This is a genomic window from Streptomyces sp. NPDC046308 (assembly GCF_055588065.1).
In genome coordinates this window covers 481,439-596,781 of sequence record NZ_JBVJFB010000005.1, presented here as the reverse complement: position 1 = coordinate 596,781, position 115,343 = coordinate 481,439, and the positions used below count along the sequence as shown (strand labels likewise).

Genomic DNA, 115,343 nt, shown 5'->3' with positions numbered 1-115,343 from the left:
GGCGAGGAGTTGTGACGAACGGCCGGAGCAGCGGCCAACCGCCCCGGGCGCCGCCGGTCAGGGCGTCCGGGCGCGGACCGCAGGGGCGGGTCCGGGGCGGCCCGCACCTCGGCGCTCAGATGGCCGGCCGCCTCCGCCGCGAGCGGCCACGCGGCACGCGGATCGTCCACCCGGGACAGCCGTTGCGCGAGCGCGACGAGCTGCCCGGCGACGTTCATCTTCCGGCCCGGCCCGGCCCGGCCCGTGGCCGTTGACGTGCATGACGTTCCTCGTCGCCGGCCCGCCGCGCCACGCGGTGAGGGCCTGTCGGCTATTCGTCGTCACCGATCAGGGCCTCCTGGACCCGGCGGGCGACGGTCAGGATGTCCGCGTCCCCCGGAATCGCGATGGTCACGCTGTCGCCGTTCGCCTTGATCTCGACCGTGACCCCGGCGCTGGAGCGCCCGAAGTGGGTGCGGACGAGCTCCGTCAGCCGCAGGTAGGTGTCGGGTCCCTGGAGCAGGCTGATGGTGGCCGTGAGGGCCGAGATGCCCACGACGGTGAACTCGGCCGCGCTGCCCCGGCCCCCCGGCCGGATGGCCAGCCCCTCGGCGACCAGCAGATCGGCGATGTCCGACGGCATGGAGACGGCAAGCATGAGGTGGTCCTCCCGGTGGTTTCAGTACGCCTGGAACGAGGCCCAGATGATGGGGTGGGGATCGCGGATCTCCTCGCCGTCGAGGTCTTCCCCGCGCACCGAGAACACCTTCCACTCGGTGAGCATCCGCAGCTGCAACCGCCGCAGCAGGTCCGCGTGGTCACCGGTCCGCTGCCCGTCGAGCATCCCCCGGACGAGGAGGTCCTCGAAGGCCTCGGTGAAGGAGGCGTCGCGGATGTCGAGCGAGGTGGCGATGACCTCGTCGGCGCCGGAGTGGATGACGCCCGCCGCGAGCCCCATGCCCTCGCCGCCGAGGGCCGACGCGTTGGAGCTGGAACAGCACGACAGGATCACCCGCGTGGGCATCGGCAGGAAGGGCGTGCCGTCGTCGAAGGCCCCGAAGAGCTCGCCCGACTGTACGTACGTCTCCTCGGCCAGGGGCAGGGCCGACCAGGCCGGGTCACTGTCGTGGACGCCGTGACCGCGGTAGAAGAAGACCCCGTGGGTCGAGGGGCCGATCTCGTGCAGGGCCGCGAGCAGCGCGTCCTTCGTCCCGGGGCCGTCGGGTCCGGAGACGGTCAGGAGCGCGGCGGCCCCGTGCACCACGGAGTCCGCCCTCCGCTCGCGCAGCGAACCGTCCGGGTTGTCGCAGGCCAGCAGGAACGGCACGGGCGCGCCGGGCGGCAGCCGCAGGTCGCGGGACGCGCGCCTGAGCTGGGTCGGCGTGGAGGTCCACATCCGCAGGACCGCCTTCTCGATCAGCCGCTCCTCCGTGCCGGGGACCATCGTGATCGCCCAGGGCACACAGGTGAGTTCGCGGGCCGCGGAGATCGTGAGCCGGAGCGGTTCGTCCGCGCCGGACCGCTGCAGCGCGTCGACGAGCGGCGGCGGCAGGAGCTGCCCGATCGTGCGGGTGATGATCTGCTCCTCGGCCGAGCGCCAGCTCCTGAGCTGGGTGAAGGGCTCGTAGAAGTCCCCGGGGCCGCGCTTGTACGGGAACAGGCTCCAGGTCTTGCGTTCGGAGGACTGGGAGTGCCCGGCCAGGCCCAGCAGGACCGGCTTGATCCGGTCGAACTCCCGCAGGTCCTGCATACCGAACCCGGCGGGCCGCCCGTCCCGGGCGAGGAACCAGAAGAGGAGACCGTCCTCGATGTGGGTCGCCCAGAAGACGCCCTCGGGCAGCGCGTCGTCCAGGGGCCGGGCCGTGAGGCGCCGCGCCTCCTTCAGCGGCAGCGCGGTGCGGTAGTGGGGCAGGAGGCGGGCCTCGCCCTGGTAGGAGACGGGCTCCGGGAAGTGCAGGAGCGTTGAGTTCAGGGCGTCCTGGTACGCGGTGAAGACGGCCCGGGACACGACCAGGTCCTTGCCGCCGGCCGTGCCGGGCTCGCCCTCCGCGGCGGGGGCGGGCGCCACCGTCGTTCCCATGCCGCCGACGCCCCCGCCGTCGGTGTCCTCCGTCCCGTCGTCCGCGAGGCCCGTACGGGTCTCGAGCCCGCTCTCGGCGAGCTTCTCGTCGTCGTCGATCTCGACCTCGGCGCCGAGCAGCGACTGGAGCCGGCACGACTCGATCAGCTCGGCGACCGTCCGTTCGTCTCCCAGGGCCACCGCCGAGACGAGGGCGGCGCGCCGGGTGGGCCCGAAGTTCTTCCAAAGGGAAAGCCGTTGGGTGTGCGAACACGTCCGGTACCGCTGCGCGTCCAGCTTCGCCCAGGCGGACAGGGCCAGGGCGAGACCCTCCTCGTACCGCTCCAGCGAGGTCCAGATGCCCGCGGCGGCCTGTTCCAGCTCCCCGACCAGCCAGTCGTCGGCCCGGTCCGCGGCGAGCCGGGCGAGGGCGGTGGTGAGGAGGCCGAGGGCGCGTTCCGGCTGCGCGTCGGCGGCGAGGCGCTCCGCGAGGCAGGAGACGAGGAAGGTGTAGGGGATGATCCCCAGCTCGCGCACCCGCTCGATGCCCTCGGCCGCGTGCGCGTCGAGCAGGGGCGCCGGGTCCAGGATCCGCGCCGCGATCCGGTGGAAGGCGGCGGACGGGCGGTGCGTCGCGCCCTGGAGGACCTCCAGGCCGTCCAGGGCGGCGGCGTGGTCTCCCCTTTTCATCATGAGGACGACCATCTGGGCGTACGTGCGCCGCTTGTGGCGGGGCGCGCCCCAGTGGAGGGCGGCGCCGATGAAGCACTCGGACGCGGTCGACCAGTCCGCGCAGCGCACGTACTCGCGCCCCAGCAGTTCGTAGAGCCGGGCGAGATGGCGGTCCCTGGGCGGCAGTTCGCCCCGTTCCCAGGGTCGGTCGGTCGTCCTGATCAGCATCGCGCGCACCCAGGAGTGCCCGGCGTTCCCCGGCTCCTCGGCGTCCGCGATGCTCAGCCCGCCGAGGAAGCCGTCGAGTTCGAGCAGCTCGCGGTGGCGACGGGCCGGCAGGCCCTCGGGCCGCGCCAGACAGGCGTCGATGCGCGACGCCGTCCACCGGGTGCCGCGGGTGGAGAGCGCGCCCCGCAGCGGGAGTCTCCGGTCCCGGGCCATGCGCCCCGCCAGGACGAGAGCGCGGTCGTACGCCGTGAACCTCATGTGCTCCCCCGCGTGCCCGCCCATTGAGAGCAGCCATGGTGCCGCGCCCGAACAACCGATACCAGGAAAACGGAATAGTCATACGAATGAGACTGCGGAGGCTCGACGCCGAGGGTCGCGGGCCCTGCCTCCAAGGGGTCGGAACGTCGTGATCCGGCAGCCCGTAGGCGACTATCGGCCTGGTCCGGACCGATGGCAGGGGGGATGCCGCCGTACGCCGTATGGCGCGGGCGACTCGCGCTAGTGTGCGTACGTGAGCTCTCATGTCGTCATCGGTTTTGGACCTGCCGGCGCGGCCACCGCACGGCTTCTGGCCGAACAGGGCCATTCCGTAAGGGTGGTCACGAAGTCGGGCAGACAACCGGAACCCGGAATCCAGCACTTCGCGTTCGACGCGACCGACAGCGCGCGGCTGACCGAGACCGCGCGGGGCGCCGCCGCGATCCACCACTGCGCCGCGCCTCCCTACCACCACTGGGCCCGCGCCTGGCCGCCCCTGGCCTCGTCGGTCCTGACCGCTGCCGAGGCGACCGGGGCCGTCCTGGTGCTGCTGGGCAACCTCTACGGCTACGGCCCGGTGGACGGTCCCCTCACCGAGGAACTGCCGCTCGCGGCCACCGGCACCAAGGGGCGGGTGCGCGCCGCCGTGTGGGAGCAGGCACGGGCGCTGCACGAGCAGGGCCGCATCAGGGCGGTCGAGGTTCGGGCCTCGGACTTCTTCGGGCCCGGCGTGACCGACGGCGGTCATCTGGCCGGGCGGGTCCTGCCCCCGCTGCTGCGGGGCAGGCCGGTCTCCACCCTCGGGGACCCGGACGCGCCGCACAGCTGGACCTACCTCCCCGACGTGGCCAGGACCCTGGTCGAGGTCGCGGGGGAGGAGCGGGCCTGGGGGCGGCCGTGGCACGTTCCGACCGAGCCCGCGCTGTCGGTCCGGGAGATGGTCGACAGGCTGGCCGCCCAGGCGGGTACGGGGCCGGTCGCGGTGCGCCGGATCCCGCCGGCCGCCCTGGGCCTGGCCTCGCTCTTCTCCCCGCTGATCCGCGAACTGAAGGAGGTCCGCTACCAGTTCGACCGCCCGTTCACCGTCGACACGCACGCGTACGAGGCGGCGTTCGGGGGACGGGCCACGCCCCTCGACGAACAGGTCAAGGAGACCGTGGACTGGTGGCGCGAGCGCCTGGCGGCCACCGGGTGACCACTGCGACAGGGACGGATCCCACCGTCGACCCGAGGCGCGGGGCGCGGGGCGACATAGCCGTCGTGGGAATGGCGTGCAGGTTCCCCGGAGCGCGCGACGTGAACCAGTACTGGCGGCTCCTGACGGCCCCCCGGCCCCAGTTCTCCGCCGTCCCGGACTCGCGCTGGCGCACCGCCGCCTTCCTGGGCGACAACGCCCGTGACCCCTCGTCGGCCTACACGGACACCATGGCGCTGCTCCCCGACGTGGGCCACTTCGACGCCGCGCACTACGGCATCCCGCCGCGGCGGGCCCGGGCGATGGACCCCCAGCACCGGCTGCTCATCGACCTCGCCCGCGAGGCGATCCAGGACGCGGGGTGGGAGGCCGACGGCTTCGACCGCGAGGAGACGTCGGTGATCACCGCGCTCACCGAGAGCGGTTACCGCGAGCTCAGCACCCTGCAGATCCGGATGCGCCAGCTGGCCGGCGGTGAGTTCGGGGCGCGGGCGGCCGACCTGCGGTGGCCGGAGACCGTCCGCGCGGTCGACGCGCTGCACGGCACGTCCGTGGCCGGTCTGCTGCTCAACATGGGGCCCAACACGATCAGTTCGGTCTTCGACCTGCACGGCGAGAGCTATGCGCTGGACTCGGCGTGCTCCGGTGGCCTCATGGCCGTGGCCAACGCCGTGCACGCCCTGCGCGCGGGCCGGTCCCGCATCGCACTCGCCGGCGGCGCCCAGCTGATCCTCGCCCCCGACCTGCTGATCGGGCTGTGCCGGATCGGCGCCCTCTCCCGCAGCGGCAGGTGCCTGCCCTTCGGCGCGGGGGCCGACGGCTTCGTCCTGGGAGAGGGAGCCGGTGTCCTGGTGCTGCGGCCCCTGGCCGACGCGCGGGCGGCCGGCGACCGGGTCTACGCGGTGCTCCGCGGTGTGGGAACGGCCAACGACGGGACCGTGCAGGGCGGCATGTACCCCCGTGCGGCCGGCCAGCTCCGGGCCCTGCGGCGGGCGTACCGGGACGCGGACCTGCCCCCCGACGCGGTGGGCTACCTGGAGGCCCACGGCACCGGGACCACGGTCGGCGACCCCGTCGAGCTCGGCGTCCTGCGTGAACTGCGCGGCGAGGGGGCCGCGCCCGCCTACCTCGGGGCGGTGAAGGCGGTGGTCGGCCACTCGCTCAACTCCGCGGGAATGGCCGGGCTCATCAAGTCCGTTCTGGCCGTGCAGCGGGGGGTGATACCGCCCCAGCCGGAGTTCGACCCGGCCGACCGCGCCGCGCTGGACGCGGCACGGCTGACCGTGCCCACGGCGCCGACCCCGTGGCCGGACGACGGCCGGCCGCGCCGGGCGGGGGTGAGCGCCTTCGGCTTCGGCGGCACGGGCGTGCACATGGTGGTCGAGGAGTGCGCCCCGCCGGCCCGTCCCTCGAGCGCCGAGGGGCCGCACCGGCTGGTCCTCAGCGCCCGCGACCAGGCCGGGCTGGCCCGCTACGCCCGGGATCTGGCGCGGACGATCACCGAGGACCGGCCGCCGCTCGACGCGGTGGCGGACACCCTGGCCCGCCGCGCCCCCCTCACGGAACACCTCGTCCTCGTGGCGCGGGACGCCGCCGACGCCGTGGCCCGGCTGACCGCCGCGGCCGTGTCCGTCGAGGCGGGCGGCGCCGCGGGCTCCGACGCGGGAGAGGCCGTACCGGAGCCCCGTACGGGGACGGAGCGCAGGCCTGTGTGCACCCTGCCGCCGAGTCCGCTCGCCCCGCGCCGGCACTGGGTCGTGGACGACTCGGCGCGCGACCTGCCCGACCCCGCCGCACCGGTGGAGCGGCCCGGGGAGGAGCCCGCGCGCTCGCCGTGGCCCGAGGGCGGAGTCGGCCTCGCCCCGCCCGCGCCGGCCGGGTCCGCCGCCGCCGTCGTGCTCGAAGAGGTGTCGCGCACCGGTGTCTTCCCGCTCTCCGACGTGAGCGAGCGGATGACGCTGGTGACCGATCTCGGCTTCGACTCCCTGATGCTCCAGGAGCTGGAGGTCAACATCGCCAAGCGCGTACCGGGCTTCCGCACCGAGGAGCTCTTCGCTCCCGGACTCACCGTCGGCCGGCTGATCACGCTGGTCGATCCGGACCGCGCCGAGCCGGCGCCCCCCGCGCGGCCCTCGCCCCGCCAGACACCGCCGCAGTGGGCTGCCGCAACGGCGAGCGTCGACGACTTCCCCGAGGTGGGCCGCTTCGAGCAGCGCCTGGGCGCGGTCGCCGACAGCGGTGCGCAGTACCCGTACTTCCGCGTCCACGAGGGCAACGTCCGCGACACCACGGTGATCGGAGGGCGTGCGTACCTGTCCTTCGGAAGCTACAACTACCTGGGGCTCTCCGGACATCCCGCGGTCGACGAGGCCGCGCACCGTGCGGTCGACCGGTACGGCACCTCGGTCTCCGCGAGCCGGGTGCTGTCGGGCGAACGGGAGTTGACGGTCCGGTTGGAGCGGGCGCTGGCGGAGTTCCTCGGTGTCGGGGACTGCCTGACGCTGGTGAGCGGCCACGCCACCAACGTCACCGCGATCGGGCACCTCGTCGGCGCTCAGGACCTGGTGGTGCACGACGCGCTCGCCCACGACAGCATCCTCCAGGGCTGCGCCCTGTCCGGGGCGGCGCGCCGCCCGTTCGCCCACAACGACATCGGGCAGCTGGAACACATGCTGCGGCTCAACCGGTCCCGCTTCCGGCGGGTGCTGATCGCCGTCGAGGGCGCCTACAGCATGGACGGCGACCTCGTCGACCTGCCCGCCGTGATCGCGCTGAAGAAGCGTTACGGCGCCCTGCTGATGGTGGACGAGGCGCACAGCATCGGCACGGTCGGCGAACACGGCCGGGGGGTGGGGGAGTTCTTCGACGTCGAGCGGTCCGATGTGGACCTGTGGATGGGCACCCTCTCCAAGGCCTTCGCGAGCTGCGGCGGCTACCTCGGCGGCTCCGCCCGGATGGTGCGCTGGCTGCGCCACACGCTCCCGGGCTTCGTCTACAGCGTCGGCCTCACCCCGGCCAACGCGGCCGCGGCGCTGGCCGCCACCGAGCTGATCGCGGCGGAGCCGCACCGGGTCCGGGCGCTGCGCGAGAACGCCCGGCTCTTCCTCGGCCTGGCCGCCTCGGCCGGTCTGGCCACGGGCTCCAGCGCCGACACCCCGATCGTGCCGTGCGTCCTCGGTGACTCGGCGCGGACCCTGCGGGTCGCGGGCGCTCTGTTCGACCGGGGGATCATCGCGGATCCGATCGTGCACCCCGCCGTGGAGGACGGGCTGTCGAGGCTGCGGTTCTTCCTCACCAGCGAACACCGCGAGGAGGACATCCGGCGGGCCGTCTCGCTCCTCGCCGAGGAGGTGGCCGTCACCGGGCACTGAGCGCCTCCCTCAGAACAGGGTGCGCTCGATCCGGCTGAGCACGGCGCTCCTGCCGGGGTCGCCGTCCTCGTCCGGGTCCGCCGCCGGGGGAGCGCCGTGCCGTTGTTCGGCGCCGCCCATCCGCTGGGAGAGCAGATAGGCGATGATCTCCGCCTCCTGCTCCTGGACGTCGTCGTACGTCGCGCGCAGGAGCATGTCCCGTACGAGTTGGGGGTCGAGGTTGGGGAAGAGGAGGCGCGCGGCCGCCTCGTCCAGCCCGCCCGCCCCCCGGTGGCAGCAGATGATGTGGCCCAGCTCGTGCAAGATGATGTGCTCCTGATGCGCGCTGGTCGTGTTGGCGTCGTAGAAGATGAGGTCCTCGTCGCGTGCGGCGACCCACATGCCGCACGGATGCGTGGAGGGCATCTGCATCGGGACGAGCGTGATCGGACGGTCGCGCACCTCGCCGAGGTGGCGGCACAGTTCGGCCACGTCGGCCACCTCGGGGAGGCCGAGTTCGGCGATCCGCCGGGCGCCGGCCTTGCGGAGCCTCTTGAGCCCGCTGCGCCGGTCCTGGTCCGCCGATCGCTCCTTGCGCGAGGCCCTCATTCGGGCTGGGAGGAGTCGGTGACGGGCGGCAGGCCCTGCATCTGCCGGTACTGGTCCATGATGGCCGTGATGGCCTGGAGGTTCTCCTTCTTCATCCCGGCCGCGCGCATCGCCACCGCGCGGACCCCGGACTGGCGCAGCGCCTCGATGGCGGCGATCTGGCTGAGCACCGACTCGGCGACCTTGTCGTCGAAGAAGTAGGCCACCGAAACGCCGAAGAAGCGGGCCAGGGCCGCCAGGAGGTCGGGTGAGGGGTTGGAGCGCTTGCCCGTCCGCAGCTGCGACAAGTACACGCCCCCGACCTTGAGTTCGGGATTGGCGCGCTTCAGCTCCTCCGCGACCTCGGCATTGGTCCAGTGCTTGCCCTTGGGGCGAACCGTCTTGAACAGGTCGTCGAGGCGCACTGCGAGCAGGGGCCGGTCATCGGACCCGCTTTCCGTCCCGGTCATGGTGAATCTTCCTCCCGTCACCTCCTCGGCATAGCCCTTGGCTATCTGTCAGTTTCACAGAATAGCAGTCAGTTGACAATTGGCCGGGAATCCGCCACCGTTGGGGTCTCGCCGATAGCTGTCAGCTAAGTCGACTCACGGGGGCTTCACGGAGTCGGCTGCCGGCGACATCGGACTGGCCCGGCCCTCGGGGGATGGGCCGGGCCAGTCCGGGCGGAGTTCACCCGTCCGGCCCGATGCGAATCGGGCGGAACGGGCATGCCCGCCCGGTTTGACGGGGGATGCAAACCGGGCGGGAGCTCTCAACTCGCGGTGCCGAGTTTACTGTAGGCGGCTGCGACTTGGGTGAGCCATGCCACTTCCGCACTGAAGTTGTCCGTGTCCCGGTCGTCGAAGTCGCCCGCGTCCTTGTTGTCGTGCGGGACGGTACCGGTCCGCTTGGCGAGCAGAGCCTGTTTGATCTGCGCCGCCTCCGTGAACGCCTGCCGCAGCTCCTCGCTCGCCTCCCCGCCGGGCCCGTCGCCCCGGTCCGCGCCGCCGGCCGTGCGGTCGATGTACGGGCGCAAGTCCCGCCAGCCGTCGCGTATTTCGACCACGCGGCGGTGGAGACGGTAGTCGAGGTCCGAGACCGAAGCGCCCGGCGGCTCCAGGGCGATGTCCGGGGAGGCCTCGTACAGGTCCCGCCACAGGGGGTACAGGGCCCGGTAGGTCCGGTAGGTCCGGGACCACTCCAGCAGCCGGGTGGCCGAGGGCCCCCAGGAGGAGTTGGTCAGGCTGAGCGAGAGCAGCACGATGCCCGCGGCGCTGAAGACCGAAGCGGCGACCTTCCAGGCACCGATGTCGACACCGCCCGCCGCCGTGAGGATGTTGACCGTCCTGGCCAGGCAGTAGAGGAAGAGGACCACCGCGGCCACCGAGAGCAGCCGCAGCGCCTGGCGCAGCGTGGCGTTGTCGGTCATCCGGGCGTAGGGACCGCACTGCCGGTAGATGGTGACGCACGGAACCGCCTGGGAGACGATGAAGACCAGGAGGTACGTGAGCATCAGCGGCTCGCTGGTGCCGTCGAAGTCCGAGGTGGGCCGGCCCGGGCCGTCGGCGACGAAGAACAGGGCCGTCAGCAGCACGTCGAGGACGATGCCGGAGACCAGCCAGTAGCGCGTCCTGCGCACCGTCGCCTCGTCCGCGGCCGCCCACCGGAGCAGGATGATCTGCGCGCTGACGCAGAAGGCGACCGCGGCCAGGTGCATGACGAGGACGGCGAGGTTGCCGACGCCCAGGAGGCTCTTGCCGCCCATGGCGAAGGCCCCCATGGTGAAGGTGAGGCACTGGAGCAGCAGTGTGGCGATCAGCGTGCGGTAGGCGCTGTCCCGCCAACTGCGGCGCGCCTGGCACAGCCGGTAGACCAGCGCCGCGTACGAGGACAGCGCCGCTATGACGAAGCAGAGGGTTCTGGTGGTGTTCACGTCCCGCTTTTCTGCACGTGCCGCGCTCGCGGCGGACGGGGTTTCAGTCGGTGGTCTCGCCCGAGGGGACCACGAGCCCGATGCTCTCGGCCGCCACGGCGATGGAGTAGTCGAAGAAGGCGGCCTCGTCCCGGACGCTGTCGTGGGTACGGCTGAAGACCTGGAACACCAGGAGCCCGATGAGGTTGCTCCACAGGACGATGCCCCGCTCGATGATGTCCGAGAACGGAGCCTCGGGCACGCCACCGAACGCCTCCACGGCGGCCGGCAGGAGCAGCGGCGGGCCGGGCACCGCCCGCCGGGGCGGGGTCAGTTCACCGCCCAGCAGCGCCGACCGCACGATGCCGGCGAGCACCCCGGGGGTCCGTGAGGCGGGCGGGACCGTGTCCTTCGGGGCGTGGTAGCCCGGCACGGGGGAGCCGTAGATCAGGGTGAACTCGGCGGGGTTGGCGAAGGACCACCGGCGCAGCGCGCGCGTCACCGCCAGGAGCCGGGCGCCCGCCCCCGCGCCGGCCTTGACGGCGGCCTCGTCGGCCTCCTCCATCGCGGCGCCCGACGCGTCGTAGGCGTCGATGACCAGCGCGGTCAACAGGTCGTCCCGGTGCGGGAACACGGCCTCGACCTCGCTTACGGCGAGACCAGTGGCGCGGGCCACCACCTCCGGGGACAGCCCCGCGGCCCCCACCTCCGCCAACTGCCGGCGCGCGGAGTCCTTGATCACCTTCACGACCTTCGACGGCACCCCGTCGGCGCCGTTCGAACTTGCTGCGGAATTCATGCCGGAACCGTACCCGCCGGTGGCAACACCCGTCAGCGCTGCCACCGCAGCACCCCGGCCCATGGCCGAAATCCGGCCACGGCACGGCATCCGAGGCCTTCGGAGGCCTGACATGCGGGCCGAATCCGGCCGTGCCACGCTGTTCACACGGCCTCGGGGACCAGGCAGCCGCGACGATCGGAGCGCGCTGTGAGCAGTCCGATCCACTCCGTCCGCCCCGCACGGCTGCGGCGGATCCTGGCCGCCGCCTGCGCCGCCCTGCTCTTCGTGGCACTGGCCCCGGCCACGCTGGCCACGGCGGATCCCTCCCCCTCCTCCCCGACGCCGTCGGGCGACGCGGAGCAGGGCCGGCTCGACCCGCGCATCACCGAGATCATGCGGAAACCCCAGTACAGCCACGCCCAGTGGGGCCTGCTGCAGACCGGACCGGACGACGGGCGCGTGGTGCACGGCATGTTCCCCGGCCAGTTCTTCATCCCCGGCTCCACCGCCAAGCTCATCAGCGTCTCCGGCCCGTGGCAGACCCTCGGCACGAACCACCGCTTCGTGACCCCCCTCTACGCGGTCGGCGCGCGCAGCGGCGCCACGCTCACCGGCGACCTCGACCTCGTCGCCCAGGGCGACCTCACCATGGGCGGCCGGACCAGGCCCGACGGCACGGTCGCGTACACCGACCTCGACCACACCTACGCCAACGACTTCCCCGGCGCGACCCTCACCCCGGAGAACCCCCTCGCCGGGATCGACCAGCTCGCCCGGCAGGTCCGGGACTCCGGCATCACCCGCGTCGACGGCGACGTGATCGTCGACAGCCGGCTCTTCCTCCCCGACCCCGTCCTCGACCCCACCCCGACGCCGCTGATCATCAACGACAACCTGATCGACCTGATGACCACTCCCGGGGCCCGGGCCGGAGCGGACGCCCGGCTGGACTGGCGGCCGAAGGTCGCCCCGTACCAGGTCACCTCCACCGTGAAGACCGTCGCGGCGGGCAAGCCGACCGCCGTCACGGTGACCGCCACCGACGGCGGCACCCGGATCCGGCTGTCCGGAACCATCGCGGCGGACGCCGAGCCCCTGCTGCGCACCTCGCCGATCACCGATCCGGCGGCCTTCGGCCGCACCGCGCTGATCGAGGCGCTCGGCCGGGCCGGCGTGCGGGTCACCGCCGACCCGGCCGGCCCCAACCCGGTCGCCCGGCTGCCGCGCGACTACGCGGGGCGGCCGCGGGTGGCCGCGTACACCTCCCCGCCCTACGCCCAGTACGCCAAGCTGATCCTCAAGGTCAGCCACAACCTCGGCGCCAACCTCGGCATCTGCCTGATGGCCGTCACGACCGGAAGCCGTCAGTGCGAGGACGGCTTCCCGGTGCTCGCCGACTTCCTGGACCGGGCGGGCGTCGACCGCGAGCAGGCCCAGCTCATGGACGGCCGGGGCGGCAACCCCGCCGACCGCGCGACCCCGCAGGTGCTGGTGCAGATGCTGGCGTACTGGCAGCGCACCCCTGACGCGCGGCTCTTCCGGGAGGCCCTGCCGATCCTGGGCGTCGACGGGCTGCTGGCCGACAACTGCCGCAGCTGCCCGGCGCGCGGGAAGGTGTTCGCCAAGACCGGCGCGGCCGTCGGCGGCGACGCGCTCAACGACCGGCTGGCCGTCGGCGCCATCACCATCGCCGGCTACCTGGACAAGGGCGGCGGCCGCTACGACCCCTTCTACGCCGGGGTCAACGGCGCCTCCACGCCGACCACCGACCCCGCGGGGGTGCTGACCATCGCCAACGACCTCGCCATGATCGCCGCCTACCTCCAGGAGTCTCCCGCGCCCTCGCCCTCACCCTGACGGCGCGTCAGCCCGCCGTTCCGTCCGGGATCGAGAATCGCGGTGGATGCGGAGGTTCCGTCGATTCGGCTGCCGGCGTGAGCCCTGCGCGGCCTCCGTGGGCAGGCATGCCGAGGTCGATCCCCGCGACCTCATCCCTGCGACCTCACCGAGCCACCCCTCCGCTTCGGCTCGGCTGCACGTCCGCGCCCGCGCCCGGGAGACCTCGTCCGGTAGCGGCCAGTCCCTCGGCCGGCGCCGGCTCCGCGTAGCCGCCGCCCGCGCACGCACGGCACTCACCCCTCAAGCAGGCGCCTCCGGTCCCTGCCGCGCGGACTTTTACCCGGCCCTTAGGGGGGTGTCAAGTCCCGAGATTCCGGAACATGACCGGTATGTGCCCCCCGGGGTTTATTTGTGGTGCGGGCCTCACCGGAAACAAAACGAAACGAGGCGAGTACCGCACAGTCCCGGAAAACCGGGACAACTCAATATCCCTCTGGATCGGTAGGAGAAAGTCATGAACCGCAAGATGCACACCAACAGCACCGCCCGCCCCACCCGTAAGGGCTTCCGCCTGGCGACGCTGATCGCCTCGGCCGCCGTGGTGACCGGAGGGATCCTGCTGCCGGCGTCCGCCGCGACGGCGGCCCCGATGCCCGACCACGTGCACTCCATCCTCCTCCCGACCGACGGAGGCGCCGGAGGAAAGGGCGGCAAGGGCGGAAGCGGCGGCCTCGTCGGAGGCGGTGGCGGTTCCGGCGGTGCCGGTGGCGGCAGCGTCAAGGGCACCGGTGGTAAGGGCGGCGCCGGCGGCGACGGCGGGAGCGGGCTGCTCGTCGGCGGTGGCGGCGGTGGCGGCGGCGGTGGCGGTGAAGGCCGCATCGGTGGCGCCGGCGGCGACGGCGGCAAGGGCGGCTTCGGCATCCTCGAAGGCGGCGGCGGTGGCGCCGGCGGTGGCGGCGGTGACGGCTGGCTCGTCGGCGGCAAGGGCGGCAACGGCGGGAAGGGCGGCTTCAGCTTCCTCCAGGGCGGTGCCGGTGGTGACGCCGGAGACGGTGGCTTCGGCGGCCTGATCGGTGGCCTCGGCGGCAACGCCGGAGACGGTGGTGGGTCCCTCTTCTGACAGACGCACCGATCCGACCGGGTGGAGGCCTCCGGGCCTCCACCCCCCCACCCCCCATCCACACCTTCTTGTCCTTTGGAAACGGAGAACCCCATGTTCACGTGCACCTGGCAGCGTCCGCTCATCCTGGCGGCGGCCTCCCTGGCCCTCGTCACCGGCACGGCCTGCGCCGCGCAAGCGTCGGAGTTCAAGGCCCCGGCGGGCTCCAGCTCCTCGGTCGTGACCGAGCAGCCCTCGCACTGTGCGCTGGGTGGCCGTGGCGGCGAGGGCGGCAAGGGCGGAGCGGGTGGCAGGGGCGGCGAGCCCGGTCAGCCGGGCGAGCCCGGCAAGCCCGGCGGAGTGGGCTGCTTCCGGTTCGACGACCTGCCCGACAAGTCGAAGTCCGACCTCTCGATGGTCGACAAGGTCCACATCGTGATGATCCTGCTGGTCGACGACTCGGACGAAATGAAGGAGAAGATCGCCAAGAAGTACGACCTCTCCGAGGAGCAGCTCGACAACCTGAAGGACGACTACCTGGAGGGCAACTGGATCGCCCTGATGGGAGACGGATTCTCCTCCTCGACCTGATACACGCATCCCCCTCGGGGCGCTCCGGCCCGACGCGGCCGGAGCGCCCCGATCGTCTTACGCCGGCGGAATCGTCCACGGCGAGGAATTCGACCAACCGAACCGCTCAACGGACATCAGCTTTCAGGCAAAGGAGAATCTCATGCGCGTGCGATCTTGGAAGTTCCGTCTCGGTCTTCTCGTCTCGACGACCCTGCTCGGTGCCGGTGCGATGACGACGGCCGCCACGGCGGCGCCCGCGCTGCCGAGCCACTCCGTAGAGGCGGCCGTCACCGGGCAGCACGGGCCCGCACCCGGCGGCGGCGACACCCGGACGGGCGGCAACCGCTGGGGCCGCGACGGAGCGATCGGCACGTTCGGTGACCAGCTCACCGGCAAGGTCAAGCTCGACAAGGGCAGCGTCCGCGTCGGCGACAAGGTCTGCGCGGGCAAGTGCAACGGCTCGGTCAACGGCACCGAGGGCGGCAGCGGCGGCATCTGCGCCGGAGTCTGCAACGGCAGCGCCAACGGCGGCACCGGCGTGACGGGCCGGCCGGGCGGCGGCACCGGCGGCACGGGCGGCAAGGGCGGCGTCTGCGCCGGCGTCTGCCACGGCAGTGTCAACGGCGGCGACGGCGGCACCGGCGGGGCGGCGTCCCCCGGCGGCGACGGCGGCGAGGGCGGTGCCGGCGGCGACGGCGGCATCTGCGTCGGCATCGGCTGCGAGACCAGCGGATTCGGCGGCCGCGGCGGCACCGGCGGCATGGGCTGACCCCCGGCCACCGCCACACCACGGGTCCCCGGCACACCACGTGCCGGGGACCCCTTCCGTTTCGAAGGGGCACTCGTATGGATCACTGGATAGACTTGAGGTCTGGAAGAGCGGCCTGGCGCGTCACGTGCGCGCCCGAGCCGACACCGTCGCGTCGAGCGCGACCCGTTCAGCCATGTCGTCCCCTCGGGCGACGCTCCATCGAGGACGGGGTCGGCATGATCGGCACCTTCGCCCACGGGCACCGCGTCGGCGCCGCGCCGCCGGCCGGCCGGCCGGGTGAGGCGGGCCCCTGATGGCCTCGGCATCCGACCTCAGCGTGTACACGGGCCGGCCCTCCGGCCTGATCGGCAAGCAGATCGCGGGATACCGGGTGGAGCGGCTGATCGGCCGCGGCGGCATGGCCGTCGTCTATTCCGCCAAGGACCTGCGCCTGGACCGTACGGTCGCGCTCAAGCTGATCGCCCCCGAGCGCGCCCGCGACGACACCTTCCGGCGCCGCTTCACCCACGAGTCGCGGGTCGCCGCGAAGATCGACCACCCGCACATCGTGCCGATCTTCGAAGCGGGCGAGACCGACGGTGTCCTGTACATCGCCATGCGCTACGTCTCCGGGCTCGACCTGCGGGCCCTGCTGGACCGGGAGGGCCCCCTGCCCGTCGCGAAGGCCCTGCGCATCGCCTCCCAGGTGGCATCCGCCCTCGACGCGGCCCACGAGCACGACCTGGTGCACCGGGACGTCAAGCCCGGCAACATCCTGGTCGCCGCGGGCACCGACAGCGACCACCCGGAACACATCTACCTCACGGACTTCGGACTGACGAAGAAGTCCCTGTCGCTCAGCGGCTTCACCACGGCGGGGGAGTTCGTGGGCACCCTCGACTACATGGCGCCGGAACAGATCACCGGCCGGCCGGTCGACGGCAGGTGCGACCTCTACAGCCTTGCCTGCGTCGTCTACGAAACCCTCGCCGGCGGGCCCCCCTTCGTACGCGACGAGGACGTGGCGCTGCTGTGGGCGCACCAGTACGACCAGCCGACCCCCCTGACGGAGCGGCGGCCCGAGATCGCGCCCGCCGCCGACGAAGTCCTGGCCAAGGCCCTGGCGAAGGTTCCGGAGGACCGCTACGCCTCCTGCCTGGAGTTCGTCGGGGCCCTGCGCGCCGCCGCCGGAGGCGGCACCAGGCGGGAGGACGGCCCGTCGCACCGGGTCGAACCCCCGGAGCCGCCGCCGGACCCTCCGATCTGGGCCCGGCCGGTCTTCCACGCCCCGTCCGGCGGACCGTAGGACCGCGCTCCTCGGACCCGCCGGTCCTCAGAACCCGACGAGCGACTGCTCGGCCCAGATGGTCTTGCCGAGGGCGGAGTGCCGGGTGCCCCAGCGCTGGGCGAGCTGGGCGACCAGCAGCAGGCCCCGCCCTCCCTCGTCGAACGTCCGGGCCCGCCGCATGTGCGGGGCGGTACTGCTCGCGTCGGAGACCTCGCAGAGCAGGGTGGTGTCGTCGTGGATCAGCCGCAGCTCGATCGGGGGCGCCCCGTAGCGGATGGCGTTGGTCACCAGTTCGCTCACCACGAGCTCGGTGACGAAGGCGGCCTCGTCGAGCCCCCACGCCGTCAGCTGCTCGGTGGTGTACCGGCGGGCCCGGGCGACGATGGACGGATCGGACGGCAGCTCCCAGACGACGACCTTGTCGGCGTGCAGGGCCCGGGTCCGGGCGACGAGCAGGGCGACGTCGTCGTCGGGCCGGCGGGTCAGCAGCGCCGCCAGGACGCGGTCGCACACCGTGTCCAGGCTGGAGGTCGGCCGTACGAGGGCCGCGAACATGCTGTCCAGGGACTCGTCGATGTCCCGCTCGCGGGGTTGCAGCAGGCCGTCGGTGTACAGGACCAGCAGGCTGCCCTCGGGGATCTGGGCCTCGATGGTCTCGAAGGGCAGGCCGCCCAGGCCCAGCGGCGGTCCGGCCGGCACGTCGAGGAGGTACGCGGAGCCCTCCGGGGAGACCACGGCGGGCGGCGGGTGGCCGGCCCGGGCGACCGTGCAGCGACGGGTGACCGGGTCGTAGACCACGTACAGGCAGGTGGTGCCGATGCCGCCGGCGGCCTCCGCGGCGGCCCCCTGCTCGCCCTCGTCGGCCGACAGGTGGATGATCAGGTCGTCGAGGTGGGTGAGCAGCTCGTCCGGCGGCAGGTCGACGTCGGCCAGCGTCCGCACCGCGGTGCGCAGCCGGCCCATGGTGGCGGAGGCGCGGATGCCGTGGCCGACGACGTCGCCCACGACGAGGGCCACCCGTGCGCCGGACAGCGGGATCACGTCGAACCAGTCGCCGCCCACGCCGGCATCGGTACCGGCGGGCAGGTAGCGGGAGGCGATCTCCAGGGCCGGGTGGTCGGGCAGCGAGTGCGGGAGCAGGCTGCGCTGCAGCGTCATGGTCGTGGTGTGCTCGCGGGTCTGCCGGCGCGCGTTGTGGATGCCGACGGCCGCCCTGGACGTGAGTTCCTCGGCCAGCCACAGGTCCTCCGGGTGGAAGGGCTCCTGCCGCTGGTGCCGGCTGAAGACGGCCAAGCCCAGCGTGGTGCCTCCGGCGCGCAGCGGCACCATCATCATCGAGTGGGTGCCGGAGTGGGCGATCCAGGCCGCCCCGGGATCCTGGGCCACCCACCGGGCGACCGCCGGGTCGGAGGTCGCGTACACGGCGCCGCGGCCCGCGGCCAGGCAGTCGACGGGAGGTGACAGCGCCGGATAGACGGCCGTCCCGCCGACCGGGACCTGGGACTCCAGGCTTCCCTCCAGGAGCGAGCGCACGGCGATGTGGGACACGGTGACCGGCCCCGCCGCCGGTCTGGAGGAGCCCTCGTCCGGCCGCGGAGGCGGCTCCAGCAGGTCGACGACCGCGAAGTCGGCGATCCGGGGCACGGCCGCCTCGGCGAGCTCCTCCGCGGTGCGGGCGCTGTCCATGGTGGTGCCGATGCCGGCGGTGTCGACGTCCGACAGGAGCAGCTGCGGCCGCTCACCCGGGGGTCCGGACTTCTCGTGCGCGGCCAGACAGACGGCGCGTACCCGCCCGTCGGCGTCCCGCAACGGGGCCATCGAGGCGGCGAGGCCCTGCTCGGCCGGCGCGCCCGTGGGACGGACGAACGCGTCGACGTGCTGCGGCTCCTCCGTCTCCACCACCAGGCGCATCCTGCGCTCGGTCTCGTCGCTGACGGGATCCGGGGCGATCTCGGGCAGCCGCAGCCCGCGCATCTCGCCCTCCGTGAGGGACAGCGCGCGCTCCATGCCGGCGTTGGCCCGCACCAGCCGCAGGTCCGCGTCGAAGACCGCCAGGAAACAGGGGGACTGGGTGAACGTCCACTCGTCCAGCGCTTCGCCCCAGGGCGTCGTACCGGGCTCACCCGGCACGGCGGACACCACGAACCACTTGGTGTTCCCGCCGGTGGACGTCCACCGGTGCGCGAGCAGTCTCACCTCCAGCCGCGTGCCGTCCCGGTGCCGGAGCGCCACGGTGCCGCTCCACCGGTCCTGCCCGGAGGGGATCCGCCCCGCGCTCTGGTCGACGTCCTCGGCGGGCCCGGCGCCGTCGGCGAGCAGGAGGGCGGCGGGCTGTCCCACGATCTCGGCGGGGGCGTAGCCGAGCAGCCGACGGGCGTCCTCGCTCCACTCGGTCACGATGCCCTGCTCACTGAGGGTGGCCGTGGCCGTGTAGGTCGATCCGCCGGAGTCGTTCGGCTCCGCCGGCCGCTCACCAGGAGAGGTGGGAAGTTGCTCCATCGCCGCTCATCTCGCCCTCGCTAGTTCCCTCGCCGCGGTTCCACGGCAACCGCACGACCAGGGGCTCCACTGACAAGCATCATCCGGCGGGGCAAGGAGCACCAACGCAGTGCTGCCAAGGGGGGTGCGCCCGGCCCGCCGGAGCCGGGGAGTGCGCGAGCACGAGGGCGAGGACCGCGTCTCCCGCTCGCCACACCGCAGCGCGGCGCCGTCCGCTGAGCACCGGCGGCCGAAGGCCCAGGATTTCGACGAGGCGCGGGGCGGCGCCGAAGACGCCGGTCCGGTCGGCCTTGACCGCGGCCTCCTTGAGCGCCCAGGCGCCGGCCAGGGCCTCGGGCCGGCCCGTCCCGATGCGGGCGAGCTCCCCTGGGGAGAAGACGCGGTCCGCGACACGGCGTACCGCGGCGGCCGACGCCGTCTCGCAGAGGTCCACGCCGACCGCTTCGGGTGCGAGGGCCGCGGCGACGTGGCGGGCGGTGTGGCTGATGGAGACGTGCACGGCCGGCAGCGGGCTGCCGCTGACGACCACGTACGGGCTGCCGTCGTCCCGGGGGAGTACCTCCACCTCGTCGGCCGGTGCGGCGAGGGCGTCCGCGACGAGGCGCTTGGCGAGCAGCCGGCCGGCCGTCCACTCGGCCCGCCGCCGGGCCGGCAGCGCCCGGACCACCCGCCGTTCGGCCGGAGAGAGGAAGGGCGCCCGGCGGGGGCCGGTGAGCGGGGCCACGAGGAGTCGGGCCCCGCCCCACCGGTGGATGTGACCCGGTGCGATCGGCCGGAAGGCGGCGTCCACGGCGCAGTCCACGGCGGTGGTGTTCATGGCCGCGGGGTCAGGCCGCGCGGGCCGTGGTCAGGTGCCGCAGCTCGTGCTCCAGCGCGGTCACCGTGTGCCGGATCTGGTCGGCCGTGTGCTCGCTGGTGATGAAGAAGCGCAGCCGGGCCTGTTCCTCCGGTACGGCCGGATAGAGGATCGGGTTGACGCTGACGCCCCGCTGGAACAGGGCCTCGGCGAGCCGCAGGGCCTTCAGGGAGTCCCCGACGATGCACGGGACGACCGGTGTGTCGTGGCTGTCCCCGACGTCGATCCCCGCATCGCGGGCGAGGCGGACGAACAGCGCGGAGTTCTCCGCGAGCCGTGCCACGCGCTGCGGCTCGGCGCGCAGCAGGCGCAGCGCGGCCAGGGACGCGGCGGTGTCGGCCGGGGTCATGCCGGCGCTGAAGACGAAGCCGGGAACGGTGTAGCGCAGGTACTCGACGACCGAGCGCTTCCCGGCGACGTAGCCGCCACAGCCGGCCAGCGCCTTGGACAGGGTGCCCGACCACAGTTCGACCTCCGAGCGGTCGACGTCGAAGTACTCGCCGATGCCGCGTCCCGTCGCACCGATCGTCCCCATGCTGTGGGCCTCGTCGATCATCAGCAGCGCGCCGTGCCGGCGCTTGACCTCGATGAGGGCGGGCAGGTCGGCGATGTCGCCGTCCATGCTGTAGACGCCCTCGACGACGACGAGGACCCGCCGGTACTGGTGGCGGACCTGCGTGAGGATCGCGTCCAGGGCGCCCGCGTCGTTGTGCGGGAAGGGCCGCCGGGTCGCGCCGGAGAGCTTGCATCCCTGCAGGATGCTGTCGTGGGCGAGCGCGTCGTGGATGACGAGGTCGCCGGGGCCGAGGAGGTGACCGATCACGGTGACGTTGGTGGCGTGCCCGTTGGCCAGGGTGACCGCGGCCTCGCAGGAGAGCCGGCCGGCGAGCTCCGCCTCGAGCTCCAGGTGGAGCGGACGGCTGCCCGACAGGAGCCGGCTGGCGGACACCGAGGTGCCGCAGCGCTCGATCGCGTCCCGGGCCGCCTCGTTCACCTCGGGGTGGGTCGCCAGGCCCAGGTAGTTGTAGCTGGAGAAGGAGAGGAGTTCCCGGCCGTCGACGACGGTCGTGTCCGTCATACCGCGTTCGTGGACGAGGAAGTACGGATTGGGCAGCCCCACCCCGTCGAGCGCGGAGATGCGCTCGCCGTGGGCGGTGACCTCCGGGAAGCACTCGATCCGCGTGTGCTCCTCGGGCAGCGGCGCGGTGGGCGGGTCGGGCACCGGCGCCGGCGGCGTCTCCTCGGCCTCACCGGCCCGCTGTACGGGGAAGCCCTCGGGCGCGGTGGCGGGTACGGCCTGCGGTGCCGGGTCCGCGCCGCAGGCGTTCGCGACCATCGCCGCGATCCTCCGGACGGTCGGCCGGTCGGCGGCGGCCTCGTCGAAGGTCCACTGGGGCCACTGCCGGGTGAGGGCGGTGAACAGGTCGGTCAGCATCAGCGAGTCGAAACCGAGCTCGTCGACCAGCGGCTGGTCGAGGTGCAGGTGGCTCACCGGGAAGGCACTGATCCGGGCCACGTGCGCGAGCACGCCTTCGGCGATCTCGTCGACGTCATCGGCCGGTGCGGGCTCCCGCGCGGCGGGCGGGCCGGAAGCGGGCGGGGCGGTGGCAGCGGGTACGACGGCTACGACGGGCACGGGCGCCGGTTCGATTCGCTCGGCCTGCTCGGCCTGCTCGGCCTGCTCGGCCGCCTCGGCGGCCGGGTCCCGTACGGGCAGTGTCTCGGCGAGCCGGGCGAGCAGCGACGCCTGCTGCCGGACCAGCTGGAGCAGCTCACCCACCGGGTCGTTCGCCGGGGCGTTCACGGCGCCGGCCACGGGGGCGTCGACCGGGGCGTTCACCGAGGTCTCCTCGTGGGCCGCGGGCCGGGGCGGCCGGGCGGTGGCGCAGGCGTCCCGCTGCGCGGCGGGGCGCCCGTTCCTGGCGGGGCGCCCGCGCGGCACCCAGTAGGACTGGGTGTCGAGCTTCGCCACCGGCAGGTCCAGCAGGCGGCGGTCCTCGTCGGGCACCAGCGCGCGCGGGTCGACCGGGACGCCCAGGACCCCGAGCCGGGCGAGGGCCCGGACGAAGCCGCGCCCGCCGTCCGGCTCCACCTCGTCGGCGGGTACGACGTGCACGTCGCCGCGCCCGGTGAGGTTGCGGCGGACCGAGGCGAGGAGCGAGCTGCCGCCGGTCACCTGGAGGAAGACACGCGCCCCCTGGTCGTACGCGGTCCGGACGGCGTCGCCGAACCGGACCGGGGCGGACGCGTGCCGGGCCCAGAGCCCGCGCAGCCCCTCGGGGTCGGTGCAGACCTCGGCGTTCACGGACGAGACGAACGGCAGGACGGGGCCGGTGATGCGGAGGGCGGCGAGGTCCGCGCGCACGCCCGCCTCGGCGGAGGCCACCCGCGGCGAGTGGAAGGCGTTGGACACGTCGAGCGCCGCCGTGACCACCCCGGCCCCGGCGCAGGCCTGCCGCACCGCGGCGAGCCCCTCGGGCGAGCCGCTGACCACGACCTGCCGCGGCTGGTTGAAGCAGGCGAGCCACACGTCGTCGATGCCGGACATGAGCCGGTGGCAGGTGGCCTCGTCGGTCTGTACGGCGAGCATCCCGCCCCCGACGCCGGTCTCGGCCCGGCGGAGGGCGGCGCCCCGGTGGACCAGCAGCCGTACGGTGTCCTCGTCGGTGAGCGCTCCCGCCGCCGCGGCGGCGGCGAACTCCCCGACGCTGTGGCCGAGGGCGAGTCCGGGCGTGACGCCGCAGTGGGCGAGCAGCCGGGTCGCGGCGATCTGCACGGTGCCGAGCAGCGGCTGGCACACGTCGGTGCCGGCGAGTCGCCGACCGGGCTCCTCGGAGTCGCCGCGGGCGGCCGGGGCCTCTCCGTACAGCAGGTCCGCGAGGTCGAAGCCGGCGTCGCGGCGGGCGACAGCGCTGAGGACATTGACGTCCGTGCGGAAGCCCGTGAACCGTTCGTAGAGGTCCTGCATCATGCCCGGCCGCTGGCTGCCCTGCCCGGGGAAGAGGAACGCGATGCGGCGCTCGGACTCCGGCAGCGGGGCGTCGGCGGCGTAGGCGCCGTCGCCGAGGTCGCCCCGGGCACCTTCGGCCAGCTGCTCGCGGGCGTGGCGCAGCCGCCGGGTGAACTCCTCCGTGTCGTCGGCCACGATCGCGAGCCGCGTCTTCAGCGGCTCGCGCGCGCCCAGGGTGTGGGCCAGCGCCGCGAGCGGCACGGGGGCGGTCCGCTCCAGCATGTCGAGCACCTCGTCGATGTGCCGCTCCAGCAGCTGGGGGCTGCCGGCCGAGAGGAGGAGCAGCTGCGGCCGGGGTCCTTCAGAGGGCACCGGGGAGGTGCCGTGGGCGGGGGCCGGCTGCTCCTCGAGCACCACGTGCACGTTCGTGCCGCCGAAACCGAAGGAGCTGACGGCGGCCCGCCGGGGCGAGGCCGCGCCCGGCCAGGGCCGGACGGTGTCGGCGAAGCGCAGGCCCGCGGCGGAGACGCCCAGCTCGGGGTGGGGGGTGGTGACCGGCTGCGGCACGATCGTGCGGTGGTGGACGACCAGGGCCGTCTTGATCAGACCGGCGATGCCCGCCGCGGACAGCGAGTGCCCGATGAGGGCCTTGCCGGAGCCGAGGTAGCACAGCGAGGGGTCGTCGTCGGGGTACTCGGTGCGCAGCCTGCGCAGTGCCTCCACCTCGGAGCGGTCGCCGGTGGTGGTGCCGGTGCCGTGGGCCTCGATGAAGCCCACCGAGGACGGGGCGACCCCGGCGTCGTCGTAGGCCCGGAGCATGGCGCGCAGCTGGCCTTCGGCGGTGGGGACCAGCGGGCCGGGGGAGGCTCCGTCGTTGGCCGAGCCGATGCCCTTGATCACCGCGTAGACGCGGTCGCCGGCGGCGAGGGCGTCGGCGAGCGGCCTGACGACGACGGCGCCGGCGCCCTCGCCGAGGACGAACCCGTCGGCCGCCTCGTCGAACGGCCGGCACACGCCGCTCGCGGACAGCGCGCGGAGCCGGGAGAAGCCGACCAGGCTGTCCGGGGTCAGGTTGAGGTACGCGCCGCCGACGACGGCGATCCGGCAGGTGCCCTGTCGGAGCTGGGCGACCGCCTGGTCGAGGGCGACCAGCGAACCGGAGCAGGCGGCGTCGACGGCGAAGCTGGGGCCGCCGAGGCCGAAGTGCCGGCTGACGGTGCCGGCCGCCATGTTGAGCAGGCTCCCGGGCAGGGTGAAGGAGTGGATGCTGCCGAGCTCGGCGGCCTGCTCCCGGATGGCCTCGGTGTCGGGGCGGTCCGCCGCCTGCGACTGCTCGGCCAGGGAGATGGCCCGCAGGGGAGCCGCCATGAGGTCCTTGTAGTCGGACACCGACACGGCGAAGAAGACCCCGGTGTTCTCCCGGTCGAAGTCGCCGCGGCCCAGCCCCGCGTCGTCGAGGGCCTCGCGGGCGATGTCGAGCATCAGCCGGTGCTGGGGGTCCATGGACCGGGCGCGTGCGGGCGGCACCCCGTAGTGCAGGGCGTCGAAACGGTCCACGTCGTCCAGGAACGCGACCTGGTCGGTGTACGCGGCGTTGGGGGCCGATCGGTCGCCGGGCCGGTGGAAGGTCTCGTGGTTCCAGCGCTCGGCCGGGACGGCGGTGAACTGGCGTTCCCCGCTCAGCAGGAGCTTCCAGTAGGCGCGGATGTCGGGGGCGCCGGGGAAGCGGCAGCCGAGTCCGGTGATGGCGATGTCGGTCATGACGGTTCTTCCTTGTCGTGATCCCCTGTGCGGGGGTGGGGGCGGGGTGGTCGGGGGGAACGGGGTCTGCGGGAACGGGACGTATGACGGGGACGGGATGACGGGATGACCGGGACGGGGCCTGCGCCCCCGTCGGTCAGCGGCCCGCGGGTGCGCGGGCGTGCGGGCGGACGGGCGTACGGACCGCGGTGCGGCCGGGTGGGGGACACCGCCCCGGCGCGCACCGCCGGGGCGGCGCAGGAGCAGCCACGGGGCGCGGCGGCCTGGGCCGCAGCAGCCGCGGCGCCCACCAGTTCAGGCCGCCCGCCAGACGCATGAGCGCCGGTACGAGCATTCCGCGGACGAGCGTGGCGTCGAGCAGGACGCCGAGGCCCGCGCCGATCCCGAAGAACTGCAGGAGGGACACCTGGGAGGTGCCGAAGCTCAGGAGGGTGAAGGCGAGCAGGGCGCCGGCGGTCGTGACGATCCCGCCCGTACGGGCGATGCCGGAGACGATCGACGTCGCGTCGTCCTGCCCGGCGTCGTGCGCCTCCTTGATACGGGCGAGGACGAACACCTCGTAGTCCACCGACAGGCCGAAGACGATGCAGAACAGCAGCACCGGCATGGTCGTGCTGAGCGGTCCGGGCGTGAAGCCGAGCAGCTGGTGCAGATGGCCCGACTGGAAGATCCACACCATGGCCCCGAGGACGGCCGCCAGGCTCAGGGCGTTCAGCGCGATGGCCTTGACCGGCAGGAGCAGACTGCGCGTGAAGCCGAACAGCAGCGCGAAGGTGGTCAGGGTGATCAGGGCGAGCGCCAGCGGGATCCGGTCCCCGACGGTGGCCTTGGCGTCGACCAGGACCGCGCTCGGTCCGCCGACGAGGATCTCGGCGCCCGCCGGGACGGGGGCGGAGCGGATGTCGCGCACGAGCTGCTGCGCGGCGCGCGACTGGGGGTCGGCGAGCGGCACCACGGAGAGCCGCGCCGGTCCGCCGCCGGCGGTACGCGCGGACCCGACGGACCCGGCCGCGGACCCGGCCGCGGACCCGGCCGCGGAGCCGGCCGCGGAGCCGGACACCGCCGCCTTCTCGCCGGACCGGAAGCTGCCCTCGGCACCCACGACCCGGGCGACCTGCGGGAGCGCCGACAGCCGGCGGGCGTAGTCCTCGCGCGCCGCCGGGGACGCCGTACCCGTGACGACGACCGTGAGCGCGCTGGAGCCCTTCATGTCGAACGAGCCGCGCACCAGGTCCCCGGTCTGCCGGCTGGACGCGCTCACCGGCAGCGCCCGGTCGTCCGGAGTGGCGAAACCGGCGTGCGCGAACGGCGCCGCGAGCACCAGCAGCAGGCCGATCACCGGCAGCGCCGCGACCAGCGGGCGGCGTACGACGATCCGCGCCAGGCCCTCCCAGAGGCGCGACCGCGAGCCGCCGTGGACCCGGCGGCGCCACGGCACGGCCCAGGCGTTGACCCGCTTGCCGAGCAGCGCGAGCAGGGCCGGCAGTACGGTCAGGGCGCTCACCGCCGCGATCACCACCACGGCGATGCCCGCGTAGGCGAAGGAGCGCAGGAAGTACGGCGGGAACACCAGCAGCGTCGCGAGCGCGGCGGAGACCGTGGCGGCACTGAAGACGATCGTGTGGCCCGCGGTCCGCACGGTCCGGATGGCGGCGTTGCGCGGCCGGTACCCGTGGGCGAGCTCCTCCCGGAACCGCGAGACGATCAGCAGCCCGTAGTCGATGCCCAGCCCCAGGCCGAGCGCCGTGGTGAGGTTCAGCGCGAACACGGACACGTCGGTGACGGAGCCGAGGACGCTCAGGACCAGCAGCGTCCCGGCGATCGCCAGGACACCGATCAGCAGCGGCAGCGCGGCGGCCACGACGCTGCCGAAGACCAGGACCAGGAGGATCAGGGTTCCCGGCAGGACGACGGACTCGGCCCGCTTGAGGTCGGACTCGGAGAGGTCCTGGAGCTCGGCGTCGGCGAGCGCCGTCCCTCCCACGTGCAGGGTCAGGGCCTTCTCGGGGGCGCCCGGGGCGGTCAGCTCCCGCTTCAGCTCCTTGACCCGGGCGCCGAGCCGCTCTCCTTCGCCGTCGACGTGTGCGACCAGCATGGCGGCGTCGCCGTCACGGCCGCGCAGCTCGGCCGCGCCGCCCGTCCAGTACGAGGTCACGGCGCTGACGTGCGGCAGGGCGGCGAGGCGGCCGGTCAGGGCCTCGCCCTCGCTCCGGGCCGCGGCGTCGTCGACGGACCCGCCGTGGGTCCGCGCGACGACGACCAGGTTCGGGGAGGACCCCGGGCCATTGGCCGCCGACAGGGCGGCGCGGCTGGATTCGGAGCGCGGGTCGTCGTACCCCTGCGTCTTCAGCCGGCCGCTCGCCTCGGCGCCGAACACGGCGGACAGGACGAGGAAGACGAGCGCGGCGAAGAGCACGAGTCGGGGGCGACGGGTCACGAAGACCCCTGCGCGACGGGACACGGAAGGCTCCGATCCGGGTGGTGTGTCGGTCCTGCACTGGCGCAGGACGGTCGATTTCCACCGTGCCCGGAGGAGGGGTTGGGCCGTAGCCCCGGCTGTTCGTACCTTGACAGGGGCCGCCGGGCCCGCTCTCGCACCCGGCGCAGGCGGTCACCGCGGGCCGTCAGCCCAGGCCGGACACCCTGAAGACGGTGTGGGCGGTCTCCCGGTCGATGTGCTCCGCCAGCTCGCGCAGCGCGATGGAGCCCCGCAGCAGGGTGCCGCGTTCGACCGAGGTACGGGTGTCGGCGTCCAGCCGGCGCCACATCGCGGGGTTGCGGGCCAGCACGGTCGGGTCGATCTCGACGCTGCTTCCGTCGGTGTCCCGGAGCAGGAGGCGCTGGGCCACGCCGTCGCACCACTGCAGGGAGGCCAGGGAGTCGGTACGGACGCTGTGCCCCACCAGTACGCCGCGGGTGCTCAGCCGGCCGGCGCGTACGGAGATCCGGGGTGGCAGCAGGACCACGAACAGCAGGGCGGCCAGGCCCGCCCAGAGGACGCAGCGGAGGGCGCAGAGTTCGCCGGCTCCCGCGTCCAGCACGAGCAGGGCCGCCAGGAACAGTGCGGCCGTGCAGAGCGCGAAGCGTCGTGCACCGGCCCAGTGGATGTCCTCGGCGAGTCCGTCCATGGGAGCGACGGTAGGGCGGCCGGCGGCGCGGTCCGCGCGCCTTGACGCACTGCTGAGGCGACGACTACGACATCTTGACCATGTCCCATCAAAAAGGGAGGCGGGTGGGCGGGCGGACCGTCGCAGACGCCGGTGGGCAGGCCGGGGCCCCACGGGGACGGTGAGCACGATGGGGAGACCACGGCCGGGACCGGCGGGGCGCGGGCCGCGCGCCACCGCCGGTCCTCACGCCGGGCGCCGTGGAGCATCAGCTCCCGGTCAGCGCCCTGAGCGCGACGTTGAGTGCGAGTACGTTGACGCGGGGTTCGCCCATGAAGCCGAGGGCCCGGCCGGTGGTGTGGTCGGCGACGAGCTTCTCGACCTGCTTGACGTCGAGGTTGTTCCGCTCGGCGACGCGGTGGATCTGGAGCTCGGCGTACGCGGGGGAGATGTCGGGGTCGAGGCCGGAGCCGGAGGAGGTGACGGCGTCGGCCGGTACGTCCTCGGGCCTGACCGGGTGGCCGGGGGTGGAGTTGTCCGCGACGACGGCCTCCTTCGCCGCGACGACCTGGGCGCAGAGGGTGCCTTCCTCGGCGTCCTTGGTGCACTTGCCGTTCACGGCGCCGTTGTCGGCGGAGCGGTTGGTGGCTCCGGAGAGGACGAGCGAGTACCGGGTGTTGACGCTGTTGGCGCCGAGGCCGTTGGAGGGGCGCGGCTGGAACCACTTGAGGTCCGGCTTGGCGGCCTGTTCGGCGTCGTCGCCCGCAGTCGGAGCAGAAGGGGCCTGCTGGGGCAGGGTGTAGGTCTGGCCGATGAGGGAGGAGCCGACGACCCGGCCGCTCGCGTCCTTGATCTCGGAGCCGTTGGCCTTGTCGCCGAAGGCGAGCTGGGCGATGCCGGTGACGGCCAGCGGGTACAGGACGCCGCAGACGATCGTGAGAACCAGCAGCGCGCGCAGACCGGCCCACAGCAGACGAGCGGTGTTTCCTACGGAGTTGTTCATGGCTCAGCCGATTCCGGGGATGAGGGAGATGAGCAGGTCGATGAGCTTGATGCCGATGAAGGGGGCGATCAGGCCGCCCACCCCGTAGAGGCCGAGGTTGCGGCGGAGCATCTTGTCGGCGCTGGTGGGCCGGTACCGAACGCCCTTGAGGGCGAGTGGGACCAGGGCGATGATGATCAGTGCGTTGAAGACGACCGCGGAGAGGATCGCCGACTCGGGCGAGGACAGGCCCATGATGTTGAGCTTGTCGAGGCCGGGGTGGACCACGGCGAACATGGCCGGGATGATCGCGAAGTACTTGGCGACGTCGTTGGCGATGGAGAACGTGGTCAGGGCGCCGCGCGTGATCAGCAGCTGCTTGCCGATCTCGACGATCTCGATGAGTTTGGTGGGGTCGGAGTCCAGGTCCACCATGTTCCCGGCCTCCTTGGCGGCCGAGGTGCCCGTGTTCATCGCCACGCCCACGTCGGCCTGCGCGAGGGCGGGGGCGTCGTTCGTACCGTCGCCGGTCATCGCGACGAGCTTGCCGCCCGCCTGCTCCCGCTTGATGAGGGCCATCTTGTCCTCGGGCGTCGCTTCCGCGAGGAAGTCGTCGACACCCGCCTCCTCGGCGATGGCCCTGGCGGTGAGGGGGTTGTCGCCGGTGATCATGACGGTCTTGATGCCCATGCGGCGCAGTTCGTCGAACCGCTCGCGCATGCCTTCCTTGACGACGTCCTTGAGGTGGATGACGCCCAGGACGCGGGCGCCCTTCTCGTCGCGGACGGCGACCAGGAGCGGGGTGCCGCCGGCTTCGGAGATCCTGTCGGCGAGGAGGTCGGCGTCGTCGCAGACCTCGCCGCCCTGCTCCCTGACCCAGGTGATGACGGATCCGGCCGCGCCCTTGCGGGTCTGCTTGCCGTCCACGTCCACACCCGACATACGGGTCTGGGCGGTGAAGGCGATCCAGTCGGCGTTCGACAGCTCGCCCCGGTGCCGTTCGCGCAGGCCGTACTCCTCCTTCGCGAGGACCACGATGGAGCGGCCCTCGGGCGTCTCGTCCGCGAGGGACGACAGCTGGGCGGCGTCCGCCAGTTCGGCCTCCGTCGTCCCCTTGACCGGGACGAACTCCGCGGCCTGACGGTTGCCGAGGGTGATCGTGCCCGTCTTGTCCAGGAGCAGGGTGGAGACGTCACCCGCGGCCTCGACCGCGCGCCCCGACATGGCGAGGACGTTGCGCTGGACGAGGCGGTCCATGCCGGCGATGCCGATGGCGGAGAGCAGCGCCCCGATCGTGGTGGGGATCAGGCAGACCAGCAGGGCCGTCAGCACGATCATCGACTGTTCGGCGCCCGCGTAGATCGCGAACGGCTGGAGGGTGACGACCGCGAGCAGGAAGACGATGGTGAGGGACGCCAGCAGGATGTCGAGGGCGATCTCGTTGGGCGTCTTCTGTCGGGCAGCGCCCTCGACGAGGGCGATCATGCGGTCGATGAAGGTCTCGCCGGGCCTCGTCGTGATCTTGATGACGATCCGGTCGGAGAGCACCTTCGTACCGCCGGTCACGGCCGAGCGGTCGCCGCCGGACTCGCGGATGACGGGCGCGGACTCGCCGGTGATGGCGGACTCGTCGACGGACGCCACGCCCTCGACGACGTCACCGTCGCCGGGAATGACGTCGCCCGCCTCGCAGACCACCAGATCGCCGATCGTCAGCTCGGTGCCCGGCACCTGCTCCTCGCTCCGGCCGTCCCCCGTCAGACGGCGGGCGACGGAGTCGGTCTTGGCCTTGCGCAGCGTGTCGGCCTGCGCCTTGCCGCGGCCCTCGGCCACGGCCTCGGCGAGGTTGGCGAAGATCGTCGTCAGCCAAAGCCAGGCGGTGATCGCCCAGCCGAACCAGTCCGCCGGGTTCTCGACCGCCAGGACGGTGGTGACGACCGAGCCGATCAGGACCACGAACATGACCGGGGACTTGATCATGATCCGGGGGTCGAGCTTGCGGACCGCCTCCGGGAAGGCCTTCAGCAGCTGCCCGGGATCGAACAGGCCCCCGCCGACGCGCCCGGCGCCGGTCGTGGGACCGGTGGGCACGTCCTGGTGCGGAGTTCTGGTGGGAGTGGCGGTGCTCATGACGCGAGCCCTTCGGCGAGCGGACCCAGCGCCAGGGCCGGGAAGTAGGTGAGTCCGGTGATGACGACGATCGTCGCGACGAGCAGGCCCGCGTAGAGGGGCTTGTCGGTACGGAGGGTGCCCGCGGTCTCCGGTACGGGCTTCTGCTCGGCGAGCGAGCCGGCGAGCGCGAGGACGAAGACCATCGGCAGGAAGCGGCCGAGCAGCATGGCGATGCCAATGGTGCTGTTGAACCACTGGGTGTCGGCGTTCAGGCCGGCGAAGGCGGAGCCGTTGTTGTTGGCGCCCGAGGTGTAGGCGTAGAGGATCTCCGAGAAGCCGTGCGCGCCCGTGTTCGTCATCGAGTTGCCCGGAGTGGGCAGGGCCATCGCCGCCGCGGTGAAGCAGAGCACCAGGGCGGGGGTGACGAGGATGTAGCAGGCGGCGAGCTTGATCTCGCGGGTGCCTGTCTTCTTGCCCAGGTACTCGGGCGTGCGGCCGACCATCAGGCCGGCGATGAACACCGCGATGATCGCCATGATCAGCATGCCGTAGAGGCCGGAGCCGACACCGCCGGGTGCGATCTCGCCGAGCTGCATGCCGAGCATCGCGATGCCGCCGCCGAGGCCCGTGTAGGACGAGTGGAAGGAGTTCACGGCGCCGGTCGAGGTGAGGGTGGTGGCCACGGCGAAGATCGACGAACCGCCGATGCCGAAGCGGGTCTCCTTGCCCTCCATCGCTCCGCCCGCGACGTCGAAGGCCGGGCCGTGGTGGGCGAACTCGGTCCACATCATCAGCGCGGTGAAACCGAGCCAGATGACGCCCATGGTGGCGAGGAGCGCGTAGCCCTGGCGCAGGTTGCCGACCATGCGGCCGAAGGTCCGGGTCATCGCGAACGGGATCAGCAGGATCAGAAAGATCTCGAAGAGATTGGAGAAGGGGGTGGGGTTCTCGAAGGGGTGCGCGGAGTTGGCGTTGAAGTAGCCGCCGCCGTTCGTCCCCAGCTCCTTGATGACCTCCTGCGAGGCCACGGCCCCACCGTTCCACTGCTGCGAGCCGCCCGTGAACCGGCCGACCTCGTGGATGCCGGCGAAGTTCTGGATCGCGCCGCAGGCGACCAGCACGATCGCGCCGATCACCGAGATCGGCAGCAGGATGCGTACGGTGCCGCGCACCAGGTCGGACCAGAAGTTGCCCAGCTCACCGGTGCGGGACCTGGCGAAGCCGCGTACGAGGGCGACGGCGACGGCCATGCCGACGGCGGCGGAGACGAAGTTCTGGACGGCGAGGCCGCCGGTCTGCACGACGTGCCCCATGGCCTGTTCGCCGGAGTACGACTGCCAGTTCGTGTTCGCCACGAAGGACGCGGCGGTGTTGAAGGCCTGGTCGGGGTCGATCGAGGCGAAGCCGAGCGAGCCGGGCAGGCTGCCCTGGACGCGCTGCATGAGGTACAGGAAGAGGACGCCGACGGCGGAGAAGGCGAGGACGGCGCGGAGGTAGGCGGGCCAGCGCATCTCGGCCGATGGGTTGGCGCCGATCGCCTTGTAGATCCACTTCTCCGGCTTGTAGTGCTTCTCGGAGGAGTAGACGCGGGCCATGTGGTCGCCGAGCGGGCGGTAGGCCAGTGCGAGTGCGGCGATCAGTGCGAGCAGCTGGAGCACACCAGCCGTTACGGGGCTCATGGCAGTGCTCAGAACCTCTCCGGGTACACGAGGGCGAGGACGAGGTAGCCGAGCAGGGAGACGGCGACCGCGAGGCCGACGATGTTTTCGACGGTCACAGCCTGGTCACCCCTCGGGCGATGAGAGCCACCAGCGCGAACACCGCGACCGTGGTGACGACGAAGGCCAGATCGGCCATCGTGAGCTCCTGGATGAAGTGGATGAAGTGGGTGAAGTGAATGGAGTGGATGAAGTGAACCGGCCGGCTGGCCGATGACCAGATAACCCCCTCTTCGCCACGGCCTTCACGCGCCTTGACGGCCTCCATACGGAGGCACGGGATCTCTTGACGCCTCCCTGACACAGAGGCCGCCGAAGCGGCCTCTGCCCTGGTGGGAGGCGTGCGGCCGGCGCGGCGATGCCGCCCCGAGCGCCGGCGCGACGGCCGTCCGCGCCCAGGAGGACCGGCCGGTCGTCCACAGGTTCAGGTGAGCGGAGCAGGGGTGTCGGCGGGTGCCGCTAGGCTTCTCGAATGGCCGCTCCGGACACCTCCCACGAAATCTCCGATGCTCTGCAGGTGCTGCACCGCGTCTTCGGTTACAGCTCCTTCCGCGGTGAGCAGCGGGAGATCATCGACCAGGTCGTCGGCGGCGGTGACGCCCTCGTCCTGATGCCCACCGGCGGCGGCAAATCGCTCTGCTACCAGATCCCCGCGCTCGTCAGGGACGGCACGGGCGTCGTGATCTCGCCGCTCATCGCCCTGATGCAGGACCAGGTGAACGCGCTCACCGCCCTCGGCGTGCGGGCCGGGTTCCTCAACTCCACGCAGGACCCCTACGAGCGGCAGGCCGTCGAGCAGGCCTTCCTCGCAGGCGAGCTGGACCTCCTCTACCTGGCCCCCGAGCGGTTGCGCACCGAGGGCACCCAGCGGCTCCTCGACCGCGGCACGGTGTCGCTCTTCGCGATCGACGAGGCGCACTGCGTCGCCCAGTGGGGCCACGACTTCCGGCCCGACTACCTCGCGCTGTCCATGCTGCACGAGCGCTGGCCGAAGGTGCCGCGGATCGCGCTCACCGCGACGGCCACCGAGGCCACCCACGCCGAGATCGTCGCCCGGCTCGGTCTGGAGGACGCCCGGCACTTCGTCGCCAGCTTCGACCGGCCGAACATCCAGTACCGGATCGTCCCGAAGGGCAACCCGCAGCGGCAGCTGCTGGACCTGATCAGGACCGAGCACGAGGGGGACGCCGGAGTCGTCTACTGCCTCTCGCGGGCCTCGGTGGAGAAGACCGCGGCCTTCCTGGCGGAGCAGGGCATCGACGCCGTGGCGTACCACGCCGGAATGGACGCCCGTGCGCGCGCGGCGAACCAGGCGCGCTTCCTGCGGGAGGACGGGGTCGTGGTGGTGGCCACGATCGCCTTCGGCATGGGCATCGACAAGCCGGACGTGCGTTTCGTCGCTCACCTGGACCTGCCGAAGTCGGTCGAGGGCTACTACCAGGAGACCGGCCGCGCAGGCCGTGACGGAGAGCCGGCCACGGCGTGGCTGGCCTACGGTCTGCAGGACGTGGTCCAGCAGCGCAAGCTCATCGAAGGCTCCGACGGGGACGAGGCCCACCGCCGGTCCCTCGGCATGCATCTGGACGCCATGCTGGCGCTCTGCGAGACGGTCGACTGCCGCCGGACGCGGCTGCTGGAGTACTTCGGGCAGTCGGGCGAACCGTGTGGCAATTGCGACACCTGCCTCACGCCGGCCGAGTCCTGGGACGGGACGGTCCCGGCGCAGAAACTGCTGTCCACGGTGTGGCGGCTCGCGCGGGAGCGGCGCCAGAAGTTCGGCGCCGGCCAGATCATCGACATCCTGCAGGGCAAGAAGACGGCCAAGGTCATCCAGTTCGACCATGACGCGCTCTCGGTGTTCGGCATCGGAGCCGACTTGAGCACCGCCGAGTGGCGCGGTGTCGTGCGCCAGCTGCTGGCGTCGCGGCTGCTGGCGGTGGAGGGCGACTACGGGACGCTCGTGCTGACGGACGACAGCGGCGAGGTCCTGGGCGGGCGCCGCAGCGTCCCGATGCGCAAGGAGAAGGCGCCGGCCGGCCCGGCGAAGAAGGAGTCCGGGTCGCGCTCCGGGAAGGGCGCCCGCGTCCCGGTCGATCTGCCCGCCGGAGCCGAGCCGTTCTTCCTGGCGCTGCGCGCCTGGCGGGCCGCGACCGCGCGCGAGCAGGGCGTACCGGCGTACGTCGTCTTCCACGACGCGACGCTGCGGGAGATCGCCACGCGCCTTCCCACCACCGAGGCGGAGCTGGGCACCATCGGCGGGGTCGGCGAGGCCAAGCTCGCCAAGTACGCCCAGGGAGTCCTGGACACCCTGGCGGAGTGCACCGCCCCCGCCCCCGCTGCCGGGCCTGCCGCCGCCGTACCCGGGCCCGCCACCGAGCCGCCGACCGACTCCGCCCGGCCGGTCCCGGCCGGGCGGATCGACGAAGAGCCGCCCTACGACCTGGACGAGGAACCGCCGTGGGAGGACTGGCAGTAGCCGGTCCGCGCAGAGCGGCCCGCCGCCCGGCAGGCCCGCCGCCTGCCGGGCGCGGCGGCGGTCAGGCCGCGATCGGGTGACGGGCCGGGAAGCGGGCCGGCTCTTCGGCGACAGGCCGGGACACCGGGCTCAGGCGAGGTCGAACCGGTCGAGGTTCATCACCTTGTTCCAGGCCGCCACGAAGTCGCGTACGAACTTCTCTCCCGCGTCCTTGGAGGCGTAGACCTCCGAGAGGGCCCGGAGCTGGGAGTGCGAACCGAACACGAGGTCGACGGCGGTGGCGGTCCACTTGGGCTGGCCCGTGGCGACGTCCCGGCCCTCGAACACGTTCTCCGCCGTGGCCGACGCCTTCCACTCCGTGCCCATGTCGAGCAGGTTGACGAAGAAGTCGTTGGTCAACGTCTCCGGCCGCTGGGTGAGGACGCCGTGGGAGGACCCGCTGATGCCGGTGTTCAGGGCCCGCATGCCGCCGACCAGGACCGTCATCTCGGGCGCGGTCAGGGTCAGCAGGTTGGCGCGGTCCAGCAGCAGGGTCTCCGGCGCGAGCTTCTCTCCTGCCGGCAGGTGGTTGCGGAAACCGTCCGCCCTCGGTTCGAGTACGGCGAACGCCTCCACGTCGGTCTGCTCCTGCGAGGCGTCCGTGCGCCCGGGCGCGAACGGGACCGTGATGGTGTGCCCGGCGTTCTTCGCGGCCTGCTCCACGGCCGCGCACCCGCCCAGCACGATCAGGTCGGCGAGCGATACCTTCGCCGCCCCGGCCTGCGAGCCGTTGAACTCCTGCTGGATCCGCTCCAGGGTGCTCACCGTCTCGGTCACCTCCGGCACGGCGTTGGACTCCCAGTCCTTCTGCGGAGCGAGCCGGATCCGGGCCCCGTTGGCCCCGCCCCGCTTGTCCGTGCCGCGGAAGCTCGCGGCCGCCGCCCAGGCGGTGGTGACCAGCTGGGATACGGACAGTCCGGAGGCGAGGATCCGGGCCTTGAGGTCGGCGATCTCCGCGTCCCCGATCAGCGGGTGATCGGCCGCGGGTACGGGGTCCTGCCACAGTTGCGGCTCCGGGATCCACGGGCCGAGGTACCGGGAGAGGGGGCCCATGTCGCGGTGCAGCAGCTTGTACCAGGCCTTGGCGAACGCCTCCGCGAGCCGGTCGGGGTTCTCGTGGAAGGCCTTCGAGATCGGGCCGTAGACCGGATCCAGCTTCAGCGAGAGGTCCGTCGTCAGCATCATGGGAGCGTGCCGCTTCGACGGATCGTGGGCGTCGGGCACCGTGCCCTGGGCCGAGGGGTCCTTCGGGGTCCACTGGTGCGCGCCGGCCGGGCTCGTCGTCAGCTCCCAGTCGTAGCGGAACAGGTTGTCCAGGTAGCCGTTGTCCCACTTCGTCGGCTCGGAGGTCCAGGCGCCCTCCAGCCCGCTCGTGAGCGCGTGGACGCCGCTGCCGCTGCCGTAGGAGTTCTTCCAGCCGAGACCCTGCTGCTCGATCGGACAGGCCTCGGGCTCCGGACCGATGTACTCGGCACCGACCGCGCCGTGACACTTGCCGAACGTGTGGCCGCCGACGATGAGCGCGACCGTCTCCTCGTCGTTCATCGCCATGCGCTTGAACGTCTCGCGGATGTCCCTGGCGGCGGCGAGCGGATCCGGATTGCCGTTGGGCCCCTCCGGATTGACGTAGATCAGACCCATCTGCACGGCGCCGAAAGGACCGGCGAGTTGCCGGTCGCCGCTGTAGCGCTCGTCCCCGAGCCAGGTGTCCTCAGGGCCCCAGAAAACCTCCTCGGGCTCCCAGATGTCCTCTCGTCCGAATCCAAAACCGAACGTCTTGAACCCCATCGATTCCATCGCACAGTTACCCGCGAAAACCAGAAGATCGGCCCATGAGATCTTCTGGCCGTACTTCTGCTTCACCGGCCAGAGCAGACGGCGCGCCTTGTCGAGGCTCGCGTTGTCCGGCCAGCTGTTGAGCGGGGCGAAGCGCTGGGCGCCGGAGCCGCCGCCACCCCGCCCGTCCTCGATGCGGTAGGTGCCCGCGGCATGCCAGCTCATCCGGATGAAGAGCGGCCCGTAGTGTCCGTAGTCGGCGGGCCACCAGTCCTGCGAAGCCGTCATCAGCTCGAACACGTCCTGCTTCAGCGCGTCGAGGTCCAGGGACGCGAACTCCTTCGCGTAGTCGAAGTCCTCATCCAGAGGATCGGACAGTGGCGAGTTCTGATGGAGAACCTGAAGGTCCAGCTGATTCGGCCACCAGTCCCGGTTCGACCGGGGGCGAGTCGGCGTGGGGGTCGGGGCGGGGATGACCGGGTTCTCGCTTTCACTGCCGGACACGTCAGTCCTTCTTCCTGTCTCGGTGTTTCCCTCTGCTCACGAACGGCGCCGATAATCGAGCGTGTATCGGCGTCCGTATGGTCGCGCACCGCAGACCGCGCAGCCACGAGAACACGCAGAGGGTGACGGAAGCGGAAGTGGAACGGGAATTGTTTTCCGGCCCGCGCAGGTTTTCCGGCCCGGCGCGCAAGGGAGAGGTGGACCGGCATGAGTGACCTGACGGAACGGCTGCGAGGACGCGGCTGGCGCATGACGTCCCAGCGGCGCGTCGTGGCGGAGGTCCTCGACGGGGAGCACGTGCACCTCACGGCCGACGAGGTGCACGCCCGCGCGGCGAGGCGGCTGCCCGAGATCTCCCGGGCCACCGTCTACAACACGCTGGGCGAACTGGTCGCCCTCGGGGAGGTCGTGGAGGTCTCCGCGCACGGCCGCGCCAAACGCTACGACCCCAACGCCCACCATCCGCACCAGCACCTGGTGTGCTCCGGCTGTGGCCTCATCCGCGACGTCCACCCGACCGGCGACCCCCTGACCGGCCTGCCCGCGGAGGAACGCTTCGGCTACACGGTGTCCGAGGCCGAGATCACCTACCGCGGGCTGTGCCCCTCCTGCGCTTCAGGCCCGCCGCACGCGTGAGCTCACAGCCCGGCGACCTTGGAGCTCGCCGACAGCTCGTAGACCAGGGTGACCGTGCGCCGACCGCCCGGCGGGAGGGCGACGTCCCAGCGGACGATCCCGTCGGCGTCGACCACCTCGGGCGACGGGGAACAGGCCTCCCCGCGCAGCCGCACCTCCACCGCCGAGACCTCGGACACCGGGATCCGCTCCCGGACCACGACCACCCGGTCACCGCGCTCGCCGGGGGCGGAGAACCGGGACAGGTGCAGCCGGACCGTGCGGGTGACCACGGTCCGCTGCATGATCCCGGCGCCCTCGCGGGTCTCCTCGGTCTCCCGCACCACCCCGTGGTCGTCGCGGCTGCCGAAGGCGAGCTCCAGCGGCGAGACCTCCGGCGAGCAGGCGTACTCGCTGCTCGCGGCCGTGGTGAAGACGGACAGCGGCACCCGGTGGGCGCGGCCGTCCCCGGGCACGGAGACCGGCGCGGGGGAGTGCAGTACGCGCGCCTCGCCGCCGTCGTCCACCCCGGGCAGGCCCAGCACCGGAGCCGGGCCGAGGGCCCCGATCTCCTCCTCGCGCAGCTCGACGTCGACCGTGCGGCGCTCCGCCGCGGAGCGGTCCGTGAGGGTCAGCCGGTCCTCGTCCAGCCGCGGCGGGTCGGTGGCCAGCGCGGAGCGCGCGGTCGACAGGGTCAGCCGTACGTCCGACCAGTCCTCGCCGGTGCGCTGCCAGACGACCGCGTCCGTCTCCAGGGTGAGGGCGTCCCCGTCGAGCAAGGCCCGGTAGGCGGGCCGCCACAGGGCGCACGGCGTGAGGTGGCTCAGACGCAGCCCGACCGGTCCGGCGGCCGCGGCCTCCACCGTCAGCTCGACGTGGCCGAGCAGCTCGGCGGGCTCCTCCTCGGAGAGGTCCATGGCCCGCTGGACGGCCCCGAGTTCGGTGCCGAGGGCGGCCATCCGGGCCTCGACGGTGCGCAGTCGCTCGCCGTACGTGTCGCGCTCGGCGTCCAGCCGGTCCAGTTCGCGCGCCCAGCGGGGCGGTTCGGCCTCGCCCGCACCGGCGCCCTCGCCGATGTCCCGCAGCAGGTCGGCGGTGAGGCGGCCGAGCAGGTCGAGGCGGGCGCGCAGCCGGTCGCGCAGCCGGCCCTCGGCCAGCCGCTCCTCCTCGAGGGCGTGCACGCGGTGGCGCAGCGCGGAGTCCTCGTCGGCGGACGGCAGCGGCCCGCGCGGGGTCCAGTCGCGGACGATCCGCACGTCGAGCACGGTCGCCGGGTGTGCGGCGGTCAGCTCGGCGTGGAGGGTGCGGTCGACGGCCAGGGCACTGACCGGACCGAGCCGCAGTCGCTGGACCCCGGCCTCCAGGTCGAGCACGGCGGTGCGCTCGACATGGGCGCGGTCCTCGAGACAGGTGACGGCGGTGACGGGGAGGGCGATCGGCTTCGGGGCCGTGGACATGGGGTGCGTCAGCTCCTGCGGTTGCCGCCGACCAGGGCCTTGCCGGTCGGGATGCGGATCTCGTAGCCGCCGTCGAGGGCGGCGGTGGCGCCTGCGGGCAGGTCCAGCCGCCAGACGCGGGTGCCCGGGGCGTGGTGTTCGGGCCCCGTGCCCTCCTCGGGCGCCGTCCAGTCGGCCCGTTCCTCGATGCGGACGTCCGGATCGGAGGTGACCGGGACCCGCTCGCGGACTTCGACCGTGACGGGCCGCGCCAGCCGGTTGGCCAGCTCCACGTGCACGCGGTGGTCGAGCACGGTGGTGTTGTTGCGCAGGCCCGAGGTCGACTCGCGCAGGTTCGTCCGGCGGGTGACCCGGATGCCCTCGGCGGCCCCGAGCCCGACCCGGCGGACCGCGCCGGGGGCGAGCGTGGGCAGCGCGGCGGTCAGCAGGAACTCGTCGTCGACGACGACCTCGACCGGGCCGGCCAGCAGTGCCTGGTCGGTGGCGTTGGAGAGCACCAGCGTGGCGTACACGGTCTGCTCCACGGACGGCACGCAGAGGTACTCGGTGCGCAGGCCGACCGGGACCTCGGCGACGGTGACGGTGTGCCAGGTGCCGTCGGACGGGACGTCGGCGCGTGCGGTGGCGTCGAAGCGGTGGTCGAAGGACCCCGCCGACTCGCGGGGCCGCACGGACCGTCCGGGCAGCGGCAGTGAGGCCACCGTTTCGGCGCGGCGCCGGCACTCGGCCGCCACCGGGTCGACGGGCGAGCCGGGGAAGAGCCGGCCCCGGCGGCCGCCCGGCTCGTCGGGGCCGCACAGGACGAGGGCGGCGTAGTCCAGCTCGGCGCCGCTCGGCTGCGGCGGACCGGCCACCGGCTCCGGACGGGGCGGCGGCGGGGCTCCGCCCGGGGCCGCGGGAGCCGGGGGCGCCATGGCGGCGGGTGGCATGGCGGCGGGCGCCCCGGCGAAGGAGCGGGAGGCGGAACCTGCCCGGCCGCCCGGCCGCGAGGCGGCGGGCTGCGCGGGGGGCGGCAGCGCGAAGTCGGGCATCGCCCCGCCGTAGCCCTGTGGGGCGGGCGTCGGCGGGGGAGGCGGCGGTGGCGGAACGGGACCGTACGGGGAGCCGCCCACGGAGGTCACCGAAGTCACCGAGGTCGCGGAGGCGCCCCACGTGAGGTGGGCCGAGGCGGCCAGGAAATCGGAGCCGGCCCCGGCCGTCGCGGGGCCGGGGGGCGCGACGGGGCGCGGGCCGGCCGCCTCGTACCCGGCGAACAGGCCGGAGAGACCCGCGGGGGGCTCCCGCCAGCCGGAGGGCGCGGGGGCCGGCTGACGCCGTCCGATCCGGACCGAGCGGAGTTTCGGCAGGTCGGTGCGGCGGCGGAGATCGGCGGTGGCCAGGGCGATGCGCACCCCGGTCCAGTCCTCGCCGGTCCGCTGGGCGACCGAGGCGCGGAGTACCAGCTTCCCGCTGTCGTCGCCCTGACGGTGCGTGAGCCGGTAGGCCGGCACCCAGACGGCGCCCGGTACCCCGTACTCCAGCTCCAGTTCCACCTCGTCCTCGCCGGCGCCCACGAGGGTCAGGGCCGCGCAGAGCGTGGTCTCCACGTGGGAGGAGGGCGCGTCGGTGGAGGCACGAGCGAGCCGGTCGGCGGCGACGGAGAACGCGTGCTCGGCGGTGCGCAGTTCCTCCTCCAGCTCCACGAGGCGGGAGTGCAGTCCCGCCAGCCGCGCGTCGACGAAGTCGGCCAGCTCCAGCCACGCGTCGACGGGGGTGCGGCGGTGCGGGTCGTCTCGTTCGCGGGGCGGCGGCACCGGGTGGAGGGACCGGACCTCCTCGATCAGGCTGAGCTGACGGTTACGGCGTCCCTGCGCCGCCGCGTGCGCGTCGGCGAGCCGCTCGACCTCGCGCCGCAGGGCGTCGGGCGTGCCCGCGCCGAGCGGTTCGGCCTCGACCTCCACCCGGGCCTCGGTGACGCGCACCCCGGGAGCGCCCAGGACACGGGCCCGCAGCGAGCCCGGATCCAGTGAGCGGGGCAGTCCGGGCACCCGTACCCGGCCGTCGGGCGGCACGCTGCCCCGCGCCAGGCGGCGGCAGAGGGCCCCCTGCGCGTACACCACGACCGAATCGAGGGTCGCCCCCCAGATCCCTGCCGTCCCTGTCGTGTCTGCCGTTTCCGTCGTCATGTGCTCCGCCCCCACCGTGCCGATGGGCGAAGCCTACGCCCGCACCCGCGGCGTCGGTCGTGGCGGCGGCTCAGGCGATGCCGTAGCGGGCCTCGATGCCCGCGATGAGCAGGCGCATGCCCTCCTCGAAGCCCGTGGTGAAGTCCTGGAAGAGTTCGGCCCCCGCGGCGGCGGCCAGGGGGAAGTCCGCCATGCGCGCGGCGCGTTCGTCGACGTCGAAGCCGTCGCGGCGGTCACCCGGCAGGGGTTCGACCCCTTGTTCCTCGGTGACGAAGCCCAGGGTGAAGTAGTAGGCGGTGGTGAGGGCCCGCACGGCCTGGGTGGGCTCGAACCCGGCCTCGACGAAGGCGCGGAGGTGCTCCTCCAGCTGGACCGCGTGCTCGGTGCCGGTGAAGCGGGAGCCGCTGTAGACCTTGGCGCCGTCGCGGTAGCCGAGCAGGGCGGCCCGCAGCCCCGCGTTGAAGGCCATCAGCTGTTCCTGCCAGGTGGCGCCGGAGGGAGTCCGCTGCCCGGCGACCATCCGGCGGTACATCTCGGTGGCCATCTCGTCGAGGAGTTCCTGCTTGTTCTTGAAGTGCCAGTAGAGCGCGGGGGCCTGGACGTCCAGCTCCTTGGCGATCGCGCGCAGGGTCAGTCCGTCGAGGCCGACCTCGTTCAGCAGCCGCAGCGCGGTGTCGACGGCCTGCTTCTTGTCCAGCTTGGGGGGTTTCCGGGTTGCCACGCTTGACAGTTTAACACCGTTAAATACATGCTGGGCCCGCTGCACTTAACAACGTTAAGGAGAAAGCCGTGAACACGCATGCCCCCGCACAGCACACCGACGTGCTCATCGTCGGAGCCGGCCCCACCGGGCTCGCGCTGGCCATCGACCTCGCCCGGCGCGGAGTCGACGCCCTCGTCGTCGAGCGGGCCGGTGCCCTCTTCCCTGGATCGCGCGGCAAGGGCCTGCAGCCCCGCACCCTGGAGGTCCTCGACGACCTCGGCGTCCACGACGCGATCCGGGCGGCCGGAGCCTCGTACCCGGTCGGCGTGATCTGGCAGGACGGCGTCCGCACCGGCGAGCACCGGATGTTCGACGCGGCCGAGCCGACCGAGGGCGCCCCGTACGCGGAGCCCTGGATGGTTCCGCAGTGGCGGACGCAGGAGATCCTCGCCGCGCGGCTCGCGGAACTGGGCGGTGGGATCGCCTTCGGCCGTGAGCTGGCCGCCATCGAGCAGGACCCGGAGGGCGTGACGGCCGCCTTCGTCTCCGGGCCGCCGGTCCGGGCGCGGTACGCCGTGGCCGCGGACGGCGGCCGGTCCACCGTCCGGCGGGCGCTGGGCATCGGCATGACCGGCGAGAGCGTGGACCCGAGCCCGATGCTGGTCGCCGACGTCCGGATCGAGGGCCTCGACCGCGACCACATGCACGTCTTCCCGCCGGCCGAGGGCGGCGGCTACCTCGCCATCTGGCCCCTGGCCTCGACCGACGAGTTCCAGGTGGTGGCGGCGTTCCCGGAGGGCACCGAGCCGGACCTCTCGCTCGACGGGATCCGCAAGGTCGTCGGCGCCCGTTCGCACCTCGCGCCCGGCGACGTGACGCAGGTGCGGTGGGCCTCGGACTTCCGGCCGCGGGCCGCGATGGCCGACCGCTTCCGCGACGGCCGGGTCTTCCTCGCCGGGGACAGCGCGCACGTGCACTCGCCCGCCGGCGGACAGGGCCTCAACACCAGCGTCCAGGACGCCTACAACCTGGGCTGGAAGCTGGCCGCCGTACTGAGCGGGGAAGCGCACGCCTCGCTGCTGGACTCCTACGAGGAGGAGCGGCTGCCGGTCGCCGCCGACATGCTCGGCCTGTCCACCCGCATCCACCGCGGCGAAGCCCGGCGCGGGGAGGCCACCCGGCAGCTCGGCATCGGCTACCGCACTTCGGCCCTCGCGGTGGAGACCCGCGACGGCTTGGCCGAGGAGGCGCTGCGGGCGGGTGACCGCGCGCCGGACGGGGTGCGCGGCGGCCTCCGGCTCTTCGACGAGTTCCGTGGAACGCACTGGACCCTGCTGACGGTTGGCACCGGTTCCGAGGTGGCCGGTCTGCCGGCGCCGTCCGCACTCCCCGGTCTCGCGGACGTGCGCACCGTGCGGATCCCCTCGTACGAGGCGTACGGGGACGGGGTGTTCCTGATCCGCCCCGACGGCTACGTCGGCTGGGCCGGGACGACCGCGGAGGGCCTGGCCTCCTACGCGGCCGCGATCAGCCGCTGAAAAAAGCCTGTCCCCTCGGTATCGGGCCCTGCTTGGGATGGCCGCCGTGGTCCGGGCGGGGGCTTGGGCGAGGGCGAGGGGCAGGTCGCATGGACGAGTCGGACGCCCTGCCGGAGCCGGTCTGGTTGGTGGCGGCGAACGTCGTGGCCTGGCGCCGGTGCGGAGCGGGCGGCCGGGAACTGCGCCCGGGGACGAAGAGCTTCAAGGGCGGGGCCAAGGTGTACGTCGCCCGTGTGTACTGGGGCCCGGGAGGCGACCGGCTCACCGTGATCGGCCGCGAACGGCACACCGGCAGGTGGATAGCCATCGACACGGCCACGCGCCACCTGTACGGCTTCCGGCCGAAGCTCGTCCACACGCCGCGCGCCTTGCAGCGGCTGGCCCAGGCCGGCCGGGCCGGCCGGTCACACGGGTTCGGCGCGGAGTTCGCGGCGACCGCCTCCGCGACGCTGGAGGAGTACGCACGCCGGTACCGGGCGGGAGATCGCCCCGTTCGGCCCGCACCCGGACCGCTGCCTGTGCCACGCGTGCCTCACCGGCGAGTCCGGCTAGCCGGACAGCTCGGGCCGCTCCTCGTCCTGCGTCGGCGGACGCTCCGCGGCCGCACTCGACCGCGGCCCCCGGTCTTCCCTGCCCGCGGGCGGCGCCGGCCGTCAGCGGTCGTCGCGCATGTCGTCCAGGTCCTCCTCACGCAGGTCGTGCATCACGTCGCGCATCGTCGCGTCCTCGCGGCCGCGCTCGTGCGCGATCTCGTCGGGGCTGCGCGGCCGGCCGCCCGTCTTCAGCTGGTCGGGGGCCGGCGACCGCCCGCGGATCCGCTCCCCGCGGCCCGTGTCCGGTGTCTGGTGCTTGTCTGCGCCCATGACGGTTCACACTCCTCACGGGTTTTCCCCGCAACCGACGCCTAACCCCTCAGGCCCCCCGCCAAACGCGCGCCGCGCCCTCGGCTTCCCGCTCCGGAACGATCTTGTGGCTATTTCGTGAAGGGGTTCACAAGGGCATGTGTGCGAGATGGAGGGGCTGCGGAGGAGCTATTGAGAAACCTTGTTGAAAAAGCCCTTACCCCTGGTTCGCCCTTGATTTGCTCCTGTCAATCGGAACAGGGTTCTCCAGAACGTTTGACGCCCCACACGTCAACACGAGGAGAACCCTCTACATGGCAACTCACAAGCGATCCAACGCCCTTCGCAACGCGGGTATAGCCGCGGGCGCAGCAACTGCGGTTGCGGCGGCCCTGTTTGCGAGCCCCCTCGCAGGGGCGGCCACACCGGCCGAAGGCACGGTGCACGGACTCGGCGCCCCGGACGCCGTGGACGGCAGCTTCGTCGTCATCCTCGACGCATCCGCGAACAAGGAGGACCTGGCGAAGAAGTACGGCGGCAAGCTGGAGCGCTCCTACGGCTCCCAGGTCAACGGATTCTCCGCGTCCGGCATGACGCCGAAGGAGGCGAAGCGGCTCGCCGCGGACCCCGCCGTCGGCGCGGTCGTGCAGAACAAGCGCTTCCACATCAACGAGACCCAGGAGAAGCCCCCGTCCTGGGGCCTGGACCGGATCGACCAGGCGGCCACGGCCGGTGACCAGAAGTACACGTACCCGGACGGCGGCGGGGAGGGGGTGACGGCGTACGTCATCGACACCGGGGTCAGGATCTCGCACAAGGACTTCGGTGGCCGCGCCGCTCACGGCTTCGACGCGGTCGACAACGACGACACCGCCGACGACGGCAACGGCCACGGCACGCACGTGGCGGGCACCATCGCGGGCACCGCCCACGGCGTCGCCAAGAAGGCCAAGGTCGTCGCGGTGCGGGTACTGGACGACAACGGTTCCGGCACCACCGAGCAGGTCGTGGCGGGCATCGACTGGGTGACGAAGAACCACTCCGGGCCGTCCGTCGCCAACATGAGCCTCGGCGGCGGCGCCGACGAGGCGCTGGACGCGGCCGTCAAGCGGGCCGTCGCCTCCGGCGTGACCTTCGCCGTGGCGGCCGGCAACGAGTCCTCGGACGCCGGTCAGGGCTCGCCCTCCCGGGTGCCCGAGGCCCTGACGGTGGCGTCGAGCACCGAGGGCGACCAGCAGTCGGACTTCTCGAACTTCGGCTCGGTCGTGGACCTGTACGCGCCCGGCTCGGAGATCACGTCGGCCTGGAAGGACAGCGACACGGCGGTCAAGACGATCTCCGGGACGTCGATGGCCTCCCCGCACGTGGCGGGTGCCGCCGCTCTCTACCTGGCGGCCCACCCGTCCGCGACACCCGCCGACACGGCCGCCGCGCTGACCGGGGCCGCGACGAAGGGGGCCATCAAGAACCCGTCCTCCGGCACCGCGAACAAGCTGCTGAAGGTCGCGCCGTAACGCGCCGACGCGACCACGCGCCGACGCGGTAACGCGGTAACGCGTCTTCGCGGTGGGCAGTGACCGGGAGCGGCCCTCCACACCGTGGAGGGCCGCTTCGTCGTGCGTGCGCGCATCAGGGCCGTGAGCCCAGCTCCGCGACGATCGAGGCGGGGGTGTGACCGCTTCCGTCCGACAGTCGGTGGAAGTCGACGGAGACGTAGTTCGGATCGCGGCCCCCGGTGGCCGTCCGGCACTGCCCGGCGATGCGGTCCCTCAGTTTGGCGCCGTTGTCCAGGGCCGCCGTCATGACGGTGGGCACATTGCGGTGGTGGCTCATGGTGAACAGCCTTCGGAATCCCGGCTCCTGACGGTCCAGGGGCACGTCGGGCCAGCGGCTGACGCAGCCGAGGTCGTTGCCCAGGTCGCCGAGGCTCCAGTAGTTGCTCACCGTCCAGGACTTGTCGTACATGACGCCCAGGTGCTCGCGGTCGGAGCGGTCGGAGAAGATCAGCAGCCGCTTGCCGGCGGTGACGAGGTCGGCCACCTTGGGCCAGCCGTGCTCGCGCACGCCCCAGTCGTCGGGCCGGAACACCATCTCGGGCAGCCCCCGGACCCGGCCGAGGGACTGCGCCAGCTGCCCGGCGCTGACGTAGTCCTCCAGGAAGACGGTCACGACCTCCTGCGGATGGGCGGCGAGGAAGTCCACCACGGTCTGCATCGTGCCGTGGAAGGACTGCCGGGGGAGCGCGTACGTGGCGCCGGCGAAGGTCTTGCAGTCGCCGTGGCACAGGTAGACGTCGCTGGGGTAGCAGTCGCTGCCGAAGCTGATGACGCACAGCCAGGTGCTGCGCTCGTACCAGTGCGTGTCCAGGCTCAGGCCGCGGACGCCGTTGTCGAGCTGGGCGCGCACCGACTCGGCCTGGTTCACCGAACTCCAGCGGGAGTCCTCGTAGTTGGTGAAGGCGTTGTGGGTGGTGAGGAAGGCGGCCTCGTCCAGGCGCCGGTCGCCCCAGCGGGCGGCCGCGGCCTCGGCGGCGCTCGTGCCCGCCGGGGCGGCGACGGGGACGGGGGCGCGGGTCGGGGCCGAGGCGGCCGGGGCGGTCGCCGCGCCGAGGAGGGCCAGCAGCAGGAGGCCGACGAAGGCGTGCCGGGCGGTACGTCCCCGACGGCGCCCGCGCATGCTTAACATGCTCATGTCAATCATGGGGCGGAGGGTAGCGCGCCGGCCCGCGGATGCGGAGTACCCGTACGCACCTGGTTCCGCGGGGCCACGGGAGGGCGGCGTCGCGCACGCCGAACCCTCCCGCGCCCCGGCCGGATCAGGCGGGCGTCGCGGTGAGCGCGCCCTTGCGCACGGCCGGTGTGACGAACCGGAGTCCCCGCTCCGGCAGCGGGTTCTCCCGCGCGGGCGCCGCCGCGGCGGTGCCCGTCAGCAGTTCGACGAGGGACGTGCGGGCGCGGGCGACGCGCGAGCGGACGGTGCCGATGGGACAGCCGATGGCTTCGGCCGCATCGGCGTACGGCAGGCCCAGGAGCTGGGTGAGGACGAAGGCCTCCCGGCGTTCGGACGGGATCGTGGCCAGGAGTTCGGCGAGCGCGACGCCCTCGTCGAAGCCCGGCACGTCGTGCGGCTGGGTCTGCTCGGCGGCGGTCTGCCAGTCGTACCGGTCCGAGAGCCTGGGCCGTGCCGCGGCGTGGCGGAGGCTGTCGACGACGGTGCGGCGGGCGATGGACAGCAGCCAGGTGCGCGCCGAGGAGCGGCCCTCGAAGCGGGGAAGTGCGGCGAGGGCCCGCAGGAACACGTCCTGGGTGAGGTCGTCGGCGGCCTGGGTGTCGGCGCTGAGGTAGGCGACGTAGCGCCACACGTCGCGGTGCAGCGCGCGGACGAAACGGTCGGCCTTCGCGGGGTCGCCGTCGCGGGCCTCCAGGGCCAGTCGGGTCACCGCCGCGTCGGCGGTGTGCCGGTCCGGCCGCTCGACGGCGGGACGGTTCTGGGTGGTCAGGGCAGGAGTCATCGCCACAGGTCCTTCGGGGAAGGGGGACCGGCGCCGCGTGCGGGCGGGGCCGGTGAAGGGTGTACGGCCTGCCGGAGGGCAGGGCCGAGGCCCGAGGCGCGGAGGGCGGGCGCGAACGCGGGTGCCGACGCGTGCTCGGGGAGCCGGCTGTCAGACGACAGCGACTCCCGCCGGGGGACCCCGTGAGGTGATGGCGTGGACGAGGAGGAGCCGGCGCAGCGCGTGGCGCCGCCGGACGCGGCGTACGAGGACGCGCGGCGGGTGCGCGGTCGCGGCCGGGCGAAGAAGCAGGCGCAGCGGCGTCCAGAGCCATCCGGCGACGGCGCGCAGGATGCGGAAGGCGGCTCGCTCTCCGTAGGCGAGCCACAGGCCGCACAGCACCGCGGCCACGAGGTGGGCGGCGAGCATCGCCGTCGGCGACATGCCGCCGCCCATGTCGTGGCCCGCGCCCGGCATCGCAGGCCCCGCGGACACGGAGCCGGCCATCTCGTGCATGGCGTGGTGGCCGTGGGCGCCGGCCCCCGAGAACGCGGTGCCGGGCGGTGGCCGGAAGATCAGCCCGCCGACCCCGGCCTCGTCGACCACCTTCAGCGCCTCGCGCGGGGAGACGCCAGAGGTCGCCCCCTCTGCGCAGGTCAGGTACTGCGCCCACTGACGGGCGAACGAGGTGCCGGAGGGCAGGGACGGGTGGACCAGGGACTGGGCCAGGGAGAACCCCGCGTGGAGCCCGGCCTGGACGGTCACGGCCGCGGCCGTGACGGCGAGCAGCCCGCGCTCGCGTCCGGCGAAGGCCCAGGCCGCACCCGCCGTGCCGGCGAACGCGGCGGACAGGGCCCACCAGGGCACCGCCGTGCCCGACATCAGGATGTGGCCGGTGGCCGCGAGCAGCACGCAGAGGGCTGCGAACATCGCAGCCCGTACGACTCGTGAACATCGGCCCGGGTTCATGGCGGGGCTCATCCTCGCACCAGCGTCCGGGACTTCGAAGAAGGCTGCGCACTTCTGGACAAGTTCTGGTGGCCGGCCCGGCCGCGCCTTGAGCGCCCGCCCCCTGTGAGCCGGACCACACGACCCACGGGGAACCGGGAGCCCTTGCCGGCCGACTGACTGGCCGGTCGAAGGGATGTGCGCGCAGCGTGCGGAAGGGAGCCATCAGTGGCGGTGGAGGAACCCGCGACCGTGCCGGCGCATGCCGACGAGGGCACGGGAAGACCGCTGACGGCGCTGCTCACCTGCGCCATGGCGTTCTCGATGCTCCAGCTGTTCCTCCTCGGGGCCCTGGGCCCGCGGCTGGTGGACGAACTGGGAGTCTCGCCCGCGGTCCTCGGGCTGACGACGACGCTCGGCTTCGGGACGGCCGCGCTGCTGTCCCCGGCCGGCGGCCGGATCGTGGACCGGATCGGTCCGCGCCGCTCACTGGTCGTCCTGCTGGTGGTGTCGGCCGCCGCGCTCGCCCTGATCGGCGCCGCACCCGGCACCGGTGCGCTGCTGGGCGCCGTCGCACTGGGCGGCGTACCGCAGGCGCTGGCCAATCCCGCCACCAACAAGGCCATCATGCGCGTCGTCGCGCCGGCCCGGCGGGGCGCGGTGACCGGACTCAAGCAGTCCGGCGTGCAGCTCGGCGCCTTCGTGGCCGGGCTGCCCCTGGTCCTGCTGGCGGGCGGGATCGGCTGGCGGGGCGCGGTGTGGACGGCGGCGGGCGCGGCCCTCCTCGCCGCGGGGTGGGCGCTGCGGGCGCTGCCCGACGATCCCGCGCCGCCCCCGGCCGGCCCGCGCGGCCCGCTCGTCCCCCGCGGGATGGTCGCCTGGCTGGCGGCCTTCTCCCTGTTCCTCGGGGCCGGGATCGCCTCGGTCAACACCTACCTGGCCCTCTTCGGGGCGCAGCGCCTGGGGATGGGTCCGACCGCGGCCGGCGCCCTGGTCGCCGTACTGGGCGTGGCCGGGATCGCCGGCCGGATCGGCTGGTCGAAGGCGGCCAGGCCCGGACGGGCCGAGTGGCTGCCGGGATGGCTCGCCTGTGGCGCGCTGGGGGCGGCCCTCCTCCTGGGCGCCGCGCTCCTCGCGAGCCCGCTGGTGTGGCTCGGGGCCGTCGCCGTCGGGGTGTTCGCCGTGTCCGGGAACGCCGTGTCCATGGTGCTGGTCGTGCAGCGGGCCGCGCCGGGCCGGGCCGGACAGGACTCGGCGCTCGTCGCGGCCGGGTTCTTCGGCGGATTCGCCCTGGGGCCGCCGCTGTTCGGACTGCCGGCCGGGAGCGGCCGGTACGGCCACGGATGGCTGCTCGTCGCCGTGGAGTTCGCGGCGGCGGCAGCCGTCGCCTTCGCATGGGCCTCGCGGGACCGGCGGGAGACCGCCCCGTGAACGGCGCGGTGCCCACGGATTGGGCCGAAAACGCCCTCGCGGCCGTCATCGGGCGCGTGAGCGTGACCGAAGCCCAGGTCGGCGACCGCTTCCCGCTCTACGCGCGGCCCGACGACGGGCGGTGGACGACCACCGGCCGCGGTTCCTGGACCGGAGGCTTCTGGGCCGGGCTGCTGTGGCTGCGGGCCCGCCACACCGGTACCGACGCCGACCGGCGGGCCGCCGCCGCGTGCACGGCCCGGCTCGCTCCCTGGGCCGACGCCGACACCGCCACCCGGGGGCTGATCTTCTGGTACGGGACCTCGCTCGCCGGGGCCGACGGCGAAGCCGCCCGGCTGCGGGAACGGGCCGCCCGGGCCTGCCTGTCCGCCTACGACCCCGAACTCGGCCTGGTCCCCTGGGGCGACGCGCTCGGCGGGCCCCGCCTGCTGGCCCGCGTGGACGGGGTACCGGGAATGGTGCCCCTGCTGGCGGGCGCCGACGCACGCGGAACGGCCGCCGCGGCGGCCCACCTCCACCGGCACCTCGACCTCTGCCTCGGCGCGGGCGCCGAGCGGCACCCCTGGCTGTGGCCGGCCCGGCTGTTCGACGAGAGCACCGGATGGCAGCCGTGCGACGATCCCGCGCCGGGCTGGAGCCGCGGCCGGGCCTGGCTGCTCCTGGCCGTGGCCGACGCACTGGTGCGGCCCGACGTCGTGGGCGGGGCCCGCGCCCGGCTCGACGAGGCCACCGGACAGCTGCTGGCGCAAGGGGAGGTGCTCGCAGGTCGGCTGGTCCCGCCGGCCGACGCCTCCCGGCCCGCCGGCCCCCTGGACACGTCGGCCGCCGCGATCACCGCGGTGGCCCTGCTGAAGCTCGCACGGGTCCCGGGCCCCCGGGCGCAGGCGTGCTCGGACCGGGCCGTGGCCATCCTGAACCGCCTGGCGCAGGCGCACCTGACCGGTGCGTGCTCCGGCCGTCCACCGGGGATGCTCCTGGACGGCTGCTACGACGCGGCGAAGGGGCTGGCCGTCCGGCACGAGCTGATCTGGGGCGACTTCTTCCTCGCGCTCGGCCTGGCCGCCCTGGACGGCCTGGTCGACATCACCCGCGCGTAGCGGGCCCCGGGCCGTAGTCGCGCAGGACGCGGCGGGCCACGGCGGTGATGTGGAGTTCGTCGGGGCCGTCGAGGATCCGGGCGGCGCGGCCCGTACGGAAGAGGGCGGGCAGCGGGGTGTCCGGACCGAGCCCGGCGGCGCCGTGGACCTGGATGGCCGAGTCCGTGACCTGCTGGAGCATCCGCGCGGCGGCCACCTTGGCGAGCCCCACCTCCGTACGGGCGTCCCGCCCGGACGCGATCAGGTCCACCGCCTCGCGGACGAGGGGCCGGGTGGTGCGCAGCGCGAGCAGGGCGTCGAAGACGTGCTGCTGGACCAGCTGCTGGTCGGCGAGGGGCCCACGGGACCCGTTGCGGGTGGCGGCCCGCTCGCACATGAGGTCGAAGGCCCGCCGGGCCTGGCCCAGCCAGCGCAGGCAGCGCAGCGTACGGCCGAGCAGCAACCGCTCACCCGCGACGGCGAGGGCGTCGCCGGGCTCGCCGAGGAGGTGGTTGGCGGGCACCCGGACCCGGTCGAGGGCGATCTCGTACTGACCCGCCCCACCGAGCACGGGGAGTTCGCGCACCACCCGGAAACCGGGAGAGGAGGTCGGCACCAGGAGCAGGGAGAGCCCGGCGCGGTCCCCGGCGCTCCCGCCGGTGCGGGCCATCACGGTCACCAGGTCGGCGCCCGCGGCGCCCGAGGTGAACCACTTGCGGCCGGTCACCCGCCAACTGCCGTCCGCCAGGCGCTCGGCGGCGGTCGCGGTCGAGAACGGGTCGGTGCCCGGCACGTCCGGCTCCGTCATGGCGTAGCAGGTACGCATCTCCCCGGAGACCAGCCGTTCCAGGTACTCCTCGCGGACCCGGGGCGTGCCGTGGCGGGCCAGCATGGTGACGTCGAGCAGCGGAGCGGAGCCGAGCGCGGCGGGGCCGTGGTCACTGGCGCCCTCCTCCTCGGCCACCGCGGCGTACGCGGCGAAGGACAGGCCGCCGCCGCCCAGTTCGGCCGGGAGCGGGAGCGCCCAGAGCCCGTCCGCGCGGGCCTGCCGCCCCAACTCGGCGAGTGCCTCGGCCGCCGCCGGGCCGCCGGCGTCCAGCACGTCCTCCCGAGGGATCACCCGGCCGCGGACGAAGGCCGCGATCCGGTCCCCCAACTCACCGCCCTGGAGGGGGGCTTGGGTGGGCGTGTGTGGATCCGTCACTGTTTTCCTCCTCATTCCCGGGAACGCGTGGGAACGGTTGTCCGACTGTCTGTCCGTGGAACTGGTCGGGCGCGGACGCCCCCCGGTTCCTCGCGTATCGCACGAACCGGGCGACGGCCACCGCCGCGCCGGGAGAGGAGAGGCATGGCGTCACCAGCCACCACGCAGACGGTCCGGCCGCTCGACACACTGCGCTTCGACACCTCGGGACCCCCGCAGATCACAGGTGTGGTCGCCGACCACCTCCGCATGCTCGGCGCGAGCGGCGGCCCTCGTGGCCAGGAGGCTCCGCCGGACCGCATCACGCTCACCGGCGGCGGCTTCGCACCGGCGCACGCGGTCGCCACCTGGGCGGGCCGCGAGAGCGGGCTCGTCGACGAGGCGACCGTGCAGGCCGCCACCGGCATCATGGCCGTGCACGGCCGCCGGGACGGCGCCCCACGGGGACTCGCCGCCGACTACGCGGCCACGGCCACCGCCGTCCTGACCGTGCAGGGGCTGCTCGCCGGCCTCATCGGCCAGGCCCGCGGAGGAGCCGCCGCCCGGGTCGCCACCCGCGCGGACCGGGCGGGTCTGCTGACGGTGTCCCAGTACCTCGCCGCCGCCGGAGCCGACGAGGGCGAAGCCGCCGAACTCGCCGCCGGGGGGCCGCCCTTCCGCTCCGCCGAGGGCGTCCTCTTCGAACTGGAAACCCTCGACCCGGGTGCCTGGGCCGCCTTCTGGCGTGCGCTGGAGGCGCCCGCCGACGCGATGCGGGCAGGCTGGCGACCCTTCCAGTTCCGGTACGCCACCGCCTGCGCGCCCTTCCCGGCAGCCCTCCACGAGATCACCCGGGCCACTCCCATGACGGGCATCCGGCGGGCAGCGGCCCTCTCCGGCGCCGAGGTGTGCGTCCTGCGCACGCTCGGGGAGAGGGCGCTGGAGGACGACGGCGCCGCCCCGTGGGCGCTCCGGCTCCTCGGGCCGGAAGCCGGCCGTGGGAACGGGGGTCGCACCGGGCGCGAAGACACGCGCGAAGACCGCCTCGCCGCGGCCCGGCCGCTGGCCGGACTGACCGTCCTGGAGGCCGGCCGGCGCATCCAGGCCCCGCTCGCCGCACACCTGCTGGGCCTGCTGGGCGCCGAGGTGATCCGGATCGAGCCGCCGGGCGGCGACCCGCTGCGCGGCATGCCGCCCGCCTGCTCCGGGATCTCCGCGCGCTGGCTCGCCCTCAACCGCGGCAAGCGGGCCGTGGAGATCGACATCAAGGCCGACGCGGACCGGCGCCGCCTGCGCGAGATGGCCGCGGACGCCGACGTCTTCCTGCACAACTGGGCCCCGGGCAAGGCCGCCGAACTCGGCCTGGACCACGACGACCTCGCGGCGGTGAACCCCGCTCTGGTCTACGCGTACACCAGCGGCTGGGCCGACCGGCTCGACGACGCCCCCATGGGCACCGACTTCATGGTCCAGGCCCGCACCGCGGTCGGCGAGGCCGTCCGCCCCCAGGACGAGCCCCCGGCCCCCTCGCTGATGACCCTCCTCGACGTCCTCGGCGCACTGCACGGCACCGAGGCGGTCCTCGCCGGACTCCTCCTGCGCGAACGCACCGGCCACGGCGTCCGCGTCGACTCCTCCCTGCTCGGCGCCGCCGACACCCTGACCGCCCCCGCCCTGCGACGCGCGGCACGCGGCGAGAACCCCCGGCGGCCGGCCGGATTCCGGCGCCCCCTGCCCACGGCCGACGGCTGGATCGCCCCGACCGACGAGTCCGCCCCCGCCGCGGGAGCGTACGACCTGCGCGAACTGCCCACCGCGGACGCCCTCGAGCAGCTGCGGCAGCACGGCCTGACGGCCACCGCCGTCACCACCGAACTCGCCGACCTGCACCACGACCCGCGCTTCACCGGCTCGATCAGCCGCGACACGCACGGCGCCCCTGCTGTTCCCGACCCCTGGAGCTTCGGATGACCGTCGAACTGAACGACCTGCTGCCCGCCGACCTCCGCCGCTCCTGGGTGGTCGACGGCACCTGCCCCGACCTCGACCTCTACAGCCTGTTCCGGGCCCGGCAGATCGCCGACCTGCACGCCACCGCCGTCATCGACGCCAAGGGTCCCCTCTGTTACACCGCGCTCGACCGCAAAGTCCGATGTCTGGCCAGCGGCCTGCGGGACCTCGGCATACGCGCCGGCGACGTGGTCGCCGTCCAGCTCCCGAACAACCGGAACGCCGTCATCGCCGACCTGGCCCTGGCCGCCCTCGGCGCGGTGGCCCTGCCGTTCCCCGTCGGCCGCGGCAGCCTGGAAGCGGAATGCCTGCTGCGCCGCGCCGAGGCCGTCGCCGTGATCGCCGCGACCGAGCACCGCGGCAGCCGGCACGCCGCTGACCTGCACACCCTGGCACCGGCCCTGCCCGCCCTCCGGCACGTGATCGCCGCCGGAACCGGGACGGCCCCCGAGGGAACGATCGCCTTCTCCGCCCTGCTGCGCTCCGACGCCAGCGCCTTCGTACCGGCCCGGCCCGACCCGGACGGCGCGGCCCGCATCCTCGTCTCCTCCGGTTCCGAAGCCGAGCCGAAGATGGTCGCGTACTCGCACAACGCCCTCGCCGGCGGTCGCGGCAACTTCCTCGCCTCGCTGATGCCCGACGGGACCGCGCCGCGCTGCCTGTTCCTGGTGCCGCTCGGCTCCGCCTTCGGCTCCAACGGGACGGCCGTCACCCTGGCCCGGCACGGCGGCACGCTCGTCCTCCTCGACCACTTCACCCCGGAAACGGCCCTCGCCGCGGTGCGCGAACACGCGCCCACGCACATCCTCGGCGTACCGACCATGGTGCGGATGATGCTGGACCGGCTCGAAGGCGACGACGACCCGCTGCCCGCCCCCACCGCCCTCGTCCTCGGCGGCTCCGCGCTCGACGAGCGCACGGCCACGGACGCCGCCCGCGCCTTCGGCTGCCCCGTCGTCAACCTCTACGGCTCGGCCGACGGCGTCAACTGCCACACCGGCCTGGACCACGACACCCCGCCCGCGGACGGCCAGGGGGTCGTCGCCGGGCGCCCCGACCCCCGGGTCGCCGAGATCCGCATCGCCGACACCGAGACGCACGAGCCGCTGCCGGACGGCCGGGTCGGGGAGATCATCGCGCGCGGCCCGATGACCCCGCTGTGCTACGTCGCCTCCCCGGACCTCGACGCCCGCTACCGGACCCCCGACGGCTGGGTCCGCACCGGAGACCTCGGCTTCCTCGACGAGGCGGGCACCCTGCACATCGTCGGTCGGCTCAAGGACATCGTCATCAGGGGCGGCGCCAACATCAGCCCCGCCGAGGTCGAACGCCAGCTGGCCTCCCACCCGCTGGTGCGCGACGTGGTGTGCGTCGGCGTTCCGGACCCGGTGATGGGGGAGAGGCTGGCGGCCTGCGTCGTACCCCGCACGGCGCAGGCGCCCTCCCTGGAGGAGATCGGCGCGCACCTCGCGGAGCGCGGGCTGGAACAGCGCAAGTTCCCCGAGCGGCTCCTGATCGTCGCCGAACTCCCGCTGACCCCGGCGGGCAAGCCCGACCGGGCCGCCCTGCGCGCGTGCCTGGCCGACGTACGCCCGCTGCCGGAAGTCGGAAGCGTCCCGCTGGCCCAGGCGGGATGAGGGGGCGGGGGGGCCGGCCGACACCGAGCCGGCCGGCCCCCCTCGAGCACGACGGGAGGGCACGCGCCGAGCGCGTGCCCTCCCGTCGTCACCGCGCCTGGCGGCTCGGGTCAGGGGGCGCCCATGGCCTTCTTGAGCTCGGCCGCCGCGTTGCGGTAGACCGGCAGGAGGTCGAGGTCGTCGCCCGGATAATTGACGATCTTGACCTGCTTGGCGCCGGAGTCGGGCAGGACCGTGCCGGTGGACATGTGGGCGTTGTCCAGGACGAGCGCCGGCTTCTTCGCGGACAGGTCAGCGAGCTGCGACGGGGTGACGGCCTCCGGCCCGAACGTGCCCACGGGCGTGGCCCCGGCGAGCTTCGCGGCCCAGCCGGTGAAGACCTGGGAGACGACGGAGGGGCTCTTGCCGCCGGGCCAGGCCGCCCGCACGTCCTGGTTCAGCTTCGCGTACTCCGTGTCGAAGCCGGTCTTCCACTGCGTGGCGGCGCCCGCCGTGCCGAAGAGGGCGCCCAGCCTGTCGACCTCGGCCTTGACCTTGTCGGGGTCGTTGTCGAGGTTGACCTCGACCAGCTTCGCCTTGGAACCCGCGGCCTCCTTGATCTTCGCCGCGTACGGCTCGAAGGGCGCGTAGAGCACGAAGTCGGCCTTGGCGACGGCGGCGAGGTCCGAGGGCTTCGGGTCGTAGTCGGGGGCGTGGTGCACGGACTGCGGGACGATGACCTTGACGTCCTGGGCGCCGGCGGCCCGGGCGAAGGCACCCTCCCAGGTGGTGGTCACGACCACCACGGGCTTGTCCTTGGCGGCCGGGGCGCCGGCCGGCGCCGGGCTGTCGCCGGCCGCACCGCTGCCGGCGCCGCCGTCGTCTCCGCAGCCGGCCGTGAGGAGGACCGCCGCGCTCAGTGCGAGGAGGGAAGGGATACGGCCGCGGGTGCGCGCCATGTGCTGGTTCTCCGTTCGGGTATGAAGTGCACGGCGAGGACGAGTGCCCCCGCCGTCAGGACGAGGACCGGGCCGGGAGGCCAGTCCAGCCACAGGGCCAGCAGGAACCCCGTCAGGTTGACGACGACGCCGATGCCGACCGCCCAGAGGGTGATCGACCGCAGCGAGTTGCCGAGGCGACGGGCCGCGAGCGCGGGCAGCAGCGTCAGCGCGTCGACGAGCAGGGCTCCGGTGAGTTTGATGGCGCCGGCGACCGCGACGGCGACGAGGACCAGGAGGACCGCCGTCAGCGCCCGCACGGGCACGCCGGCACACTGGGCGAGTTCGCGGTCGTGGAGGAGCAGGCCGATCTCGCGCCGCCGCCACCAGAACAGGCCGGGGACCACGACGGCGAGCACCCCCAGGACCACGAGATCGGCGGTGCCCACCGACAGGATCGACCCCCAGAGCAGGGCGAACGCGCCGGAGGCGTTGACGCCCGACACGGCGAGCAGCAGGAGGGCCGCCGCGATGGCCAGGCTCATCAGCAGCCCCATCGCCCCCGACAGCCCGTCCGGGGTGCGGGCGAGCGGTGCGACGCCCGCGCCGGCCAGGGCGCAGGCCACCAGCGCGCACAGCATGGGGTCGAGGCCGGTGAGCAGGCCGACCGCGATGCCGAGCAGGGCGACGTGCATCATCGCGAACCGGACCGGCATGATGTCGAGCCCCACGATGACCACCCCGATCACCGGCAGCCCGACGGCGGCCAGCAGCAGGGCGATGCCCGCCCGCTGCACGGGCAGGAGTTGCAGGAGCGCGCCCAGGTCGGCGGTGGCGAGCGTCATCGGACCTCCCGCAGCCGGCCCGCGGCCATCTCCAGCACCCGGTCGCAGCGCCGGGCCAGTGCGCGGTCGTGCGTCACCACGACGAGGGTCACCGGCAGGGAGGTGAGCACGTCCGCCGCCTCCTCCTGGCCGTCGAAGTCGAGGGCGGCCGTCGGCTCGTCGGCCAGGAGCACCTGTGCCCCCGCGGCGACGCAACCGATCGCCCGGGCCAGGTACATGCGCTGCAACTGGCCCCCGGAGAGGGTGTGCAGGGGCCGCCCGGTCAGCGGACCCACCCCGAGCCGGTCCGCCGCCTCGGCCGCGTCCGCCGCGGCGCCGCTGCTCGCCAGCAGCTCGGCGCCGAGCAGCGGGAAGCGCCCCGCGGCCGGCTTCTGCGGGATCCAGGCGCAGGCCCGGCGCCGCCACGCCCACTCCGCGGCCGAACCGGTGCCGCGTCCGCCGACCGTGATCGCGCCCGACACCTGCCGGTGGAGGCCGAGCACGGCGCGCAGCAGCGTGGTCTTGCCCGAACCGTTCGTTCCGGTCAGGGCCACCCGCTCACCGGCCGCGATCTCCAGATCCACGTCGGCGACGGCCTCCACCCGGCCGTGCCGGCAGCCCACTTCGCGCAGGTGGACGTCCAGCCCGCCCATCTCTCGTCCCTCGATCCTCTGCAGCAGGATGACTTCGGCGCGGTGTCCGCCCCGTACGGGGGAGTAGTCGGCCGGGGCGGGCCCCGGGTTCCCGCGATCGGCGAGATGGACGAAATCGGCGGGACCGGCGACACCGGCGGGACCGGCGGGACCCGCGAGGTCCGTGACGAGCGTCGGCTCAGCTGCCCGGCCGCACGACGAACGCCACGGCCTGGACGGGTCCGCTGTTGCGGAAGTGCAGGACGAAGGGCACGGCGTCCCCCACCCGCCACCGGCCCTTGACCGTCATCATCACGTCCAGCGTGCTCGGGGTCATCTCCAGCGTCGAGCCGGCGGGGATCTCCGCCGAGGGGACCATGCGCATGGAATCCGCCCCCGCGCCGCTCTCGTGCCGGCTCAGCATCACCGACTCGACGACGGGGGAGGTGACGGAGACCAACCGGTCCCCGGACCCACCGGTGTTGGTGATCCGGAAGAACGCGGCGGTGCGCTCCCTGTCGGCGTACGGCAGGAACACCCGCCCGATGCCGACCTCGATCCGGGCCGGGGTGCCCGCGGCTCCCGCCGTGGTCCACGCGGTCAGCCCGACCAGGGCGGTGAGGCAGGCGGTCACCGGTGCGAGTACGGCGATCAGCCCTTCGCGCAGCCGGCGGACGCCGGGCGACTCCCCGGCCGGGTACGTGGCCGAGGACGCGGGGGAGGAGGTGGGGGAGAGGGGATCGGTCATCGCTGAAAACCCTTTCGGCGGGGACGGGGTGACATGCCGCCGTGGCGCTTCGGCGCGGGCTGCCAGGCCCGCAGGCGCAGACTGTTGCCGACCACCAGCAGGGAGCTGGCGGACATCGCGGCGGCGGCGACCATCGGGTTGAGCCAGCCGACCGCGGCCAGGGGCACGGTGACCGCGTTGTAGCCGAACGCCCAGACGAGGTTGGCGCGGATCGTCCCCAGCGTGCGACGGGCCAGCCGGACCGCGTCGGCCACCGCCTCGATGTCACCGCGCACCAGCGTCACGTCGGCGGCGCCGATCGCCACGTCCGTACCGCTGCCCATAGCGATGCCGAGATCGGCGCGGGCCAGGGCGGCGGCGTCGTTCACCCCGTCACCGATCACCGCCACGCGGCGGCCCTCCGCCTTCAGGCGCGCCACCAACTCGGCCTTCCCCTCCGGAGTGCAGCGCGCGTGGACCGCGGAGATGCCGAGCTGCGCGGCGACCGCCAGGGCCGTGGCATCGCGGTCGCCGGTGGCCAGCACCGGTTCCACGCCCAGCCGGCGCATCCGGTCCACGGCCCGGTAGCTCCCGGGCCGCAGCACGTCCCCGAGGGTGATCAGGGCCTCGTCGAAGCCGTCCACCCGGACCAGGACGGGAGTGAGCACGGACGCCTCCGCCTCGGCCAGCGCCTGCGCCAGCGACTTCGGCAGTCCGTCGTCGGGAGAGAGCAGGTCGATGCGCCGGCCCTCTACGAGCCCCGTGACGCCCGTCCCGGCCGTCGCCCGGAAGTCGGTGACCGGGGGCAGCGTGCCCCCGGGCAGCGCGCGCTGCGCGTACGCGGCGAGGGCGCGGCCCAGCGGATGCTCCGAGCCCTGCTCCACGGCCCCGGCCAGACGCAGGACCGCTTCGCGCCCGATGCCGCCGCTGACCGCGGTGACCTGGACGACGCTCATGTGTCCGGTGGTGAGCGTGCCGGTCTTGTCCAGGACCACGGTGTCGACGTGCCGCAGGGCCTCCAGCGCCTGCGGACCGCTGACCAGCACACCGAGCTGCGCGCCCCGGCCGGTCGCGGCCAGCAGCGCGGTGGGCGTCGCCAGCCCCAGCGCGCACGGACAGGCGACGACGAGGATCGCCACCGCCGCGGTCACGGCCGCCTGCGGGTCCGCCCCCGCGCCGAGCCAGAAACCGAGCACGGTGACCGCCAGAGCCAGGATGACCGGGACGAATACCCCCGCCACGCGGTCGGCGAGCCGCTGGGCCCGGGCCTTGCCCGCCTGGGCTTCGGTGACCATGCGGGTGATCCGGGCGAGCTGGGTGTCCGCACCGACCGCGGTGGCCCGTACGAGCAGCAGTCCACCGGCGTTGACGGCGGCGCCCACCACCTTGCGGTCCGGCCCCACTTCCACGGGCTCGCTCTCGCCGGTGACCAGGGACAGGTCCAGGGCCGAGCTGCCGGAGACCACCACACCGTCGGTGGCGACCCGTTCACCGGGCCGGACGAGGAACTCCTGCCCCACGCGCAGCTGTTCCACGGGGATCAGCCGCTCCCTGCCGTCCTCGCGCACGGTCACGTCCTTGACGGCGAGCCCGGCCAGTGAGCGCAGGGCCGCGCCGGTGCTCCGCCGGGCCCTCCCCTCCAGATGACGGCCGGCCAGGACGAACAGGGGAACTCCGACGGCGGCTTCCAGGTAGACGTGCGCGACCTCCCCGCCCGCCGAGGGGAGGAAGGTGAACGGCATCCGCATGTCCGGATCGCCGGCGCCGCCGAGGAACAGCGCGTACAGGGACCAGGAGAACGAGGCGAGGACCCCGAGGGAGACCAGGGTGTCCATGGTGGCCGCCGCATGCCGCAGGCCGCGTACCGCCCGCAGGTGGAACGGCAGGGCGCTCCACACGACGACCGGAGCGGCCAGGGTGAGGCACAGCCACTGCCAGTTGCGGAACTGCAGGGCCGGCACCATCGACAGCACGAGGACCGGCAGGCAGAGCAGAGCGGTGACCGACAGCCTTTCGCGTTCCCGGCGTTCCTGGTGTTCACCGTCCGCCGGCGCCGCCGCGGGCGGGTCCTGCGCACGCGGCGCGGCGGCCGGCGGGGGCAGTTCGGCCGTGTAGCCGGAGCGTTCCACCGCCGCGACCAGGTCCTGGGCGGTGACGGCCGGCGGATGGCTCACCCGCGCCTTGCCGGTGGCGAGGTTGACCGTCGCGCTCACCCCGTCGAGCCGGGCCAGCCGCTTCTCCACCCGGTTCACACAGGCCGCGCACGTCATTCCGCCGACGATCAGATCGGTCGTCGTCAGGGTGCCGCCCGCCGTGTCCGCGGTCATCGGCCGCTCCCCGGATGCGTGCCGCCCATGCCGCCCGCGCCGCCGCCACCGTGCGAACCGCCGGTGGATCCGGTGCCGGTGCCGGTGCGGTGCAGGCCGGGCGCGACCGGCCCGGCGGCCGAACCCACCCCGTAGGAGAGGGCGAACAGGGCCGCCAGAAGCACGACGAAGCCCGCCAGGGCCGGTGGCGGCGCCCCACGCCGCCGGCCGCCGTCGGTGCGGGTCTCGGGTTGCCTACCGGTCATCGGCTCTCCAGATCCTGGGTACGGGTCGGCGCTGCGCCCGTCGTGGTCGTCCGCGCGGGAGCCGCCGGAGAGGTAGTCGTACGCGGTGCGGTGCGAGTTCCCGCCCGCCACCCGTCGCGGCTGAACCGCAAGGCCCCGGCCGACAGGCCGTACGCCGTGTTCCCGCCGCCGATCGCCCGTATGTGGCGACCGTCACGGTGATCCACCGCCTGGAGGAACCGCGGTGAGCGGCCGCCGCGGGTCGCCGGGGCCGGGCTCGGGGTCGATACTGAAGATTGCGGTGCGTGGAGGCGACATGCGTGAACCGGAGCATCGTGGCCCGAGGTCGGCCTCGGTGCCCGTGACCGAAACGGCAGCGGTCGTACTGGACGACGCGGGCGTGGTCGTCGCCCGATCCGAGTGGGCCGCGAAGCTGCTGGACTGCCCGCCCGGCCAGACCTGTGCCCCGCTGCTGGGGATGCTGCCGAGCGCCGGGGCGGAGGCGGGACCGGCCCGGCGCCTGGTGACCCTTCCCGCCGGCGAGCACGTGGGCACGAAGGTGCCCCTGGTCTGCACGGTCGTCCGGCTCGCGGCCCGCGCTCCGGGTGATCGCGACGCCGAAGCCCAGTGGCTCGTCCTGGTCACCCCGGCGGAGACCGTCGTGGAGGCGGTCGAGCCCGAGTCGGAGCGACGGCGCAGGAGGCTGACCCACACCGCCGCCGAAAGCATCGGGTCCTCCCTGGACGTCACGGACATGGCCCAGGTCCTGGTCAACCTGCTCGTCCCCGACTTCGCGGACCTGGCCACCGTGGACCTCGCCGAGGCGGTGCTGGTCGGCGACGAACCGCTGCGGCTCGACACCAGCGGTGAGGTCCGCCTGCGCCGGACCGCCGCCGCCCAGAGCCCGGGGGTCTCAGCCGAAGACCTCCTGCCGGTCGGCGAGGCGCTCCCTCCCGTACCGGACACCGACGTGATGCGCCCGCTCATGGCGGGACGGCCCGTGCTCGTGTCCGACGTCGACGTCCTGCGCGCCGCGCTCGGGGTGGACACCGACACCCTGCGCCTGTTCGTCCCCAGCGGGGCACACTCCACCGTCGCGGTGCCCCTGTACGCACGCGGTCTGATCCTCGGCTGCGTCACGGTCTGGCGCAGCCAGCTGCCGTCCGCCTTCGGCGAGGAGGACGCCGCCCTCCTCCAGGACGTCGCCTCCAGGGCCGCACTCGGCGTGGACAACGCGCGCCGCTACACGAAGGAACACCGGTCGGTGGTGGCCCTGCAGCGAAGCCTGCTGCCGCAGTCCGTCCTGAACACGGCGGCCGCGGACACCTCGGGGATCTACCAGCCGGCGGGCGGCGGCGCCGGCGTCGGCGGGGACTGGTTCGACGTCATCCCCCTGCCCTCGCTGCGCGTGGCGTTCGTCGTCGGGGACGTCGTCGGCCACGGACTGGAGGCCACCGCGGCCATGGCCCGGCTGCGGACCGCCGTGCAGACCCTGGCCGACCTCGACCTGGATCCCGGCGAGTTGCTCACGCACCTGGACGACCTGGTGCTCGGCTTCTCCAGCGAGCAGATGACCGGCGGATCCCGCACCGAACCCGCGGTGCTTGGAGCGACGTGCCTGTACGCCGTCTACGACCCGGTGACGAGCCGGTGCGCGGTCGCCACCGCCGGACATCCGCCGCCGGCCGTGCTGCCCCCGGGGGAGGAGCCGCACTTCCTCGGCATGGTGCCGGGACCGCCGCTCGGCGTCGGCGGAATGCCCTTCGAGGTCACGGAGTTCGGCGTACGGCCCGAGAGCACACTGGCGTTCTTCACGGACGGACTCGTGGCGCGTCGCGGCGACGACATCGAGGAGGGCATGGAGAGACTGCGCACCTCGCTCGTCGGCGCCGGATCGGGCCGGCCGCTGGGCGAGGTCAGCCAGAGCGTGTTCGACAAGGTGCTGCCCCGGGAGCCCGCCGACGACGTCGCCCTGCTGCTCGCCCGCACCCACGCCCTCCCGCCGGACCGGGTCGCCGAGTGGGAGTTCGAAGCCGACCTGTCCCTCGTCGCGCACGCCCGCGAACTGGTGGTGGGCCGGCTGTCCGGCTGGGAGCTGGACGAACTGAGCTTCGTGGCCGAGCTCGTCGTCAGCGAGCTCGTCACGAACGCGATCCGCTACGCGGGCGGCCCGGTCGGGCTCCGGCTGATCCGCGACCGGGTACTCGTCTGCGAGGTGTCCGACCCCAGCAGCACACAGCCGCGCCTGCGCCGTGCACGGGAGACCGACGAGGGCGGCCGCGGCCTGTTCCTCGTCGCCCAGCTCACCGACCGCTGGGGCTGCCGGTTCACCGGCACCGGGAAGACGATCTGGACGGAACAGCCCATCGCCGGGCCCCTCGGTACGGCGTGAGCCGTGAAACGGCCCTGGTCCCCAAGGAGAACGGCCGCGGCAACGCCCGGCCCGCACCGGGCGTGACGGGCCCGTCACGCCGCGCGTCTCACGGAAACCTGCACATCGTGTTCGCGAGCGCTTCCGCCGACCTCCTCCGCTCCACGGTGTGAGGGATGTGCCCCTGTTGATTGGTGGGAGTTCGCCCCGATTGGTTCTGTGTCAGCAGGGGGCGGCCCATATCTGTTACTCGATCCTGTGAAGAAGCCGTCACCATTCGGTGAATCAAGCTGCACGTCCGTCGACAGTGGTGATCATCGGCCCGTGACGGGGGGTCAACGGGATTGGCTGGGTGGCCCGTTCGCGTGCTTTCATCTGCGCATTGCGGCAGCCGGGAAAGGCGGTCGAGTTTCGCTCGCCCAGCCGCCGCAGCTGTGAATTCCTCCCCCCAATGAAAGGTGCGCGTCATGCGTAACGACATCGAGACCCGTGAGATCGCCGACACCGAGCTGGACGCCGTCTCCGGCGGCATCATCAGCGTCTCCGGCGGCCTGGCCGGCGCCGTGACCAGCGATGTCAGCGGCGTCGTGGGCGTCGTGGGCTCGCTCCACACCGTCCAGGCGGCGACGGGCATCGTGTCCCACGTCCCCGGTCTCGTCACGGGCCTCACCGGCGTTTCGGTGAACGCCGGGCGCGCCGGTCTCTGATCCGGATATCCCCGTGAACCCCGGAGCGCCCCCCACGGCTCCGGGGCTCACGGCTGCCCGCGTACCCGAACGATGCGAATGCAGTGGAAGGAATGGTCCGTGCAGTTTCGCCAAAAGGCTCTTTCCAAGCTGCAATCGCCCGAAGAACTTGATTTGCCCGTCCGGTTCGCGCGCCCGCAGGGACGGCTCGTGCTGGCCGTCACGGTCGTCGTCATGGCCGCCGCCGGCTTCTGGGCCTTCACCGGCACCGTCTCCTCCAAGCTGAGCGCGCCCGGCATCCTCACCCGGGCCGAGGGCAGTTACGTACTGCAGACCCCGATCGCGGGACAGGTCACCGCAGTCCTCGCCGAGGAGGGCCAGCTACTGGACGCCGGCGCGCCCCTGCTCAACGTCCGTACGGAGCAGGGGGAGCGCCCCGTGCGCGTGGTGACCGGCGGCCGGCTGACGGCCCTGGTGGCCAAGGTCGGCTCGGTCGTCGCCACGGGTGCGGACGTGGCGAGCGTGGAACGCGTGAAGAATCCGGAGGACCCGCTGGTGGCCGTTCTGTACGTGCCGGGCGGCAACGGCTCGGCGATCCCCGTGGGCGCCGCCGTCGACCTGAGCGTCCAGTCCGTCCCGCGGCAGCAGTTCGGCACGTTGCGCGGCCGCGTCGAGGCGGTCGGCCGCGCACCCCAGACCCAGGCGCAGATCGGCGGCTTCCTCGGCGACAGCGCGCTCGCCGAACAGTTCGCCGGCCACGGCAACCCGGTCGCCGTGCTCGTACGGCTCGAACGCTCGCCCTCCACCAGGTCCGGCTACCGGTGGTCCTCCCCGGGCGGGCCCCCGTACGCCCTCGACTCCCGGACGCCGCTCACCGGGGCCGTCCACCTCGCCGCCCGCCGCCCCGTCGACTGGCTGCTGCCATGACCGCACCGCAGACCGGAGCACCGCCGCAGCTGCCTCCCGCCGGGCGCCGGCGCCACCGCCCCGAGTCCAGGGGCGGCACCCGCCGCAGGACCGCCCCCGCGGCCCCCATGGGCAGGACACCCCGCCCCGTACGCACCCCCACCGTGCTGCAGATGGAGGCGGTGGAGTGCGGCGCCGCCGCCCTGGCCATGGTGCTCGGCCACTACGGCCGCTTCGTCCCCCTCGAAGAGCTGCGCATCGCCTGCGGCGTCTCCCGCGACGGCTCCCGCGCCAGCAACCTCCTCAAGGCCGCCCGCGGGTACGGGCTGACGGCCAAGGGCATGCAGATGGACCTGGCCGCGCTCGCCGAGGTGCGCGCCCCGGCCGTCCTGTTCTGGGAGTTCAACCACTACGTCGTCTACGACGGCACGGGCCGCCGGCTCGGCCGCCGGGGCGTGTACGTCAACGACCCCGCCAAGGGACGCCGGTTCGTCCCCATGGACGAGTTCGACACCAGCTTCACCGGTGTCGTCCTCACCTTCGAGCCCGGCGAGGGCTTCCGCCGCGGCGGCCGCAAGCCGGGCGTCCTCGGCGCCATGCCCGCCCGCCTGCGGGGCACTTCGGGCACCATGGCCGCCGCGGTGCTCTCCAGCCTGCTCCTGGTCGCCGTCGGGGCGTCGGTGCCGGCGCTGAGCCGTACGTACATCGACATGTTCCTCATCGGGGAGCAGAGCTCCCTGCTGGGGGTGCTGTTCGCCTCGATGGCCGTCGCCCTCGTCCTCACCGCGACGCTCACCGCGCTGCAACAGGCCAACCTGCTGCGCGGGCGCATCATCTCCTCCACCCTCGGCAGCGCCCGCTTCTTCCGGCACCTGCTCAGACTTCCGGTCGCCTTCTACTCCCAACGTAACCCGGCCGACCTGGTCCAGCGCCTGCAGTCCAACGACGCGGTCGCCGAGACCCTCGCCCGGGACCTGGCCGCCGCGGGCGTGGACGCCGTGGTGGTCGTGCTCTACGCGGTGCTGCTGTGGACGTACGATCCGCAGCTCACCCTCGTCGGCGTGGCCGTGGCACTGCTGAACGTCGCGGCGATGCGCGTGGTGATCCGGCTGAGGGCCACCGGCACCCAGAAGCTCCGCGCCGAGAGCGCCCGGCTGACCAACACCTCCTACAGCGGACTCCAGCTCATCGAGACGATGAAGGCGACGGGCGCCGAGAACGGCTTCTTCCGCCGCTGGGCCGGACAGCACGCCGTCACCCTCGACGTGCAGCAGCGGCTCGGCGTGCCCAGCGCGTGGCTGGCGATCGTCGCGCCCACGCTGGCGGCGTCCAACAGTGCGCTGATCCTGATGATCGGCGGCCTGCGGGCGGTCGAGGGACACCTCACCGTGGGCCTGCTCGTCGCCTTCCAGGCCCTGGTGACCAGCTTCACCGCGCCGATCTCCCGGCTGGGCGGCGTCGCCGGGCGGATCCAGGACTTCGCGGCCGACGTGGCCCGGCTCAAGGACGTGGAGAACTTCCCCGTCGCGCCGGTCCACGCGCGGCGCGAGCCCGCCGGCGGCACCCGCCGCCTCAAGGGCCATGTGGAACTGGACCACGTCACCTTCGGCTACAGCCCGCTGGACGCCCCGCTGCTCAAGGACTTCTCGCTCTCGGTCGGCCCCGGTCAGCAGGTCGCGCTGGTCGGCGGCTCCGGCAGCGGCAAGTCCACCGTCTCCCGGCTGATCTCCGGTCTCTACACCCCCTGGGAGGGGGCCGTCCGCATCGACGGCATGCGGCTGGCGGACATCCCGCGCGGCGCGCTGGCCGCTTCCGTGTCCTTCGTCGACCAGGACGTCTTCCTCTTCGAGGGCACCGTCCGCGACAACGTCACCCTGTGGGACCCCACCATCGGGGACGAGGCCGTCATCGCCGCCCTGGAGGACGCCGCCGTGTACGACGTGGTCGCCCGCCGCCCCGGCGGCATCCACAGCCGCGTCGAACAGGACGGCCGCAACTTCTCCGGCGGCCAGCGCCAACGGCTGGAGATCGCACGGGCGCTGGTGCGCCGGCCCAGCGTCATGGTGCTCGACGAGGTGACCAGCGCCCTGGACGCGGTGACCGAGCAGGTCATCATCGACAACCTGCGCCGCCGTGGCTGCGCCTGCGTGGTCATCGCGCACCGGCTGAGCACCGTGCGCGACAGCGACGAGATCCTCGTACTCGACCGGGGCACGGTCGTGGAACGCGGCCGGCACGAGCGGCTGCTCGCCGCCCAGGGCCCGTACGCCGCACTGGTCAAGGAGCACTGAGGTGACGTACGCACACCACGACACCGTGGGCTTCGCGGGCGCCGGGCAGTGGGGCGGGACCCCGGACCCGGTCGTCGCGGCCCTGGGCGGACTGGGCTCGCCCGTCGACTGCACCGGCCTGCGCAGCCTGGCCCTGGAGGGCCCGCTCGTCCTGTGGCTCGTCGTACAGGGCGAGCTGGACCTGTTCGCCGTCGACGCGGCGCAGGCCGGCCACTGGCACTTCCTGGGCCGGCTGGAGCCGGGCACGCTGCTGCTGGGCCCGGCCGACGGGCCCGACCACACCCTGGTCGGCCGCCCCCTGGAGGGGTGCCGGCTGCGCCGCATCGAACTGCGGGAGCTGTACCGCCCGGAGTACGGCGACCCGTTCCACGCGGACGGGACCCACGCCGGCCGGTTCCCCGGCGACGAGTTCCAGGCCGGCCGGTTCGACGGCGGGGCCTGGTACGCCGACCAGGTGCCGTACGGGGCCGCCGACGGAGGACGGCTGAGCCCGCTGGAGGACGCCTTCGCGCGCGGCATAGGCCGCGGCCTGCGCGTGCTCTACCAGGCCCCGCTCGACGGCAGCGCCACCCCCGGGCCCGGCGGGGCCGACGACGACATCCTGTGGATGCAGATCACCCCGGGCAGCGTCCAGTACGGGGCCGTGTACGAGGCGGAGGCGGTGGGCACCCTCCTCGTCGACGCGGCGATGTGGCAGGGCATGGTCGACCAGCAGCACCGGCTGCTGTACGCCCTCGACGGCTGGATCGAACAGCTCGAGCGCACGCACGAGGACCGCACGGCCGCCGGCATCGAGGCGGGCCGCGCCGCGCGCACCCAGGCGGACCGCACCCTGCTGGCGTCCATCGTGCGCTCCGGCCGGCACCCCCACCGGAGCGCGAGCGCCGACGCGACCTTCGCCGTCTGCCGCACGGTCGCCGCCGCGGCCCGCATCACCCTGTCCGAGCCGGGCGGGGCCGGCGCCGCGTCCGGACAGCTCGACCCCGTCGAACGCATCGCGCTCGCCTCGCGGATCCGCACCCGCGCGGTCAGGCTCAGCGGGCGCTGGTGGCGGGAGAACAGCGGTCCGCTGGTGGGCCGGCGGGAGAAGGACGGCGCACCCGTCGCACTCCTGTGGCGGCGGGGGCGCTACGAGGCGGTCGACCCCGCCACCGGTACGCGCGAGCGCGTCTCGAAGAGCAACGAGGCCGCCTTCGAACCGCACGCCGTCATGCTCTACCGCCCCCTGCCCGACGGGCCGGTGGGCCTGATGGCGCTGCTCCGCTTCAGTGTCCGCGGCACCTTCCCCGAGCTGCGCAGCCTCCTCCTGGGCGGGCTGGTCGCGGTGGTGCTCGGCGCCCTGGTGCCGATCGCCACCGGACAGGTCCTCGGCCGGTACGTCCCGCAGGCCGAGAACGGCCTCATCGTGCAGACCGGGCTGGCACTGATCGCGACCGCCATCGTCTCGGCGGTGTTCATGCTGCTGCAGAACACCTCTCTGCTGCGCATGGAGGGCCGCATCGAGGCCACCTTGCAGCCGGCCGTGTGGGACCGGCTGCTGCGGCTGCCGGCGACGTTCTTCGCCGGCCGCTCCACCGGCGAACTGGCCGGCGCCGCGATGGGCATCAGCGCGATGCGCCGGGTGCTGTCCGGCATCGGCCCGGTCTGCGTCCAGGCGGGCGCGGTCGGCACGATGAACCTCGTCCTGCTGCTCGTCTACAGCGTGCCGCTGGCGATGGCCGCGGTCGCCATGCTGGTCGTCATCGCGGGGGTGTTCCTCGGCCTGGGCCTGTGGCAGCTGCGCTACGAACGCCGGCTGGTCAAGCTCGGCCACCGGCTGAACAACCGAGCCTTCCAGACCCTGCGCGGGCTGCCCAAGCTGCGCGTCGCCGCGGCCGAGAGCTTCGCGTACGCCGCCTGGGCACGGGAGTTCGCCCGTACCCGCGACCTGCACCAGCGCACCGGCCGGATCCAGAACGTCACCACCGTCCTGGGGGCCGTCTACCTGCCCCTGTGCACGCTGGTGATGTTCGTGCTGCTCGCCGGACCGGCCCGCGGCGCCCTGTCCGCCGGCGAGTTCCTGACCTTCAGCACCGCGCTGACGATGCTCCTGTCGTCGGTCACGCAGCTGACGGGTGCGCTGATCTCGGCGGCCGCCGTCCTGCCGATGTTCGAGCAGATCCAGCCGGTCCTGCGGGAGATCCCCGAGGTGGGCGGCTCCAGTACCCCGCCGGGGGAGCTGACCGGGGCCATCGAGGCCAGGAACCTGTCGTACCGCTATGCGGACGACGGCCCGCTCGTGCTCGACGGCGTCGACTTCCGCATCCTTCCGGGGGAGTTCGTCGCGATCGTCGGCGCCAGTGGCTCGGGCAAGTCGACACTGCTGCGGCTGCTCATCGGCTTCGACAAGCCCCTGTCCGGCAGCGTGCTCTACGACGGGCAGGACCTGGCCGCGCTCGACCAGGCGGCCGTGCGCCGCCAGTGCGGTGTCGTCCTGCAGAACGCGCAGCCCTTCACCGGCTCGATCCTCGACTGCATCTGCGGCTCCGGGACGTTCTCGCCGGAGGAGGCGTGGGAGGCCGCCGCGAGGGCGGGCCTGGCGGAGGACATCAAGGCCATGCCGATGGGCATGCACACCATGCTGTCCGACGGCGGCGGCACCGTCTCGGGCGGCCAGCGGCAACGGCTGATGATCGCCCAGGCCCTCATCCGCAAGCCGCGCATCCTGTTCTTCGACGAGGCCACCAGCGCGCTCGACAACGAGGCCCAGCGCGTGGTCATCGAATCCACCCGGGCCCTGCGCGCCACGCGCGTCGTCATCGCCCACCGGCTCAGCACGATCATGGACGCCGACCGCGTGATCGCCATGAAGGACGGCCGCGTCGTCCAGCAGGGCCCACCGGCCGAACTGCTCGCCGACACGGCCGGCCTCTTCCACGACCTGGTCCGACGCCAACTGCGCTGACGGGCCGGGCGCGGAAAGTTGACATCCTCAACGGTCGAGAATTACGGTCGCGCCATTACTTGAGCAGCTAAACCATCTAACCCCTTAAGCATTATGGCCGGGGGCAGCACCAGCAGAGGAAGGGCCCGGACATGAACCCCGCCCAGCACGGAGCGGCCGTTGCGGCCGAGGCCGCCGCACTCGTCGCCGCGGTCAAGGCGGCCGACCTCTCCACCCCGGTGCCGACCTGCCCCGGCTGGACCCTCGAGGACCTCACTCGGCACGTCGGCAGCGTGCACCGCTGGTTCACCGAGCTGCTGCGCCGGCGGATCCAGCAGCCGCCGACCAGCCGCGAGGTGGACCTGCGGCTGCCGGAGCGGCCCGACGGCCTGCCCGACTGGCTGGCCGCGAGCGCGGCGGAGGCCGCCGAGGTGTTCGCCGTCACCGACCTGGACGCACCCATGTGGGCCTGGGGAGTCGACCAGCACGCCCGCTTCTGGGTCCGGCGCATGCTCTTCGAGACCCTCGTCCACCGGGTCGACGCCCACCTCGCGCTCGGCCTCCCGCCGCAGGTCGACCGCGCACTGGCGGTCGACGGCATCGACGAGTTCCTGACCAACCTGCCGTTCGCGTCCTCCTTCGCACCGCTGACCGCCCGACTGCGCGCCGCCGACCGGACCATTCGCTTCAGCTGCACGGACGGCGACGGCGACTGGCTGGTCGGCCTGCGCCCCGACGGCTTCGCCCTGGTGGCCGAAGGCGCGGAGCCCCAGGCGGCGGACGCCACGGTCCGGGGAACCGCCGCCGACCTCCTGCTCCTCCTCTACGGCCGCCTCGACCGCGGCTCCGAAGCCTTCCGACTCCTCGGCGACGAGGACCTCCTCACCCACTGGTTCACCCACTCGGCCTTCTGACCGCGAAGCGCGGGGCGCGAGGGCTCCCCGGGCGGACGTGCTGCCCACGGTGACCGCCCGTAGCCTGAAGAGGAGGCCGAATGTCCTGGCCGGCAGCCGTGGAGCGGTGGGAGGTTGCCCCATGAGCAGGCGCTGGGCCGCGCGACTGGCCTTGGTGGCGGGCGCAGCGGCCATCGCGGTGCTGGTGGTGTTCGCCGGGCTCGGCAGCCTCGTGCTCATGGGCGTGGGGTGGGCGGGGCTGGTGCTCACCGCGGCCGCCGGGTGGTGGCTCCTCACCCACACCGGCTGGATCCGGGCGCTGGCCGCACTGCTGGCCGTCGCCGCGCCCCTCGCAGTCCTGATCCTCTACACGGCTGCCGGGCTGCTTTGGGTCGTACTGGTCTCGCTCGCCCTGTGGGCACTGGCCGTTTCCGCGGGTAGGGCCGCGCTGGCCGACGACACCCCGCCCGGCATGCCGGAACGCTCCGCGGGGCGGGCCGAACGGCCGTTCCTGATCATGAACCCGCGCTCGGGCGGCGGCAAGGTCGAGAGGTTCCGCCTGGCGGAGCGCGCCCGGGCCCTGGGCGCCGACGTCGTCGTACTGGATCCGGCCCGGCGGCAGGACGTGACCGAGCTGGCGCGTGAGGCCGTACGGGCCGGCGCCGACCTGCTCGGCGTCGCGGGCGGCGACGGCACGCAGGCCCTGGTCGCCGGTGTGGCCGTGGAACACGACCTCCCGTTCGTGGTGATCAGCGCCGGCACCCGCAACCACTTCGCCATGGATCTCGGCCTGGACCGGCAGGACCCCTCCACGTGCCTGGACGCACTGACCGACGGCGTCGAACTGCGCATCGACGTGGGCTATCTCCACGCGGGAGATCCCGCGGACCGGAGCGCGGGACGCGTCTTCCTCAACAACGCCTCCTTCGGCGTGTACGCGGAAGTCGTGCAGAGTCCCGCCTACCGCGACGACAAGGCCCGCACCATCCTGGAAATGCTGCCGGACCTGCTGACCCACCACAGCGGCGCCCGGCTGACCGTGCGCGCCGGTTCGCTCACCAAGGACGCCCCCCAGGCCGTACTCGTGAGCAACAACCCCTACGAGAGGGGCGACTCAGCCGGACTGGGACGCCGCGGGCGGCTCGACTCCGGCGAGCTGGGGGTGCTGTGCGTCGGCGTCGCCAACGCCGCCGAAGCCACGGAACTCCTGCTGCGCGGCGGGCAGAGCCGCGGGCTGACCGAGGCCACCGCCCGAGAGGTCGTCGTCGACGCCGACGCTCCCGTCATCCCGGTCGGCGTCGACGGCGAGGCCCTGACGCTGGCCACTCCGGTGCGCTGCCGGCTCGAACCCGGCGCTCTGCGTGTGCGGGTGCCACGCCACCGGCCCGGTGTCACGCGCGCCGCGCCCCCGGTGGACTGGCGCCGCGTACGGCGGCTGGCGCTGACGATGGGGCGGACCGCGGCAGGACGCGAGGCCGCCTGACCAGCGGCCTTCCCGGCCACCACGGGGTGCTGATCGCTCCGAGTGCGTAGGTGTGTCCCACCGAGTAGCGTCGAGAGGGAACGTTCCGTCCATACCGCTGCGGCCGGGCCCGGTGGGGCCGCCGCCGATGTCGGCAGAGGAACGGGATCACATGCGGAAGCACAGCAGCCACGCGGCGACCGCCGCGGCCGCTCTGGTCTGCCTGGCGGCGTTCGGCCCCGCACAGACCGGGGCAGCGTCCCCCCTCGGCCAGTCCGCAGGCCGGTCCGGTACCGCGGCCCCGGCCCGGTTCGTGCCCGGTCCCTGTCCGAAGACGCCCGAGCCGATCGAAGCGCTCGCGAACGCCCGGTGCGGCGTCCTGGAGGTCCCCGAGGACCGCTCCCGCCCCGCCGGCCGGACCATCAAGCTGGCCGTCGCGGTCATCGCGGCCGTCAACCCGGCGAAGCCGGCGCAGGACCCCGTGGTGTTTATGGCGGGCGGCCCGGGCGCCGACACGTTCGACGACATCCCCTTCCTCGTCGACTCCGGCCTGAACAAGGACCGCGAGCTGATCGTCATGGCCCAGCGCGGCAACCTCTACGACCAGCCGAACCTCGCCTGCCCGGAGGTCGACCGGTTCAACGAGCAGGCGGTGGGCCTCGGCTACGACGCGGAGCAGGCCAAGCGGCTCATGCTGAAGGCGGTGACGGACTGCCGGGCCCGCCTGACGGCCGACGGCGTCGATCCGGGCGCCTACAACACCACGGAGAACGCCGCGGACTTCGCCGACCTGCGCAAGGCGCTGGGCATCCCCCGGTGGAACGTCTACGGGTACTCCTACGGCAGCAACCTGGCCCTCACGTACCTGCGCCTGCACCCCGAGGGAGTCCGCGCGCTGGCGATCGACTCCATCACCCCTCCCCAGGTCGTGACCCTGCCGTGGACATGGACCAGCACCGCCGAGGGGATCCACAACATCTTCGAGGCGTGCGCGGCGCAGCCCGCCTGCAAGGACCGCTACCCGGACCTTCCCGGCTTGCTGACGGAGCAGGTGCGCAAGCTGGAGGCCCACCCCCTGACGCTGAACGTCACGCCGCCGGACGGCGGAAAGCCGGTCAAGGTCGTCCTCGACGGGGGCGCGCTGCTGAACCTGATCGTCGCCTTCAACCCCCGGCCGAAGGACCTCCCGGCGGCCCTCGACGAACTCAGCCGCGGAAACCCGGAGCGCTTCGCGCAGGCCCGCGCGGCCGGTTCGGTCCAGAAGACCGGTGAGTTCGCGCACGGCCTGACGAACTCGGTGGTGTGCGGCGAGTGGGCGCCGGGGTACTCGGAGTCCGACGTGCTGAAGGCGGGGCGCAAGGCCTACCCCGCGTGGCCGGACACGGTCCTGGCGCAGGCACCGCAACTTCCCTTCCAGTACCCGGTGTGCGGGATCTGGAACGTTCCGGACCGCGCGGAGATCCAGCGGGTGGCCACGGTCAGCTCGGTGCCTGCGCTCGTCATCTCCGGCACGTTCGACGTGAAGACCGGGGCGAGTTGGGCGAAGGACGTGGCCCGCGACCTGTCCCGCTCGACCGCCATACAGGTCCCCGGGATCGGCCACTGGGTGGTCCCGCAGTCCCCTTGCGCGCAGCACGTGCTGGCCTCGTTCTTCGCCCGTCCGACCGCGCCCGACACGGCGTGCGTGGACGGCCTCGAGCCCGCACCGTTCACGATCATCCCGAAGTGACCGGGAGGCCTGATGACACGCCGGCAACCGTCCCGCCGCCGTCGCACCGTGATACGACTGCACGCCACATCGGCCGCCATGGCCACAGGCGTCCTCGTCACCGGCCTGCTCGCGGCGCCCGCCGGGGCGCAGTCCCGCACCGACGCCACCACCGGCCCCGGCGCGCCGATCGGCACGGTCGCGCGGACGGTGGGCGACGCCCGCTTCGAGCCGGGTCCCTGCCCGAAGACGCCGGAACCGGTCGAGGAGCTGGACGGGGCCCGCTGCGGCACCCTCACGGTGCCCGAGAACCGCGCCGAGTCGACGGGCAAGATGATCAGACTCGGCGTCGCGATCGTGCCCGCCGCGTCCGACACCCCGAAACCCGACCCCATCGTGTGGCTCGCGGGCGGACCCGGCGACGACGCCGTGGGAGAGGCGAAGATGGCGATCGACGGCGGCCTGAACCGCGACCGCGACGTGATCTTCATGTCCCAGCGCGGTACGTACTCGGCCGACCCGAACGCCCTCTGCCCCAACATCGACGAGTTCAACGCACGCGCGGTCGGCCTCGCCTACGACGCACCCTCCACCGGACGCCTGCACGTCGAGGCCACGAAGGCCTGCCGCGACCGACTGGCGGCCCGCGGGCTCGACCTCGCCGCCTACAACGACATCGAGAGCGCCGCCGACTACGAGGACCTGCGCAACGCGCTGGGCATCGGGCAGTGGAACCTGTACGGGATCTCCTACGGCACCCACCTGGCGCTGGTCTCCATGCGCCTGCACCCCGAGGGGCTGCGCTCGGTGGGCCTCGACGGCATACTGCCGCCGTCCAGGGCCGGTTCGGCCGCCACCTGGAGCAGTGCCCGACAGGGCTTCGACGGCCTCTTCAAGGCCTGCGCGGAGCAGCCGGCGTGCAACAAGCGCTATCCGAACCTGTCGGCCACCTTCGAGCGGCTCGTCCGCGAACTGGAGGCCAAGCCGGTCACGACCACCGTCACGCTCCCCGGCAGCGACAAGCCGGTGAAGGTCGTCCTGGACGGCGGTGCCCTGGTGAACTGGATGACCTCCGCCACCCACGTGGCGCCCCAGGTTCCCGCCGCCCTCGACGAGCTGGCGCACGGCAAACCGCAGCGGATCGCCCGGCAGTGGGCGGGCGGCAAGCTCAGCCCGCAGGCCATGGGAAGGGTCGCGCACGGGCTGGTCTACGGAGTCTTCTGCAGCGAGTGGACACCGTACGAGAGCCGGGACGCGGCGCTCAAGGGCGGACAGGAAGCCTTCCCGTCGTTCCCCCGCTCGGTACAGGCCCAGGCTCCGCAGCTCGCCTTCCTGCATCCGGACTGCGCCGCCTGGGACGTCCCCGCGGCGCCGCCCTCGATCCGGGACGCCACGCGTGGCGACATCCCGACGCTCGCCCTGTCGGGCGGGTTCGACTCCCAGACCGGGGCGGACAACGGGCCGTACGTCGCCCGTACGCTGCCCAACGCCAAGGTGGTCACGGTCCCGTTCGAGCCGCACGTGGTGTTCGCCACCTCGAAGTGCGCCCAGGAGATCGCCGTTTCGTTCTTCGACGACCCGGCCGCGCCGAAGACCGCGTGCCTGAACACCCTCGAGGCGCCCGAGTTCGAGATCGTGCCCTGAGCCCCCGGCCCCGGCTCAGGACTTGGGCACGGTGTTGACGTAATGGGTGCCGGCGCTGTAGAAGCCGTCCACCGTCTTTTGCACATCCGCCTGGGAAACGGCCTCATCGGCTTTGTAGTAGAACCAGTTGACCTTCATGTCCCACGTGCGCGTACCACCGGCGAAGGGAAGGTCGATGAGCCAATTGCTGAAGTGGACGTCCATTTTCTCGCGCGGAACGTACTTGCCGGAGCTGGTGAACAGCTCCTTGCCGTCCATGGAATAGGTGACCTTTCCGTCGACGGCGGTGATCATCATGAGGTGCCAGCCCTCGAGGTGCTGCTTGAGCGTGTGGCTGACCCGGTCCGGCGGATCGGCCTTGTACCAGCTGACGTTGTCGAGTCGCGGACCCACCGAACCCCAGCCGCCGTTCGGCAGGTACTCGCAGTCGAGCTCGCTGTAGTTCGGCGAGGAGTCCGAGGCGGAGATCGGGAAGAAGGTCTGGACGACGTGGTCGCCGGTCCGTCCGCTCGTGGGTTTGTCGCTGAAGTGGACCCGGGCGGCGAACGTCCCCGTGAAGAGGTTGTTTCCGGTGCTCTGCACCTCGGTCTGCCTGGTGCCCTGCTTGGTGCCGTCGGTGGAGGACTGCAGCTGGAGGACCCTGCCGCCCTGGGCGGTGGTGTCGGCGGGGAAGCCGGCGCCCGCGGCGGACCAGGTGTCCTTGATCCCCGGGCCGCCCTCGCCGGTACGGATCTCCCAGCCGTGCGCGGCGAGCGAGGGGTCGTCGGCCCCGGTGTAGTGGAAGTCGTCGAACAGCGTCCCCGGCGGTCCGGACGGCGTCGGCGACGCGCTGGGGGCGGGCGCGGCGCCGTCGTCACCGGGGCCGCCGGAACACGCGGCGAGCACGCACAGGAGGGCAGGCAGCGTGAGCGCAGTCCACGCGCGGCGACGAGAGGTGCGGCGGGGCTGGCTCACACGGGCTCCTTGGGGCGTTGAGGCGGTACCTGGACACGCCCTTTTGTGCATGAGGATCAAATGACTGATCACACGAGGTGGGCATCCTAGCGAAACGAACCGGGTGGGCGGGTCGACCCGGTTGTTGCCTACTGGTCAGTACGCCAATTGGTATTTCAATCCGATTACGACGCCTGAGCAGATCACGCTAAATGCATACATCGAGACAATTTCGATTTAGGTCGGTGCACTAGCGTTCGCCCTGCCATCCGCGGTCTACGTACCCTGCTCTGAAAGGCCCCGCAAGGTGCGCCCAGTCATCACCTCCATCGACCGCGGATCGGCGTACCCGGACGACCCCGACACGCCCCAACCCCCTTTCGGGGATCCGGCTCCCGCACCGGTGTTCGTCTCCCGGTCGGGCCTGCGCGGCCGTCTGTTGCGCGGCTTCGGCTGGCCGGTCTCCGTGGTCGGCGCGATCCTGGCGGCCGCCATGGGCAGCAGCCTGATCGGTGGACAGGCGGACGCCCCGGCGATGGGCATACCCGCGCAGCCCGCGGGGTCGCCCGCCCCGCCGCCCTCACCCGTGCCGTCGCTGTCGCCGGCCCGGTCGTCCGGGCCGCCCTCGTCGTCCGCACCGCGGACGGCCGCGCACTCCGCCACACCGCAGGCGAAGACCTCGGCCGCCCCGTCGACGCCGACCGCCGGCGCGTCGAAACCGGCAGCCGGCGCGTCGAAGCCGGCGACCACCTCGACGAAGCCCACGACCGCCACGCAGCGCGGGGCAACGCCTTCGGGCCGGCCGGCCAAGCGCAACTGACCGTCCGCACCACCCATCTCCAGGAGCGTCATTGTCCCGCCACCAGCGCCGCCGGCAGTCCCTGCGCAGGCCGCGCCGACTGGCCGCGCCACCGCTGCGCTTCTTCATGCCGCTGTCCCTGCTGGCCTGCCTGCTCGCGCTCCTCGTCCTGCGCGGCCTCGCCACCAACGAGGCGTTCCACGACTCCCGGGTCGCGGACTCGGTCGACAAGACGACCGTGCCGGACAACCTGCTCAAGGGCGGACCGGTCATCGACGCACGCGGTGCCAAGAACGAGCACCCCGTGAGCTACCGCATCCCCGACCACACGGTGGTGCTGAGCTTCGACGACGGTCCCTCGCCGGAGTGGACTCCGAAGATCCTGGAGCTGCTCGAGGCCCGGAACGTCCGGGCGTCCTTCTTCATCACCGGCGGCATGACCGCGCGCCATCCCGAGCTGGTCCGGCAGATCGTCGCGGGCGGCCACGAACTCGGCGTGCACACCTTCACCCATCCCGACCTGGTGTACCAGTCCCACGCCCGGATCAGCTGGGAGCTGGCGCAGACGCAGCTGGCGCTGGCCGGCGCCGCGGGCGTGCACAGCACCTTGTTCCGTCCGCCGTACTCGTCCAACGCCGCGGCGCTGGACGACTGGACCTACCCGGTGATCAAGTACGTGGGCGCACGCGGCTACGTCACCGCGTTCATCGACAAGGACACCGACGACTGGAAGCGTCCCGGCGTCGAGGAGATCGTCAAGGCGGCGATGCCGTCCGAGCCCGGTGCGGGCGAGATGATCCTGCTGCACGACGCGGGTGGCGACCGCAGCCAGACGCTCACCGCGCTCGTCCAGATCATCGACAGGCTGCAGGCCGAGGGCTACCGCTTCACCACCATCTCCGAGGCGCTCGGTGCCTCCAGCGCCACCACCCCGGTGCACGGCTTCCAGCTGTGGGCGGGCAAGGGATACATCTGGGCCACCCAGTTCGCCGTGCTCACCCTGCCGGTGCTGATCGGGCTGCTGGCCGTGGTGGGCTTCCTCAACTTCGGCCGGTTCGCGCTGATGCTCGTCCTCGCGCCGCTGCACGCCCGCCGCGCCAAGCGGCGGGACGCCTGGGGCGCGCCCGTCACCGAGCCGGTCACCGTACTGGTCCCGGCCTACAACGAGCTCGAGTGCATCGCCAACACCCTCGAATCCCTCGCGGCGAGCGACCATCCGATCGAGGTGATCGTCATCGACGACGGCTCCACGGACGGCACCGCGGACATCGTCGAGGAGATGGACCTGCCGTTCGTCCGGCTGATCCGCCAGGTCAACGGAGGCAAGCCCAGCGCGCTCAACACCGGCATCGCGGCCGCCTCGTACGACATCATCGTGATGATGGACGGCGACACCGTCTTCGAGCCGTCCACCGTGCGCGAGCTGGTCCAGCCCTTCGGCGACCCGTCCATCGGTGCGGTCGCGGGCAACGCCAAGGTCGGCAACCGCGACAGCCTGATCGGCGCCTGGCAGCACATCGAGTACGTCCTCGGCCACAACCTGGACCGCCGGATGTACGACATGCTGGGCGTCATCCCGACCATCCCCGGCGCGGTCGGCGCCTTCCGCAAGGAGGCCCTGCGGGAGGTCGGCGGGATGAGCGACGACACCCTCGCCGAGGACACCGACATCACCATCGCGGTGCTCTGCGAGGGCTGGCGGGTCGTCTACGCCGAGCACGCCCGCGCCTGGACGGAGGCTCCCGCCAGCCTCCAGCAGCTCTGGTCCCAGCGCTACCGCTGGAGCTACGGCAGCATGCAGGCGATGTGGAAGCACCGCCGCGCGGTGACCTCCCGCGGCCCGGCCGGGCGCTTCGGCCGGATCGGGCTGCCGCTCGTCGTGCTGTTCGGTGTGGTCGCCCCGCTGCTGGCGCCGCTGGTCGACATGTTCTTCCTGTACGGCGTGCTGTTCGCGGACGCCCCGATCACCCTCACCAGCTGGGGCGGTTTCATCCTGCTCCAGGGCGCACTGTCCTGGTACGCCTTCCGGCTCGACCGCGAGAAGCCCTGGCACCTGATCAGCCTGCCGATCCAGCAACTGGTCTACCGGCAGTTGATGTACATCGTCCTGTTGCAGTCCGCGATCACGGCGATGACGGGTGGCCGACTGCGCTGGCAGAAGCTCCGGCGCACCGGCGAGGTCGCTGTTCCCGTGGAGGCCTGAGCATGAGCGCATCCATCGAGTACGGGCGCACCCACGACACCGTCCAGTTGCGCATCCCCGCCGTTCTGCGACAGGGGCAGCAGCAGGAGGAGCCGGAGCCGCAGGCACCGCCCGAGCGCAAGGGCGGCCGGGACCGCTATCTCGACCTGCTGCGCGCGCTGGCACTGGGCCGTGTGGTGCTATACCACAATTTCGGCTGGTTCTGGCTGCCCCTCGTCTTCCCGTCGATGGGCGTGATGTTCGCGCTGGCCGGCTCGCTGATGGCCCGCTCGCTCAGCCGTCCCGCGCTCGGCGTGATCCGCGGCCGACTGCGCCGGCTGCTGCCGCCGATGTGGCTGTTCGGCGCCATCATGATCGCCCTGCAGATCCTCGACGGCTGGGGGCCCGACTCCGAGGGCCACCCCGGCGCGTGGTGGGCCAAGCTGGGGTTCTGGCTCCTGCCGCTGAGCACTCCGCCGTACGCGGACGAGCTGGCCGGTTTCCACGGCCACGTGGAAACCACCTGGGCCGCGCAGGTCATCGTCCCGCTCTGGTACCTCCGGGCCTACCTGTGGTACGTCCTGCTCTCACCGCTGATGCTCCGGGCGCTGCGACGGTTCCCGGTGGTGACGCTGTCGGCGCCGCTTGCGCTGGTGATCGTCATGAACGCGTTCTTCGCCGACCAGGAGTTCATCTACAGCCGGGTCTGGGAGACCGCCAACGACTTCGCCACCTTCGGCGCCTGCTGGATCCTCGGCATGGCCCACCAGGAAGGGCTGCTCAAGAAGATCCCGCAGTACGTACTGCCGTCCATCGCGCCGCTGATCATGGTGGCCGGCCTCTGGTACCTGCAGACCAGGCCGTCCGATCCGGCGGAGTCGACCGACATCGAGTCCTGGCCGATCGCCCAGGCCCTGTGGTCCCTCGGTTTCGTCGCCATCCTGCTCCACGTCAGCCCCTCCTGGGAGCGGTGGCCCAGGCGGTTGGAACGCTGGAACGGCCTGGTCAGCCTGCTCAACGCACGCGCCGTCAGCGTCTACCTCTGGCACGAGGTCGCGCTGGTGCTCGCCGTCCCGCTGATCGACGTCTTCTGGGCGGTCCCCTTCCTCTCCGCGAACTTCGGGTGGCTGCTGGGCAGTCCGTCGTTCACGCTGCTGGTGGCGATCCCGCTGATCAGCCTGCTGGTGCTGGTCTTCGGCTGGATCGAGGACGTGGCCGCCAAGCGCTCGCCACGGCTGTTCCCGTACCCGCGGCGCCAACGGGGCAGGCGCCGGGCCGCCGACTGACGGGGCCGCGCGCACCTCCCGCGCCTCTGTCACGCCTTCCGCGCGGAGGTCCAGCCCTGGCGGCGGAGACTCTCGAATCCGTCCAGGAGGAGGTCCAGGGCGAATTCGAACTCGAACTGGTCGTCGCAGCCGCCACCGACGGTGGAGCCCCCGTCGTGTGCCGCCGTCGCGGCCAGTTCCGCGATGTGCGGGTAGCGCGCCGCCAGCCCCGGGTCCGGCGGGCCGGAGGGGGCGGAGGTGTCGAACAGTTCCTGGCTGAAGCCGAGTAGGCGGCTGCCCATCGCGTGCATGACGTGGTGCGTGAGGTCGGCGGAGAGGCCGCCGGCCCGGAAGCTCCCCGCCATCGAGTCCAGGTACCCCAACACGGCCGGGGTGGGCCCGGTGCGGGACTCGATGACCCGGGCCGCCCAGGGGTGGCGCAGCAGGACCCGCCGGGCGGAGAGGATCCGCCCGCGGACCACGTGCTGCCAGTCGGGGCCCGCGGCCGGCGGGTCGATCTCGCCGACGACGGCGTCGGCCATGCCGTCGAGCAGCTCCTCCTTGTTGGCCACGTGCTTGTAGAGGGCCATCGGCACGACGTCGAGCTCCTGCGCGAGTCTGCGCATGCTGAGCGCGTCGATGCCGACGGCGTCGGCGAGCGCGACGGCTGCGCGCAGGACGCGGTCCCGGCTCAGGGGCTTCCGTTGCGTGTGCGTGGCTTCTACCCGGGTCATTCCGGTTCCGCGCCTTCCCTCCTCGACGGCACCTCTCCTTGACGAGTGTACGTCGTACACCTATGGTGGCCGCCAGGTGTACGGCGTACACCACGAGGAGTGAGGGGACCGAGAAGATGCATCCGGACCGGAGAACCGCGGTGGCCGCCGGGTCGCTGTTCCTGCTGACCGAGATCGCCGCGATAGCAGGGGCCGTCCTGTACCGCCCCCTGCTGGCCGCGGCGGACGGCCGGCTCGCGCCGGGCGCCGACACGCAGGCGCTGCTCGGGGTGCTGTGCGAGGTGGTGCTGGTGGTGGCGGTGGCCGGCACCGGGGCGGCGCTCTTCCCCGTCCTGCGGCGCCACGGCGAGGGGCTCGCGCTCGGTTACGCCTTCGGGCGGCTGCTGGAGGCGGCCGTCATCGCCCTCGGGATCGTCGCCGTCCTGGCGCTCGTCACCCTGCGGCGGGACGCGGGTGCGGCGGCCGGAGCCGGCGCCGCGCTGGCGGCCGTGCACGACTGGACGTTCCTGCTCGGGCCCAACATCGCCCTCGGTCTGAACACCGTCGTGCTCGCGTACCTGGCGTACCGCGCACGGCTCGTGCCGCGCTTCATCGCCGTGCTCGGGCTGATCGGCGGGCCGCTGATCTGCCTCTCGGCCGTCGCCGTGATGTTCGGGGCCTACGCGCAGCTCTCAGTGGCGGGGTCGGTCGCCGCGCTCCCGGTGTTCGCCTGGGAGCTGGGGTTTGCCGGGTGGCTGATTGCCAAGGGGTTCGCGCCCGGCTCGGGCGCCGTGTCCGGCGCGCAGCGTGCGAGGGCGGCCTGAGGCGCCTCGGGGTGATCAGTGCCGGCTGTTCAGGAAGCCGATCGCGACCGCGCCCCACCAGGCGATCTGCGATACGGACGCCGTCACGGCGCCACGGATCAGCAGCGAGCGGGGGACCGGGCCGCGGTCGAGCGCGGCCAGCCGGCGGTGCAGGGCCGACGCCTGGACACCGTTGAGCGAGAGCACCAGGACGAGGCCGAGCTTGACGCACGTCAGCGGGGAAGTGAGGTCGGGGTGGAGGAAGGCGCCGCTGAACAGCATGCCGCCCAGACCGCCCCACACGGGCATGTGCAAGGGGGCGGTGAAGTCGAGGACCTCACGGAGAGTCTTGCGGCCCGTGAGCCACAGGACGCCGTAGTAGTCGATGGCGAGTACCGCGCCGAAGCCCAGGACCAGGGAGGCGAGGTGCACGAACAGCGCCGCGGTGTGCAGGGTGACGTCGGCGCGCAGGTGCACGGCGATCCACGTCGTGGCCGCCCACCCCAGACACACCGCGAGGGACGCCGCAGCCGGCCCGCACCAGGAGGGGAGCCGGAGGAGCTCTGCTTCCCGTCCCGGTCTTCGGGGGGTCGCGGTGGCGTCGGCGGTGGACATTGCTGCTCCAGGGATCTTCTGCGGGGTGCGCTCGCACCGACGAGGAGCAAGCGAAGGTAAGGCTGGCCTAAGCATCGCCGCACGTCAAGGTGACCGTCCGCACTCTGGGCACGGCCTTGCGGGCAGGGGGGATGGGAGCCGGGAACCCGGGGCACACGGCGTAGGGACGGTTCGTGTCTTGGGAGGTGGTCGCGGTGCGCGGTACGAAGGTTCTGGATTCCTTTCCCGCCGGTGATCCGTACGGGAGTTGGCCCGCCGAGGAGTACGCGGCCCGGTGCCGGGAGCGGGGTCAGCGGGCGATCGTCGTGATGGACCTGGACCGGGACGCCTTCCTCGTCGTGGCCCCCGAAGAGGACGCGATGCGAGACGCCGCGTAGCTCGGGGGCGGCCCGGCACGACCGGGGCGACACTGGCGGAGTGGGCGACAGTGAACGGCACGCGGAGCAGCGCTTGGAGCGCGTCATCCTGGAGCTGCTGGAGCGTCGCGGGCCGACAGCGACGATCTGCCCCTCGGATGCCGCGCGAGCGGCATACCACGGGGAGGGCGACGGGTGGCGTGCGCTCATGGAACCGGCGAGGCGCGCGGCCCGGCGGCTTGTCGAAACCGGCGAGGTGGACGTCACCCAGGGCGGCCGTCCCGTCGATCCGGCCACTGCCCGCGGTCCGATCCGGATCCGCCGCCACCGATGAGTTTCGCAGCGGCCGCCGGTCTACCCCTTCGTCAGCGCGCAGCGCGGAACAGTCGCCCCGGAAGGGTGAGGAACATGAAGTACATGATCCAGATGAACGTCCCGGCGGCCGAGTGGGACGCCGTCATGTCGTCGTACTCCGACGAGGACATGCAGGCCATGTTCGCCCACATGGCTGCCCTCAACAGCGAGCTCACCTCCGCCGGGGAATGGGTGGACGGGCAGGGCCTCGGGGGCCCCGCGCAGGTCAAGACGGTGCGGGCCGGGAGCGACGGCCGGCCGCAGGTGACCGACGGGCCGGCCCGGGCGGGAGACATCCTGGCCGGCTACTGGGTCGTCGACGTCAAGAGCGAGGAACGGGCCCTGGAGATCGCCGCCCGCGCGTCCGCCTGCCCCGGACCGGGCGGGAAGCCCGGAAACGACCCGGTCGAGGTGCACCCGATCTCCGAGGCCCCGACGGCAGCCTGAGCCACCGGTCCGGCCTCGACCACCCGCGAGCGCGGTACGGCCTTCACCGGGCGGGACGTCGCACACCCGGGGCCGGTGAGGTGAACCTGTACGCCGGACGGCGGCGGGCCGGCCGGCAGCGGTGGCAGTCCGCCGGGGCGCAGCCGAGGCTCGGTGGCGGGGGCGAGCGCGAGGAAGGGGCAGCAGGCAATGCCACAGGCCAAGGAGGAGGGCGTCACCGACCGCCCGATCGGCGCGGCGCGGCAGCGTCGCGGTCGAGCCGGACAGCTGCGGGCCACGCTCAGACGGAGCAATCTGCTGCCGGCGTTCCTGGTCCTCACGGCCATGACGGTCGCCCTGTGGCTGATGGGTATGCCGTTCCTCCAGGCCCTGACGATTTCCACCGGAGTGAAGATCGCGGTGGCTCTGCTCGAACTCCGGCGGCTCCCCGCCCCCGCCGACGAGCCGCCGGCCCGGGAAGGCCCGCGCCGCCCCTCCACCCGCGAGGGCGGAGGGCAGGACGGGCCCGGACCGTTCGGGCGGGCCGGGGCGCAGACGCACCGGCCCGGCGCCGATTCCTAGGCGGACCTGCGGCGCAGGGCCCGGCGGACCCCGTACAGGACGACGAGCAGCACGATGACCACGAGCACGACGATCAAAAGCTTCTTGAAGAGGCCGCCCTTCTTCTTGCTCTTCTTCTTGCCCTTCTTGGTCCCGGTGGTGGCCCGGACCTGGGACGACGTCGGTGCCTGGAGGCCGGTTGCCACGCCGCCGGCGGCGATGAGGCGGCCCTGCGCCGGCGCCGCGGCGGCCGGAGCCTGACGGGCGGCCGGAGCGGCCGCCGAGGCGGCTGCCGCAGGCCCCACCAGCAGCCCCATGAGCACGAAGAGCGGGACGATCGCTGCGGCGACCATCGAGCGAGGCTTCTTCGGATTGCTGTTCGTTGTCACTGTCTCCCCTGTTCTCCCCTCCCCGAGCCGGGGCCGGTGGGATCCGGAAGGCCGGGGCTTGAAAGCATCGTCGACGAGTTCGACCGCCCCTGCAAGGACACGGGCTGTGCGAGGTCGTCGCGTGCGCGAGCGACGGGCCGGCCAGACCGTGGGCAGGAGGGGCCCCTTGTCGTGGGCTCAGTTCTTCGCCGCGGCCTCGGCGTTGCGCCACACCGTCAGGTCGAGGGTGATGAAGGCGGTCTCGTTCTTTCCGCCCGACCTGCCGCGGAAGGTCGCCAGCGCGATGTGACCGGCCTTGCTCAGCACGCAGACCTGTGACCCTTCCGTGAGCTGGTCGAGGCCGACCTTCTCGGTGAAGCGGGTCACGGCGCGGCAGGTCTCCAGGGAGCCCTTCTCGGAGTTGTTCAGCAGGACGAGCTTGCCGTTGGTGCTACCGAACTTCTCGTCCCCGAACAGGGTGTCCCGGTAGAAGAAGAGGTCGGCGTGCCCGTAGAGCACCCCGGCGCCGGTCGGCTCCTCGGCCGGACGCGGCGGATTGTCGGCGAACATCACCTGGTGGTTCTGGGGCACGTCGATGCCCTGGTACGAGACCGGCTGCGGGTCGGGCGCCTTCTGGGAGGCGCTGGAGCCGCCCGAGGACTTGTCGCCCCCGCCCTTGCCGGAGCCGTCCGGCAGCAGGGAACCGATGACCGCGAGCCCGATGACCGCCGCCGCCACCGACCCGACGACGATCAGCCCCGTCCGCTTGGAGCGCGGGGCGGGCGGAACGGGTACGAAGCCCTGGGTGTGGAACGGCTGCGGCGCGCTGTGGCCCGGGGCGTACGAGGGCTGCGTGTACGGGGGTTGGCTGTACTGCGGTTGGTGCTGCGGCGGGGGGTACGAAGCCCGCGCGTGCGGGGGCGGCGTCGGGTAACCCGGCGGCATGGCCCCCGGAGCCCGCGAAGCCCCCGGCGCCGGAGCGGTCTGCGTGGGCGCGGCGGCCGCGCCGGTCGGCGTGTATCCGGGCGCGGCGGCGGGTGCCTGCGGCGAGACTTCGGTCGGAGTGGGAGTCGCCGTCGGAGCCGGAGCCGCCGCGGCCGTCGGCGGCTGCGGCGGCGGGGTGGGCGCCGGGGCGGGCAGCTGCAGCCGCTCGGTGATGGAACCGGCGACGGCCTGCGGAAGCCAGTCCTCGCCCTGGCGCAGCGGGGTCTCCGAGGCCGCGTTGCACAGCTCGATGACCTCGGTCAGGGTCGGGCGGTCGGCCGGATCGCGGCTGAGGCAGCGGGTCACCACCGGCCGCAACGCCTCGGGCAGGGCGCTGAGGTCGGGGTCCTCGTGGACGATCCGGTAGAGCACCGCGTGCGAGGGCCCGTCGCCGAAGACCGAGGCACCGATCGCCGTGAACGCCGCGATCTGCCCGAGGGCGAAGACGTCGGTGGCCGGGGTGACCGTGCCGGCCGAGGCCTGTTCGGGCGCCATGAACGCCGGGGTGCCGACGCTGACGCCCGTACTGGTCAGAGCGGTGGAGTCGGCGGCCCGGGCGATGCCGAAGTCGATGACGCGCGGACCGTCGGAGGCGAGCAGCACGTTGGCCGGCTTCAGGTCCCGGTGGACGATGCCCGCGCCGTGGATGACGTGCAGCGCCTCGGCGACCCCGACGGTCAACAGCAGCACGCTGCGCACCGGCAGTGCGCCGTGCCGGGCGACGGCATGGGCGAGCGAGGGGCCGGGAACGTAGGCCGTGGCCAGCCAGGGCTGGGGACCCTCGGTGTCCGAGTCGATGACGGGCGCGGTGTAGAGCCCCTGGACCCGCTCCGCGGCCCGCACCTCCTGCTGGAAGCGCCGCCGGAACTCGGGGTCCTCGCTGAACTCCGGCCGGATCACCTTGATGGCGATGGGCCGACCGCCCGGCGTGTACGAGAGGTAGACCTTGCCCATGCCGCCCGCGCCCAGCACGGCCGCAAGGCGGTAACCGCCCACGACGGCCGGGTCGTCCGCCTTGAGCGGCTGGAAGAAGTCGGCGGAAGGTGCGCTGCCCATGGGATCCGTCTCTGATTGCGGCGATTCAGCACCTGCCGGCGCCCCGAAGTCAACCGAGAGCGTACCCAATGCCCGGGCCGTCCCCGCCCCCGACCACCGGGCGGTCCGCGGCAGTTGCCGGACCGGCCCGCGCCGCCGCAGCCACGCGTCCGGGCCGACCACGAGCGGAACCGGCGTGCGGGTGCGGGCCGATCACCTTCCTCAGACCACGGAGAGCAGGTCCACCACGAAGACGAGCGTGGAACCCGCCGGGATCAACGGCGAGGGGGACTGCTTGCCGTAGCCGAGGCGCGGGGGAACGATGATCTCGCGCCGACCGCCGACCTTCATCCCCCTCAGTCCCCGGTCCCAGCCCTTGATGACCCTGCCACCGCCCACCGCGAACTTGAACGGCTGGCCCCGGTCCCAGGAGGCGTCGAACTCCACTCCGGACTCGAAGGTGACCCCGACGTAGTGAACCCGGACCACCCTGCCCGGCTTCGCCTCGGGCCCGTCCCCGACGACGAGGTCCCGGATCGTCAGCTCCTCGGGAGCATCACCCTCCGGAAGCTCGACCACGGGCTTCGTCAGTTCACTCATCGCAGCCTCACTGCTCTCCGCCGGCATCCCTCGTACGGACCAGCCGGGCGCATGGTCACCATGCAGTAGGTGGTCAGGCTACCGAGAACGCTGATCGCCCGAAGTGCATCTAGGATGTCGGCCGCGCGTTGACGTCACATGAGGTTGACGTCACGCCGGGCCGTGCCTCATGTGCAGTCTTGCGTCCGTGAGCCGTCCGACCGGATGCGTCCGGGTAGCTGTTCCTACGGGGGAGAACTTCGGTGTTCGGAATCATCAGGCCATGCCGTCATCGCCTCGGCGAGGGCTTGCGTACCGAGTGGATGGCGCATCTGTGCGGGCTGTGCCTGGCTTTGCGCAGCGAGTACGGGCAGTTCGCGAGGGTGGCCACCAACTACGACGGCCTGATCGTCTCGGTGCTGACCGAAGCGCAGTCGGAGCGTACCGGGGACTGGCGGCGCGGCGCCGGTCCGTGCCCGCTGCGCGGGATGCGGTCGGCGGACGTGGCGCAGGGCGAGGGCGCGCGGCTGGCGGCGACGGTCTCGCTGGTGCTGGCCGCGGCGAAGATGCGTGACCACGTGGCCGATGGGGACGGCCTGATGGGGCGCCGGCCGGTGGCGCTGGCGGCGCGCCGGATCGCCCACAACTGGGACCGTGCGGGCGTCGCGGGCGGCGAACGGCTCGGTTTCGACACCGCGCTGCTGCTCGGGGCGGTCGAGCGTCAGCCGGACATCGAGCGGTCGACCGGCCCCGGCGGCTCCCTGCTGACGGTCACGGAGCCCGCGGAGACGGCGACCGCAGCCGCCTTCGCGCACACGGCGGTGCTCACGGACCGCCCGGGCAACGCCGAACCGCTGGCGGAAGCCGGCCGTCTGTTCGGCCGGCTGGCGCATTTGCTGGACGCGGTGGAGGACCTGGAGGCGGACGCGGCGTCCGGCGCGTGGAACCCGATCGCCGTGACCGGCGCGGACCGCGCCGAGGTACGCCGGCTCTGCGACGACGCCGTCCGTGGCATACGGCTCGCGCTGTCCGACGCCGTGTTCGTCGACGACCGCCTGGTGCGGGCGCTCCTGGGCGTCGAGCTGGAGCGCGCCGTCGATCGGGTCTTCGACCCTCGTCACCGTCACCATCGGCACCCCCGCCAGGTGCGCGGCCTGCGCGTGCTGCCCTGGCTGGGACGCCGCGCGGAGGCGGAAACGCCCTCGGGGACCGGCACGGGCACGGCCTGCGGCGTGGGGGAGCTCGCGGGCGCGGCCTCGGCGGGTGGGGTGATGGCGTCGGGCAGGCCGTCGCAGGGGCAGTGCCGGCGGTGCGGCGAGTGGGGCCGGTTGTGCGGCGATTGCCGGTTGTGCACCAGGTGCTGCCGCTGCAACGAGGACGCCGGTCAGGATGACGGAGAGTCCTGGCAGTTCGGCGACGGCAACCGCGACGGCGGTTCGAGCCGGGACGGCTCCGGGCGTGACGGCTGGTTCGGCGGCCAGGGCGGTGGCAACTCGGGTGGCTCCTCCGGCGGTTGGGGCGGCGGTCATGGGTCCGGCGGCTCGGGTGGTCCCGGTGGTTCCGGCGGCTCCGGCGGTTCCGGCGGTGGATCGGGTGACGGCTGCTGCGGCGACGGTGGCTGCTGCAATCCGTGCAAGTGCTGCTGCGACTGCTGCGACTGAACGACGGAGGGGACTGGTTCCCCGCCGCCCGGCTCGGCACGCCGGCTGCTACGGAAGCCGTTCCGGGCGGTTCTGTGCCGTTCCAGGCGGTTCTGTGCCGTTCCGGGCCGTTCCGGGCTGTTCCGGGGCGGCAAAATGGTTTGAGCTCGGGCGCCGACGCCGAAAGGATGGGGGGAGACCGATGAGTTCTTCCCGGCGCCGCAGTCTTCCAGTGTGACCGCCACGCGCGGAGGACACTCACACGACGGAAGGCGCCATGCCCGCACCACACGAAACCCCCGTCCCCTCGCCCGCCCGCGTCACCGCCGTGCTGCGGATTCTCGTGCTGTCCACGTTCGTCGTCCTCCTCAACGAGACGATCATGGTCAACGCCATCCCGCGGCTCATGCGCGAGTTCGAGGTCACCGCAGCCGCCGCAGGGTGGCTGTCCACGGCCTTCATGCTCACCATGGCGGTCGTCATCCCGGTGACCGGGTGGTTCCTCCAGCGCGTGACGACCCGAACCGCCTTCGGTCTCGCCATGGCGCTGTTCCTCGCCGGCACGGCCCTGGCCGCCGCCGCGCCCGCCTTCCCCGTACTGCTGGCCGCCCGCGTCATCCAGGCCGGCGGCACCGCCGTCATGATGCCGCTGCTCATGACGACGCTGATGACCCTCGTGCCCCCGCACGACCGCGGCCGGGTCATGGGCAACATCACCCTCGTCATCTCCGTCGCACCCGCCCTCGGCCCCGCCGTCTCCGGTGTGCTGCTCCAGCTGGGATCGTGGCGCCTGCTGTTCCTGGCCGTGATCCCCATCGCCGCAGCCATGGCCATATTCGGCCGGCGGAAGCTCGTCAACATCGGTGAGCCGCAGGCCGCCCCCATCGACTGGATGTCCGTTCCCCTGGCGGCGGCGGGCTTCGGCGCCCTGGTCTACGGCCTGAGCGGGCTCGGTGCCGAGAACGCGGCCCAGGCGCTCGTGCCCCCGGAGACCACCACCCTGGCCGGCGCCGTGCTCGTAGGACTGTTCGTATGGCGGCAGCTGGCACTGCAGCGCTCTTCCGCACCGCTGCTGGACCTGCGCGCCCTGACGTTCCGTCACTTCTCGGTGGCGCTCGGCCTGATGTGCCTGTCCTTCATGGCCCTCATGGGTGCGTTCATCCTGCTGCCGATCTACCTGCAGGAGGTGTGCGGCCTGACCTCACTGCAGACCGGGCTGCTCCTCATCCCCGGCGGCCTGACCATGGGACTGCTCGGACCCCAGGTCGGCAAGCTCTACGACCGACTCGGCGCACCACGCCTGGTCGTACCCGGGGCCGTACTCACCGCTCTCTGCCTCGCGCTGTTCGCGCTCACGGGCGAACAGACCCCGCCGTGGCTGGTGCTCGTCCTCCACGTGGCCCTGAGTGCGGGCATGGCGTTCGTCTTCACCCCCGTCTTCACCTCCGGCCTGGCCGTCCTGCCGCCGCACCTCTACCCGCACGGCTCCGCCATCCTGGGCTCGCTCCAGCAGGTGGCGGCCGCCGCCGGCACCGCCCTGGTCATCAGTGTCATGTCGGGACACACCGCCACGGCAGTGGCCGAGGGAGCCGACGCCACCGGCGCCCTCGCCACGGGCATCCGGTGGGGATTCGGCGTCGGCGCCGTGCTCGGCTCCCTGGCCGTGCTGGTCGCGTTGCTGATCCGCACCCCGCCCACCCCGCAACAGCCCGCGGCGCCGGAGGCCCAGGACGAAGACGGCACCACGACGAACAAGACCGCCCACACCCCCACCTGACATCCTCGACGCCCACGCGTCGCACCGAGGAGTTGTGGTGAACTACGGCGGCCAAGCGCCCGCAACCAGCGTGCCGAGGGCCGTGCGCTGGTGGGTGACCGAGCGGCCCGTGCGGGTCGTCGTCGCCATGCCCGCCGATCTCAGCGCGGCCGCGTGGGACGAAGCCGTCGCGTTGCTGACGTGGAGGGCGTGGGCCAGGGATGTCGTGGTGTGAGGCTCGGCCAGGAGGCGCAGGGCGTCCAGCCGGGTGCGGCCCAGGATCGCGGCAAGGGCCTCGGCGGAGACGACGGGGCCCCCCGCGGTGGGCGGGAGCCCGGGACCGGCCGGGTACGTCAGGACCGCGGGACGGCCCGGGATGTCCTGGAGAAGGGGGCCCGCCGGGTGGTGGAAGGTGGGCAGCAGAACCAGGCCACGCCCGTTGAGGCGGACGTCGCGGTCCGGCGCTGCGCCGGGCCATTCCCACACACCTGCGTGGAGCCGGCTGCCCGGGGCCAGGCCGGTCAAGGTGGCGGCCACGCCGTGCTCGGCGACCGTCAGGGCGTAGCGCGTGAACTCCTCACGGTGCAGATCCTGTACGACGGGCCAGACCGGGGCGAGGACCGTCTCGTACGCAGCCTGCTGGGCGCGGTGCAGGGTGCGCCAGGCCGTCTCGTCGCCCGCGTGCAGGCCGCGGATCCAGCGAGGCGCGGGCCTCGTCCCGTAGACCCGCTCCAGCTCGGAGCGGACGAGACCGGGGCTGGTGACGCGGACCTGTTCGAAGCCGTCGGCCATGGTGTCGCCGAGGACGTCGAGGAACGAGGGCGGGTGGCCCGCCGGAACCAGTTCGGCGAGCAGGTGGGTCGCGGCCGGGAGGGAGCGCAGGACGCGGCCGCGCCACGGCGCGAACAGCGGCCCGCCACGCTGGGCCACGGCTGTCGTCAGGGCGGCGTGCAGCTCCTGGAGCGGCGCCGGGCGGGGTGCGAAGCGGATCCGGGCGAAGTCCTCCGAGGTGAAGTGGATTCGCAGCACCCGCACATCTCCTCGTCCTGGACCAGCCTTTCGACCAGGGCATGAACCTTCGCCCCGTGACGGCCCCCGCCCCAAGGATGCCCGTATGACTTCTCGACGCACTCTCCTGAAAGGCACCCTATGCGGCAGTGCCGCTGCCCTGCTGCCCACGGTCGCGTCCGCCTCCGGTGACGGCTCGACCCTCCGACTGCCCGCGCCCGCCGGCCCGTACGCCGTAGGCATGCGGACGGTCCATCTGACGGACCCGTCCCGGACCGACCCATGGGTGGGCGGCGTGCGGGAATTGATGCTGACCGTCCTGTACCCGGCCCGATCGGTACGCGGCTTCTCCCGAGCCCCGCAGCTCACCCCGGCCGAGGCCGGGGAGTTCGCCGGCCTCGCGCCCCACGTCCATCCCGGGCTGCCGGAGCCGGGCATGGTGGACTGGGGCGCGGTCCTCACCCACGGGTACGTGGACGCACCGCCGCTGCCCGGGCGGCGGCCGGTGCTGGTGTACTCACCCGGCGGCGGTGACTCCCGCACGCTCGGCACCACCCTCGCCGAGGACCTGGCGAGTCATGGCCGCGTGGTCGTCCTCGTCGACCACCCCGGTGACGCTTCTCAGGTGGAGCTGCCCACCGGACTGCGGATGACCGTCCTGATCGGACCCCCGGACCCGGCGACCTTCCGCACGATGGTGGACACCCGGATCGCGGACCTCCGCCTGGTCCTGAACCGGCTCGGCGACCTGCCGCTCGCACCGGTCATGGACTCCTGCCGGATCGGGATGTACGGGCACTCCGCAGGCGGCACGGCGGCGGTGTACGCGGCCCGTGACGACCGCCGCGTCGGCGCGGTGGCGAACCTGGAGGGCTATCTCGACCTGTACCCAACGCCGGCCGGCCACGACCAGCCGCTGCTGCTGTTCCGCACCGACGGATTCGACGGCGCCGCCCGCATCGAGTCGTCCTGGGCGAGCCTTCCCGGCCGCCGCAGGCTGCTCCCCGACGCGAACCACGGGGCGTTCACCGACTACGGCTCGCTCGTCCCTCGACTCCAGACTTCCGGTCTCGTCACAGCGACGGCGCGGACCGCGCTCGTCGGCAAGGGCGACCCCGCGGTGACACTCGCCGAGGTACGGCGCCGGGTGGGGACCTTCTTCGCCCGCCATCTCTCGTAACGGAACCACGAGGCGGCGGCGGGCTGCGGAAGTCCGGCATGCACCCCCGGCGCCACTGGACTGGCGCTGAGGTTCCGAACGAACGTCGCGGAGGTTCAAGTACGTGCCGTGTCGGCGTTCCTAAGATTCGACGGCAGAAGGGAAACCCGGGCTGTTCACGGACGGGTGGACGCGGGCTGCCGAACTGCTCGACTGAGCCTTCTTCCCCGCTCACGGCGCCCGCACCACGCGCAGTTCGGCCCCGACGGCCCTCATCCCCCCTCATCACCCCTCCAGGAGCACCACCATGTCCGAAACGCTTCAGACCAGGGACGTCACCACCTCCGACGCCGACCTGCTCGATCAGACCGTGATCGCTGTGCGCGCCGCCGGTGCGGCGCTGCGCGAGCGCTTCGGGGACGTGGTCCGCTACGAGAGCCGCGAAGAGCTGATGCACGCGCTCGCCGTCAACGACAACACGGCCCTCGACATCCTCCGCCCCCGTCTCACGAGCTTGCGCCCGACTGCCAGTTGGGTGGAGGACGAGCTGGACGGCGGGGCGCTGCCGCCCGGCGAGTGGTGGGTCGTGGACCCGGCCGAAGGCAACGTCAACCACCTGCACGCCCTGCCCGAGTGGGCGGTGACCGCCACCCTCGTACGGGAGAACCAGCCGGTGCTGACCGTGGTCCACCTGCCGCTGACCGGCGAGACCTACACCGCGCTCACCGGCGCAGGCGCCCACCTCGACGGCCGGCCGTTGCACGTCTCCCCGGCAACGGACCTCGGCCTGAGCATCGTGGCCACCAGCCAGGCCCGGCCGGACGAGGACGAGAAGGTCGTACGGCGCGTCGGCTCCTCGATCACCGCGATGCTCTTCGACGCGCTCGTCGTCCGCACCGCCGTGCCCGCGACCCTGCACCTGACGAACGTGGCCGCCGGCCGCATCGACGCCTTCTGGCAGTTCGCCGGCGCCCGCGCGGACCTGCTGCCCGGCGCGCTGCTCGTCACCGAAGCGGGCGGACGGGTCTCCGACGCCGAGGGCCGCCCCTGGACCCCGCAGAGCGCCGGCTTCCTGGCCGCCGCGCCCGGCGTCCATGCCGAGGCCGTCGCCACGCTCTCCCGCTGACCCCGCACACCACACCCCGCACACCACACCCCGCACCCCGCACCCACGCAAGGACCACATCACCATGACCACGATCGCTGTACTCGGAAACGGCCGCGTCGGCGGCAACCTGGCCGCCGCCCTCACCCGGGCCGGGCACGAGGTGACCGTCGCGGACCGCGCGCCGGGGGCCGCCGCCGACGCTGCCCGGACGGCCCGGATCGTCATCAACGCCACCCCGGGCGCCGGGTCCCTGGAACGTCTCGCCGCCCTGCGCGAAGAGCTGCACGGCAAGATCCTCGTCGACGTCTCCAATGCCACCACCGACGGACCGGACGGCCTGCCCGCCGACCTGATCCACCCCGGCTCGAGCCTCGCCGAACAGCTTCAGCAAGCACTCCCCGAAACGCACGTCGTCAAGACACTCAACACCATGCTCTTCCCGGTGATGACCGCGCCGGCCGCGCTCACCCAGACGCCGACGGCCTTCCTCTCCGGCGAGGACCCGGAGGCCAAGCGGATTGTCCGCGAACTGCTCGTCGACCTCGGCTGGCACAAGGAATGGATCACCGACCTCGGCGGGATCCGGACCGCCCGCGCCACGGAGGCCGCGATCCTGTTCGTCCCGCACGTGATCCGGTCCACCGGATTCACCCCCTTCGCGATCTCGATCGCCCGCTGACACGATCGGCGCCCGGGCCGACAACTCGGGGCCGCTCCACCTTCCAGACGAGCTGATCGCCGATCATGCTTCATGGCGGCGTCCTGCGGAACACGAGCACCGCAGGACGGCGTTGAAGCAATGAACACGCGGGGATCGGAGAGGGATGCACGGTACTGGAGCGCAAGTCGACGGCGCGCGCGGGGTGTTCGCGGTGGACTCGACCGCCCCGGGCTCCGCACCGCGGGGACTCGATGCCTTCCGGCGCGGGTGGGAGACGCAGGTCGGCGACGACGTCTTCCGACTTCCGGCCTTCAGTCCCGACACGATGGGTGACTTCCGGGTCAAGGGCAACGTGGCCAAGGTGCACGGCGCGGCGATCGCCGACCTGCACGCCGCGTCGGCGACCCGGACCGCGGACGTCCCGGGCGGCGATCAGGATCTGGTTGCCATGTACGTCGTGCGGCGTGGTGCGTGGACTCTGGGCGGCCCGCCCGGTCACGGCGACCAGACCGTGTCGGCCGGGCAGTTCCTCGTCCGGCACCTCGGGCGCCTGACGGCCTTCGAGACGACGGCACACCTCACCGCGAAGTTCCTCGTGCTGCCCCCCGGCGAGCTCAAACCCCTGCTCGGGAACCGGGTCGTCACCGGGCCGGCGGACTCGGCGGAGATGCGCTTGCTGACGGCCCTCACCGACATGATCCACACCACCGTGGCCGACCTCGGCCCGGCCGGTGTGGCAGCTGCCCAAGGCACCCTGATCGAGCTGACGAAGGCGGTGGCGAAGGGCCGGTTCGACGACGCGGAACCCCGACTGGCTCCCGCGCTCGCCCAGGCGGCCAAGGACCTCGCGGACCGTCGGCTCGCTGATGCCGAACTTTCTCCGGCGTTGCTCGCGCGTGAACTCAACGTCTCCGTCCGTACGCTGCACCGGGCATTCGCCGCGGTGGGGGAGCAGGTGACCACCTACATCCGCCACCGGCGACTGCACGAGGCCCGGCTCGCCCTTCTCGCGCCGTCAGGGCGCCTGAGCATTTCGGAGCTCGCCGCGCACTGGCAGTTCGCGGACGGCAGTCACTTCACCCGAGCCTTCAAGAAGCACTACGGGCAGACTCCCACCGAGTACGCCCGCTCGACCCGAGCGGCCTCGCTCCCGCCGAACCGGCACCGGCCGGGCCACGGGTCGACCGAAAGCCCGTGACCCGGCCGCCTGCCCTGCGGCGAACCGATGCCGGACATCAGGCCGCGACCAGCTCCTGCTCGCGGTCCGGCGCCTTGGCCTTGGGCTTCTTGTTCGGCAGCGAGAGCCGGAAGACCTTGCGCCACGCGGAGAACACCTGCTTGGGCAGCGGCCCGGTGACGTACTCCAGCTCGTACTTCTCGAACAGCGCGCGCACCTTCACCGCGACCTCGGCGTACCGGTTGCTCGGCAGGTCCGGGAACAGGTGGTGCTCGATCTGGTGCGACAGGTTGCCGGTCATGAAGTGCATGGCCCTGCTGCCGGTGATGTTCGCCGAGCCCATCATCTGGCGCAGGTACCACTGGCCGCGCGTCTCGCCCCTGATCGAGCGGCGCTCGAAGACCTGCACGCCCTCGGGGAAGTGTCCGCACATGATCACGGAGTGGGACCAGATGTTGCGGACCAGGTTCGCGGTGAACGTGGCGGCGAGGGTGGTGAGGAACGACGGGCCCGACAGCAGCGGGTGGATCACGTAGTCCTTGAGCACCTGCTTGCGGATTTTGCGGCCCACGGCCTTGGCCCGCGCACGGAACTCCGGGTTGCCGCGGCGGCGCTTGTGCAGGTTCTTGCCGAGCTCCAGGTCGTACGCCGCGATGCCGTACTCGAAGAAGCAGGCGTTGATGAAGTTCCACAGCGGCTGGCCGAGGTGGAACGGGTGCCACTTCTGGTCCTCGTCGACGCGCATGATGCCGTAGCCGAGGTCGTTGTCCTTGCCGATCACGTTGGTGTACGTGTGGTGCAGCTCGTTGTGCGAGTGTTTCCACTGGTCGGACGGCGAGACGTGATCCCACTCCCAGGTGGTGGAGTGGATCTTCGGGTCCCGCATCCAGTCCCACTGGCCGTGCAGGATGTTGTGGCCGATCTCCATGTTGTCCATGATCTTCGCCACGGACAGCCCGGCGGTGCCGATCAGCCACGCGGGCGGGAAGAAGGAGAACAGCAGCACGCCCCTGCTGACCAGTTCGAGCTTGCGCTGCGCCGAGATGACCTTGCGGATGTAGGCGGCGTCCTTCTCGCCGAGGTCGGCGATCACCTCATCGCGGATCGCGTCCAGCTCGCGGCCGAGCTCCTCGATCTGCTCCGCGGTCAGGTGGGCGGTGGGGTCGATGGCGGTCAAGGTGCTCCTACCGTTCGATGTCGCAGGGGCCCGCCGCGGCGGACACGCAGGTCTGGATGAGGACGCCCGGCTCGGCCTCGGTGATCTCGCCGGTGCGCAAGTCACGGACGGCGCCCGCCTTGAGCGGCGTGACGCAGCCGAAGCAGATCCCCATGCGGCACCCGGACGGCATGAGCACGCCGGCCTGCTCGCCGACGTCCAACAACGGCGTGGCGCCGTCCGCGCCGACGGTCTTGCCGGTGGCGCTGAACGTGACCTCGCCGCCGTCACCGGCGACGACGATGCCGGGGCGGAAGCGTTCGGTGTGCAGGCGTTCCCGGACGCCGTGCTCGCTCCAGAGTCCTTCGGCGGCGTCGAGCAGACCCGCGGGCCCGCAGGCCCAGGTCTCGCGCTCGGCCCAGTCGGGCACCAGTGCGTCGAGACGGGTGATGTCGAGCATGCCGGCCGTGTCGGTGTGCACCTCGATGAGCCGCAGCTTCTTGTCCGCGACCAGGTCGTGCAGCTCGCCCCGGAAGATCACGTCCTGCGGCCGTGGCGCGCAGTGGACCATGACGACGTCGTCGAACCCGGTGTCGCGCAGCATGCCCATCACAGGCGTGATGCCGCTGCCGGCCGTCAGGTAGAGCACCTTCGCGGGCTTGGCCTCCGGCAGCACGAAGTCACCGGTCGCCTGGTCGAGCTGGATCAGCGTGCCCGGCTTCGCCCTGCGGACCAGGTGGTTGCTGACCTTGCCGCCCGGGATCGCCTTCACGGTGATCGTGACGCGGCCGTCCCGGCGGTTCGTCGGCGAGGTGATGGAGTAGGCACGCCACAGGCGCCTCCCCTCGACGTCGACCCCGACCCGCACGTACTGACCGGCCGTGTGACCGCGCCAGCCCCGTCCCGGCCTGATCACGATGGTCGCGGCGTCACCCGTCTCGGGGTGCACGGCCTCGATGCGCCCACGCAGGTCGGCACCCGCACGCAGCGGGCTGACCAGGTCGAGGTAATCCGACGGCAGCAGCGGCGTCGTGACCATCTCCAGCAGTTTCCACGCCCCACTGCGGAGGGCTGCACTCGTCATGAGTCCAGCTTGATGCGCCTCACCGCGTAAAGTCCTGACCGCAGGACGTAAATCTGGTCCGCTGAATTGTTCGCAGGGAATAAAACATGAGCCATCCCATCCGGAGGGTCACCGAACCGGCCCTGGATCAGACGACGGTCACCGCGCTTCGGGCCGCGCTGACGACCACCGCCGACGAGGTCGTCCAGGCGATCATCGACGAGGTCCCCCCCTACGCCAACGCCCTTTCGGGCCGCATGGGCGTCACCATCCGCCGAGCCGTCCGCACCGCCCTGGGACACTACCTGGACCTCGCGAGCGGGAACGCCACAGGCGGCGACGCCGGTGACGCGGCCTACGAGCTGGGCCGCGGCGAGGTGCGCGACGGCCGTTCGATGGACGCCCTGCTCAGCGCCTACCGCGTCGGCGCCCGCGTGGCCTGGCGATGCCTGGCAGCGGGTGCCGTACCCGCAGGGCTGCCCGCCGCCGAGGTCGCCAAGTTCGCCGAGCTGACCTTCGCCTACATCGACGAGCTCTCCGCCGCGAGCGCCGCGGGCCACGCCGACGAACTGGCCGCCCGGGGCCGGGACCACGAGCGCCACCTGGAACACCTGGCCCGCGACCTCCTCGCCGGCGCGAGCCCGGACGTGCTGCTGGCCTCCGTGCAACGGGCCGGGTGGCAGCCTCCGGTTTCACTGACCGCGGTCCTGCTGCCCGCCGCCCAGGCCAGGCCCGCCTACCGCACCCTCGACCCGAGCACCCTCGTCCTCGACGACCTGCCGGACGCCTTCGGCGTGCTGCTCGTCCCCGATGCCGACCGGCCACATCTCTTGCGGCAGCTGACCGACCGCGCCGCGGTGGTCGGCCCGGCCCGGCCATGGACCCGTGCGTCCGCCTCGTACGCGCGAGCCGCACGCGCGCGCTCCCTCTCCTCCGACATCCGCGACACCGAGGAGCACCTGCCCGAGCTGGTGCTGAGCGCCGACGTGGACGCCTTCGCAGACCTGCGTGCCCGAGCCCTCGCACCGCTGCGGACCCTGCCCGTCGCGACCGCACGGCGGCTGGAGGAGACGTTGCGGGCGTGGCTGCTGCATCAGGGCCGGCGGGACGAGGCGGCGGCGGCGTTGTTCGTCCACCCCCAGACCGTCCGGTACCGGATGTCGCAGCTGCGGGAGCTGTTTCCGGACCTCGCATCGCCACGCCGGGTCCTCGAGCTGACGCTGGCGGTCGGTCTCGGAGGCGGCTGACGCGTACTGCGACCGCCCACGACCGAGGCTTTGCCTGGCCTCGTCCTGGTGGTCGCGTCGGTCTCGGCCCTCAACCTGGCTCTGCCTGACTTCGCCGTGGGCCTGTCCGCCACCAACGCCTCACTCACCTGGATCGCCGACGCCTACACCGTGGCGCTGGCCGCGCTGGTCCTGCCGCTCGGCGCGATCGGCGACCGCATCGGCCGACGCCACGTCCTGGTCGCCGGGACCGTCGAGGCCACTCGGCCGCTGAGGATTCGGGGTCAGCCCGCCGCGTCGGGGGGGCCGTTCTCAGGTTCGGGTGTGGTGGCGATGAGGATTTGAGTGGCTTGCGTGATGTTGTCGGCGCGTACGGCGCGGGCCATCGCTTTCGCGGGCGGCGTCGGCGGTGGTGTCCGGGGGGACCACCAGCAGGGCGAAGTGGTCGTTGTGACCACGGGTGATGAGGACGGTGTCGTCGCCGACGGGGTCGGTGTCGAGGTGCACGACCTGGCCGTCGATGACCAGACGGGTCGGGATGTCCCGCCGGGCGGAGGTGTCCAGGCCGACCCGCGTGAGGGGCCCGAGGTGCGCGGTCAGTGCCGTGATCAGTGCGGGCAGCTCGATCGTGACGTCCCCGGTGCGCGGCCACCAGGCGCCGTCCAGGAGCCCTTGGCGGGACTGTGTGGTCTCCAGCCGGAGCAGGGCGGCGCCCGGCTTGACCGCTTGGTGGATCGCGTCCGGGAGGAGCTTCACAGGGGCGGGGTCGTCGCATGCGGCCATGGTGATTCCGCCTGTCTCGCGGTGCGGCGGCCCCGTTCGACGGCCGGCAGGGGCGTCGAAAGGGCTTTGAGCTGGGGAACGTCTCCGTCGTTTCACGGCACTCCGCCCACCCTCGCGGTGCGGCGAGGGGACCCGACCGTGCCGCTCTCGCCGTCCGCGCCGGATGCTGCCTGGTCAGAAGCGGCTTTCTGGGTCGCGAACCGGAGTACGGTGAAGGGACCGGGAGTATTTCGCACACCCGCTCCCACGCGGACGTCGTTTCCGGCGATCACTGCACCGGGCCGTTCGCGAACGGCCCGGGGACGGGTCCGCGACATGACCACGACCCTCGACCGCGCTGCGCAGCCTGCTGTTGTCCTGCGCCCGGCCCGCTTGTCCCTTACGCCGAAGACCGCTCTGGCAGGCCTGCTGGACGGTGCCTGGTGGCCGTACTCGCGTGACCTCGAAGCCGAGCTCCCTGCTCTCGCCGCCACGCTGGATGAGGCCTGGGGGCGCATCACCCGGGTCACCGTGAATCCCGCCCGCTGGCCGGTCATCCCCCACAAGGTTGCTGTGCACGGGCGGACACTGCACGTGGGCTGGTTCACCGAACAGGACCCCGACAAGCTGATCCTGCTGTCCTACACCGTCGGCCGCTGGGACCTCCTGGTGATCCCGCCCGAGACCGAGCCCGCGGCCGCGGCCCGGCTGATGGCCGCCGCCGCGATCCCGGGCAGCGTCCTGGCCGCAGACGTCCTGATGGCCAATGAAACCGTCATCGGGCGCGGCATCCGCCACGCCCGCCGCCGGGAAGCCACTCGGGAGGGCGAAGGCGGGGCCTCCATGTCCCCCTTCGGGGAGCAGAGGGGCCGAACCGCCCTGCCGCTGTCCGGAAACGGCAGGAGGTGAGCTCCGTGGAGACCATCGTCCTCATCGCGGTGATCATCCTCATGATCGGCATCGGAATGCGCTGGATCCACCTGCTGAACGCCCAGCACGACGCACGGATCGAGGCCTACCGCTTCAGTGACCCCCTGCCGAGGCCTCCCGGCCTGCCGGACGACACCGGTCGTCGAGCCCACCACACGGGTGCCGACCGGTGAGGAACTGACCTTCCTCCGACCGGGGGCAGCGGTCGGGGCGCCTCGGCGCCCCGACCCGCCGGCCTCCTCGCCTGCCCTGAAGGGAACCACGCCTACGTGAAGTACATCGAGACCCAGACACTGCCCTCGCTCGGGCACGCCGAGGTAAGGATCATCGCGCACACGCCCGAAGCCGCCCGAGCGGTCGCGGAGGCGCTCCGCCGCTGTTTCGCAGGCGCGGAACAGCGCAGCTACCCCGCCCTCGACGGCAACACCCGCCTCCACCTCACCGTGGACACGGCGACACCCGCGGACCTCGACCGCTCCCGGCCTGCCGCCATCAGGCCCTCCGCCGGCACCGGCGCACACTCCGACGAGATCTGAGAAGCCCCGACCGGCCCCGGAGCCCACTCCACCCCGCAAACGAAAGGACGCGGTCATGGCCACACTGCGCGAACGCAAGACCTACCGCGACCAGGTGCTCCAGGTCCTGTACGAAGCCGTCGAAGGCAACCGCCTCCTCGGCATCACCGGAGCACAGCTGCGGCGCGACCTCCACATACCGGAACAGGACCTGGCCGCCGCCTGCACCTACCTCGCGGGCGAAGGACTGATCACCGTCGACTGGGAACCCGGCAACACCCCGGCGATGGTCACCCTCACCCACGAGGGAATCCGGCACATGGAGGCCGAGGAGGAAGGGACGGCGGGCTCGGCCTGATCCGAGAGAGAGGCCCCACACAGGTCCTGTGTACGGGCGAACTTCTCGGTCTCCTGGGCGAACTCCTGGGCGATGGCCGAGCCGACCGCAGCAGACCCCCGTCGTCGGCGCACGGATGATCCCGCTGCCGTGGAACGTACGGAGGTGACCGCGCAGACCGTGCACCCTTCCAGCACGGGCCGCGTGGTCTTGTGCGACGTTCAGACACGCATCAGGTGCTCTTGCCGATCATGGATGCGGTCAGAGCGCCGGCGAGGAGCAGGGGCCAAGCGTCCTCCCACGCCCGCGGCGCGTCGTGAGCGAGCCCGGGCGTGGCGCCTGTGGTCAGGATGTGATCGGGTGCTGCTCCAGGAACCGGGCCAGGGCCTCGGCGACGGGCCGGGGCTGTTCGATGTGGAGCAGGTGGCCGACGTCGTCGATGACGCACTCCTCGATGTCGGGCAGTGTCGAGCGGAGGAACCCGGCGACCTCGACCCACAGTTGTAGGGTGCCGCTTCCCAGCAGGGACAGCACCGGTTGGTGGATCGCCGCGGCGTTTTCCGGGCTGAACCGCCACTCGGCCAGGGCGGGGAGCTCGATCCCGAAGAACGTGTCGGCATCCTTGACCGCCTGCTCGACGCTGCCCGGCATACGCTCCTCCAGGAGGGCCCGGCAGCGTTCCCCGTCCATGCCGCTGACGAGGGACAGGAACAGTTCGATGGCGCGTTCGGCGTCCCCGTCGGCGTACGCTGCGAACGCCGGCGCCGCCTGTGTGAAGAACGCCTCGCCCGCCGGCACGGACAGCAGGGAGAGCTCCAGCAGGGCGACCGTCACGATGCGGTCGGGGTGGTCCTGGGCCATCTGTGCGGCGACCGCCGCGCCGCTCGAGTGCCCGGCCACGTGGGTGCGGTCGATGCCGAGATGGTCGAGCAGCGCGAAGGCATCGGCGGCGTGGTCGGCGACTGCGACCGGCCCGGGGCTGTGGGTGCTGCCGCTCCAGCCGCGCTTGTGGTAGCGGACGAGCCGGTGGCGGTCGGTGAGTGCCGATTCGGCGAGGAGTGGGGCGAACCCGTCGGCGAGGACCGGGCTGATCAGCAGGACCGGCTCCCCGGTTCCGCGGATCTCGTGTTCCAGCCGGATGCCGTTCACTGTGGCGGTGTCCATGATGTCCTCCGATGCGGTTGTGGCTCACCATGGGGGCGTAAGCAGGTCGCTTACCGCCGTAACCAACCGGACCCGGGATCGAGGGGAATGCCCGTGACCCACGCCGCTGGGGAGGGAACCGGCCTGGAGCGGGCGCGGAACGCCGCAGCCTGCGGAGCGTGGTCGGACGCCTACGCCGGGTTCCTGACGGCCAGGGAAGAGGGCGTCCTCGACCCGAATGCGCTGGCCGACTTCGCCGACGTCGCGTATGCCGCCGGTCACCTCGACGTCACCATCGAGACCTGGGAGCAGCTCCACGGCGAACTGTCCCGGCTCGGCGAGGACAACGCCGCGGCCGGAGCCGCCGTACGGGTCGCCATGCACCTGCTGTTCGACACCGCGCTCATGGCACCCGTACGAGGGTGGCTACGCCGAGCGGACCACCTGCTCGCCGCCTCACCACCGGTGACCGGCGCGCACGCGTGGTTCGCGGCGGTGCGCACTTTCGAGCGCCTCCTCAGCGGGGACTTGGAAGCTGCGCGGGGCTGGGCCGAGCGGGCGATCGAGACGGGCTCGCACACCGATCCGGCGGCGGCGGCCGTCGGGCGAGTGGCCCAGGCGAGACTGGTGATTCTCGACGGTGACGTCGCACGGGGCCTGGAACTCCTCGAGGACGCCGGTACGGCGGCGATGGCCGGCAACCTCGATGCGCTGTCGACCGGAGTCGTCTACTGCGAGCTTGTGTGTGCACTGCAGGGCCTGGCCCAGTACGACCTGGCCGAACAGTGGACCGAGGCGATGGAGCGGTGGGCGCGCACGAACGCGATCGGCAGCCTGCACGGCCGGTGCCGGGTGCACCGGGCCGAGATCCTGCGTCTGCGGGGCCAGTGCGCGAGCGCAGAGCAGCAGGTGTTGCTCGCGTGCGAGGAGCTGCGCCCCTATGTGCGGCGCGAACTGGGCTGGCCGCTGACGGAGCTGGGCCGGATCCGGCTGCGGCGCGGTAACCGCACCGGCGCGGAAGAGGCGCTGCTCGCCGCCCATCGCCTCGGGTGGGATCCCGAACCGGGGCTCTCGCTCGTCCGGCTCGCCGACGGAGATGTCGACACCGCGGCCGCCGCGATCCGGGAGGCACTGGCGCGGCCGCTGCCGGTGCCGTCGAAGGAGCTGCCCCCCACCTCCGAGCTGCGGCGGGCGCCGTTGCTGGACGCGCAGGTCAGGATCGCCATTGCCGGTGCCGACCTGGAGACGGCGCGGGTCGCGGCCCGCGAGCTCGAGGAGGTGGCCGTCGCCTTCGAAAGCAATGCGCTCGCCGCATCGGCACTGCGAGCTCGGGGTGAAGTCCTGCTCGCCGAGGGCGATGCGTCCGGCGCCTCCGGGTTCTTCACCGCTGCCGTCCGGGCCTGGAACGAGGTCGGCGCCCCCTACGAGACAGCCGAGTGCCGGCTCCGGCTCGCGGACGCCCAGCGGGCCCTGGGCAACCTCCGGGCCGAGACCCTGGAGCGGGAGGCGGCGCGCAGCGAGCTCGATCGGATCACCCACGCTCCCACGGCCGAGGAGCCGCGGACGGACACGGCCGAGCTGGACTCTTTCGTCCGGGAGGGCGACTACTGGAGGGTCGTCTTCGACGGTCGGTGTGTGACCGCACGCGACAGTAAGGGCATGCACCACCTCGCCCGCCTGCTCGCCGCGCCGGGCCGGGAGTTCCACGTCCTCGACCTCGCCGCCGCCGACGCGGCCGACCCTGACGCCGCAGCCAGGCTCGCCCGCGCCGGCGATGCCGGTCCCCTCCTGGACGCCCGAGCCAAGCAGATGTACCGCCGGCGGCTAGCGGAGATCGACGACGACATGGAGGAGGCCCGCGCCGACCACGACATCGCCAGGCAGGAACAGACCGAACTCGAACGTCGATTCCTGATCAACGAACTCACCCGGGCCGTCGGGCTCGGCGGGCGCGACCGGCACGCCGGCGCAGCCTCCGAACGGGCCCGGGCCGCCGTCACCCAGGCCGTACGCAAGGCCATCGGCCGTCTCCGCGACGTGTCGCCGGCCCTCGGTGACCACCTCGACCGGACGATCCGCACGGGAACCTACTGCGTCTACGCCCCCGATCCGCGTGTTCCTCCCTCATGGTCCACGTGATGGGTGAACGGCTGAGGCTCTGACCGCTGCTCCGCGGCCGGTGTCTGAGCTGGGACGCCGGGGCCGAACCGGTCCGCGCATGGTTCGGATGAGGGTTTTGGTCTCCTGATGGTCCAGCCCTGCACCGATGCCGGCCAGCGAAAGCGGTGGCATGGTCGGCTCGTTGAAGGGCCGTGGCCGGGAATGGTCTGGATCTTGGTGCCGAGGTATCAGGGGCGGCGGCCGGCGCCTCCTACTGCTCCAGGCAGGAAAGGTCTGGTCCTCGAGGTGGGTGCGGTGGCGGGTGCCCGGGAGCGGGACGATCTGCTCGGGCGTGCCAGGAGCGAGGCCAGGGCGAGCAGGGCCCGGCGCAGGGTATCGGCGCTCACTTCGGAGAGGCCGATGTGGCGGATCCCAACTGACCGAAAAACCAGGCAAGAACGAAGCGTAGGCACCCTGCGTGGGCGACGGTTCCTGGGTTCTTCGCGTTGGCGAGTGCAGCGTCGTATTGTGCCGAGTATGACCCTACGGATAGCCCCCTGATGCCGTCCGTGGGTGGTTCTGGAGGGCAGTTTCCCTTCCGAGAGCTCGACTTGGCGGTCTAGAAGAACCCAACCGCTTTCGGGGAATAGCTGCAATAAAGGTTCTTCGGGTGCTGGTGGTACACGCGCCACACCGCTCCTGAACAGGCAAAACGAAGGCATCTGCCTTCGGTGGGCCGGTGCTGGCCCGCAACTGGCCCGGATCTTGGCCGTGGGGGGAGTGAGGACGCGCTGCCGTTCCGTGGCCAGGGCCCGAAGCGAAGTCGTCGGTGGAGGGCCTCAGAGCTTGGGCTGTGCCGACGGCGCGCTTGCGAGCGGAGGCAAGTCGTTGCCAGCCCAGCGCTGGCGGTGGTGGCGAACGTACCGGGAGTCGATGAAATGCCACCGGTGGGGTTTGATCCTTTTCCCGGGCTGGCCCGTCACGGTGTCGACGATCGTGAGGTCGTCGGTCAGGCACAGGAGGTTCACGGCTGCGGGTATTCCTGCCGGTCAGCAACAGGCGTTGTGGCAGGGGCGGGATCACCGACAGGTGATTGACGGGATTCTGCACCGGGTTCGGACTGGCGTGCAGTGGCGTGACCTGCCCGAACGGTTCGGTCCGTGGAAGACCGTCTATGAACCGCACCGGCTGTGGTCGGGCGACGGCACGTGGGAACGCCTGCTCCAGCAGGTCCAGGCCGAGGCCGACACGGCAGGTGAGATCGACCGGGACAGCTCGGTCGACTCCACCATCGTGCGGGCTCATCAGCATCCCGCCGGCGCCCGCACTGATACGCCACCGGCTCTCTCCTCAAAGGGGGCCGTGCAGACAGAACACCACGCCGCGCCAGAGCCTCGTCGCCCAGCTGGTGGAGATGGTGCTGGAGGCGAGGGCCTGAGTCGCTCGCGCGGCGTTCACGACCAAGCTCCACCTGAGCGCAGATGGCCGCTGCCGCCCGCTGTCCCTGGTTGTCAGGCCAGGGCAGCGGGCGGACTGCACCCAGTTCAAACCGGTGCTGGAGAAGATCCGCGTCCCCCCACTCGGGCCGGGCAGGCCCCGCAGGAAGCCGGACAGCGTCGCGGCTGACAAGGCCTACCGCAACGAGCCCTGCCGCGACTACCTGCGACGACGTGGCGTCCGGCACGCCATCCCCGAGAAGACCGACAGCCAGGCGCCTCGCCTGCCAAAGGCTCACACGGCGGACGGCCACCCGGCTGCGACGAAGAGCGGTACAAGAAACGCAACACCATCGAACAGGTCATCAACCGCCTCAAACGGCACCGGCAGTGGCCACCCGCTACGACAAGCGCGGCTACGCATTCCTCGGCACGGCCACCGCGGCAGCCCTCGTCATCTGACTCCGGACATGATCGGCCGGACACGTCCTAGAAGATGCCGGCTGGCCCCTGAAGGTAGGGGCACGGCTGATCGAATGGACAGCGCTCACCTGGCGTGGCGAACGATGCGAACGAATGTTCCTTTTCCTGGGTTCCGGATGACGCAAAACGCATGGTGGAGCCGGTACGAGGGGACCTCACGTACGCGGCCGAGTGCCCGGAACGCTCCCGGAGCCCTTTCTTGCGCATTTACGTTGATGGCACTCTGCTCCTCCCGGGGATCGGGCGCGTGGGGGTGGGCCATGCTGGTCAGGGCAGTTTCACATCGGGAGTTCGCCGCGGCTTGGAGCGAGGCGCGGCTGGTGGTCGGGGCGTACTGCCGTCGGGCCACACGCAACCGGCAGGATGCCGAGGACCTGTTCCAGAGGGTGGCTCTGCGGGCATGGCGCGGGTATCCGGCCTTCCGGGGCGATGCCAGGTTCCTGACGTGGGTGATGGCGATAGCCCGGCGCGAGGCGGCTCGGATGGCGGGCGAGGCCGCCGAGGAGCGGGCTCGGCAGGCGGAGTGGGACGACGCGGCCGCGGCCCTGCTCGTCGCCGACTCGGACGCGGGTGGCGCCGACGTCTCGTGGATCGGCGATACGGTCCTGGAGGCCCGGCGTCTCGGTGTGCTCGGCGAGTTGGAGTACGAGGTCGTGCGGCACCGCCTGGTCCGCCCCGATGACAGCTGGGAGCGGCTCGCCGAACGGCTCGGGGTCAGCGCCGTCAACTGCGCCGTGGCACACATCCGCGCCGTGCCCAAGCTCCGGGTATTCCTGCTGCTGGGCTGGCCCGAGCGGTTCGGAGGGGCCGAGGCGCTCGCCGCGGCCTGCGCGGCAGCGGGCGCCCAGGAGGTGGATCCACTGAGCCCCGCGGAGGAGGCGGCCTTCCGTGCCCTGGTACTGCGCGAGCAGCCCGGGTACCGGGCGCGTGGCTGGCGCAGCGCGCTACGGGGCGCGTGCGGGAAGGTCGTCGCTCACCTCAGGATCCTTGAGTAGTCCGCCCTCTCGGGTCCCGCAAGCAGGTTCGGACGCAGGTCCGGTACAGGGCAAATGAATTTTTACTGATGGTCCGTCATATCGGTAAGGCGGGCCGCCTGCTCGGGTCTGAACAAGTGATTCTTCCGGCCGATGGGAGGAGCACATGGAAACGGGCATTCCGGCCCGCCTGTGGGAGGCCGACACCCCAGGTGGCCCCGAGGTGGGTTTCGTCCCTGACGGCGATGTCCCGCGCTACCTGGACACCCTGCCGGGCGGCAGCGAGACGCTGGTCATCGGCGATGTGGCGGGCGCCGCCGAGTCGGGACACCTCCAGGGCGAGAACGGCTACGGCTTCCTCGGCACCTGCGGGCTGTGCGCCTGCGAGGGTGTACTGCGCTGGTTCGGTCTCGAGGTCACCGAGCACGACGTGGTCGACCACGCGGTCCGCAACGGCCTGTGCTGTGTCTCCGACGTCGCTGCGGAGTGCGGCGGCACCACCATGGAGCAGCAGGCCCGCATCCTCGGTGATCTCGGGGTGCCTGCGGCCGTCATGGAGTGCCGCTCCCTGGAGGAGCTCGCGACGATGCTCGAAGAGGGCCGCGCCGCGATCATCGCCGCGAACGCCGGTGTGCTGTGGAACGCCGCCGATTACTGGGACTACGGGCAGGCCAACCATGCCGTGCAGGTCACCGGGGTCGCCCGGGCCCCGGCCACCGGGAGGGTCCAGGGGCTCTACATCAACGACAGCGGCACCGGCCAGGCCGCCCGCTTCGTCAGCGCCGCCGACCTGACGGCGGGCTGGCTGGAGGCCGGGGGGCTCGCCCTCGTCACGGATCTGGTCAGAACCGGCCGCGGTGACACGATCGGCGCGGTCACGGATGTGGCGGAGACAGCAGAACAGCATCAGCTAGCGACGAGGACGACACTGTGAACAACTCCCGCCCCGAGCAGTCGGCCGCAGGCCGTTCCACCCCGTACGACCAGGTCCGCAAGGAGTTCACCACGCACCGGCTCACCCGGGACGAGGTGCCGGTCGGACACTTCGTCTCACTTCCGCTACCCACCCTCCGCTGGGCACGCCCCGGCTACGCCGCCTTCGCCGCGCCGGCCCGCCGGGAGCCGGGCCGCCCGCAGGTCCTCGGCACCCCCGACCGCTGGTGGGTCATCGACGCCGAACGGCACACCCTGCTCGCCTACAACCTCGCCTCCGCGGAGAGCTTCACCGGCACCCCGCTCACCGGCCCCCTCACCCTGGCCCCCGTAGACCGCCCGCTGGCCTCCGTACGGGAGGAACTGCGCATGTTCGACGAGGTGATGGCGCAGGCGGCCCCCCGGTTCCTGGGCGGCGAGGAAGCCTCCCGTGCCGAGCGCGACGAGCTGGGTGAGCTGCTGCCGCTCGTGCTCCGTGCCGAACTGCTGCCGTGGTACGCGGCGCTCGCCCCGGACTTCATCGGCTGGCTCGGCATCGACCCGTCGCAGGAGGTGCGCCCCCATGACCGGTGAGAAGCCCGTGCCCGCCGAGCAGACCATCGCCGACGGGCTTGCGCTGGCCCGGGAATGCGGCTGGAGCCCCGCCGTGGAGTTCGCCGCCGCTCTGCCGACCGCCGACGACCAGGCCGTAACGCTCTTCACCGCCGCCGGTGACAGTGGGGCCGAGCAACTGCGATGCCGGCTTGCCGAACGGCCCTGCGCGGCGCAGATCGAGGTAACCCCGCTGGAGGACATCGACGCCGACACCGGACTCGCCCTGCACCCCAACCGTGCCTTGGCCGTGCTGCGTTGCGGTGAACTGCTGACGCCCGCCGCCGTCGAAGCCGCCGCGGCCATTGTGCGCAGGCCCGTCGGCAGCGGCCTGGTCGTCCTGAGCCACGCCGAGGTCCTGACCGGCCCCGACGACCTGGACCTCGTCCAGCGCGGCATCTGGCGCACCCTCTTCGCCGACGCACCGCTCGCTTGGGACGGACAGGACCTCGCCGAGTACGGGGTGCTGCTCTGGGCCGACCCGTCGGCCGAGCCTGCCGCGTTCCTGGCCGCACGGCTGAGCCGCGACGCGGACCGGCTGGCCGCATGGTGGGACGGGCCCGGCGTGGCGGGTGCCGAACTCCAGGCCCGGCGTGCAGCGCACCTGCTGTACCTCATGGAACACGCTGCCGACATCGCCGAGCACCAGCGGCCCGCCACCGAAGCCCGCACGGCCGCGCGCCGGCTCATCCAGGCGCACACGCAGGCCGCGGAGTTGCGCCGGCGCTGGCTCAGACGGCTCGACGAGGACCGCGCCCTGCTGACACGGCAACTGGAGGCCTCCCTGGACGTCTTGGAGCAGGAACTGCTCAGCGCCCTGCACGAGGGCGGCCGGCGGCAGTCGCGCCACATCCAGCCGGTGCGGGACCGGTTGGACCAAGAGCTGCGCGGATGGGCCGCGGCCACGCGCGAGCTGGCCGCCCGCCGCACAGCCGAGGACCACAAGGACCTCGTACGCCTCGTCGACGAGCTCGACTGGGAAGTGATCGACGGTGTTACAGAAGACGAAAACCCCCACAGAGAGAGGCTGTTGAGTGTGGGGCGCTATGTCGTCGACCTCGAAGGGGTCGGCCCCGGCGCACGCCCCACCGCTGATCACCCGGCGCAGGGCGGCCGTTCCGCATGGCTGTCGCGCGCCGGAGCGGGGGCCGCGATCGGCGCCGGCGCGGCGGTCCTGGCGGGCGACGACCCGCTGCTCGCCCTCGCGCTCGGGGCGGCCGGCGCGGCAGGCGGTGCGGCCAGCGCCTACTTCGCGGGACAGGGGTCCGGACGCCGGGCGGCGACCGAGGCCCGACGGGCCGTCGCCCAGCGCGTCGGAGAGATCCGCGACACCGTCCGCGACCGCCTTCGCAGCGCGGCGGAGTCGGCCCGCACGGAGGCCGCCGCCACGTTCGACGCCCTCGACAGGCAACTCACCGCCGCAGTACGCCGCGCCGAGCAGCACACGGCCGAGGCACCCTCTGACACAGCCTTTGCCACACCACGCCAACGCGTCACCGAGCTGCGGGACCGCCTGCGGGCGGCGACCGGAACGTGAACGGGCGCGACCGCGCGTTCTTGCTCCCCCTCGGCGGGCCCGGCCTCCTCGCTCCGTGCACCGCGCGCGAGCGCCGCCGGCGCCCCGCTCACCGTGAAAGGAACGTCCCCATGCCGCAGTCATACGAGAGCGCCGTGCCCGAGACGCCCGCGAAGAGCGCGCTCGGTGACAAACTTCGCCCCGCGGTCGAAGCCGCCCAGACCCAGGCCGGTGACGCGATCGAGCGAATGACCGGGATCGCCCAGGCGCTTGGCATGAGCGAGACCGCGACTGGGCTGCAGGAGACCGCGCAGCAGCTGCACGCCGACACGTTCAAGATCCTCATCATGGGCCGCTTCAGCAACGGCAAGTCGACCCTGCTCAATGCCCTGCTCGGCGGCACCACCAGGCCGGTCGAACTGCACGGGCACCAAGGGCCCATGATCGTGGACGATCTGCCGACGACTGCGGTCCTCACCGAGGTGCACTACGCCGATGAGCCGTACGTGCGCGCCTGGTCATGCGACGGCAAGAGCGAGACCTGGACGCTCAACCGCTACCTCAACGAGTCCGCACTCGGCGTGGACCGGGACGAGAACAAGGAGCGGTTCGCGCAGATACGCCAGTTCGAGATGGGCTTTCCGGCCCTGCTGTGCGCCGACGGGTTCACGATCTACGACTCGCCGGGTCTGGACGACGAGGGTGAACTGGACGCGATCACCCTGGAGGCCGTACGCCGCTGCGATGTCGCAATCGTGGTCTATACCACAAGTGCGGCCATGGGCAAGGGTGAGCGAATGAACGCCGCCAAGGCCGTCGACGGCGGCGCCAGCGTCTTCTCCGTCGTGAACCTGTGGAACGGGCGCCCCGCCGACGAACGGCTGCGGGCGTACACCTGGAACCGGTACGTGCACGAGGAGCGCGGCGGCCCCAAGTACACCCCCGGACGGGACCTCACCGCACAGGGCGTCTTCTTCATCGACGCCCAGGCCGCCCGCCGGGCCCGCTACGGAGGCGACGAGGCGGACGCCGTACGCTACGGGCTCACCGACTTCGAGCAGCATCTGGGTGCCTATCTGCGACGGGAGCGGCTCCAGATCCACCTGGGCAAGTTCGCCACCCAGGCCGGCGGTCTCGCCGACGGCATCGAGCAGCACATCGAGCAGCGGCGGGCCGCGGTCGCCGCCGATCAGCAGCAGCTGCTCGCCTCGTACCGGACGGTGCAGCCGCGCCTCGACGAACTGTCCACGCGCCCCGGCAGGCTGGCCCCGGTGTTCCGCCGGGCGCGCCGCGAGGCGGAGGCGAGCCTGTCCGCGAGTTTCCAGTCGCTGCACGCCCGTATCCTCCAGGACCTGCCCGGCCATCTCGAGACCGTGCAACCGCCCACCGGCGAGAAACTCCTCAAGGTCTTCCATCAGGAAAAGCTCGTGGAGGAGCTCTACGAGGAGGTGGGCAGCTACCTGGACGGCCAGGTCAAGCAGTGGACGAAGGAACAGGCACTGGACGAGGTCGGGCCGGCGCTCGAGAACCTGACCAAGGAGATCGAGGCCGAGGCGACGCTCATCAGCGCCAAACTGGAGGAGATCCACCTGGAGCTGTCCGGCTGGCGCCCCGAGGCCAGTGGGGAGGGCGTGGTCACCACCAAGGAGAGGCTGCTGACCGCGGTCGGCTCGGTCCTCGTCGGGGATCTGCCCAGCGCCCTCAGCGGCGGTGCGGGCGGACTGCGCGGCGCGGTGGGCGCCGCGGCCGGCGGCCTCACCGCGGGGTTCGTCCTCGCCGCGGTGGGGCTGGTCGGCTCGGCCGTGTTCTGGCCGGTGGCGCTGGCGGTGGCCGCGCTGGGTGGCATCCTCGGCGGAGGTTCGGGACTGGTGAAGAGGGCCCGGAGGAAGGTGCTCGCCGACGTGGCGGCACAACTGCCGCAGATGCGGGCGGCGATGCTCCCGAAGATCGCCGAGGAGCTGCGGCGCAACTTCGGCGCGATGGAGTCGGCCGTCACCGCCGAGTTCCGTAAGGTCGTGGACGAGGAGCGGCGCAACGTCGAGGACATCATCAAGCTCAACCAGGCCGATCGCGCCGCCCGCGCCAGGACCCTTGCCGAGCTGGCAGCCCTCGCCGAGCAGCTCGACGAGCACCGGACGACCCTCAAAGCGGCCCTCACGGTCGCCAAGCAGGGGTGAGCGCGATGGTGTACCCCTGGGACGACATCCGCACGCCCGCTCTGCCCGCGGCTCTGCGGCGGCAACTCGCCGAGCAGCATGGTGACGCGTACGCGACCGAGGTGGAGCGGAGGGTGCTCGCGGGCGTGCGGAGGGCGGAGGCGCCAGGCACGACCGTCGTGTTCGGCGGGCACTTCAGCTGCGGCAAGTCGACTCTGCTCAACGCCTTGCTGGGCAGCGACCTCCTGCCGACCGACGACTTTCCCGAGACCGGTGTGCCCTGCCGGATCATCAGCGGTCCACGCGGGCGAGCCGTCGCCGAGACGGTCGACGGCGACGTCGAACTCGCCTTCGGGCGTGGTGCGCTCTCCGGTGTCGTCTCCCTCGTCGGCGCGGACGGTGAGTACCGCGAGGACCTCCACGCTGTGCGTGAGGTCCGTGTGACCGTCACGGACGGCGGACCGGCCGCGCAGGGGTGCTGCTGGATCGACTCGCCCGGCATCGACGACACGCCCGCCGTGCACGAGCGGGCCGTGGGGGCCGCCGATACCGCGGACG

General features: G+C 72.7%; 93 protein-coding genes and 2 pseudogenes (2 of these 95 running past the window's edge). 52 read left to right on the top strand and 43 right to left on the bottom strand.

Translation table 11 applies throughout. From position 1 onward, the window contains the following. A protein-coding gene (locus ACZ6JT_RS23395; RefSeq protein ID WP_469212578.1) for a WD40 domain-containing protein crosses the window boundary here: on the top strand, positions 1-15 show its 3' end. It extends 5,823 nt beyond the left edge of the window; the window shows 15 of its 5,838 coding nt (coding positions 5,824-5,838); the start codon falls outside the window, past its left edge; its stop codon occupies positions 13-15. 295 nt (positions 16-310) lie between these two features. On the opposite strand, the gene ACZ6JT_RS23390 is transcribed toward ACZ6JT_RS23395, so the two are convergent. Both ACZ6JT_RS23390 and ACZ6JT_RS23385 read right to left on the bottom strand, forming a co-directional pair. Then, positions 311-637, bottom strand: coding sequence for a hypothetical protein (locus ACZ6JT_RS23390; RefSeq protein ID WP_469212492.1), 327 nt, complete (start codon positions 635-637; stop codon positions 311-313). A 21-nt stretch (positions 638-658) separates the two neighbouring features. Beyond that, on the bottom strand, positions 659-3,196 hold the full coding sequence (locus ACZ6JT_RS23385) for a CHAT domain-containing protein (RefSeq protein ID WP_469212490.1): 2,538 nt from the start codon (positions 3,194-3,196) through the stop codon (positions 659-661). Positions 3,197-3,449: 253 nt separating this feature from the next. Between ACZ6JT_RS23385 and ACZ6JT_RS23380 the strand changes: the two genes are divergently transcribed. Next, positions 3,450-4,391 carry an NAD-dependent epimerase/dehydratase family protein gene (locus tag ACZ6JT_RS23380; protein ID WP_469212488.1) on the top strand — a complete coding sequence of 314 codons (942 nt, stop codon included), beginning with the start codon at positions 3,450-3,452 and terminating at the stop codon, positions 4,389-4,391. A gap of 71 nt (positions 4,392-4,462) precedes the next feature. Further along, entirely contained in the window at positions 4,463-7,762 is a 3,300-nt protein-coding gene (locus ACZ6JT_RS23375) for an aminotransferase class I/II-fold pyridoxal phosphate-dependent enzyme (protein ID WP_469212577.1), read from the top strand. A gap of 9 nt (positions 7,763-7,771) precedes the next feature. Here the strand turns inward: ACZ6JT_RS23375 and ACZ6JT_RS23370 are convergent, their stop codons facing one another. The 4 genes from ACZ6JT_RS23370 to ACZ6JT_RS23355 form a co-directional block, all read right to left on the bottom strand. Next, a complete protein-coding gene (locus ACZ6JT_RS23370; protein ID WP_469212486.1) occupies positions 7,772-8,350 on the bottom strand; it encodes a toxin in 579 nt (192 codons plus the stop codon). Further along, positions 8,347-8,799, bottom strand: a complete 453-nt coding sequence (locus ACZ6JT_RS23365; RefSeq protein ID WP_030719199.1) for a helix-turn-helix domain-containing protein — start codon at positions 8,797-8,799, stop codon at positions 8,347-8,349. The genes ACZ6JT_RS23370 and ACZ6JT_RS23365 overlap by 4 nt, the downstream gene beginning before the upstream one ends. Before the next feature lie 302 nt (positions 8,800-9,101). Further along, positions 9,102-10,262, bottom strand: coding sequence for an MAB_1171c family putative transporter (locus tag ACZ6JT_RS23360; RefSeq protein WP_469212485.1), 1,161 nt, complete (start codon positions 10,260-10,262; stop codon positions 9,102-9,104). A gap of 43 nt (positions 10,263-10,305) precedes the next feature. Beyond that, on the bottom strand, positions 10,306-11,040 hold the full coding sequence (locus tag ACZ6JT_RS23355; protein WP_469212484.1) for a TetR-like C-terminal domain-containing protein: 735 nt from the start codon (positions 11,038-11,040) through the stop codon (positions 10,306-10,308). Positions 11,041-11,229: 189 nt separating this feature from the next. Between ACZ6JT_RS23355 and dacB the strand changes: the two genes are divergently transcribed. From dacB to ACZ6JT_RS23330, 5 genes are all read left to right on the top strand, one after another. Next, positions 11,230-12,879 (top strand): D-alanyl-D-alanine carboxypeptidase/D-alanyl-D-alanine endopeptidase, encoded by a 1,650-nt coding sequence (gene dacB, locus ACZ6JT_RS23350; protein ID WP_469212483.1) that lies wholly within the window; start codon positions 11,230-11,232, stop codon positions 12,877-12,879. Positions 12,880-13,375: 496 nt separating this feature from the next. Continuing rightward, on the top strand, positions 13,376-13,981 hold the full coding sequence (locus tag ACZ6JT_RS23345; RefSeq protein WP_469212481.1) for a hypothetical protein: 606 nt from the start codon (positions 13,376-13,378) through the stop codon (positions 13,979-13,981). Positions 13,982-14,074: 93 nt separating this feature from the next. Beyond that, positions 14,075-14,551, top strand: coding sequence for a hypothetical protein (locus ACZ6JT_RS23340; protein ID WP_469212480.1), 477 nt, complete (start codon positions 14,075-14,077; stop codon positions 14,549-14,551). 142 nt (positions 14,552-14,693) lie between these two features. Then, complete coding sequence (locus ACZ6JT_RS23335; RefSeq protein ID WP_469212479.1) at positions 14,694-15,302, top strand: hypothetical protein; 609 nt, start codon at positions 14,694-14,696, stop codon at positions 15,300-15,302. Between the two features lie 295 nt (positions 15,303-15,597). Continuing rightward, positions 15,598-16,590, top strand: coding sequence for a serine/threonine-protein kinase (locus ACZ6JT_RS23330; RefSeq protein ID WP_469212477.1), 993 nt, complete (start codon positions 15,598-15,600; stop codon positions 16,588-16,590). 27 nt (positions 16,591-16,617) lie between these two features. Here ACZ6JT_RS23330 and ACZ6JT_RS23325 read toward each other — a convergent pair whose 3' ends face one another. The 10 genes from ACZ6JT_RS23325 to ACZ6JT_RS23280 form a co-directional block, all read right to left on the bottom strand. After that, complete coding sequence (locus tag ACZ6JT_RS23325) at positions 16,618-19,071, bottom strand: SpoIIE family protein phosphatase (RefSeq protein WP_469212476.1); 2,454 nt, start codon at positions 19,069-19,071, stop codon at positions 16,618-16,620. A gap of 79 nt (positions 19,072-19,150) precedes the next feature. After that, positions 19,151-19,888, bottom strand: a complete 738-nt coding sequence (locus ACZ6JT_RS23320; RefSeq protein WP_469212474.1) for a 4'-phosphopantetheinyl transferase superfamily protein — start codon at positions 19,886-19,888, stop codon at positions 19,151-19,153. 10 nt (positions 19,889-19,898) lie between these two features. Further along, positions 19,899-24,638, bottom strand: a complete 4,740-nt coding sequence (locus tag ACZ6JT_RS23315) for an aminotransferase class I/II-fold pyridoxal phosphate-dependent enzyme (RefSeq protein ID WP_469212473.1) — start codon at positions 24,636-24,638, stop codon at positions 19,899-19,901. A 136-nt stretch (positions 24,639-24,774) separates the two neighbouring features. Next, positions 24,775-27,075: an MMPL family transporter gene (locus ACZ6JT_RS23310; RefSeq protein ID WP_469212471.1), complete on the bottom strand. Its 2,301-nt coding sequence runs from the start codon at positions 27,073-27,075 to the stop codon at positions 24,775-24,777. A 187-nt stretch (positions 27,076-27,262) separates the two neighbouring features. Continuing rightward, on the bottom strand, positions 27,263-27,766 hold the full coding sequence (locus ACZ6JT_RS23305) for a hypothetical protein (RefSeq protein ID WP_469212469.1): 504 nt from the start codon (positions 27,764-27,766) through the stop codon (positions 27,263-27,265). A 247-nt stretch (positions 27,767-28,013) separates the two neighbouring features. Beyond that, positions 28,014-28,748, bottom strand: coding sequence for a potassium-transporting ATPase subunit C (locus ACZ6JT_RS23300; protein WP_469212468.1), 735 nt, complete (start codon positions 28,746-28,748; stop codon positions 28,014-28,016). A gap of 3 nt (positions 28,749-28,751) precedes the next feature. Further along, entirely contained in the window at positions 28,752-30,857 is a 2,106-nt protein-coding gene (kdpB, locus tag ACZ6JT_RS23295) for a potassium-transporting ATPase subunit KdpB (RefSeq protein WP_469212466.1), read from the bottom strand. Then, on the bottom strand, positions 30,854-32,518 hold the full coding sequence (gene kdpA, locus ACZ6JT_RS23290; protein WP_469212465.1) for a potassium-transporting ATPase subunit KdpA: 1,665 nt from the start codon (positions 32,516-32,518) through the stop codon (positions 30,854-30,856). Before kdpA ends, kdpB begins: the two co-directional genes overlap by 4 nt. Before the next feature lie 8 nt (positions 32,519-32,526). Beyond that, positions 32,527-32,616: a K(+)-transporting ATPase subunit F gene (kdpF, locus tag ACZ6JT_RS23285; protein WP_037807443.1), complete on the bottom strand. Its 90-nt coding sequence runs from the start codon at positions 32,614-32,616 to the stop codon at positions 32,527-32,529. Further along, positions 32,613-32,825 (bottom strand): hypothetical protein, encoded by a 213-nt coding sequence (locus ACZ6JT_RS23280; protein WP_469212463.1) that lies wholly within the window; start codon positions 32,823-32,825, stop codon positions 32,613-32,615. The genes kdpF and ACZ6JT_RS23280 overlap by 4 nt, the downstream gene beginning before the upstream one ends. 204 nt (positions 32,826-33,029) lie before the next feature. Here ACZ6JT_RS23280 and recQ point away from each other — a divergent pair, with 204 nt between their 5' ends. After that, a complete protein-coding gene (gene recQ, locus ACZ6JT_RS23275) occupies positions 33,030-35,033 on the top strand; it encodes a DNA helicase RecQ (RefSeq protein ID WP_469212461.1) in 2,004 nt (667 codons plus the stop codon). Positions 35,034-35,162: 129 nt separating this feature from the next. Here the strand turns inward: recQ and katG are convergent, their stop codons facing one another. Continuing rightward, a complete protein-coding gene (gene katG, locus ACZ6JT_RS23270; protein WP_469212459.1) occupies positions 35,163-37,352 on the bottom strand; it encodes a catalase/peroxidase HPI in 2,190 nt (729 codons plus the stop codon). Between the two features lie 207 nt (positions 37,353-37,559). Here katG and ACZ6JT_RS23265 point away from each other — a divergent pair, with 207 nt between their 5' ends. Beyond that, a complete protein-coding gene (locus tag ACZ6JT_RS23265) occupies positions 37,560-37,988 on the top strand; it encodes a Fur family transcriptional regulator (RefSeq protein ID WP_469212458.1) in 429 nt (142 codons plus the stop codon). A 2-nt stretch (positions 37,989-37,990) separates the two neighbouring features. Here ACZ6JT_RS23265 and ACZ6JT_RS23260 read toward each other — a convergent pair whose 3' ends face one another. From ACZ6JT_RS23260 to ACZ6JT_RS23250, 3 genes are all read right to left on the bottom strand, one after another. Continuing rightward, positions 37,991-39,424 (bottom strand): mucoidy inhibitor MuiA family protein, encoded by a 1,434-nt coding sequence (locus ACZ6JT_RS23260; protein WP_469212456.1) that lies wholly within the window; start codon positions 39,422-39,424, stop codon positions 37,991-37,993. Positions 39,425-39,432: 8 nt separating this feature from the next. Further along, a complete protein-coding gene (locus tag ACZ6JT_RS23255; RefSeq protein WP_469212455.1) occupies positions 39,433-41,589 on the bottom strand; it encodes a DUF4139 domain-containing protein in 2,157 nt (718 codons plus the stop codon). Positions 41,590-41,659: 70 nt separating this feature from the next. Then, positions 41,660-42,310, bottom strand: a complete 651-nt coding sequence (locus tag ACZ6JT_RS23250) for a TetR/AcrR family transcriptional regulator C-terminal domain-containing protein (protein WP_469212454.1) — start codon at positions 42,308-42,310, stop codon at positions 41,660-41,662. Positions 42,311-42,378: 68 nt separating this feature from the next. Between ACZ6JT_RS23250 and ACZ6JT_RS23245 the strand changes: the two genes are divergently transcribed. Then, positions 42,379-43,830, top strand: a complete 1,452-nt coding sequence (locus ACZ6JT_RS23245; protein ID WP_469212452.1) for an FAD-dependent oxidoreductase — start codon at positions 42,379-42,381, stop codon at positions 43,828-43,830. Positions 43,831-44,483: 653 nt separating this feature from the next. Here ACZ6JT_RS23245 and ACZ6JT_RS23240 read toward each other — a convergent pair. Further along, positions 44,484-44,693: a hypothetical protein gene (locus ACZ6JT_RS23240; protein ID WP_376619683.1), complete on the bottom strand. Its 210-nt coding sequence runs from the start codon at positions 44,691-44,693 to the stop codon at positions 44,484-44,486. A gap of 293 nt (positions 44,694-44,986) precedes the next feature. Here ACZ6JT_RS23240 and ACZ6JT_RS23235 point away from each other — a divergent pair, with 293 nt between their 5' ends. Further along, a complete protein-coding gene (locus ACZ6JT_RS23235) occupies positions 44,987-46,186 on the top strand; it encodes a S8 family peptidase (protein WP_469212450.1) in 1,200 nt (399 codons plus the stop codon). 115 nt (positions 46,187-46,301) lie between these two features. Here ACZ6JT_RS23235 and ACZ6JT_RS23230 read toward each other — a convergent pair whose 3' ends face one another. The 3 genes from ACZ6JT_RS23230 to ACZ6JT_RS23220 all read right to left on the bottom strand — a co-directional run bounded on the left by ACZ6JT_RS23230 (position 46,302) and on the right by ACZ6JT_RS23220 (position 49,092). Further along, positions 46,302-47,348, bottom strand: coding sequence for a PI-PLC domain-containing protein (locus ACZ6JT_RS23230; RefSeq protein ID WP_469212449.1), 1,047 nt, complete (start codon positions 47,346-47,348; stop codon positions 46,302-46,304). 139 nt (positions 47,349-47,487) lie between these two features. Continuing rightward, on the bottom strand, positions 47,488-48,183 hold the full coding sequence (locus ACZ6JT_RS23225) for a sigma-70 family RNA polymerase sigma factor (protein ID WP_469212447.1): 696 nt from the start codon (positions 48,181-48,183) through the stop codon (positions 47,488-47,490). Between the two features lie 150 nt (positions 48,184-48,333). Next, entirely contained in the window at positions 48,334-49,092 is a 759-nt protein-coding gene (locus ACZ6JT_RS23220) for a hypothetical protein (RefSeq protein WP_469212445.1), read from the bottom strand. Positions 49,093-49,338: 246 nt separating this feature from the next. Between ACZ6JT_RS23220 and ACZ6JT_RS23215 the strand changes: the two genes are divergently transcribed. Both ACZ6JT_RS23215 and ACZ6JT_RS23210 read left to right on the top strand, forming a co-directional pair. Next, entirely contained in the window at positions 49,339-50,541 is a 1,203-nt protein-coding gene (locus ACZ6JT_RS23215) for an MFS transporter (protein ID WP_469212443.1), read from the top strand. A 56-nt stretch (positions 50,542-50,597) separates the two neighbouring features. Then, positions 50,598-51,638 (top strand): sugar ABC transporter permease, encoded by a 1,041-nt coding sequence (locus ACZ6JT_RS23210; protein WP_469212441.1) that lies wholly within the window; start codon positions 50,598-50,600, stop codon positions 51,636-51,638. Here ACZ6JT_RS23210 and ACZ6JT_RS23205 read toward each other — a convergent pair. After that, complete coding sequence (locus ACZ6JT_RS23205) at positions 51,625-52,821, bottom strand: acyl-CoA dehydrogenase family protein (RefSeq protein WP_469212439.1); 1,197 nt, start codon at positions 52,819-52,821, stop codon at positions 51,625-51,627. The two genes, ACZ6JT_RS23210 and ACZ6JT_RS23205, sit on opposite strands and share 14 nt — an antisense overlap. A 144-nt stretch (positions 52,822-52,965) precedes the next feature. Here ACZ6JT_RS23205 and ACZ6JT_RS23200 point away from each other — a divergent pair, with 144 nt between their 5' ends. Together ACZ6JT_RS23200 and ACZ6JT_RS23195 are read left to right on the top strand one after the other, a co-directional pair. Beyond that, positions 52,966-54,771, top strand: coding sequence for a CoA transferase (locus ACZ6JT_RS23200; protein ID WP_469212437.1), 1,806 nt, complete (start codon positions 52,966-52,968; stop codon positions 54,769-54,771). After that, positions 54,768-56,447: a class I adenylate-forming enzyme family protein gene (locus tag ACZ6JT_RS23195; RefSeq protein ID WP_469212436.1), complete on the top strand. Its 1,680-nt coding sequence runs from the start codon at positions 54,768-54,770 to the stop codon at positions 56,445-56,447. The genes ACZ6JT_RS23200 and ACZ6JT_RS23195 overlap by 4 nt, the downstream gene beginning before the upstream one ends. Positions 56,448-56,557: 110 nt before the next feature. On the opposite strand, the gene ACZ6JT_RS23190 is transcribed toward ACZ6JT_RS23195, so the two are convergent. The 6 genes from ACZ6JT_RS23190 to ACZ6JT_RS23165 all read right to left on the bottom strand — a co-directional run bounded on the left by ACZ6JT_RS23190 (position 56,558) and on the right by ACZ6JT_RS23165 (position 62,119). Beyond that, a complete protein-coding gene (locus ACZ6JT_RS23190) occupies positions 56,558-57,385 on the bottom strand; it encodes a metal ABC transporter solute-binding protein, Zn/Mn family (protein ID WP_469212434.1) in 828 nt (275 codons plus the stop codon). Beyond that, the gene (locus tag ACZ6JT_RS23185; protein WP_469212432.1) at positions 57,343-58,209 is read right to left on the bottom strand and encodes a metal ABC transporter permease; all 867 of its coding nucleotides are present in this window, start codon (positions 58,207-58,209) and stop codon (positions 57,343-57,345) included. Before ACZ6JT_RS23185 ends, ACZ6JT_RS23190 begins: the two co-directional genes overlap by 43 nt. Further along, positions 58,206-58,841 (bottom strand): ATP-binding cassette domain-containing protein, encoded by a 636-nt coding sequence (locus tag ACZ6JT_RS23180; RefSeq protein ID WP_469212430.1) that lies wholly within the window; start codon positions 58,839-58,841, stop codon positions 58,206-58,208. The genes ACZ6JT_RS23185 and ACZ6JT_RS23180 overlap by 4 nt, the downstream gene beginning before the upstream one ends. 178 nt (positions 58,842-59,019) lie before the next feature. Further along, positions 59,020-59,568 carry a copper chaperone PCu(A)C gene (locus ACZ6JT_RS23175; protein WP_469212429.1) on the bottom strand — a complete coding sequence of 183 codons (549 nt, stop codon included), beginning with the start codon at positions 59,566-59,568 and terminating at the stop codon, positions 59,020-59,022. After that, a complete protein-coding gene (locus ACZ6JT_RS23170) occupies positions 59,565-61,874 on the bottom strand; it encodes a heavy metal translocating P-type ATPase (RefSeq protein ID WP_469212427.1) in 2,310 nt (769 codons plus the stop codon). Before ACZ6JT_RS23170 ends, ACZ6JT_RS23175 begins: the two co-directional genes overlap by 4 nt. Continuing rightward, complete coding sequence (locus ACZ6JT_RS23165) at positions 61,871-62,119, bottom strand: hypothetical protein (RefSeq protein WP_469212426.1); 249 nt, start codon at positions 62,117-62,119, stop codon at positions 61,871-61,873. The genes ACZ6JT_RS23170 and ACZ6JT_RS23165 overlap by 4 nt, the downstream gene beginning before the upstream one ends. A gap of 334 nt (positions 62,120-62,453) precedes the next feature. Here ACZ6JT_RS23165 and ACZ6JT_RS23160 point away from each other — a divergent pair, with 334 nt between their 5' ends. The 9 genes from ACZ6JT_RS23160 to ACZ6JT_RS23120 all read left to right on the top strand — a co-directional run bounded on the left by ACZ6JT_RS23160 (position 62,454) and on the right by ACZ6JT_RS23120 (position 76,982). Further along, a complete protein-coding gene (locus ACZ6JT_RS23160) occupies positions 62,454-64,490 on the top strand; it encodes an ATP-binding SpoIIE family protein phosphatase (RefSeq protein WP_469212424.1) in 2,037 nt (678 codons plus the stop codon). Between the two features lie 446 nt (positions 64,491-64,936). Continuing rightward, complete coding sequence (locus ACZ6JT_RS23155; RefSeq protein ID WP_365481342.1) at positions 64,937-65,176, top strand: hypothetical protein; 240 nt, start codon at positions 64,937-64,939, stop codon at positions 65,174-65,176. 99 nt (positions 65,177-65,275) lie between these two features. After that, positions 65,276-66,082: a hypothetical protein gene (locus ACZ6JT_RS23150; protein WP_469212422.1), complete on the top strand. Its 807-nt coding sequence runs from the start codon at positions 65,276-65,278 to the stop codon at positions 66,080-66,082. Continuing rightward, positions 66,079-68,352 carry an NHLP family bacteriocin export ABC transporter peptidase/permease/ATPase subunit gene (locus tag ACZ6JT_RS23145; RefSeq protein ID WP_469212420.1) on the top strand — a complete coding sequence of 758 codons (2,274 nt, stop codon included), beginning with the start codon at positions 66,079-66,081 and terminating at the stop codon, positions 68,350-68,352. Before ACZ6JT_RS23150 ends, ACZ6JT_RS23145 begins: the two co-directional genes overlap by 4 nt. Before the next feature lie 25 nt (positions 68,353-68,377). Further along, on the top strand, positions 68,378-71,296 hold the full coding sequence (locus ACZ6JT_RS23140) for an NHLP bacteriocin export ABC transporter permease/ATPase subunit (protein ID WP_469212575.1): 2,919 nt from the start codon (positions 68,378-68,380) through the stop codon (positions 71,294-71,296). A gap of 131 nt (positions 71,297-71,427) precedes the next feature. Next, positions 71,428-72,189, top strand: a complete 762-nt coding sequence (locus ACZ6JT_RS23135) for a maleylpyruvate isomerase family mycothiol-dependent enzyme (RefSeq protein WP_469212418.1) — start codon at positions 71,428-71,430, stop codon at positions 72,187-72,189. A 121-nt stretch (positions 72,190-72,310) separates the two neighbouring features. Further along, the gene (locus tag ACZ6JT_RS23130) at positions 72,311-73,651 is read left to right on the top strand and encodes a diacylglycerol/lipid kinase family protein (RefSeq protein WP_469212417.1); all 1,341 of its coding nucleotides are present in this window, start codon (positions 72,311-72,313) and stop codon (positions 73,649-73,651) included. 151 nt (positions 73,652-73,802) lie between these two features. Next, entirely contained in the window at positions 73,803-75,359 is a 1,557-nt protein-coding gene (locus ACZ6JT_RS23125; RefSeq protein ID WP_469212416.1) for an alpha/beta fold hydrolase, read from the top strand. Positions 75,360-75,437: 78 nt separating this feature from the next. Further along, positions 75,438-76,982, top strand: a complete 1,545-nt coding sequence (locus tag ACZ6JT_RS23120) for an alpha/beta fold hydrolase (protein ID WP_469212415.1) — start codon at positions 75,438-75,440, stop codon at positions 76,980-76,982. 15 nt (positions 76,983-76,997) lie between these two features. On the opposite strand, the gene ACZ6JT_RS23115 is transcribed toward ACZ6JT_RS23120, so the two are convergent. Next, on the bottom strand, positions 76,998-77,936 hold the full coding sequence (locus tag ACZ6JT_RS23115; RefSeq protein WP_469212414.1) for a glycoside hydrolase family 16 protein: 939 nt from the start codon (positions 77,934-77,936) through the stop codon (positions 76,998-77,000). 255 nt (positions 77,937-78,191) lie between these two features. Then, positions 78,192-78,767, bottom strand: coding sequence for a hypothetical protein (locus ACZ6JT_RS23110; RefSeq protein ID WP_469212412.1), 576 nt, complete (start codon positions 78,765-78,767; stop codon positions 78,192-78,194). On the opposite strand from ACZ6JT_RS23110, the gene ACZ6JT_RS23105 reads away from it, so the two are divergent. Together ACZ6JT_RS23105 and ACZ6JT_RS23100 are read left to right on the top strand one after the other, a co-directional pair. Then, positions 78,767-80,917, top strand: coding sequence for a bifunctional polysaccharide deacetylase/glycosyltransferase family 2 protein (locus tag ACZ6JT_RS23105; protein ID WP_469212411.1), 2,151 nt, complete (start codon positions 78,767-78,769; stop codon positions 80,915-80,917). The two genes, ACZ6JT_RS23110 and ACZ6JT_RS23105, sit on opposite strands and share 1 nt — an antisense overlap. Positions 80,918-80,919: 2 nt before the next feature. After that, the gene (locus ACZ6JT_RS23100) at positions 80,920-82,182 is read left to right on the top strand and encodes an acyltransferase family protein (protein ID WP_469212409.1); all 1,263 of its coding nucleotides are present in this window, start codon (positions 80,920-80,922) and stop codon (positions 82,180-82,182) included. Between the two features lie 29 nt (positions 82,183-82,211). On the opposite strand, the gene ACZ6JT_RS23095 is transcribed toward ACZ6JT_RS23100, so the two are convergent. Continuing rightward, a complete protein-coding gene (locus ACZ6JT_RS23095; protein ID WP_469212407.1) occupies positions 82,212-82,895 on the bottom strand; it encodes a TetR/AcrR family transcriptional regulator C-terminal domain-containing protein in 684 nt (227 codons plus the stop codon). Between the two features lie 116 nt (positions 82,896-83,011). Here ACZ6JT_RS23095 and ACZ6JT_RS23090 point away from each other — a divergent pair, with 116 nt between their 5' ends. Next, complete coding sequence (locus tag ACZ6JT_RS23090; RefSeq protein WP_469212405.1) at positions 83,012-83,698, top strand: DUF4386 domain-containing protein; 687 nt, start codon at positions 83,012-83,014, stop codon at positions 83,696-83,698. A gap of 15 nt (positions 83,699-83,713) precedes the next feature. Here the strand turns inward: ACZ6JT_RS23090 and ACZ6JT_RS23085 are convergent, their stop codons facing one another. Next, a complete protein-coding gene (locus ACZ6JT_RS23085) occupies positions 83,714-84,292 on the bottom strand; it encodes a hypothetical protein (protein WP_469212404.1) in 579 nt (192 codons plus the stop codon). 173 nt (positions 84,293-84,465) lie between these two features. Between ACZ6JT_RS23085 and ACZ6JT_RS23080 the strand changes: the two genes are divergently transcribed. The 4 genes from ACZ6JT_RS23080 (at position 84,466) to ACZ6JT_RS23065 (ending at position 86,010) form a co-directional block, all read left to right on the top strand. Next, a complete protein-coding gene (locus ACZ6JT_RS23080; protein ID WP_469212403.1) occupies positions 84,466-84,669 on the top strand; it encodes a hypothetical protein in 204 nt (67 codons plus the stop codon). A gap of 40 nt (positions 84,670-84,709) precedes the next feature. Next, positions 84,710-84,982, top strand: a complete 273-nt coding sequence (locus ACZ6JT_RS23075; RefSeq protein WP_469212401.1) for a DUF3253 domain-containing protein — start codon at positions 84,710-84,712, stop codon at positions 84,980-84,982. A 74-nt stretch (positions 84,983-85,056) separates the two neighbouring features. Further along, a complete protein-coding gene (locus ACZ6JT_RS23070) occupies positions 85,057-85,449 on the top strand; it encodes a YciI family protein (RefSeq protein ID WP_469212399.1) in 393 nt (130 codons plus the stop codon). A gap of 189 nt (positions 85,450-85,638) precedes the next feature. Next, positions 85,639-86,010, top strand: a complete 372-nt coding sequence (locus ACZ6JT_RS23065) for a hypothetical protein (RefSeq protein WP_469212398.1) — start codon at positions 85,639-85,641, stop codon at positions 86,008-86,010. On the opposite strand, the gene ACZ6JT_RS23060 is transcribed toward ACZ6JT_RS23065, so the two are convergent. The 3 genes from ACZ6JT_RS23060 to ACZ6JT_RS23050 all read right to left on the bottom strand — a co-directional run bounded on the left by ACZ6JT_RS23060 (position 86,007) and on the right by ACZ6JT_RS23050 (position 88,976). Continuing rightward, a complete protein-coding gene (locus ACZ6JT_RS23060; RefSeq protein WP_469212397.1) occupies positions 86,007-86,342 on the bottom strand; it encodes a hypothetical protein in 336 nt (111 codons plus the stop codon). The two genes, ACZ6JT_RS23065 and ACZ6JT_RS23060, sit on opposite strands and share 4 nt — an antisense overlap. 213 nt (positions 86,343-86,555) lie before the next feature. Beyond that, complete coding sequence (locus tag ACZ6JT_RS23055; protein ID WP_469212396.1) at positions 86,556-88,397, bottom strand: protein kinase domain-containing protein; 1,842 nt, start codon at positions 88,395-88,397, stop codon at positions 86,556-86,558. 201 nt (positions 88,398-88,598) lie between these two features. Then, entirely contained in the window at positions 88,599-88,976 is a 378-nt protein-coding gene (locus tag ACZ6JT_RS23050) for an FKBP-type peptidyl-prolyl cis-trans isomerase (protein ID WP_365481305.1), read from the bottom strand. A gap of 242 nt (positions 88,977-89,218) precedes the next feature. Between ACZ6JT_RS23050 and ACZ6JT_RS23045 the strand changes: the two genes are divergently transcribed. Both ACZ6JT_RS23045 and ACZ6JT_RS23040 read left to right on the top strand, forming a co-directional pair. Next, positions 89,219-90,616 carry a DUF5685 family protein gene (locus tag ACZ6JT_RS23045; protein ID WP_469212394.1) on the top strand — a complete coding sequence of 466 codons (1,398 nt, stop codon included), beginning with the start codon at positions 89,219-89,221 and terminating at the stop codon, positions 90,614-90,616. A gap of 256 nt (positions 90,617-90,872) precedes the next feature. Beyond that, positions 90,873-92,372, top strand: coding sequence for a DHA2 family efflux MFS transporter permease subunit (locus tag ACZ6JT_RS23040; RefSeq protein WP_469212392.1), 1,500 nt, complete (start codon positions 90,873-90,875; stop codon positions 92,370-92,372). 42 nt (positions 92,373-92,414) lie between these two features. On the opposite strand, the gene ACZ6JT_RS23035 is transcribed toward ACZ6JT_RS23040, so the two are convergent. Continuing rightward, positions 92,415-93,380, bottom strand: coding sequence for an ArsR/SmtB family transcription factor (locus ACZ6JT_RS23035; RefSeq protein ID WP_469212389.1), 966 nt, complete (start codon positions 93,378-93,380; stop codon positions 92,415-92,417). 85 nt (positions 93,381-93,465) lie between these two features. On the opposite strand from ACZ6JT_RS23035, the gene ACZ6JT_RS23030 reads away from it, so the two are divergent. The 4 genes from ACZ6JT_RS23030 (at position 93,466) to ACZ6JT_RS23015 (ending at position 97,485) form a co-directional block, all read left to right on the top strand. Further along, positions 93,466-94,539 carry an alpha/beta hydrolase family protein gene (locus tag ACZ6JT_RS23030; RefSeq protein ID WP_469212388.1) on the top strand — a complete coding sequence of 358 codons (1,074 nt, stop codon included), beginning with the start codon at positions 93,466-93,468 and terminating at the stop codon, positions 94,537-94,539. Between the two features lie 286 nt (positions 94,540-94,825). Next, positions 94,826-95,644: an inositol monophosphatase family protein gene (locus ACZ6JT_RS23025; RefSeq protein ID WP_469212385.1), complete on the top strand. Its 819-nt coding sequence runs from the start codon at positions 94,826-94,828 to the stop codon at positions 95,642-95,644. Positions 95,645-95,708: 64 nt separating this feature from the next. After that, complete coding sequence (locus tag ACZ6JT_RS23020; protein ID WP_469212384.1) at positions 95,709-96,305, top strand: NADPH-dependent F420 reductase; 597 nt, start codon at positions 95,709-95,711, stop codon at positions 96,303-96,305. 145 nt (positions 96,306-96,450) lie between these two features. Continuing rightward, the gene (locus tag ACZ6JT_RS23015; protein ID WP_469212382.1) at positions 96,451-97,485 is read left to right on the top strand and encodes a helix-turn-helix domain-containing protein; all 1,035 of its coding nucleotides are present in this window, start codon (positions 96,451-96,453) and stop codon (positions 97,483-97,485) included. 37 nt (positions 97,486-97,522) lie between these two features. Here ACZ6JT_RS23015 and ACZ6JT_RS23010 read toward each other — a convergent pair whose 3' ends face one another. Beyond that, complete coding sequence (locus tag ACZ6JT_RS23010) at positions 97,523-98,641, bottom strand: fatty acid desaturase family protein (protein ID WP_469212380.1); 1,119 nt, start codon at positions 98,639-98,641, stop codon at positions 97,523-97,525. Between the two features lie 7 nt (positions 98,642-98,648). Next, positions 98,649-99,704: a ferredoxin reductase gene (locus tag ACZ6JT_RS23005; RefSeq protein ID WP_469212378.1), complete on the bottom strand. Its 1,056-nt coding sequence runs from the start codon at positions 99,702-99,704 to the stop codon at positions 98,649-98,651. Positions 99,705-99,790: 86 nt separating this feature from the next. Here ACZ6JT_RS23005 and ACZ6JT_RS23000 point away from each other — a divergent pair, with 86 nt between their 5' ends. Then, positions 99,791-100,930 (top strand): PucR-like N-terminal domain-containing protein, encoded by a 1,140-nt coding sequence (locus ACZ6JT_RS23000; protein WP_469212376.1) that lies wholly within the window; start codon positions 99,791-99,793, stop codon positions 100,928-100,930. Positions 100,931-100,960: 30 nt separating this feature from the next. Continuing rightward, a complete protein-coding gene (locus ACZ6JT_RS22995) occupies positions 100,961-101,254 on the top strand; it encodes an MFS transporter (RefSeq protein ID WP_469212374.1) in 294 nt (97 codons plus the stop codon). Here the strand turns inward: ACZ6JT_RS22995 and ACZ6JT_RS22990 are convergent. Next, a pseudogene (locus ACZ6JT_RS22990) lies at positions 101,194-101,692 on the bottom strand (DUF5994 family protein). The gene ACZ6JT_RS22995 and the pseudogene ACZ6JT_RS22990 sit on opposite strands and share 61 nt — an antisense overlap. Positions 101,693-102,007: 315 nt before the next feature. Between ACZ6JT_RS22990 and ACZ6JT_RS22985 the strand changes: the two are divergent. From ACZ6JT_RS22985 to ACZ6JT_RS22970, 4 genes are all read left to right on the top strand, one after another. Then, entirely contained in the window at positions 102,008-102,580 is a 573-nt protein-coding gene (locus ACZ6JT_RS22985; protein ID WP_469212372.1) for a DUF5994 family protein, read from the top strand. Between the two features lie 5 nt (positions 102,581-102,585). Continuing rightward, positions 102,586-102,774 (top strand): hypothetical protein, encoded by a 189-nt coding sequence (locus ACZ6JT_RS22980; RefSeq protein WP_376106811.1) that lies wholly within the window; start codon positions 102,586-102,588, stop codon positions 102,772-102,774. A 96-nt stretch (positions 102,775-102,870) separates the two neighbouring features. Then, positions 102,871-103,137, top strand: a complete 267-nt coding sequence (locus tag ACZ6JT_RS22975) for a hypothetical protein (RefSeq protein WP_469212370.1) — start codon at positions 102,871-102,873, stop codon at positions 103,135-103,137. A gap of 55 nt (positions 103,138-103,192) precedes the next feature. Next, positions 103,193-103,474 carry a hypothetical protein gene (locus ACZ6JT_RS22970; protein ID WP_469212368.1) on the top strand — a complete coding sequence of 94 codons (282 nt, stop codon included), beginning with the start codon at positions 103,193-103,195 and terminating at the stop codon, positions 103,472-103,474. A 324-nt stretch (positions 103,475-103,798) separates the two neighbouring features. Here ACZ6JT_RS22970 and ACZ6JT_RS22965 read toward each other — a convergent pair whose 3' ends face one another. Next, on the bottom strand, positions 103,799-104,617 hold the full coding sequence (locus tag ACZ6JT_RS22965; protein WP_469212366.1) for an alpha/beta fold hydrolase: 819 nt from the start codon (positions 104,615-104,617) through the stop codon (positions 103,799-103,801). 93 nt (positions 104,618-104,710) lie between these two features. Between ACZ6JT_RS22965 and ACZ6JT_RS22960 the strand changes: the two genes are divergently transcribed. From ACZ6JT_RS22960 to ACZ6JT_RS22925, 8 genes and pseudogenes are all read left to right on the top strand, one after another. Next, a complete protein-coding gene (locus tag ACZ6JT_RS22960) occupies positions 104,711-106,735 on the top strand; it encodes a transcriptional regulator (RefSeq protein ID WP_469212364.1) in 2,025 nt (674 codons plus the stop codon). Between the two features lie 945 nt (positions 106,736-107,680). After that, positions 107,681-108,594: pseudogene (locus ACZ6JT_RS22955) on the top strand (IS5 family transposase). Positions 108,595-108,602: 8 nt separating this feature from the next. Then, the gene (locus tag ACZ6JT_RS22950; protein ID WP_469212363.1) at positions 108,603-109,610 is read left to right on the top strand and encodes an RNA polymerase sigma factor; all 1,008 of its coding nucleotides are present in this window, start codon (positions 108,603-108,605) and stop codon (positions 109,608-109,610) included. 145 nt (positions 109,611-109,755) lie between these two features. Beyond that, entirely contained in the window at positions 109,756-110,523 is a 768-nt protein-coding gene (locus ACZ6JT_RS22945; RefSeq protein WP_469212362.1) for a hypothetical protein, read from the top strand. After that, positions 110,520-111,095 (top strand): hypothetical protein, encoded by a 576-nt coding sequence (locus ACZ6JT_RS22940; RefSeq protein WP_469212359.1) that lies wholly within the window; start codon positions 110,520-110,522, stop codon positions 111,093-111,095. Before ACZ6JT_RS22945 ends, ACZ6JT_RS22940 begins: the two co-directional genes overlap by 4 nt. Further along, positions 111,085-112,650 carry a hypothetical protein gene (locus ACZ6JT_RS22935; protein WP_469212357.1) on the top strand — a complete coding sequence of 522 codons (1,566 nt, stop codon included), beginning with the start codon at positions 111,085-111,087 and terminating at the stop codon, positions 112,648-112,650. Before ACZ6JT_RS22940 ends, ACZ6JT_RS22935 begins: the two co-directional genes overlap by 11 nt. A 110-nt stretch (positions 112,651-112,760) precedes the next feature. Then, on the top strand, positions 112,761-114,806 hold the full coding sequence (locus ACZ6JT_RS22930; RefSeq protein ID WP_469212355.1) for a dynamin family protein: 2,046 nt from the start codon (positions 112,761-112,763) through the stop codon (positions 114,804-114,806). 5 nt (positions 114,807-114,811) lie between these two features. Next, on the top strand, positions 114,812-115,343 hold the 5' end (the start) of the coding sequence (locus tag ACZ6JT_RS22925) for a dynamin family protein (RefSeq protein ID WP_469212353.1). 1,205 nt of this gene lie beyond the right edge of the window; the window shows 532 of its 1,737 coding nt (coding positions 1-532); the start codon lies at positions 114,812-114,814; the stop codon falls past the right edge of the window.

Coding starts and splice junctions, on each gene's coding strand:
- ACZ6JT_RS23390 (WP_469212492.1), bottom strand. CDS start 637: ATGCTTGCCGTCTCCATGCCGTCGGACATCGCCGATCTGCTGGTCGCC.
- ACZ6JT_RS23385 (WP_469212490.1), bottom strand. CDS start 3,196: ATGAGGTTCACGGCGTACGACCGCGCTCTCGTCCTGGCGGGGCGCATG.
- ACZ6JT_RS23375 (WP_469212577.1), top strand. CDS start 4,463: ATGGCGTGCAGGTTCCCCGGAGCGCGCGACGTGAACCAGTACTGGCGG.
- ACZ6JT_RS23370 (WP_469212486.1), bottom strand. CDS start 8,350: ATGAGGGCCTCGCGCAAGGAGCGATCGGCGGACCAGGACCGGCGCAGC.
- ACZ6JT_RS23365 (WP_030719199.1), bottom strand. CDS start 8,799: ATGACCGGGACGGAAAGCGGGTCCGATGACCGGCCCCTGCTCGCAGTG.
- ACZ6JT_RS23355 (WP_469212484.1), bottom strand. CDS start 11,040: ATGAATTCCGCAGCAAGTTCGAACGGCGCCGACGGGGTGCCGTCGAAG.
- ACZ6JT_RS23345 (WP_469212481.1), top strand. CDS start 13,376: ATGAACCGCAAGATGCACACCAACAGCACCGCCCGCCCCACCCGTAAG.
- ACZ6JT_RS23340 (WP_469212480.1), top strand. CDS start 14,075: ATGTTCACGTGCACCTGGCAGCGTCCGCTCATCCTGGCGGCGGCCTCC.
- ACZ6JT_RS23335 (WP_469212479.1), top strand. CDS start 14,694: ATGCGCGTGCGATCTTGGAAGTTCCGTCTCGGTCTTCTCGTCTCGACG.
- ACZ6JT_RS23330 (WP_469212477.1), top strand. CDS start 15,598: ATGGCCTCGGCATCCGACCTCAGCGTGTACACGGGCCGGCCCTCCGGC.
- ACZ6JT_RS23325 (WP_469212476.1), bottom strand. CDS start 19,071: ATGGAGCAACTTCCCACCTCTCCTGGTGAGCGGCCGGCGGAGCCGAAC.
- ACZ6JT_RS23320 (WP_469212474.1), bottom strand. CDS start 19,888: ATGAACACCACCGCCGTGGACTGCGCCGTGGACGCCGCCTTCCGGCCG.
- ACZ6JT_RS23315 (WP_469212473.1), bottom strand. CDS start 24,638: ATGACCGACATCGCCATCACCGGACTCGGCTGCCGCTTCCCCGGCGCC.
- ACZ6JT_RS23305 (WP_469212469.1), bottom strand. CDS start 27,766: ATGGACGGACTCGCCGAGGACATCCACTGGGCCGGTGCACGACGCTTC.
- ACZ6JT_RS23300 (WP_469212468.1), bottom strand. CDS start 28,748: ATGAACAACTCCGTAGGAAACACCGCTCGTCTGCTGTGGGCCGGTCTG.
- kdpB (WP_469212466.1), bottom strand. CDS start 30,857: ATGAGCACCGCCACTCCCACCAGAACTCCGCACCAGGACGTGCCCACC.
- kdpA (WP_469212465.1), bottom strand. CDS start 32,518: ATGAGCCCCGTAACGGCTGGTGTGCTCCAGCTGCTCGCACTGATCGCC.
- ACZ6JT_RS23280 (WP_469212463.1), bottom strand. CDS start 32,825: ATGGAGGCCGTCAAGGCGCGTGAAGGCCGTGGCGAAGAGGGGGTTATC.
- recQ (WP_469212461.1), top strand. CDS start 33,030: ATGGCCGCTCCGGACACCTCCCACGAAATCTCCGATGCTCTGCAGGTG.
- ACZ6JT_RS23265 (WP_469212458.1), top strand. CDS start 37,560: ATGAGTGACCTGACGGAACGGCTGCGAGGACGCGGCTGGCGCATGACG.
- ACZ6JT_RS23260 (WP_469212456.1), bottom strand. CDS start 39,424: ATGTCCACGGCCCCGAAGCCGATCGCCCTCCCCGTCACCGCCGTCACC.
- ACZ6JT_RS23255 (WP_469212455.1), bottom strand. CDS start 41,589: ATGACGACGGAAACGGCAGACACGACAGGGACGGCAGGGATCTGGGGG.
- ACZ6JT_RS23240 (WP_376619683.1), bottom strand. CDS start 44,693: ATGGGCGCAGACAAGCACCAGACACCGGACACGGGCCGCGGGGAGCGG.
- ACZ6JT_RS23235 (WP_469212450.1), top strand. CDS start 44,987: ATGGCAACTCACAAGCGATCCAACGCCCTTCGCAACGCGGGTATAGCC.
- ACZ6JT_RS23230 (WP_469212449.1), bottom strand. CDS start 47,348: ATGCGCGGGCGCCGTCGGGGACGTACCGCCCGGCACGCCTTCGTCGGC.
- ACZ6JT_RS23225 (WP_469212447.1), bottom strand. CDS start 48,183: ATGACTCCTGCCCTGACCACCCAGAACCGTCCCGCCGTCGAGCGGCCG.
- ACZ6JT_RS23220 (WP_469212445.1), bottom strand. CDS start 49,092: ATGTTCGCAGCCCTCTGCGTGCTGCTCGCGGCCACCGGCCACATCCTG.
- ACZ6JT_RS23200 (WP_469212437.1), top strand. CDS start 52,966: ATGGCGTCACCAGCCACCACGCAGACGGTCCGGCCGCTCGACACACTG.
- ACZ6JT_RS23195 (WP_469212436.1), top strand. CDS start 54,768: ATGACCGTCGAACTGAACGACCTGCTGCCCGCCGACCTCCGCCGCTCC.
- ACZ6JT_RS23190 (WP_469212434.1), bottom strand. CDS start 57,385: ATGGCGCGCACCCGCGGCCGTATCCCTTCCCTCCTCGCACTGAGCGCG.
- ACZ6JT_RS23185 (WP_469212432.1), bottom strand. CDS start 58,209: ATGACGCTCGCCACCGCCGACCTGGGCGCGCTCCTGCAACTCCTGCCC.
- ACZ6JT_RS23180 (WP_469212430.1), bottom strand. CDS start 58,841: ATGGGCGGGCTGGACGTCCACCTGCGCGAAGTGGGCTGCCGGCACGGC.
- ACZ6JT_RS23175 (WP_469212429.1), bottom strand. CDS start 59,568: ATGACCGATCCCCTCTCCCCCACCTCCTCCCCCGCGTCCTCGGCCACG.
- ACZ6JT_RS23170 (WP_469212427.1), bottom strand. CDS start 61,874: ATGACCGCGGACACGGCGGGCGGCACCCTGACGACGACCGATCTGATC.
- ACZ6JT_RS23165 (WP_469212426.1), bottom strand. CDS start 62,119: ATGACCGGTAGGCAACCCGAGACCCGCACCGACGGCGGCCGGCGGCGT.
- ACZ6JT_RS23155 (WP_365481342.1), top strand. CDS start 64,937: ATGCGTAACGACATCGAGACCCGTGAGATCGCCGACACCGAGCTGGAC.
- ACZ6JT_RS23145 (WP_469212420.1), top strand. CDS start 66,079: ATGACCGCACCGCAGACCGGAGCACCGCCGCAGCTGCCTCCCGCCGGG.
- ACZ6JT_RS23135 (WP_469212418.1), top strand. CDS start 71,428: ATGAACCCCGCCCAGCACGGAGCGGCCGTTGCGGCCGAGGCCGCCGCA.
- ACZ6JT_RS23130 (WP_469212417.1), top strand. CDS start 72,311: ATGAGCAGGCGCTGGGCCGCGCGACTGGCCTTGGTGGCGGGCGCAGCG.
- ACZ6JT_RS23125 (WP_469212416.1), top strand. CDS start 73,803: ATGCGGAAGCACAGCAGCCACGCGGCGACCGCCGCGGCCGCTCTGGTC.
- ACZ6JT_RS23120 (WP_469212415.1), top strand. CDS start 75,438: ATGGCCACAGGCGTCCTCGTCACCGGCCTGCTCGCGGCGCCCGCCGGG.
- ACZ6JT_RS23110 (WP_469212412.1), bottom strand. CDS start 78,767: ATGACGCTCCTGGAGATGGGTGGTGCGGACGGTCAGTTGCGCTTGGCC.
- ACZ6JT_RS23100 (WP_469212409.1), top strand. CDS start 80,920: ATGAGCGCATCCATCGAGTACGGGCGCACCCACGACACCGTCCAGTTG.
- ACZ6JT_RS23095 (WP_469212407.1), bottom strand. CDS start 82,895: ATGACCCGGGTAGAAGCCACGCACACGCAACGGAAGCCCCTGAGCCGG.
- ACZ6JT_RS23090 (WP_469212405.1), top strand. CDS start 83,012: ATGCATCCGGACCGGAGAACCGCGGTGGCCGCCGGGTCGCTGTTCCTG.
- ACZ6JT_RS23085 (WP_469212404.1), bottom strand. CDS start 84,292: ATGTCCACCGCCGACGCCACCGCGACCCCCCGAAGACCGGGACGGGAA.
- ACZ6JT_RS23070 (WP_469212399.1), top strand. CDS start 85,057: ATGAAGTACATGATCCAGATGAACGTCCCGGCGGCCGAGTGGGACGCC.
- ACZ6JT_RS23065 (WP_469212398.1), top strand. CDS start 85,639: ATGCCACAGGCCAAGGAGGAGGGCGTCACCGACCGCCCGATCGGCGCG.
- ACZ6JT_RS23060 (WP_469212397.1), bottom strand. CDS start 86,342: ATGGTCGCCGCAGCGATCGTCCCGCTCTTCGTGCTCATGGGGCTGCTG.
- ACZ6JT_RS23055 (WP_469212396.1), bottom strand. CDS start 88,397: ATGGGCAGCGCACCTTCCGCCGACTTCTTCCAGCCGCTCAAGGCGGAC.
- ACZ6JT_RS23050 (WP_365481305.1), bottom strand. CDS start 88,976: ATGAGTGAACTGACGAAGCCCGTGGTCGAGCTTCCGGAGGGTGATGCT.
- ACZ6JT_RS23040 (WP_469212392.1), top strand. CDS start 90,873: ATGCCCGCACCACACGAAACCCCCGTCCCCTCGCCCGCCCGCGTCACC.
- ACZ6JT_RS23030 (WP_469212388.1), top strand. CDS start 93,466: ATGACTTCTCGACGCACTCTCCTGAAAGGCACCCTATGCGGCAGTGCC.
- ACZ6JT_RS23025 (WP_469212385.1), top strand. CDS start 94,826: ATGTCCGAAACGCTTCAGACCAGGGACGTCACCACCTCCGACGCCGAC.
- ACZ6JT_RS23020 (WP_469212384.1), top strand. CDS start 95,709: ATGACCACGATCGCTGTACTCGGAAACGGCCGCGTCGGCGGCAACCTG.
- ACZ6JT_RS23015 (WP_469212382.1), top strand. CDS start 96,451: ATGCACGGTACTGGAGCGCAAGTCGACGGCGCGCGCGGGGTGTTCGCG.
- ACZ6JT_RS23005 (WP_469212378.1), bottom strand. CDS start 99,704: ATGACGAGTGCAGCCCTCCGCAGTGGGGCGTGGAAACTGCTGGAGATG.
- ACZ6JT_RS23000 (WP_469212376.1), top strand. CDS start 99,791: ATGAGCCATCCCATCCGGAGGGTCACCGAACCGGCCCTGGATCAGACG.
- ACZ6JT_RS22985 (WP_469212372.1), top strand. CDS start 102,008: ATGACCACGACCCTCGACCGCGCTGCGCAGCCTGCTGTTGTCCTGCGC.
- ACZ6JT_RS22970 (WP_469212368.1), top strand. CDS start 103,193: ATGGCCACACTGCGCGAACGCAAGACCTACCGCGACCAGGTGCTCCAG.
- ACZ6JT_RS22965 (WP_469212366.1), bottom strand. CDS start 104,617: ATGGACACCGCCACAGTGAACGGCATCCGGCTGGAACACGAGATCCGC.
- ACZ6JT_RS22950 (WP_469212363.1), top strand. CDS start 108,603: ATGATCGGCCGGACACGTCCTAGAAGATGCCGGCTGGCCCCTGAAGGT.
- ACZ6JT_RS22945 (WP_469212362.1), top strand. CDS start 109,756: ATGGAAACGGGCATTCCGGCCCGCCTGTGGGAGGCCGACACCCCAGGT.
- ACZ6JT_RS22935 (WP_469212357.1), top strand. CDS start 111,085: ATGACCGGTGAGAAGCCCGTGCCCGCCGAGCAGACCATCGCCGACGGG.
- ACZ6JT_RS22930 (WP_469212355.1), top strand. CDS start 112,761: ATGCCGCAGTCATACGAGAGCGCCGTGCCCGAGACGCCCGCGAAGAGC.